General features: G+C 65.1%; 100 protein-coding genes, 3 tRNA genes and 1 pseudogene (2 of these 104 running past the window's edge). 48 read left to right on the top strand and 56 right to left on the bottom strand.

What is annotated here, in order from left to right:
* From HUK72_RS14475 to HUK72_RS14525, 11 genes are all read right to left on the bottom strand, one after another.
* Positions 1–461 carry the 5' portion of a phage tail protein gene (locus tag HUK72_RS14475; protein WP_176597347.1) on the bottom strand. It extends 55 nt beyond the left edge of the window, so only the first 461 of its 516 coding nucleotides appear in the window; the start codon lies at positions 459–461; its stop codon lies beyond the left edge, outside the window.
* Positions 461–718, bottom strand: a complete 258-nt coding sequence (locus HUK72_RS14480; protein WP_218035980.1) for a hypothetical protein — start codon at positions 716–718, stop codon at positions 461–463. Before HUK72_RS14480 ends, HUK72_RS14475 begins: the two co-directional genes overlap by 1 nt.
* Entirely contained in the window at positions 690–1,169 is a 480-nt protein-coding gene (locus tag HUK72_RS14485; protein WP_176597349.1) for a hypothetical protein, read from the bottom strand. The genes HUK72_RS14480 and HUK72_RS14485 overlap by 29 nt, the downstream gene beginning before the upstream one ends.
* A 4-nt stretch (positions 1,170–1,173) precedes the next feature.
* Entirely contained in the window at positions 1,174–1,656 is a 483-nt protein-coding gene (locus HUK72_RS14490) for an N-acetylmuramoyl-L-alanine amidase (RefSeq protein ID WP_176597350.1), read from the bottom strand.
* Positions 1,657–1,661: 5 nt separating this feature from the next.
* On the bottom strand, positions 1,662–1,994 hold the full coding sequence (locus HUK72_RS14495; protein WP_176597351.1) for a hypothetical protein: 333 nt from the start codon (positions 1,992–1,994) through the stop codon (positions 1,662–1,664).
* 3 nt (positions 1,995–1,997) lie between these two features.
* Positions 1,998–2,243 (bottom strand): tail protein X, encoded by a 246-nt coding sequence (locus HUK72_RS14500; RefSeq protein WP_176597352.1) that lies wholly within the window; start codon positions 2,241–2,243, stop codon positions 1,998–2,000.
* Positions 2,243–2,725 (bottom strand): head completion/stabilization protein, encoded by a 483-nt coding sequence (locus HUK72_RS14505; RefSeq protein WP_176597353.1) that lies wholly within the window; start codon positions 2,723–2,725, stop codon positions 2,243–2,245. Before HUK72_RS14505 ends, HUK72_RS14500 begins: the two co-directional genes overlap by 1 nt.
* Positions 2,722–3,132: a hypothetical protein gene (locus tag HUK72_RS14510; RefSeq protein ID WP_176597354.1), complete on the bottom strand. Its 411-nt coding sequence runs from the start codon at positions 3,130–3,132 to the stop codon at positions 2,722–2,724. Before HUK72_RS14510 ends, HUK72_RS14505 begins: the two co-directional genes overlap by 4 nt.
* A gap of 123 nt (positions 3,133–3,255) precedes the next feature.
* On the bottom strand, positions 3,256–4,113 hold the full coding sequence (gpM, locus tag HUK72_RS14515; protein WP_176597355.1) for a phage terminase small subunit: 858 nt from the start codon (positions 4,111–4,113) through the stop codon (positions 3,256–3,258).
* Positions 4,114–4,155: 42 nt separating this feature from the next.
* Positions 4,156–5,208: a phage major capsid protein, P2 family gene (locus tag HUK72_RS14520; RefSeq protein WP_176597356.1), complete on the bottom strand. Its 1,053-nt coding sequence runs from the start codon at positions 5,206–5,208 to the stop codon at positions 4,156–4,158.
* A gap of 54 nt (positions 5,209–5,262) precedes the next feature.
* Positions 5,263–6,105 carry a GPO family capsid scaffolding protein gene (locus tag HUK72_RS14525; RefSeq protein WP_176597357.1) on the bottom strand — a complete coding sequence of 281 codons (843 nt, stop codon included), beginning with the start codon at positions 6,103–6,105 and terminating at the stop codon, positions 5,263–5,265.
* 164 nt (positions 6,106–6,269) lie between these two features.
* Here HUK72_RS14525 and HUK72_RS14530 point away from each other — a divergent pair, with 164 nt between their 5' ends.
* Both HUK72_RS14530 and HUK72_RS14535 read left to right on the top strand, forming a co-directional pair.
* On the top strand, positions 6,270–8,138 hold the full coding sequence (locus HUK72_RS14530; protein WP_176597358.1) for a terminase large subunit domain-containing protein: 1,869 nt from the start codon (positions 6,270–6,272) through the stop codon (positions 8,136–8,138).
* Positions 8,135–9,178, top strand: a complete 1,044-nt coding sequence (locus tag HUK72_RS14535; protein WP_176597359.1) for a phage portal protein — start codon at positions 8,135–8,137, stop codon at positions 9,176–9,178. The genes HUK72_RS14530 and HUK72_RS14535 overlap by 4 nt, the downstream gene beginning before the upstream one ends.
* Positions 9,179–9,519: 341 nt before the next feature.
* On the opposite strand, the gene HUK72_RS14540 is transcribed toward HUK72_RS14535, so the two are convergent.
* From HUK72_RS14540 to araD1, 8 genes are all read right to left on the bottom strand, one after another.
* A complete protein-coding gene (locus HUK72_RS14540) occupies positions 9,520–9,906 on the bottom strand; it encodes a hypothetical protein (protein ID WP_218035981.1) in 387 nt (128 codons plus the stop codon).
* Between the two features lie 921 nt (positions 9,907–10,827).
* Complete coding sequence (locus tag HUK72_RS14545) at positions 10,828–12,846, bottom strand: discoidin domain-containing protein (RefSeq protein WP_176597361.1); 2,019 nt, start codon at positions 12,844–12,846, stop codon at positions 10,828–10,830.
* Positions 12,847–12,964: 118 nt separating this feature from the next.
* Complete coding sequence (locus HUK72_RS14550) at positions 12,965–15,802, bottom strand: TonB-dependent receptor (protein WP_176597362.1); 2,838 nt, start codon at positions 15,800–15,802, stop codon at positions 12,965–12,967.
* 244 nt (positions 15,803–16,046) lie between these two features.
* Positions 16,047–17,471: a glycoside hydrolase family 43 protein gene (locus HUK72_RS14555; protein WP_176597363.1), complete on the bottom strand. Its 1,425-nt coding sequence runs from the start codon at positions 17,469–17,471 to the stop codon at positions 16,047–16,049.
* Positions 17,472–17,569: 98 nt separating this feature from the next.
* A complete protein-coding gene (locus HUK72_RS14560; RefSeq protein WP_176597364.1) occupies positions 17,570–18,583 on the bottom strand; it encodes an arabinan endo-1,5-alpha-L-arabinosidase in 1,014 nt (337 codons plus the stop codon).
* Between the two features lie 159 nt (positions 18,584–18,742).
* Positions 18,743–20,305 (bottom strand): alpha-N-arabinofuranosidase, encoded by a 1,563-nt coding sequence (locus HUK72_RS14565; RefSeq protein ID WP_176597365.1) that lies wholly within the window; start codon positions 20,303–20,305, stop codon positions 18,743–18,745.
* 16 nt (positions 20,306–20,321) lie between these two features.
* Positions 20,322–21,248 (bottom strand): Gfo/Idh/MocA family protein, encoded by a 927-nt coding sequence (locus tag HUK72_RS14570; protein WP_176597366.1) that lies wholly within the window; start codon positions 21,246–21,248, stop codon positions 20,322–20,324.
* 4 nt (positions 21,249–21,252) lie between these two features.
* Positions 21,253–22,245: an AraD1 family protein gene (gene araD1, locus HUK72_RS14575; protein ID WP_176597367.1), complete on the bottom strand. Its 993-nt coding sequence runs from the start codon at positions 22,243–22,245 to the stop codon at positions 21,253–21,255.
* Between the two features lie 247 nt (positions 22,246–22,492).
* Here araD1 and HUK72_RS14580 point away from each other — a divergent pair, with 247 nt between their 5' ends.
* The gene (locus HUK72_RS14580) at positions 22,493–23,257 is read left to right on the top strand and encodes a FadR/GntR family transcriptional regulator (protein WP_176597368.1); all 765 of its coding nucleotides are present in this window, start codon (positions 22,493–22,495) and stop codon (positions 23,255–23,257) included.
* Positions 23,258–23,492: 235 nt separating this feature from the next.
* Here HUK72_RS14580 and HUK72_RS14585 read toward each other — a convergent pair whose 3' ends face one another.
* The gene (locus tag HUK72_RS14585) at positions 23,493–24,797 is read right to left on the bottom strand and encodes a sugar MFS transporter (RefSeq protein WP_176597369.1); all 1,305 of its coding nucleotides are present in this window, start codon (positions 24,795–24,797) and stop codon (positions 23,493–23,495) included.
* A gap of 130 nt (positions 24,798–24,927) precedes the next feature.
* On the opposite strand from HUK72_RS14585, the gene HUK72_RS14590 reads away from it, so the two are divergent.
* The 3 genes from HUK72_RS14590 (at position 24,928) to HUK72_RS14600 (ending at position 28,369) form a co-directional block, all read left to right on the top strand.
* Positions 24,928–26,070, top strand: coding sequence for an aldose epimerase family protein (locus tag HUK72_RS14590; protein ID WP_369805966.1), 1,143 nt, complete (start codon positions 24,928–24,930; stop codon positions 26,068–26,070).
* Positions 26,071–26,080: 10 nt separating this feature from the next.
* Entirely contained in the window at positions 26,081–26,938 is an 858-nt protein-coding gene (locus HUK72_RS14595) for an SMP-30/gluconolactonase/LRE family protein (RefSeq protein ID WP_176597371.1), read from the top strand.
* A 216-nt stretch (positions 26,939–27,154) separates the two neighbouring features.
* A complete protein-coding gene (locus HUK72_RS14600) occupies positions 27,155–28,369 on the top strand; it encodes an IS701 family transposase (protein ID WP_176597711.1) in 1,215 nt (404 codons plus the stop codon).
* 154 nt (positions 28,370–28,523) lie between these two features.
* Here the strand turns inward: HUK72_RS14600 and HUK72_RS14605 are convergent, their stop codons facing one another.
* The 6 genes from HUK72_RS14605 to HUK72_RS14630 form a co-directional block, all read right to left on the bottom strand.
* Complete coding sequence (locus HUK72_RS14605) at positions 28,524–29,513, bottom strand: LacI family DNA-binding transcriptional regulator (protein ID WP_176597372.1); 990 nt, start codon at positions 29,511–29,513, stop codon at positions 28,524–28,526.
* A gap of 586 nt (positions 29,514–30,099) precedes the next feature.
* Entirely contained in the window at positions 30,100–31,422 is a 1,323-nt protein-coding gene (locus HUK72_RS14610) for a sensor histidine kinase (protein WP_369805967.1), read from the bottom strand.
* 198 nt (positions 31,423–31,620) lie between these two features.
* Positions 31,621–32,319, bottom strand: coding sequence for a response regulator transcription factor (locus HUK72_RS14615; RefSeq protein ID WP_176597373.1), 699 nt, complete (start codon positions 32,317–32,319; stop codon positions 31,621–31,623).
* Positions 32,316–32,717 (bottom strand): PDZ domain-containing protein, encoded by a 402-nt coding sequence (locus tag HUK72_RS14620; protein ID WP_066554317.1) that lies wholly within the window; start codon positions 32,715–32,717, stop codon positions 32,316–32,318. Before HUK72_RS14620 ends, HUK72_RS14615 begins: the two co-directional genes overlap by 4 nt.
* A 73-nt stretch (positions 32,718–32,790) precedes the next feature.
* Positions 32,791–33,081 carry a hypothetical protein gene (locus HUK72_RS14625; protein WP_176597374.1) on the bottom strand — a complete coding sequence of 97 codons (291 nt, stop codon included), beginning with the start codon at positions 33,079–33,081 and terminating at the stop codon, positions 32,791–32,793.
* A gap of 97 nt (positions 33,082–33,178) precedes the next feature.
* Positions 33,179–36,508 (bottom strand): glycosyltransferase, encoded by a 3,330-nt coding sequence (locus tag HUK72_RS14630; RefSeq protein WP_176597375.1) that lies wholly within the window; start codon positions 36,506–36,508, stop codon positions 33,179–33,181.
* Between the two features lie 582 nt (positions 36,509–37,090).
* On the opposite strand from HUK72_RS14630, the gene HUK72_RS14635 reads away from it, so the two are divergent.
* Both HUK72_RS14635 and HUK72_RS14640 read left to right on the top strand, forming a co-directional pair.
* Positions 37,091–37,261 carry a hypothetical protein gene (locus HUK72_RS14635; protein WP_176597376.1) on the top strand — a complete coding sequence of 57 codons (171 nt, stop codon included), beginning with the start codon at positions 37,091–37,093 and terminating at the stop codon, positions 37,259–37,261.
* 103 nt (positions 37,262–37,364) lie between these two features.
* Entirely contained in the window at positions 37,365–37,958 is a 594-nt protein-coding gene (locus tag HUK72_RS14640; RefSeq protein WP_176597377.1) for a nitroreductase family protein, read from the top strand.
* 192 nt (positions 37,959–38,150) lie between these two features.
* Here the strand turns inward: HUK72_RS14640 and HUK72_RS14645 are convergent, their stop codons facing one another.
* From HUK72_RS14645 to HUK72_RS14655, 3 genes are read right to left on the bottom strand one after another with little or no spacing between them, the layout of a single operon-like run.
* Positions 38,151–38,885 (bottom strand): anti-sigma factor, encoded by a 735-nt coding sequence (locus HUK72_RS14645; RefSeq protein ID WP_176597378.1) that lies wholly within the window; start codon positions 38,883–38,885, stop codon positions 38,151–38,153.
* Positions 38,878–39,408, bottom strand: a complete 531-nt coding sequence (locus HUK72_RS14650; RefSeq protein WP_255325729.1) for a sigma-70 family RNA polymerase sigma factor — start codon at positions 39,406–39,408, stop codon at positions 38,878–38,880. Before HUK72_RS14650 ends, HUK72_RS14645 begins: the two co-directional genes overlap by 8 nt.
* Position 39,409: 1 nt before the next feature.
* Positions 39,410–40,651 (bottom strand): glycosyltransferase family 1 protein, encoded by a 1,242-nt coding sequence (locus HUK72_RS14655; protein WP_255325730.1) that lies wholly within the window; start codon positions 40,649–40,651, stop codon positions 39,410–39,412.
* Positions 40,652–40,915: 264 nt separating this feature from the next.
* Here HUK72_RS14655 and HUK72_RS14660 point away from each other — a divergent pair, with 264 nt between their 5' ends.
* From HUK72_RS14660 to HUK72_RS14680, 5 genes are all read left to right on the top strand, one after another.
* Positions 40,916–41,644 carry a virulence factor gene (locus HUK72_RS14660; RefSeq protein ID WP_255325731.1) on the top strand — a complete coding sequence of 243 codons (729 nt, stop codon included), beginning with the start codon at positions 40,916–40,918 and terminating at the stop codon, positions 41,642–41,644.
* A 43-nt stretch (positions 41,645–41,687) separates the two neighbouring features.
* The gene (locus tag HUK72_RS14665) at positions 41,688–42,119 is read left to right on the top strand and encodes a DUF2147 domain-containing protein (RefSeq protein ID WP_176597380.1); all 432 of its coding nucleotides are present in this window, start codon (positions 41,688–41,690) and stop codon (positions 42,117–42,119) included.
* On the top strand, positions 42,116–43,537 hold the full coding sequence (locus HUK72_RS14670) for a virulence factor family protein (protein ID WP_255325732.1): 1,422 nt from the start codon (positions 42,116–42,118) through the stop codon (positions 43,535–43,537). Before HUK72_RS14665 ends, HUK72_RS14670 begins: the two co-directional genes overlap by 4 nt.
* Complete coding sequence (mprF, locus tag HUK72_RS14675) at positions 43,534–46,191, top strand: bifunctional lysylphosphatidylglycerol flippase/synthetase MprF (protein WP_255325733.1); 2,658 nt, start codon at positions 43,534–43,536, stop codon at positions 46,189–46,191. The genes HUK72_RS14670 and mprF overlap by 4 nt, the downstream gene beginning before the upstream one ends.
* A 130-nt stretch (positions 46,192–46,321) precedes the next feature.
* Complete coding sequence (locus tag HUK72_RS14680; RefSeq protein WP_176597381.1) at positions 46,322–47,293, top strand: DUF2971 domain-containing protein; 972 nt, start codon at positions 46,322–46,324, stop codon at positions 47,291–47,293.
* 192 nt (positions 47,294–47,485) lie between these two features.
* On the opposite strand, the gene rpoZ is transcribed toward HUK72_RS14680, so the two are convergent.
* Positions 47,486–47,830, bottom strand: coding sequence for a DNA-directed RNA polymerase subunit omega (rpoZ, locus tag HUK72_RS14685; RefSeq protein ID WP_007688625.1), 345 nt, complete (start codon positions 47,828–47,830; stop codon positions 47,486–47,488).
* 120 nt (positions 47,831–47,950) lie between these two features.
* Between rpoZ and HUK72_RS14690 the strand changes: the two genes are divergently transcribed.
* A complete protein-coding gene (locus HUK72_RS14690; protein ID WP_176597382.1) occupies positions 47,951–49,153 on the top strand; it encodes a phosphatidylserine/phosphatidylglycerophosphate/cardiolipin synthase family protein in 1,203 nt (400 codons plus the stop codon).
* A 20-nt stretch (positions 49,154–49,173) separates the two neighbouring features.
* Here HUK72_RS14690 and HUK72_RS14695 read toward each other — a convergent pair.
* Positions 49,174–49,264, bottom strand: a tRNA-Ser gene (locus HUK72_RS14695).
* Between the two features lie 52 nt (positions 49,265–49,316).
* Between HUK72_RS14695 and HUK72_RS14700 the strand changes: the two genes are divergently transcribed.
* The 6 genes from HUK72_RS14700 (at position 49,317) to HUK72_RS14725 (ending at position 57,625) form a co-directional block, all read left to right on the top strand.
* Positions 49,317–50,243, top strand: coding sequence for a peptidylprolyl isomerase (locus HUK72_RS14700; RefSeq protein ID WP_176597383.1), 927 nt, complete (start codon positions 49,317–49,319; stop codon positions 50,241–50,243).
* Positions 50,244–50,332: 89 nt separating this feature from the next.
* Positions 50,333–51,448 (top strand): alanine dehydrogenase, encoded by a 1,116-nt coding sequence (gene ald / locus HUK72_RS14705; RefSeq protein WP_176597384.1) that lies wholly within the window; start codon positions 50,333–50,335, stop codon positions 51,446–51,448.
* Positions 51,449–51,864: 416 nt separating this feature from the next.
* The gene (locus tag HUK72_RS14710; RefSeq protein ID WP_176597385.1) at positions 51,865–52,695 is read left to right on the top strand and encodes a sulfite exporter TauE/SafE family protein; all 831 of its coding nucleotides are present in this window, start codon (positions 51,865–51,867) and stop codon (positions 52,693–52,695) included.
* A gap of 207 nt (positions 52,696–52,902) precedes the next feature.
* Positions 52,903–53,268, top strand: coding sequence for a hypothetical protein (locus tag HUK72_RS14715; RefSeq protein ID WP_176597386.1), 366 nt, complete (start codon positions 52,903–52,905; stop codon positions 53,266–53,268).
* Between the two features lie 57 nt (positions 53,269–53,325).
* On the top strand, positions 53,326–55,080 hold the full coding sequence (locus tag HUK72_RS14720; RefSeq protein WP_176597387.1) for a sulfotransferase: 1,755 nt from the start codon (positions 53,326–53,328) through the stop codon (positions 55,078–55,080).
* A gap of 130 nt (positions 55,081–55,210) precedes the next feature.
* On the top strand, positions 55,211–57,625 hold the full coding sequence (locus HUK72_RS14725; RefSeq protein ID WP_176597388.1) for a TonB-dependent receptor: 2,415 nt from the start codon (positions 55,211–55,213) through the stop codon (positions 57,623–57,625).
* Between the two features lie 111 nt (positions 57,626–57,736).
* On the opposite strand, the gene HUK72_RS14730 is transcribed toward HUK72_RS14725, so the two are convergent.
* The 6 genes from HUK72_RS14730 to ung all read right to left on the bottom strand — a co-directional run bounded on the left by HUK72_RS14730 (position 57,737) and on the right by ung (position 66,076).
* Entirely contained in the window at positions 57,737–58,627 is an 891-nt protein-coding gene (locus tag HUK72_RS14730; protein ID WP_176597389.1) for a transglutaminase family protein, read from the bottom strand.
* A complete protein-coding gene (locus HUK72_RS14735) occupies positions 58,624–61,095 on the bottom strand; it encodes a circularly permuted type 2 ATP-grasp protein (RefSeq protein WP_176597390.1) in 2,472 nt (823 codons plus the stop codon). Before HUK72_RS14735 ends, HUK72_RS14730 begins: the two co-directional genes overlap by 4 nt.
* Entirely contained in the window at positions 61,092–64,421 is a 3,330-nt protein-coding gene (locus tag HUK72_RS14740; RefSeq protein WP_176597391.1) for a DUF2126 domain-containing protein, read from the bottom strand. The genes HUK72_RS14735 and HUK72_RS14740 overlap by 4 nt, the downstream gene beginning before the upstream one ends.
* 211 nt (positions 64,422–64,632) lie before the next feature.
* Positions 64,633–65,064, bottom strand: coding sequence for a DUF488 family protein (locus HUK72_RS14745; RefSeq protein ID WP_176597392.1), 432 nt, complete (start codon positions 65,062–65,064; stop codon positions 64,633–64,635).
* Positions 65,065–65,117: 53 nt separating this feature from the next.
* A complete protein-coding gene (locus tag HUK72_RS14750; protein WP_176597393.1) occupies positions 65,118–65,381 on the bottom strand; it encodes a hypothetical protein in 264 nt (87 codons plus the stop codon).
* Complete coding sequence (gene ung / locus HUK72_RS14755; protein ID WP_176597394.1) at positions 65,378–66,076, bottom strand: uracil-DNA glycosylase; 699 nt, start codon at positions 66,074–66,076, stop codon at positions 65,378–65,380. Before ung ends, HUK72_RS14750 begins: the two co-directional genes overlap by 4 nt.
* 79 nt (positions 66,077–66,155) lie before the next feature.
* On the opposite strand from ung, the gene HUK72_RS14760 reads away from it, so the two are divergent.
* The 3 genes from HUK72_RS14760 to HUK72_RS14770 all read left to right on the top strand — a co-directional run bounded on the left by HUK72_RS14760 (position 66,156) and on the right by HUK72_RS14770 (position 68,767).
* Positions 66,156–67,127: a serine hydrolase gene (locus HUK72_RS14760; RefSeq protein WP_176597395.1), complete on the top strand. Its 972-nt coding sequence runs from the start codon at positions 66,156–66,158 to the stop codon at positions 67,125–67,127.
* Positions 67,128–67,190: 63 nt separating this feature from the next.
* A complete protein-coding gene (locus HUK72_RS14765) occupies positions 67,191–67,556 on the top strand; it encodes a DUF962 domain-containing protein (RefSeq protein WP_176597396.1) in 366 nt (121 codons plus the stop codon).
* Positions 67,557–67,711: 155 nt separating this feature from the next.
* The gene (locus HUK72_RS14770) at positions 67,712–68,767 is read left to right on the top strand and encodes a GNAT family N-acetyltransferase (RefSeq protein WP_176597397.1); all 1,056 of its coding nucleotides are present in this window, start codon (positions 67,712–67,714) and stop codon (positions 68,765–68,767) included.
* Here HUK72_RS14770 and HUK72_RS14775 read toward each other — a convergent pair.
* On the bottom strand, positions 68,745–69,605 hold the full coding sequence (locus HUK72_RS14775; RefSeq protein WP_176597398.1) for a cupin-like domain-containing protein: 861 nt from the start codon (positions 69,603–69,605) through the stop codon (positions 68,745–68,747). The two genes, HUK72_RS14770 and HUK72_RS14775, sit on opposite strands and share 23 nt — an antisense overlap.
* Positions 69,602–70,717: a GNAT family N-acetyltransferase gene (locus HUK72_RS14780; protein ID WP_176597399.1), complete on the bottom strand. Its 1,116-nt coding sequence runs from the start codon at positions 70,715–70,717 to the stop codon at positions 69,602–69,604. Before HUK72_RS14780 ends, HUK72_RS14775 begins: the two co-directional genes overlap by 4 nt.
* A 288-nt stretch (positions 70,718–71,005) precedes the next feature.
* Between HUK72_RS14780 and HUK72_RS14785 the strand changes: the two genes are divergently transcribed.
* From HUK72_RS14785 to HUK72_RS14800, 4 genes are all read left to right on the top strand, one after another.
* The gene (locus HUK72_RS14785) at positions 71,006–72,001 is read left to right on the top strand and encodes an NAD-dependent epimerase/dehydratase family protein (protein WP_176597400.1); all 996 of its coding nucleotides are present in this window, start codon (positions 71,006–71,008) and stop codon (positions 71,999–72,001) included.
* 327 nt (positions 72,002–72,328) lie between these two features.
* Positions 72,329–73,336, top strand: a complete 1,008-nt coding sequence (locus tag HUK72_RS14790) for a KpsF/GutQ family sugar-phosphate isomerase (RefSeq protein WP_176597401.1) — start codon at positions 72,329–72,331, stop codon at positions 73,334–73,336.
* 393 nt (positions 73,337–73,729) lie between these two features.
* Positions 73,730–74,539 (top strand): 3-deoxy-manno-octulosonate cytidylyltransferase, encoded by an 810-nt coding sequence (locus HUK72_RS14795; protein ID WP_176597402.1) that lies wholly within the window; start codon positions 73,730–73,732, stop codon positions 74,537–74,539.
* A gap of 3 nt (positions 74,540–74,542) precedes the next feature.
* The gene (locus tag HUK72_RS14800; RefSeq protein ID WP_176597403.1) at positions 74,543–75,130 is read left to right on the top strand and encodes a histidine phosphatase family protein; all 588 of its coding nucleotides are present in this window, start codon (positions 74,543–74,545) and stop codon (positions 75,128–75,130) included.
* Between the two features lie 224 nt (positions 75,131–75,354).
* Here HUK72_RS14800 and HUK72_RS14805 read toward each other — a convergent pair whose 3' ends face one another.
* The 3 genes from HUK72_RS14805 to HUK72_RS14815 are packed head-to-tail and all read right to left on the bottom strand — an operon-like array spanning position 75,355 to position 77,190.
* A complete protein-coding gene (locus HUK72_RS14805) occupies positions 75,355–75,918 on the bottom strand; it encodes an LptA/OstA family protein (RefSeq protein ID WP_176597404.1) in 564 nt (187 codons plus the stop codon).
* A complete protein-coding gene (locus HUK72_RS14810; RefSeq protein WP_176597405.1) occupies positions 75,918–76,565 on the bottom strand; it encodes an LPS export ABC transporter periplasmic protein LptC in 648 nt (215 codons plus the stop codon). The genes HUK72_RS14805 and HUK72_RS14810 overlap by 1 nt, the downstream gene beginning before the upstream one ends.
* A 7-nt stretch (positions 76,566–76,572) precedes the next feature.
* Positions 76,573–77,190, bottom strand: a complete 618-nt coding sequence (locus HUK72_RS14815; RefSeq protein ID WP_176597406.1) for a ribonuclease D — start codon at positions 77,188–77,190, stop codon at positions 76,573–76,575.
* Between the two features lie 245 nt (positions 77,191–77,435).
* On the opposite strand from HUK72_RS14815, the gene HUK72_RS27595 reads away from it, so the two are divergent.
* From HUK72_RS27595 to HUK72_RS14825, 3 genes and pseudogenes are all read left to right on the top strand, one after another.
* Positions 77,436–78,260, top strand: coding sequence for a cold-shock protein (locus tag HUK72_RS27595; RefSeq protein WP_176597407.1), 825 nt, complete (start codon positions 77,436–77,438; stop codon positions 78,258–78,260).
* 218 nt (positions 78,261–78,478) lie between these two features.
* Positions 78,479–78,625, top strand: a pseudogene (locus tag HUK72_RS27650) (DUF4236 domain-containing protein); the annotation flags it as partial.
* 114 nt (positions 78,626–78,739) lie between these two features.
* Positions 78,740–79,606, top strand: coding sequence for a hypothetical protein (locus HUK72_RS14825; RefSeq protein ID WP_255325735.1), 867 nt, complete (start codon positions 78,740–78,742; stop codon positions 79,604–79,606).
* 60 nt (positions 79,607–79,666) lie between these two features.
* Here HUK72_RS14825 and HUK72_RS14830 read toward each other — a convergent pair whose 3' ends face one another.
* A complete protein-coding gene (locus HUK72_RS14830) occupies positions 79,667–81,070 on the bottom strand; it encodes a short-chain fatty acyl-CoA regulator family protein (RefSeq protein ID WP_176597409.1) in 1,404 nt (467 codons plus the stop codon).
* Between the two features lie 124 nt (positions 81,071–81,194).
* Between HUK72_RS14830 and HUK72_RS14835 the strand changes: the two genes are divergently transcribed.
* On the top strand, positions 81,195–81,362 hold the full coding sequence (locus HUK72_RS14835) for a hypothetical protein (protein WP_169576117.1): 168 nt from the start codon (positions 81,195–81,197) through the stop codon (positions 81,360–81,362).
* Positions 81,363–81,422: 60 nt separating this feature from the next.
* Here HUK72_RS14835 and HUK72_RS14840 read toward each other — a convergent pair whose 3' ends face one another.
* From HUK72_RS14840 to HUK72_RS14855, 4 genes are all read right to left on the bottom strand, one after another.
* On the bottom strand, positions 81,423–82,424 hold the full coding sequence (locus tag HUK72_RS14840; protein WP_176597410.1) for an inorganic phosphate transporter: 1,002 nt from the start codon (positions 82,422–82,424) through the stop codon (positions 81,423–81,425).
* A gap of 18 nt (positions 82,425–82,442) precedes the next feature.
* Positions 82,443–83,558: a DUF47 family protein gene (locus tag HUK72_RS14845; RefSeq protein ID WP_176597411.1), complete on the bottom strand. Its 1,116-nt coding sequence runs from the start codon at positions 83,556–83,558 to the stop codon at positions 82,443–82,445.
* A gap of 105 nt (positions 83,559–83,663) precedes the next feature.
* Entirely contained in the window at positions 83,664–85,778 is a 2,115-nt protein-coding gene (locus HUK72_RS14850) for a TonB-dependent receptor domain-containing protein (RefSeq protein WP_176597412.1), read from the bottom strand.
* Between the two features lie 128 nt (positions 85,779–85,906).
* Positions 85,907–86,839 carry a LysR family transcriptional regulator gene (locus HUK72_RS14855; protein ID WP_176597413.1) on the bottom strand — a complete coding sequence of 311 codons (933 nt, stop codon included), beginning with the start codon at positions 86,837–86,839 and terminating at the stop codon, positions 85,907–85,909.
* Positions 86,840–86,948: 109 nt separating this feature from the next.
* On the opposite strand from HUK72_RS14855, the gene HUK72_RS14860 reads away from it, so the two are divergent.
* The 7 genes from HUK72_RS14860 to HUK72_RS14890 all read left to right on the top strand — a co-directional run bounded on the left by HUK72_RS14860 (position 86,949) and on the right by HUK72_RS14890 (position 92,749).
* Positions 86,949–87,022, top strand: a tRNA-Gly gene (locus tag HUK72_RS14860).
* 28 nt (positions 87,023–87,050) lie between these two features.
* Positions 87,051–87,245 carry a DUF4169 family protein gene (locus HUK72_RS14865; protein ID WP_176597414.1) on the top strand — a complete coding sequence of 65 codons (195 nt, stop codon included), beginning with the start codon at positions 87,051–87,053 and terminating at the stop codon, positions 87,243–87,245.
* Between the two features lie 255 nt (positions 87,246–87,500).
* Complete coding sequence (locus HUK72_RS14870; protein WP_176597415.1) at positions 87,501–88,352, top strand: hypothetical protein; 852 nt, start codon at positions 87,501–87,503, stop codon at positions 88,350–88,352.
* A gap of 160 nt (positions 88,353–88,512) precedes the next feature.
* Positions 88,513–89,730 (top strand): argininosuccinate synthase, encoded by a 1,218-nt coding sequence (locus HUK72_RS14875; RefSeq protein ID WP_176597416.1) that lies wholly within the window; start codon positions 88,513–88,515, stop codon positions 89,728–89,730.
* 251 nt (positions 89,731–89,981) lie between these two features.
* Positions 89,982–90,602 (top strand): EF-hand domain-containing protein, encoded by a 621-nt coding sequence (locus HUK72_RS14880; protein WP_176597417.1) that lies wholly within the window; start codon positions 89,982–89,984, stop codon positions 90,600–90,602.
* Positions 90,603–90,677: 75 nt separating this feature from the next.
* On the top strand, positions 90,678–91,397 hold the full coding sequence (locus HUK72_RS14885; RefSeq protein WP_176597418.1) for a response regulator: 720 nt from the start codon (positions 90,678–90,680) through the stop codon (positions 91,395–91,397).
* On the top strand, positions 91,394–92,749 hold the full coding sequence (locus HUK72_RS14890; protein WP_176597419.1) for an ATP-binding protein: 1,356 nt from the start codon (positions 91,394–91,396) through the stop codon (positions 92,747–92,749). The genes HUK72_RS14885 and HUK72_RS14890 overlap by 4 nt, the downstream gene beginning before the upstream one ends.
* Positions 92,750–92,813: 64 nt before the next feature.
* Here HUK72_RS14890 and HUK72_RS14895 read toward each other — a convergent pair whose 3' ends face one another.
* Positions 92,814–97,016: a translocation/assembly module TamB domain-containing protein gene (locus HUK72_RS14895; protein WP_176597420.1), complete on the bottom strand. Its 4,203-nt coding sequence runs from the start codon at positions 97,014–97,016 to the stop codon at positions 92,814–92,816.
* Positions 97,016–99,121 (bottom strand): autotransporter assembly complex family protein, encoded by a 2,106-nt coding sequence (locus HUK72_RS14900; RefSeq protein ID WP_176597421.1) that lies wholly within the window; start codon positions 99,119–99,121, stop codon positions 97,016–97,018. Before HUK72_RS14900 ends, HUK72_RS14895 begins: the two co-directional genes overlap by 1 nt.
* Before the next feature lie 198 nt (positions 99,122–99,319).
* On the opposite strand from HUK72_RS14900, the gene recJ reads away from it, so the two are divergent.
* On the top strand, positions 99,320–101,086 hold the full coding sequence (gene recJ, locus HUK72_RS14905; protein WP_176597422.1) for a single-stranded-DNA-specific exonuclease RecJ: 1,767 nt from the start codon (positions 99,320–99,322) through the stop codon (positions 101,084–101,086).
* A 120-nt stretch (positions 101,087–101,206) separates the two neighbouring features.
* Positions 101,207–101,282 (top strand) — tRNA-Glu (locus HUK72_RS14910).
* Between the two features lie 178 nt (positions 101,283–101,460).
* Here the strand turns inward: HUK72_RS14910 and HUK72_RS14915 are convergent.
* Together HUK72_RS14915 and HUK72_RS14920 are read right to left on the bottom strand one after the other, a co-directional pair.
* Positions 101,461–102,069 carry a response regulator transcription factor gene (locus tag HUK72_RS14915; RefSeq protein ID WP_255325736.1) on the bottom strand — a complete coding sequence of 203 codons (609 nt, stop codon included), beginning with the start codon at positions 102,067–102,069 and terminating at the stop codon, positions 101,461–101,463.
* A 74-nt stretch (positions 102,070–102,143) separates the two neighbouring features.
* Complete coding sequence (locus tag HUK72_RS14920) at positions 102,144–102,914, bottom strand: PilZ domain-containing protein (protein ID WP_255325737.1); 771 nt, start codon at positions 102,912–102,914, stop codon at positions 102,144–102,146.
* A 41-nt stretch (positions 102,915–102,955) separates the two neighbouring features.
* Here HUK72_RS14920 and HUK72_RS14925 point away from each other — a divergent pair, with 41 nt between their 5' ends.
* Positions 102,956–103,375, top strand: a complete 420-nt coding sequence (locus tag HUK72_RS14925; RefSeq protein WP_255325738.1) for a BLUF domain-containing protein — start codon at positions 102,956–102,958, stop codon at positions 103,373–103,375.
* Positions 103,376–103,392: 17 nt separating this feature from the next.
* Here HUK72_RS14925 and HUK72_RS14930 read toward each other — a convergent pair whose 3' ends face one another.
* Complete coding sequence (locus tag HUK72_RS14930) at positions 103,393–104,511, bottom strand: LacI family DNA-binding transcriptional regulator (protein ID WP_218035983.1); 1,119 nt, start codon at positions 104,509–104,511, stop codon at positions 103,393–103,395.
* Between the two features lie 249 nt (positions 104,512–104,760).
* On the opposite strand from HUK72_RS14930, the gene HUK72_RS14935 reads away from it, so the two are divergent.
* On the top strand, positions 104,761–105,513 hold the full coding sequence (locus HUK72_RS14935; protein ID WP_176597425.1) for a DUF72 domain-containing protein: 753 nt from the start codon (positions 104,761–104,763) through the stop codon (positions 105,511–105,513).
* A gap of 298 nt (positions 105,514–105,811) precedes the next feature.
* Here HUK72_RS14935 and HUK72_RS14940 read toward each other — a convergent pair whose 3' ends face one another.
* Entirely contained in the window at positions 105,812–105,997 is a 186-nt protein-coding gene (locus HUK72_RS14940; protein WP_176597426.1) for a PspC domain-containing protein, read from the bottom strand.
* A gap of 341 nt (positions 105,998–106,338) precedes the next feature.
* Here HUK72_RS14940 and HUK72_RS14945 point away from each other — a divergent pair, with 341 nt between their 5' ends.
* Both HUK72_RS14945 and HUK72_RS14950 read left to right on the top strand, forming a co-directional pair.
* Positions 106,339–106,725, top strand: a complete 387-nt coding sequence (locus HUK72_RS14945; RefSeq protein ID WP_176597873.1) for a gamma-glutamylcyclotransferase — start codon at positions 106,339–106,341, stop codon at positions 106,723–106,725.
* A gap of 64 nt (positions 106,726–106,789) precedes the next feature.
* Positions 106,790–107,689 carry a dienelactone hydrolase family protein gene (locus tag HUK72_RS14950; protein ID WP_176597427.1) on the top strand — a complete coding sequence of 300 codons (900 nt, stop codon included), beginning with the start codon at positions 106,790–106,792 and terminating at the stop codon, positions 107,687–107,689.
* Positions 107,690–107,833: 144 nt separating this feature from the next.
* Here the strand turns inward: HUK72_RS14950 and HUK72_RS14955 are convergent, their stop codons facing one another.
* Both HUK72_RS14955 and HUK72_RS14960 read right to left on the bottom strand, forming a co-directional pair.
* Positions 107,834–108,370 carry a peroxiredoxin gene (locus HUK72_RS14955; protein WP_369805969.1) on the bottom strand — a complete coding sequence of 179 codons (537 nt, stop codon included), beginning with the start codon at positions 108,368–108,370 and terminating at the stop codon, positions 107,834–107,836.
* 15 nt (positions 108,371–108,385) lie between these two features.
* Positions 108,386–108,775 carry a VOC family protein gene (locus HUK72_RS14960; protein WP_176597428.1) on the bottom strand — a complete coding sequence of 130 codons (390 nt, stop codon included), beginning with the start codon at positions 108,773–108,775 and terminating at the stop codon, positions 108,386–108,388.
* A 36-nt stretch (positions 108,776–108,811) separates the two neighbouring features.
* On the opposite strand from HUK72_RS14960, the gene HUK72_RS14965 reads away from it, so the two are divergent.
* The 4 genes from HUK72_RS14965 (at position 108,812) to HUK72_RS14980 (ending at position 111,984) form a co-directional block, all read left to right on the top strand.
* Entirely contained in the window at positions 108,812–109,354 is a 543-nt protein-coding gene (locus HUK72_RS14965; protein WP_176597429.1) for a hypothetical protein, read from the top strand.
* A 173-nt stretch (positions 109,355–109,527) separates the two neighbouring features.
* The gene (gene recF / locus HUK72_RS14970) at positions 109,528–110,592 is read left to right on the top strand and encodes a DNA replication/repair protein RecF (protein WP_176597430.1); all 1,065 of its coding nucleotides are present in this window, start codon (positions 109,528–109,530) and stop codon (positions 110,590–110,592) included.
* A 109-nt stretch (positions 110,593–110,701) separates the two neighbouring features.
* Complete coding sequence (locus tag HUK72_RS14975) at positions 110,702–111,232, top strand: CHAP domain-containing protein (RefSeq protein WP_176597431.1); 531 nt, start codon at positions 110,702–110,704, stop codon at positions 111,230–111,232.
* Between the two features lie 83 nt (positions 111,233–111,315).
* On the top strand, positions 111,316–111,984 hold the full coding sequence (locus HUK72_RS14980) for a CHAP domain-containing protein (RefSeq protein WP_176597432.1): 669 nt from the start codon (positions 111,316–111,318) through the stop codon (positions 111,982–111,984).
* A gap of 115 nt (positions 111,985–112,099) precedes the next feature.
* Here HUK72_RS14980 and HUK72_RS14985 read toward each other — a convergent pair whose 3' ends face one another.
* Positions 112,100–112,310: the 3' portion of a DUF3297 family protein gene (locus HUK72_RS14985; RefSeq protein ID WP_176597433.1), read on the bottom strand. It continues 65 nt past the right edge of the window; 211 of the gene's 276 nt are visible here — the last part of the coding sequence; the start codon falls outside the window, past its right edge; its stop codon occupies positions 112,100–112,102.

Below are 112,310 nucleotides of genomic sequence, written 5' to 3' on the forward strand. Positions count from 1 at the left end.
GCCAGCAGGTCAGTGCCGCCGAAGCCCTGCCAGAAAGATGATGTGACGCCGTCGAATTGATTATAGGTCGGTTCCGCCGGGTGCGTGACGTCATAGCCGCTGCCATCGGGGCGCGGGATGACCAGGACGGTTTCGGTCAGGTCGATCGACAGTTCGACGTCGGACAGATCGCCGTCGAGCAGTTCGGCTTCGAAGGAAAAGGGCTGGCTGTCGTTGCTCATGAGCAAGCTGGGCTGTTCCTTTTCGATCCAGGCCAGCACCGGGACCATCAGGCGGTCGCTGTCGCCGGCGAAATCGGTGAAGAGGGCCTTCAGCGTATAGCCATAGACGAAAGACAGCGTCGCGGACTTGCGCGTCATGATCTGGCCGCCCTCGATATAAATCTGAAGGCGGTCAGCATGGGTTGCCAATTCGGGCAGGAACGCGGTCAGCCAGCGCCGCAGGCTATCGGCCTTGCGCATCAGCCGGCATCCTCGCAGGCGCCGGCGCTATGCCAGCGCACCAGGCGCACCAGCTGGTCGCGCGTCGAGGCGAGCGCCTTCGCGATGTCGATGATGACGGCCCGGACAGCGGGCGGGATTTCGGCCTGGGCGTCCTTGGGGAAGCCCCCCGGCGCGACCGGGCAGGTCAGCAGGTCAGGCGGCGGCGTGTCCTTTACCTCGATCGCGACGACGGGCGGCGCGGGGCGGTCAACTGCCTGGTGGGCGCAGCCCTGCAACGCGATTGAGGCTATCGAACCAATCAGGCCCAACGCGATCATCCGGGGCAATCTGAGCATCGGCTTTCTCCATCTGCGCGGCGGCATCGGTGCGGCGCGCGGCTTGGTTCTGGGCAAGGGTAGTGTCGGCGGCCGATTTCGTGGCCTGGCGCTCGACGGCGCCCGCAAGGATGGCGTTGGTCGCGGCCTGCGTCTGTCGTTCGAAGGCGGCCAGGTCCGCAATGCGCTGGGCGCAGGCATCGACCTTCTTGCCGGCGCCGGTAAAGGTGGCGCCGGCGGAGAGGCAGGCCTTTTCCGCCCAGACCTGAAGCTGATCGCGATCCCTGCGCGCGGTGGCGCCCCAGGCATAGAGCGCCGCTGCCGCGCCCGCGATGGCGATCAGCAGGACGGTTTCGCGGGAGCCGGTCAGCAGCCCCCAGGCGGTTTTCAGGATCACGGTCAGCTTCGCCATGGGATCAGCCCCCGTTCAGCCAGCCCGCAACTTCGGGCTGGACATCGAAACAGGGGCATTGCTTGGTCCATTCGAACGGATCGACCCTGCCATTGCCGTTCTTGTCGGGCGAGAGGTCGCGATGGCCGAGGATGCGCGACGGCGGCACCTTATGCCGACCAGCGACATCGCGGACCAGCACGGCCAGCGCGGCTTTCTGGGCCGGGGTACGGGTGTCCAGCGGCTTGCCGGCGGCGTCGAGGCCGCCGACATAGACGATGCCGATCGAGTTGCTGTTATAGCCGGCGGCATTGGCGCCGATTTCATCTTCGCGCCGGCCCTTATGCACGGTGCCATCGGCATCGATGACATAGTGGTAGCCGCAGGGGCGCGAGGCGCCGGCGCCGAAGCCCCGCGCCTTATGGTCGCGGTCGATATCCTCAACGGTATAGGCGCGGCCCGCGCGGGTCGCGGTGCAATGGATATTGATGCGGTTGATGATGCGCATGGGTCTTAGGGCCTCTTTTTGGTGAAGCGGTCAGCCAGGTCGGCGGGGATGCGGGTGAGGGCGTCGGACGTCGCCGCGATCAGCCGGGGCGTGGCGTCGAAGGCGATCAGGGCGATGCCGAAGCCGATCGACTGCGCGATGAATTCATTCCAGCCGGTGAATTCGATGATGGCCTGGGTCGCGTAGAAGCTGACCGTCGAACCGACGATCCACTGGACGAAGCGCTGGCGCCACGACAGGCCGGGTTTCCAGACCTGGGCGACGCCCGATCCGATCAGCGAGGGCGCGAGCGAGCCGATGAAGTCGGGGGCCGATTGAAGAAGGGTGCGCAGGTCCATGGATCAGTCCCAGAGTTGAACGAGGGGCCGCACGCGGGTCGCGCTGGCTTCGGTGGTGGCGGTGGCCGGCACGATGACGACGGTGCCGAGCGGGAGGATGGTGCCGAGGTCGGCAAGGCCCGGATTGGCGTCGAGGACGCGCGTGAGTTCGTTCGGGCCAAGGCCCGCGTCGCGGAACAGCAGCTGATCCAGCTTGTCGCCCTGTCGGGCCACGAGTTTGATTGGGGATGGGCGCAGCGCGGCGGCCATCAGATCAGCCAAACGCCGGTGCGCAGATGGCCTAGCATGTCGCGGATCGCGTGGATGGCATCGCGGCGCAGTTCATCGATCGACGGGGTGAGTTCGTCGGCCTGGCTGCCGCCGGCGGACGTGGTATCGAAATCGCGGTGGCGTTCGATCAGTTCAGCCTTGGCGAACAGAGCGACCGCGCGCTGATAGCGGATCAGCTGCACGCTCTGACCGTCCAGCTGGTCCGCCGGGACGTCTGCCAGCTTCGCATAGCCGGCGGCACGACAATCCGCGGCGAATTGCCGCAGGTCGATTTCCGCCGACATGATGCCGCCCAGGATCGCGGCGCGCAGGCGGGCGGGCGTGATGCTGGTCGGAATGCGCGCGACGTCCCGCACCGACGCCGGATCGACGTCGGGGAAAAAGCCGTCATTCACGACGACCGTTTCCGGCGCCGGCGGCTGCTCGATTTCCGAGGCGAGAGGGCGCGCAACGAAACTCATGCCATCGCGTTCCGGGCAAGGATCGACGCACCGCCGACGAAGACCATGACGCCAAGGATCAGCAGGCAAAGCGCCGACGAAGCGCGCGGCACGATGCTGAAGCGATCCGACAGGCCGACACCGACCGCGAAGTAGATGAGAGCGACCGCGACCCAACAGGCGAGCGCAGCGATCAGATAGGCGAGGATGCCAGGATGCCCGAACAGCCAGACAAAGAGCAGGACCGCCAGCTTACCGAAGAAATAGGCGATCAGCGTCGTGCCGCAGCATCGCTGCACTATGGCGAGCCGGGTGCATACGGTGGAATCCCAGCCCTTGCGCATGGCAAGTGGCCATTCGGCCAGCATGCAGATGCCGCCGACGAGGATCGCGGCGATCATGAGCCAAGCCAAAAACGTATCGATCATGGGTTCTGTCCTTCGTTCCGGCCCGCCGGCATACGGGGGTGGGGATCGGGACAGAGGGCGGCCCTATGGTCCGAAAACCTCCCGCCTCGCGCGATCCGCCCCCGAGCGCCGGGGGCGAGCCTGTCAGGCGGCCTGCTGGCCGCCCTGTTCGTTGATCTGTTCGGTGATGGGCGGCAGCGCCTTCAGCAGCTTTTCCGCGCGCTTGACGCGGTCGAGGACGCCCACGCGGTTCCAGAGGCGATGGGCCTCCGTCAGCGTCGTCCGCGCAGCCAGCAGCGGCCCACGGCATTCCTTCGCGTCCATGTCCTCCGCTGCGCGCAGCTGCTCGACGCCGATGGCCTTCAGCAGCTTGGCGCGAACCTCATTGTGCATGTCGACGCCGTCGACCAGGTCCGCGACGCGGGTGAGGATGTCCGCCGGGAAGGCTTCGCCCAGCGCCTGGACAGTCTGGGCGGCGGCGGTGATTTCATCGACCACGACCGTCGCGACGTCGCGCTTGTAGCGCGCTGGCATGGCGACTTTGTGCTTCAGCAGGAACGGCACCAGGTCGAGCGCGGCGGCAAAGTCGCCGGTATCGATCAGCCAGACCATGCAGGTCGGCACGACCTCGCCAATCAGGCCGTCGCCCGCGCCGGCATCCGCCGCCAGGATGGTATCGATCCATGCCTGATATTCGGGCAGCATCCGGCGCTTGGCAGCGACCTTGGCATCGACGCCCTTGATTTCCTTCAGGTCGCGAAGGTCATGGGTCAGGCGCAGCACGATCTGGGCGGCTATACGGTCTTCGGCCGACGTCGCGGTTTCGGGGGCGGTGACGATCGCCGTCGCTGCGATCTGCTCGCGGTGGATCATGGCCGGGGTGCGGTCCACGATCAGCGGGGCGGGTTGCCCTCCCCCATCGGAGGAGACAACCGGTTTCGGGTCAACGGCGGCGGCAGCGAGGGCGGCCATGCGTTCCCGATGGGCACGTGCTGGTGTCATGATGTTGTTCCTGCTCGATGAGGGCGGGCGGGAGCCGAAGGATTAAACCTTCGGCCCAAGCTGGATGTTTTCGAGCAGGGCGGCCTTGCCATACTCTTCGACCATGAAAGCGTCGTTGATGCTTTCGAAGTTATCGATCTGATCCAGCGACGGATTGTCCTGGATGGCGCGACGGGCGGTGCCGATTTGCCAGTAGTAGGACAGGTTCTTGAAGCTGGTGATGAGGATGCTGCCCGCCGGGAAGAAGGGCACCTGGATGGTGGGCTTACCGCCCAGCTGGCGGCTCGAAAGGATCACGTCGCGAGCGACCTGTTCGGTGGCCTTGTCGCCGGCTTCCGATACGATCTTGAAATATTTTTCATGGACGAGGTCGCTGCCCACCATGACGACCAGGTCGGTCGCGGTGCGGTAGCGTTCGTGAATGAGGTTCTGGATCGCGTCGAAGACCAGCGCGTCGAGGTTGACGTAGTCCGCCGTTCCGGTTTCGGAGACGTAGATTTTCAGGGCATCCTTGGTGCCGTGCGCCATGACGCGCGCCGGCGCATAGGTGCGGATTTTGTGCAGCCAACCAAAATTGACGTCCTGCAACAGCGGGAATTCCTCACGGTCAGTTTCCACCGCCGCAGCCACGCCGTTGAAGCCGATGCACATGACGTCTTCGGCCTTCTGCGCCAGCACCGCGTCGCGGCACAGCTGCTGGAATTCCGGCTGATGCGACCAGGCATCGAGCAGTTCATAGGACCAGGCATAGTCATAGTCGGTTTTCTTGCAGAGATACTGGTCGATCTGGTCCGACCCGGTGATGTCCTGCGGGCTGCGCTTGTTGCCGGCGGCGCGATTGGTGCGGCTCGCCAGTGAGCGATTGACGCCCACGCCCACGCGGCTGCCCTGCTGGTTGACGACAGGCATGACATTGATGCGCGACATGAAGTCGCTGATTTCGCGCAGCTTGGCCTGGAGCTTCTGTTCGATCGCCGGCGCGACGTTGAATTCGGCCAACTGGCCGGGGGTCGCGGTGAGGCCGGCGGGAAGCCCGTTCAGCTTCGCCACCTGGGCGACGAAGGCATGAACGAGCAGACGGGTAGAGGTGAGCATGTCCGGTGTCTCCGATGGAGGGAGGGAGCAGAAGGGAGGGCGCGGGAGGGAGGATCAGCAGTCGGTCAGGAAGGCTGCATTGCCGCCGCCGCTGGCCGGCTGACGCGAAAAGCCCTGCTGTTCGGTATTTTCCAGCTTGGCGGTGAGTTCCGCGACGGCGGCGTTGGCAGCGTTCGCCGCGTCCAGGGCGGGCTTGACGGCGGCGGCCACCTGCTCGCCGATCGCGGCGAAGGCAGCTGTGAAATCCACAGCATTGTCGTTCGCGGGCTTGGGCTGGGGTTCTTCCTTCGGCTTTTCCGTTTCAGAGCGGCTGAACATGGTGGCGATGCTGGCGAAGCCGGCCTTGATGGCATCGGCCACGCTGCCATTGTCCGCGCCATCCGGCTCCATGACGATCGTGGTTTCGATCGAGGCGGAGAACAGATTGTCGGGATGCACCTTGCGGGCGTCGAACATCGGCTTCAGGCCGGAGAAGGATAGGGCTTCGGTGCCGAGCGACGCGGGATTGTCGGTGACGGCCAGGCCGACCAGGCCCACTTTGCCGGTGCCGGCGAAATCGGGGCTGATTTCGACCGATGTGAAGATTTTCTGGCCGGCCTTGTTGATCTTCAGCAGCTGTTCGTTCGGCTCGACCTGCGCATAGAGCGCGCGGCAGCGTACCTTCTGGCCGTCGATTTCCAGTTCGTCATGCTGGGCCTTTACCGCCGTGACGCTGCCATAGGCGTTGAAGGGCGGTTCCGGGCTGAAGCCCTTGATATGCTCGCAGTTGATGCGCGGCGTGTAGGTCGCGGCGTTGAAGGTGGCGACGATATCGTCAATCCATGCGGCCTCGATCTTGCGGCCATCGCTGGCGGTGAAGCCCTCGACGAAGACGCGGAAAAATTTGCTCTTTGCCATGGTCGGTTCCGGTTCCTTGCTTGCGTGGCGGCGCGCTGGTGCGTTTGACCGGTGCAGAAAGGGCGTTCCGAGGCCTGATCCTCAAGACTGAGCATTTGTAGAGGCCGCCTCTACAAATGGACGGGCATGATCAGTGGGTTAGCGGCGCGGCATGGTCCGCCGCGATGAGCGATCAGAAACCTTCTGGGCAATCCCCCCAGCCCGGCGCGCCGTCTGCCTTCTGGCAGTTCGATCCGCGCCGGCATGCGCGCAGCCTGTATTGGAAGGGCTGGGGCGTGACGCAGATCGCGGACGAATTCGCGCTGCACGGCATCGTCAACGACAAGGGCGGGCCGATCCCGCGCGCGACGATCGAGGCGTGGAAGCAACGCGACCGTTGGGATGATGCGCCGTCGATCCGCAAGATAGAGGACTGCCTCGAAATCCGGCTGATGACGCTGATTTCGAAGGAGAAGAAGACCCCCGGCGACTTGGTCGAAATGGACGCGCTGACCAGGCAGGTCGAAGCGCTCGCCCGCGTCCGCCGCTATGAGGCCCCCGGCGGCCATGCCGGCGATCTGAACGACAAGGTCGGCAACCGGAACGCGGGACCGCGCAAGAAGCCGAAGAAGAACCATTTCACCGCCGACCAGGCGGCCGAACTGAAGCGCATCTTCCTCGACGGCCTGTATGATTATCAGCATCGCTGGTGGCAGGCGAAGGATCAGCGCACCCGCATGATCCTGAAGTCGCGCCAGATCGGCGCGACCTATTATTTCGCGTTCGAAGCCCTGATCGATGCGATCGAGACGGGCCGGAACCAGATTTTCCTATCGGCGTCGAAGGCGCAGGCGCACCAGTTCCGGTCCTATATCGTCAGCTTCGCGAAGCTGGTCGGCGTCGCGCTGACCGGCGACCCGATGCTGATCACGTCGGACCTGCGCCCGGCGGAGGAAGCGGCGGCCGAACTGCACTTCCTGGGGACCAATTTCCGCACCGCCCAGGGCCGGCACGGCAATTTCTATTTTGACGAATTCTTCTGGGTCCATTCGTTCGAGGAATTGAACAAGGTCGCTTCGGGCATGGCGACCCATAAGAAGTGGCGGAAGACCTACTTTTCCACGCCATCGACCGTCGCGCATCCGGCCTATCCCTATTGGACCGGCGACCGTCGCAACCGGCGCCGCAAAAAGTCCGAGCAGATCAAGATTGACGTTAGCCATGCCGCGCTCGCGCTGGGCAGCGTCGGGCCGGATCGCATCTGGCGGAACATCGTCAATATCCGCGACGCGGAAACGGGCGGGTGCGACCTTTTCGATATTGAGGAGCTGGAAGACGAATATGCGCCCGACGAATTCGCCAACCTGTTCATGTGCGACTTCGTGGACGACAGCCAGTCCGCGTTCAAATTCAACGATCTGATCCGCTGCGGCTGCGATAGCCTGGTCGACTGGACCGACTTCAATCAGGAAAGCGCGCGCCCCTTCGGCAACCGGCCTGTCTGGGCCGGCTATGATCCGCAGGAGAGCGAGGACGGCGACAATGCCGCCCTGGTCATCGCAGCGCCGCCGGCGACCGAAGGCGGGTCATTCCGCATCCTTGAACGCCACCAGCTGCGCGGCCTCGATTTCGAGCAGCAGGCCGATTTCATCAAGGCGATGCTGAAGCGCTACAACTGCACCTATCTGGGCATCGACGCGCGAGGCGTGGGCGCCGGCGTCTATCAGATCATGGCGAAGCCGGACGCGCTGCCTGGTGGCGTCGTCGCCAAGATCGAATATTCGCTGGAACTGAAACAGCACATGATCATGAAGGCGCAGAATGTCGTGCGCCGTGGCCGCATCGCGTTCGATGCCGGCATGCTCGACATCGTGTCGGCCTTCGTCTCGATCAAGAAGACCCTGACGACCAGCGGGCGCAACATCACCTTCAAGGCAGGGCGCGGCGGCGATGACGGCCATGCCGATCTGGCCTGGGCGACCATGCACATCCTCATGAACGAACCGCTGGACGGCAAGGAAATGCCGACAGCCAGATTGGAGCTATTCGAATGAGCAAGCGCGCGCGCCGCATGAACCGCCGGGAAATGGCCGAGGCGTCGAAGGGCGCGATCGTCGCGACCAATGACAATAGCCCGACGATCGAGGCCTTCTCCTTTGGGGAGCCGGAGCCGGTCAACCGGGCGACCCTGCTCGATCTGCTGGAATGCTGGCACAATGGCCGCTGGTATGAGCCGCCGATTTCCATGGACGGGCTGTCGCGGACGCTGCGCGCGTCGCCGCATCACAGCAGCGCGATCATGTTGAAAAAGAACATGCTGGCGGCCAGCTTCATTCCCACGCCGTTTCTGTCGCGTCGCGATTTCCGCGCCCTGGCGCAAGACTATCTGGTTCTGGGCAACGGCTATGTGCAGGAAATCCCGAACAGGCTTGGGCGCACGATGCGCCTCGACCATTGCCTGGCGAAATATACGCGGCGCGGTGTCGAGCAAGGCCGTTTCTATTGGGTGCCGGGGCATCAGCCGGAAAGCGAGTTCGCGCCGGGGACCGTGCATCAGCTGATGGCCGAAGACGTCAACCAGGAACTCTATGGGGTGCCGGAATATGTGCCGGCCATCCAATCGGCTTTGCTGAACGAGAACGCCACCCTGTTCCGGCGTCGCTATTACGAGAACGGAAGCCACGCGGGCTATATCCTCTATCTGATGGGGCAATTTGCCGATGGCGACGTGGGCGCCATGCGCAAGGCGTTGGAGCGGTCGAAGGGACCGGGCAATTTCCGCAATCTGCTGCTGCATGCGCCCGCCGGCAAGGAAAACGGCGTCAAGCTGCTGCCGATCGCGGAGGCTGGCGCGAAGGACGAGTTTCTGGGGATCAAGAACACGACGCGCGACGACATCCTGGCGGCGCATCGGGTGCCGCCCCAGCTGCTGGGCATCGTGCCGGCGAACGCCGGCGGCTTCGGTGACGTGACGAAGGCGACCGATGCCTTCTTTGAACTGGAAATCCAGCCGTTGCAGTCGGTCTTCCTCGAATTGAACGAGATGATCGGCGTCGAGGCGGTGCGCTTCGCGGAGCGGGGCAAGGCGGCCTGACCGGCCAGCCTTTTTGCTATCCGCGAAAGCGGTTCACGGCGCGCTTCCATTCCCGTTCGTCGGGGAGAGGAAGGCAAATGCGGGGCGGCTCATCGCAGGTTCCAATCCATGACGGGCGCACCTTCCGCCCAGATCGTTGCGAACATGATCGGCAGTAGAACATTCGGCGCGCGTCGCGGAAATCGTCGGACCAGCCCTTGCGTTGGAATTTCCACCAGAGCCCGTGGCCGTCGAACAGGCCGATATTCCCGCATCGGCAAGTGACCTTCACGGTGCGATGCCATGCCGCCGCCTCGAATATGCAGGTGGCGACCTTCAGTCCGTCTTGGTAGCGGGCCACATCACCACGGCAATTCCGAAGCCAGTTCGAGCAGTTCGTCGAAATGGCGGTCATCGAAACACACGCCGCTGTCGCCCAGCGGCACGTCGTCCTCTGTCGGCTCGATCAGCCTCACGCGCGCAACGGCTTCAAGATGCGCATCATATTCATGATCGGGGATGCCGGGGCCGTCTGCGAAATCCATGAACAGGCCGCATCGACGGTTGATCATCGCGACGGCCGACGCCTGCGGCTTGATCCCTTCGGCGTCGGCAAAGGCTTCGATCGCCCCTTCGCGCCCATAGACGATAAGCGCCCGCTTCAGCTGGTCGCCGGTGATGTCCAGGGAATTGAACTGATCCAGGCAGGATTTTGCGAAAGGCAGTATCGCGGTTGCGCTCATGTCCATGTCCTCGCTTTCGAAATTGAATAGAACAAATAGAGAACATTGATCGAGTCGGTCAAACGAAAATCGGGGAGCGGCGCGGGGCGGGCGGCGCAATAATCTTGCGCGTCCTGCCAGGCAGGATCGGCTCTGCGCCAGCGCCAGCGGAGGGGAGAGGCCACGCGGGGCCGGCACGCGGCGGCCTGGACGGGGTCGAGGGGGGTGGCACCCCTGAAAACGCGCTTTTCCCCCCACCTCGCCCGCGCACTTTTCATGTCCCTTTTGATGCAGTCGGCCACTTCCCTTCCCGGCGGCCTAGATGCTGGGCGGGATTGGTGTCGAAGGGGGCGGTCGAAAGATGCGATTTGATGCAGCTGGACGACCATTTGGCGGCGGCGATGGGATCGGGAAATTTTCGCGTCCAGGGCATGCGCCACAGAGGGAGGGGGCGGGAAAGCGCAACATCCATAACCCGCGCCCATCCGTTCAAATTAAGATACTGAAATCATGTAATTTTATTGATTGCCTCTAAGGTGCAATCGGACGCCACCTTGGCGAGCGAAAAACGCAACACCCGCAGAAAACCTAGCTTTTTCAGATACTAAATGTTGCAGTTTCAAAATGTAATCTGGTTGCATAGAGGTTGCGTCAAAAGTTGCGCTAAAAATGGCGGATTTCCGTCGATGTTGCGGATGTTGCGTTTTTTCCGATACCTGCCACATAATAGGAGGAAGGGCGGGCTATATCCCTAGCCCCATGGCTCCGCCGTATCGACAGCGAAGCGATAGAAGAAAAAATCTTCTATGGTAGATCATATGGTATCAACCGACCCGAACGGCTCATGACATTCGCGAAATCAATCGCTTAGAACGAATGTGTGAAGTCCTCCCTCTCCGCCATCTAGCCCGGTCTTTCCCATCGGTCCGGCCAGCGCCGTGACTAATCCTAAAACAGCTTTAATTCGACCAGCCGGATGGCCTTGCCCCTGGGCTGGTTCATGAGCAGGCGGACCTTGCCGGTGCGGATGGCGGGCCAGCGCAGGGGCGTGACGCCATTGGCGAGCGGCGATCCCTTGGGCGTCGCGACATCCTTCCACGTCCCGTCGACCATCGCCTGCAACCGATAGCTGCGCGGGACGGCAAAGCCCTTGTCGTCCGCGTAGAAGGCCAGTTCGGCGCGGCTGAGGTCGACGGGCTTGCCGAAGTCGATCGCATACCATTGCTCAGCCGGGGAGGGCGCGGACGACCAGCCATTGGGCAGTTCGGGGAAGAACCAGAGGCGGCCGTCAATCGCGTCGTGGACATTTTCCGGGTCCGTGTTGCTGGACGCGGAGCCTTTCGGAAACTGGCCGCGGACCAGTTGGACGGCGCGGTCGATGGGGCGGGCGATAGCGGAACTGGGGGCGCGTTCGACCCGCGCCGTCAGGCGGCCCAGCGTGGCGCGGCGGGCGGCTTCCCGGCCGTCAACCTCGATCGAGAGGCCCTTGCCCCGGCCATAGCGGCTGCCGTCCGCGTCCCAGGTCACGGCGATGCGGTGGCCGTGATAGGGCACGTCCTGCACCCGGAACCAGGCCAGCGCGTGCGGATCGCCCGCGTCGGGAAGCAGCGGGTTCACTTCCAGCACATCGTCGGCGCGGGGGCGGATGCCGACCAGCCCGGTCAGGATCAGGTCGTTATAGCCCGAATGGAAATAATGGTGGCTGCGGTCGAGGCCGACGATCGGCTGGCCGGTTTCGGGGTGATAATCTTCCTCCAGGTCGAGCTTTTCACCCTGATAGTGAAGCGCCGCATATTGGCGCAGCAGGCGCATATAGTCGCTGCGGGTGACGGGGCCGGGGCTGCGATAATGGTCGAGCAGGTTCGCCAGCCCGAGCAGCACCTGCGTCGTCTGATAGGGCCAGACGGGGCCGTTCCACTGGCATTCGGGGTCTTTGCCGAGATAGCGGTACTGCCGCATATAATATTCGTAATCGGCTTCGACCGTGCGCATCCCCGCCTTGCCGGAGAGCGAGGCGGGATCGAGCAGATGGCGCCACGCCTGCGCATAGCGCGCTTCGTCGGGAACGAGGTCGAACATCCACGGCAGATAGCCGACCAGTTCGCGGTTACGGATTGGGTCCCAATAACTGACGAACGGGTTCTTTCGACTCTGGTGGCGGTCGATGAAATGGGTGAGCTTTTCGCTCCAGAGGTCGGTCAGGACGTGGCTGCGGATCGCTTCGGCATGGGCGGCGAATTGCTGCGCGATGGCCCTGTCGCCGGCCATCTCCGCCAGCCGGGCAAGCGCTCGGGCATTGGCGAACATATAGCTGTTGATCGAGGGGCGGAACGCATCGCCGCCGCGAAAGCCGTCCTTGCCGCCCGAGGCGTCGATGGAGGAGACGGTATATTCGGTGGCGTCGAGCAGCGGCTCGACGAAATAGAGGCCCTTGTCGAAGTCGAACTTGTCGTCCCACAAGCGGTAGATGTGGCGCATCACGGGCAAATGACGCAGCGCCGCTTCGCGATCGCCGTCGACCAGATAGCGGCCCCAGACGCTGTCGGCCATATAATCGGTGAAATGGCGGTCATTGCCACCGCCCGCATACATGAAGCGCAGATAGTCGTCGGCGTAGCGCCGGTCGTTCAGCCAACGCCCCTCGGCCAGATGAAAGCCGGTGGCGTCGTTCAGGCTGGCATAGGGATGCCGCTGCCAGTCGACATCGTCCAGGAATTCGGTGGTGATGTAACCCTCTTCGCCTAGGTCGCGCTGGTGGGCGCGGAAGAGGGACCAGCGATAATAATAGACCGCGTCGATCCTGGGGTCGGCGGATTCGAAGAAGGGGATGCGCCGCTCATACCAGGGCGCGTCATTGCCGAAGCGCTGGACGGCGATGCGGTGATTGTCCATCGCGGCAGGGGGCGGGGCCGCTCCGGTCGCGATCAGCGCCGCGCCTGCCAGCAGGGCCTTCACCAAAGCGCGCATCTTTCCACTCCCCTATCGTCACAAACGGAATGGCGGCCGGTCCGGGGATGGAGAGGGTCCCGGATCGGCCGCCATGGAAATGGGATGCGGTGAGGAGGCACCGCATCCCATTGGGCACTCACTTGAACGTATAGCGGACACCCAGCGCGAAGGTGCGCGCCAGCAGGGTGGTGCCGAGGTTGAACTGATCAGGACCGCCGACATCCTCGAACTTGTAATAGGTCTGCTGCTTCGACTTGGTCAGGTTCACCGCGTCGAAGGTCACGCCCAGACGGTCGTTGACGTTCCAGGTGAGCTGAAGGTCCAGGCTCTTTTCCGGGTTGCGCCACACGCCGATCGGGTTGGCGAACAGGCGGGCTTCGTTGTTCGCCAGGAATTCCTTGCGCCAGATATAGGACAGGCGCGCGCCGATCGGGCCGTTATCATAGGCGAGCGTGGCGTTGTAGCTGAGGTCCGACACGCCGAAGAAGGACGAGGTGGATTCGCCGGTGACGACGCCCGCCGAGTTGGTTTCCGGAATATTCTGCTTGGAATCCAGCACGGTGACGCTGCCCACGAAGCCCAGGCCATTGAGCGGGCCGGGCAGGTAGCTGGGGAAATAGGTCAGGCCCAGTTCCAGCCCCTTGAGCACGCCGTTCGACGCGTTGACCGGACGGGTGATGGCGAAATTCTTCGTCGCGCCGGCAACGATGCCGTTGTTCGGAATATATTCCTGAACCGTCAGCGGCACGACCAGACCCTGAATCTCGCGGCGGAAGCCGGTCAGCGTGATGGCGCTGTTGCGTTCGAAATACCATTCCAGCGCCACGTCGAAATTCTTCGAATGGGTGGGTTTGAGCGTCGCCGTGCCCGCCGTGCCGCTGCCATAGCCGACATTGGTGAGGTCGCCTGTCAGATTGTAATTGGGGTTGATGTCGCTGAAATTCGGGCGGCGCAGCGTTTCGCCATAATTGAAGCGCAGGCGCAGATTGTCGAAAATCTCATAGCGCGCGGTAAAGCTGGGCAGGAAGCGGTCCGACCCCGACGACACGCGGGTCTGTGCGCCGCCATTGTAACGGTCGAAGAAGTTATAATCGGTGTCGACCGTCACATAGCGCACGCCAGCCTGCAATTTCAGCGGACGGCCGAAGATCGACACCTCGCCATCGGCCTGCAGATACATGGCGATGGTGCTTTCATCGATATCGAACGTCTTTTGCAGCGCAAGCTGGTCGGATGTCTTCAGGCCATAGAGGCCGCGGACGGTGTCGGCATTGTCATACAGCCAATAGCCATTGGCCAGGGTCCAGCTCGACGGCACATCGGCGCGGCCCTGATAGAAGTCGGAATTGGTGAAGGCGGCGCCTTCGCCCAGCCCGGCCAGCGTGGTCCGGACCAGCGGGCCACCGGCATCCTGGGAACGCACGGCGGTCGACGCCTTGCGCTGGTCGATGCGGATGCCCGCCTTGATCTGGCGCAGAAAGCCTTCGTCCCACTTGTAATAGCCGTCGAGCGTGCCGGTGATGGCGCTGCCCTTGTCGCGATTGGCATTGTCGTAAAGCTGGGCGACGTTCCAGACGCCGGGATCGGCCAGCAGGCTGTCGTCGTCGAAATGATAGGAAGGGATGCCGCCGCCTGCGTTGAAATCGACGTCGATCGAGTTCGCGACGCGATCCGTCCGCATGGCGAGGAAGGAAGTCTTCACCTTGCTGGTCTGATAGGCGATGTCACCGATGATCTTGCCGCGATCGCCCAGATCCCATTTGCCGTTCAGCGCATAGACGAAGCTGTCGGTGCTGGTCTTGGTGAAGTCGCCGCTGTTGAAGCCGTAAACGCTGTTCGCGGTGCGCGCCTTGACGATGTTGGTGCCGTCATAGAGCGTGGGCGCCTGCGGGTTCGCCCAATAGTCGACGAAGCTGAATTGCAGGCTGTTGAATGTCTCGCCCCGGAAGCCCGCATAGAAGACCTCGGCGGTGTAAACCGAGCTGCTGTTGGGCGCCCATTGCAGCGCGACGTTGAAGGAGGGGCGCTCGCGCTTGCCGTAGAGGTCGGAGCTGAACGCGGCATCGCGCGACAGATAATAGGGCGTTTCGACGCCGTTGACGTCCATCGTGGCGCCGGCTGCCGTCGAAAGGCCGCTGTTGAGGCCGGGATCCCACGCGCCCAGCGCCGGTGCCCGCCCGAATTCGCCGGTGATCGGATCGCGGCCGACCGGGAAGATACGCTGGAAAGGCGTCAGACCCGCTCCGGCGGGCGGCGTCATCGTCGCGAACGGGACGAAGGCGCCCGCCGTCACAGTCTGGTCGCGATATTTGGTGCGGCTGTAGCTGCCGTTTACCAAAATGCCAATGTCGCCAATGCCGGTTTCCCAGCGGTCGCTGACCAGCAGCGCGACGTTCGGATTATAGCTGTCGGCCTGCTCATTGTAGATGCCGCGGGCAAGGCCGGAAATGGCGAAGCCGTTAAAGTCGAACGGACGGCGGGTTTCGACATCGACCTGCCCCGCAAGGCCGGTTTCGATCTGGTCGGCGGAGCGGGTCTTGAACACGTCGACGCGCTTGACGAGGTTGGCCGACACGTCCTGCAACTGGAAGGACTGACCGGCGGCGGTGAAGATGTTGCGGCCGTTAAGGGTGGTCAGCGCGTCGGGCAGGCCACGGATCGAGATGGCCGCCGCCTCGCCGCCGGTGCGGTTGGTGACCTGGATGCCGGTGACTCGTTGGAGCGCTTCGACCACATTATTGTCCGGCAGTTTGCCAACATCTTCCGCGACGATCGAATCGACGATCTGGGTCGATTCCTTGCGCACGTTGAGCGCGCCGACGATCGAGGCGCGGACGCCGGTGACGACGATGTCATTGGTTTCGTCCTGCTGCGGCGCGGCCTGCGGTGCGGCCTCAGGCTGGGCGTGGGCGGCGCCCGCCAGCATGAGGGCGAGCAGGGATGCAGACGTGAAAGCGGCTGGCTTCATGGCCATGGTTGATCCTCCCCTTGGAGATTTGGGTGCGTTGGGCACCGGAATTACTCAGACTAATTATTTCTCGGAGTAATAGAAGGCAAGAGGGAATCTGCGTCGCCGCCCAACAAAAATTTCCAGCTTGTGACAAATTTGCCTCGTCCCAGAAAATGCGAGTTTCCTGCGGCATCAATGGGGCAATGAAAAAGCCGCCCCCGCACTGGGAAGGTGGCTTTATCCCTTTATTTGTCGGACTTGGGTAGCGTCAGTCAGCGATCCACCGCGCCGTGGCGTCGCGGCTGGGCGCGAGCAGGATCCGATCCTTCGCCAAGGCGAGCGCCTTGCCTGTGACCGCGATCGACACGAAACGCACCGTTCCCGACCGCTCGTCGGTGAATCGGACGAACTGGCTGCGCATCGCAAAGTCGGCGCTGCGGTCGTCGCGGGCGAGGGTGACGGAGCCGTCCTTGCCCGCGACCAGATAATGGTCGGGCAGCAATATGGGGGAGAGCATCGCGCTCTGCGGCCCGGCGCGGCCTGCGGTCTGGCGGAACTGGGTGGCGGGCAGCGACGGGTTGCCCGCGATCAGGCGGGTGCCCTCATGGGCCAGCAGCGCCCTGGGATCGACGGCCGATGCGAAGCGCTCGGGCGGCGGGCCGTTGCCGACGGGCACGCCGAAATCGGGCGTGCCGTCAGCCTTGTAATAAAGGCGCTGGATGCGGGTGTGGCGGTCGGGGTTGAACAGCGGGTCGCCCTTGATCGCCTCATAATCCCGGCCGTGATAGACGAGGATGTCGCGGCCCTTTTCGTCCACGGTGAAGCTGTTGTGGCCGGGGCCATAGACGCTGGTCTCCTTGCAGGTGGTGAAGACCGGCTGCGGCGACTTCACCCAGACATTGGGGTCCATGATGTCGGCATCGTCCGGCGCGGTCAGCAGGCCCAGGCAATAGCGCGCGTCGGTGGCGCTGGCCGAATAGGTCATGAACAGGCGGCCGTTGCGGTGGAGCAGGGCGGGGGCTTCGGCCACCTTGTAGCCGCGTATTTCCCAATCGAGGGTCGGGATGGTGAGGCGGGTGGCTTTGCTTGCCAGTTTCAGCGGCGATGCCAGCGGAGCGATGTAGAGGTTGCTGTTGGTCTCGATCCCCGGCTCGCGCTGCGCCCAGGCGAAATAGCGCTTGCCGCGATGGACGAAGCTGGTGGAATCGAGGTTGAAGCTGTCCCACGGCGCCTGGAACTGGCCGAGCAGTTTCCATTGGCCGGTCATCGGATCGGGGCCGTCGCAGACCACGGCATAGGTGCGGATGCGGAACACATCCTCGCCGCCGCCGCTGGGACCGGCGGCGAAGTACATGATCCAGCGCCCGTCGATCTGGTGCAATTCGGGCGCCCAGAGGAAGCCGGACATGGGGCCGGTCTTTTCGTGGCGCCAGAGGACGCGTTCCTCCGCGGTCGACAGGCCCGCGAGCGTCTTCGAGCGGCGCAGCACCAGCCGGTCATATTCGGGGACCGAGCCGGTCATGTAGTAAAAGCCGTCCTCATGGCGGAAGACCTGCGCGTCGGCGCGCTGCTTCACCAGCGGGTTGACCGGGACCGGGGCGGGCTGCGCGGGGGCAGCGGCGCGCGCGATCATCGGCGCGGCGGAGAGGGCTGCGGCGCCTGAGAGGAATAGGCGGCGGTCAATTGGGGTCATTCAAGATGCTCCTGCGTGGGTCGCCCTTACCCTTCCCACTGCCTGCGGCAGCGGGAAGGGAGGCGCGTAGCGCCGGAAGGGTGAGGGTGAATGGTTGCTCAATATTCGGCTATCGGCCAGCCGTCCGCGCCCCAGCGGACCGGCGCGATCCGCAGGGTGGGCGCGCCGTTCGCCTGCTTGTCATAGGCGTGATAGACGACATAATCTTTCCCATCCCGGTCATGCAGCCAGCCCGCATGGCCCGGCCCGCGCCAGCGCTGCTGCTCCTGAAGGTCGGCGCGCAGGAAGATGGTGCCGCCGCCCTGCATCATCGCACTGCCGTCCTTGCCCAGATAGGGGCCGGTGATCGCCTTCGACCGGCCGATGACGGTGTAGTAAGTGCTGTTCACGCCCTTGCAGCAATAGTCATAGGACGCCATCAGCCAGTAAGTGCCGCCATGATCGACGATGAAGGGCGCCTCGACCGGAACCGGACCGCCAGCCGGGGCGGGGCGGCGGGCGATGGAGATCGGCTTTTCATCGGGCTTCAGCGGCTTTCCGGTCTTCCTGTCCAGCTCGAACAGCTTGATCCCGGTCCAGAAGCTGCCCAGCGTCAGCCAGTGGCGGCCTTCGCGGTCGATCACGAAATTGGGGTCGATGGCGTTATAATCGTCCGCCTTGGTCGACATCACCACCAGCCCCTCGTCGCGCCAGCCGTAATTCTTCGCCTTGGGATCGAGCGTCGGACTGGTCGCCAGCCCGATGGCCGAGCGGTTGGAGCCGAAGGTCGAAACCGAATAATAAAGCCGGTAGCGGCCGTCCACGAAGCTGATGTCGGGCGCCCACATGCCGTCGCTGCCGGGGATCGCCTTGCTCGCCCAGGCCGGGAGGGCGGTGAAGACGGGATCGCCCGCGGTCCAGTGGATCAGATCCTTCGACGTGCGGGTTTCGATCAGGCGCTGGCCGTGGCCGGTGCTGAAGACATGATAGCTGTCGCCTTCGCGGATGAGGACGGGGTCATGGGTCGGCGTCAGGTCGCCGGTCAGGCGGCTGTTTAGTGTCTCAGCCCCGGCGATGCTCGCGCAGGCAAGGAGGGCGAGGCTCGCCATTTTCAACATATTTGACAGCGCCATGCGGACTCTCTTCGACAGCGGTTCTGGGCGTCATGTGCTCCTGCGAAGGCAGGAGCCCAGTTCTGCCGTTTCAACTGGGTTCCTGCCTTCGCAGGAACACGGCATAGCTAAAAAGGATGGAGCGGACGGCGATTCCACCCTCCGCCCGCTCCAAGGGCTTCATTGCAGGTCGAGCACGACCACCGACTTGGGCGGCAGCGCCACCGTCAGCGTGCCGCCGCTCACCTGCGCGCCGGTGAAGGGAGCGGGTTTCACCACCTCCGGCGCGTCGAAGCTGTTGTGCGCATTGATCGCCGGAGCCGTCAGGATGCGGCCCGACACGCTCGCCGCGTTCAACCCGTCCAGCTTCACCGTGACCATGTTCGTCTGGTTCGGATCGAGGTTCGACAGCCCGACATGGACCTTGCCGTCTTTCGCCCGGACCGCCGATCCGCTGACGGCGGGCATGACGAACTTGTCCTTGTGATACCAGGGCGCATCGATGTCGATCGGCAGCACCGTGGCGTCCTGCCAGGGCTTGTACATTTCGAAGACATGATAGGTGGGGGTGAGCACCATCTTCTTGCCTTCGGCCAGGATCATCGCCTGCAACACATTCACCATCTGCGCGATGGCGGTCATGCGCACGCGGTCGGCATGTTTGGCGAAGATGTCCAGATGGATCGAGGCGATCAGCGCATCGCGCAGCGTGTTCTGCTGCCGCAGGAAGCCCGGATGCGTGCCGGGGTCCTGCGCATACCAGGCGCCCCATTCGTCGACCGCCAGGAAGATGCGCTTCTTGGGATCATATTTGTCCATGATCGCGCTGTGCTTCGTGATCAGCTCGTCCATGCGCATCGCGCCCGCCAGCGCATCGGCCCAGCCGGTCTCGTCGAAATCGACCGCAGGCGCACGCGGCGGCCAGCCGCCCGCCGGGTGGACATAATAATGCAGCGACAGGCCGTCGAGCCGGTCTGCCGCCACCCGCATCATCGTCTCGGTCCAATTATAATCGTCGACATTGGCCCCGGCCGCGACCTTCAATATCTTCGTGCCTGCGGGCGCCTTGACGAAGGTGGCGTAGCGGCGCGTCTCGTCCGCCGCGAATTCCGGCCGCATATTGCCGCCGCAGCCCCACAGTTCATTGCCCACGCCGAAATAGGGGACGGCCCAAGGCTCCTTATGCCCATTCTTGGCGCGCAGATCGGCAAGGCTGCCCGCCGGAGCGGTCATATATTCGACCCACTCGGCCATTTCCTGTGGCGTGCCGTTGCCGACATTGCCCGCAATATAGGCCTGCGCGCCGACCTGCCGCAGCAGCTCGAAAAATTCATGAGTGCCGACGCTGTTCGGCTCGGTCACGCCGCCCCAATGGGTGTTGACCTTGGTGGGGCGATCCTTCTTCGGGCCGATCCCCTCGCGCCAATGATATTCGTCGGCAAAGCAGCCGCCTGGCCAGCGGATGATCGGCACCGACAGGTTGCGCAGCGCCGCCACCACATCGTTGCGGAAGCCGTTGGTGTTGGGGATCGACCGGTCGTTGCCGACCCACAGGCCGCCATAAATGCCGTTGCCCAGATGCTCGGCAAATTGGGTGAAGATCGCCTTGTCATAGGTCGCGCCGGGCTTGTCGGCATGGATGGTCGCGCTCGTCGGCTTGCCGTCGGTCTGCGCGTGCGCGGCGGTGAGCGCGGTGGCGCAGAGCAGAAGCGCGGCAGTGGTGCGGCGCAGGGCCTTGATCATTCTTCTCTCCCTGAACTTAATCGTAAAATGCTTCGGTCGTTTTGCGCCTGCCGCGCAGGAAGGCGTCAGCGACCAGCCGCAAGGGCGCGGTGTCCACATCGCTGCGCCCGCCCCGGATCAGCGTGGCGAAGCGGCTGTAGAGGCCGGCATATTCAATATCCTCGCCATGCTCCGTGCCGCTGGGCAGGTGCAGCACGGCGCCGCCCTGGCTGAGCTTGAGCGTGCCCGCGTCCGTCTCGACGATGATGTCCCAGCTTTGCGGGCCGGTCTGGCGCCAGTCGAGGTCCATATGGATCGCCGCGCCGCCCGTGTCGCGGAAGGCGATGTCGGCGGCGATCGGCGCAGCGCGGTTCTCCGGCAGCACCAGAGTGGCGTCCTTCAGGAAGAAGGGACGCGGCAGAATATGGGTGACGATGGAGAGCGCGTTGATCCCAGGATCGAACACGCCAAGCCCGCCCGGTTCCCAGATCCACGCCTGCCCCGGATGCCAGACGCGCACATCCTCGCGCCAGACGATGGACACTTTTTCGACCCGCCGCTCGGCCAGCCAGGCGCGGGCCGGGGCGACGCCCGCCGCAAAGCGCGAGTGCCAGGCCGCGAACAGGCTGACGCCGACCTTGCCCGCCTGCGCTTCGAGCGCCGCGACTTCGGCCAAAGTGGCGCCGGGCGGCTTTTCCAGGAACAGGTGGATGCCCCGCGCCAAGGCCTGCGAGGCCAGTTCGTACCGCACCTGCGGCGGTGTGCAGAGCGCGATGGCGTCGACCGCCGGTCCCTCCGCCAGCAAGGCGTCGAGGCTGGCGAGATGCGGCACGCCCTCCAGCCCCGCATCCTGCGGGCTGACCGTCGCGGCGAGGCTGAAGGCGCTGTTGCCCCGGATCGCGGGGACATGCTGGTCCCGCGCGATCTTGCCGATGCCGACGATAGCGATGCGGATTGGGTCCATCGCCTTAGAGGACTTGGACGGTCACTTCGACCGGCGCGGCGCGCTTCAGTGGATTGCGCACCGGCAGGGTGAAGGGTGCGGCGAGGATTTCGAACACATCGCCTTCCTGGGTCTGCACGCCGTCCGTGAAAGAAAGCGTCGCGGTGCCGAAGAAATGGACATGCACGTCGCCGGGGCGGCGGAACAGATCATATTTGAAATGATGATGTTCCAGATTGCTGAGGCTGTGCGACATATTGCCCTCGCCCGAGAGGAAGGGCTTTTCCCAGATCGTCTCGCCATTGCGCAGGATGCGGCTGCTGCCCTCGATATGCTCCGGCGCGGGGCCGACCAGCAATTCCGGGCCGAGCGCCGCCTGACGCAGCTTGGAGTGGGCGAGCCAGAGATAATTGTGCCGCTCCGTCACATGGTCGCTGAACTCGTTGGCGAGCGCCAGGCCGAGGCGATAGGGCTGGCCATTGGGGCCGATGATGTAGATGCCCGCGATTTCCGGCTCCTCGCCGCCATCCTGGGCGAAGGCGGGCATGGTCAGCGGATCGGTCGGGCCGACAAGCTGCGACCCGTCGCCTTTGTAGAACCATTCGGGCTGCTGGCCGACGGCGCCGGGGACGGGCTTGCCGCCTTCCAGCCCCTCCAGGAACATGCGCATGCTGTCGGTCTTGGTCTCGGCGGCGGCGGCTTCGCGGTGCATCTTGTCGCGGCCTTCGGCGGAACCGAGATGGGTGAGGCCCGTGCCGGTCAGTTGCACATGGGCGGCGTCCGTATGGTCGATCGGCGCGAGCAGGCGGCCAGCCTCAAACTCGGCGGCGATGTCGACGGCGTCGCCCCTGGCGGTGGCGGCGACGGTCTCAGCCAGCGAAATGTCCTTGGAGATGGCGTCCAGCGCAAGGGCGCGGATGGTCTCTACCCCGATAAGGAAATGCGCCGCATCGCCCTCTGCCGCGATGACGGAGCGGGCACCGCTGTCGGCACGGTGCTGCAACAGGCGCAAAGTCATGAAAAATCTCCTCCCGCGCGCCTCTGTCGGCGCTGGCCAAATTTCATCAAATGGTTCAATTGTCAGTCATTTCGCGCGCACCAGAGTGTCGCGCAGCCTATCGTCAGCCTTATGGGTCGAAAGACGGGGCTTTATCCGTCCTGTGAATCTCCTTATTACTCCGACATATTACAGGATGCCGGGGAAGGCAATGATTGTGTTTCACCTTAGCCGATCGACTGCTAAGGAGGGAGCCGGAGGAGCATGAATGGCTGACGAAAAGCGGCTCTTGAAGGGAGCTGACGGGGGTGAAGCGGGCGCGGCCAAGGAAGCGCGGGGCCCCGGCAGGCGGCTGCATGGCGCCATTGCGCACAAGCTGGGAACGGCGATCTTGTCCGGCCAATATGCGCCGGGCGACGTGCTGTCGGGCGAAGTCGCCTTTGCCGAGGAACTGGAAGTGTCGCGCAGCGCCTATCGCGAGGCGATCCAGGTGCTGACCGCCAAGGGGCTGGTCGAAAGCCGGCCCAAGGCGGGGACGCGGGTCTTGCCGCGCAACCGCTGGAACTTGCTCGATCCCGAGGTGTTGGCCTGGGCCTTTGCCGGGGAGCCGGACGTGCAGTTTGTGCGCGATCTGTTCGAACTGCGCGCCATTGTCGAGCCGGCGGCGGCACGGCTGGCGGCGCAGCGGCGGACCAAGGACGACATCAGGCTGATGAAGGACGCGCTCGCTGCGATGCGCCGCCACACGCTGGCGACCGAGGCGGGGCGGGCGGCGGACCGCGATTTCCACAATGCGATCCTGAACGCGACGCGCAACGACGCGCTGCAGACGCTGTCGGCCAGCATCGGCGCGGCGGTCAACTGGACCACCCAGTTCAAGCAGCGGGCGCGCGCCCTGCCGCGCAACCCGATCCCGGATCATGTGCGCGTGTTCGACGCGATTGCCGCAGGCGATGCAGCGGCGGCGGCCGAGGCGATGGGCGTGCTGGTGGACCTGGCGCTGGAGGATACGGCAAGCGCGATGACGCGCTGATCCAAATTCTCCCTACGTGAAGCGTGGGGAGGGTCGAAGAGAGTCACGTGCCTCTCTTCGACGCCGCTGAAAGCGGTGGTGGAGGGGAAAACGCACAGGTCGCGCCCATTCCTCTCCACCACTCGCTTTGCGAGCGGTCCCCCTCCCCATCTCTCGATGGGGAGGATAAAAAGGGCCGAAGCGGACATCCCGCTCCGGCCTTTTCCGGTTTCGAGGTTTGCGACCCTCGGCTCCGTCACCCGATCTGCTGATCGGGCAGCGCGTGGGTCGGCTTCGATCCCCACAGCGCGTAGAACAAGATGTAAAGCTCGCACAGCGCGGTCAGCAGGAAGCTGGTCTGCAACCCGAAATGGTCCGCCAGATACCCCTGCACCACCACCAGCGCGCCGCCCGCGATCGCCATGATCAGCAGGCCCGATCCTTCCTCGGTCAGCGGCCCCAGCCCCTTGATGCCAAGGGTGAAGATGGTCGGGAACATGATCGAGTGGAACAGCCCCACCAGGATCAGCGACCACATGGCGACCGGCCCATGGGCAAAGACGGTGGTTATCATCACGACGAACGCACCGATCGAGAAAGCCGCCAGCACCTTGCCCGCGTCGAAGCGTTGCATGATCGCGCTGCCGGCAAAGCGGCCGACCATCATCCCGCCCCAGAGGAAGGTCAGGTAACGGCCCGCCTGCTCATGGGTGAGGTTGGCGATGCTGGGCTGGCTGACGAAGTTCACGAACAGATTGGCAACGCCGATTTCCGCGATCAGATAGATGAAGATGGCGGGAATGCCGAACACCAGATTGCGGTGCGACCAGAGCGAGAGATGCTTGCGCTCCTCCTTGGCGAGCCGGGAAGTCGATGCGCCCATGTCCGGCAGCGGGAAACGCGCGATCACCACGGCGAGCACGACCAGCACGACGGCCACCAACGCATAGGGCAGGACCACCGACTGGGCGTCGGCCAGGCGTTCTGCCTGGGTCAGCACGATTTCGCCCTGCGCCGTGCCGCCCTTCGACCGGCCGAGGATCAGATAGGCGCCGAACATCGGGGCCAGCATGGTGCCCGCCGAGTTCATCGCCTGCACCAGATTGAGCCGCGAGGAAGCGGTTTCGGGCTTGCCGACCACCGCGACATAGGGGTTCGCCGCGACCTGGAGCAGCGTGATGCCGCTAGCGATGACGAACAGCATGACCAAAGTCACGCCATAGGAGGGGATGGACGCGGCCAGCATCATGCCCAGCGCGCCCGCCGCCATGATCAGCAGGCCCGTCACCATCGACCTCTTGTAACCGATCCGCTCGATCAGCTTGGCCGATGGGATGGAGGCGAAGAAATAAGCGATGAACCAAACCGATTCGATCAGCGTCGTCTGGGTGTAGCTGAGTTCGAACACGCTGCGCAGATGCGGCAGCAGCGTATTGTTGATGACGGTGATGAAGCCCCACATGAAGAAGAGGCTGGCCAGCAACGTCAGCGCAGGGCCATAGCGCGTGCCGGGATTATAGGCCGCGGCGGGGGCCGCGGTAGAGGAAATGGGTCCTGCCATTCATCCTTCTCCGGAAAAGTCGAGATGAAGCGCCGCCGGAACAGGGTTGCGCCCGATTATTATGTAGGAGTATATCCCTGCCCACGGCGCGTCAATGGCGTCCGGGAGGAACTGCATGCGAAAGGCCTTTATGAACAGAACGGTTTTGGCAACGTTGTCATACGGTGCCCTCCTCCTATTGACAAGCGCTCCCGCCCATGCGGCGGAAGCCAGCCGCGCGCCCGCAGGCAAGCTGGCCGACGGCACGCAGATCGAGGCGATCACGTTGAAGAATGGACGGGGCGTGTCGGCCACCATCCTGACCTATGGCGCGACGCTGCAGAAGCTCGCCGGGCCGGACCGCGACGGAAAAGTGGCCGATGTGCTGCTCGGCTATGACGATCTGGCCGGCTATGTCGACCATCCCAATTATTTCGGTGTGACCGTGGGCCGCTACGCCAACCGCATCGCTGGCGGCAAGTTCACGCTGGACGGCAAGAGCTATCAGTTGCCGCTCAACGACAAGGTGAACACGCTGCATGGCGGCGGCAAGGGATTCGACAAGCAGGTGTGGAAGGTCGTGTCGCTGAAAAGCGGGCCGACCGCGACTTTGGTCCTGTCCCTCACCAGCCCCGACGGCGATTCGGGCTATCCGGGCCAGCTCGACGCCACGGTCACCTATACGCTGGACGAGGCGGGCAATCTGGGCATCGCCTTTGACGCGAAGACCAGCAAGCCGACCATCGTCAACATGACCAACCACGCCATTTTCAACCTGGCGGGCGAGGGATCGGCGGACGGGGCGCTGGGCCATATGCTGACGATCCCGGCCAAGGCCTTCACCCCGGTCGACGCCAATCTGATCCCGACCGGCGAACTGAAGCCGGTGGAAGGCAGCCTGTTCGATTTCCGCGCGCCGCGCCGCGTGGCGGAAGGCATTCGCGACGGCCGCGACGCGCAGATCGTCGCCGGGCGCGGCTATGACCATAATTTCGCGCTGGACAAGGGCGCGACCAAGACCCCTGGACTGGCGGCGCGGCTGGAAGATCCGGCTTCGGGCCGCGTGCTCGAAGTGCTGAGCACCGAGCCGGGCGTGCAATTCTACGCCGGCAATTTCCTCGACGGCACGCTGGTCGGCAAGCAGGGGCATCTCTACCGCATGGGTGACGGCATCGCGCTGGAGCCGCAGAAATTCCCGGACTCGCCCAACCAGCCCAACTTCCTGTCGGCGCGGGTCGAGCCCGGCAAGCCCTATCATCACCAGATGATCTATCGCCTGTCGGTCCAGCGCTAAGGGGCTGACTATGGCTGAATGGTGCAAGATCGAGCGCGAGGCGCGCGACACGCTGGGCGAAGGGACGTTGTGGTCGGCGCGGGAGAATGCGGTCTACTGGACCGACATTCTTGGCAAAGCGCTCAACCGGCTGTCGCTTGATGACGGCGCCGTTCAGCGCTGGGCCATGCCTGAACCGCTGGGCTGGGTGGTCGAGCGGGTGGGCGGCGGCTTCCTCGGCGGCTTCCAGAGCGGCTTTGCCCGGATCACGCTCGATCCGCTGGCGATCATGCCCTTGGGCGATCCGGAGCCGTATCTACCCGGCAGCCGTATGAACGACGGCAAGGCCGACGCCAGCGGCGCCATCTGGTGCGGTACCATGGACATGGCCGAGGAGCAGGATGTGGGCGCGCTCTACCGCCTCGATCCCGACGGCCGTTGGGCGGTGATGGACAGCGGCTATCGCGTGCCCAACGGCCCGGCCTTCTCGCCCTGCGGCCAATGGCTCTACCATAGCGATACGGCGCGGCGGATGATGTATCGCTTCACCCGGACGGCCGATGGCGGCCTCGCGGATCGCCAGCCCTTCATCCGCTTTACCGAGGAGGATGGCTATCCCGACGGCATGACCGTGGATGCGGAGGGGCATCTTTGGGTCGCGCATTGGGGCGGCGGCCGGGTGAGCCGCTTCACGCCGGACGGGAAGCTGGACCGGTCGATTGCGCTGCCGGCGAAACAGGTGACGAATATCTGCTTCGCCGGGGAAGCGCTGGACCGGATGTTCGTCAGTTCGGCGGCGACTGGTCTGCCCGAGAGCAAATATGACGGCGCGTTTTTCGAGGTGTTTCCTGGGGTGCGGGGTTTGCCGGCCTATCTCTATGGGGGTTAGGCGTTAGGACCGAAATTGGCCGATAGGAGACATAAGCTGCCTTTGCCACACACGTCATGCTGAACTTGTTTCAGCATCCATCGTGCCCCACAGACGGCGGAATGTGGGGAGAAATGGATGCTGAAACAAGTTCAGCATGACGGCTATGGTGAAGGCAGCTTCCCACCCTAACATTACAGTTGCATATTGATTGAAACTCTGAATCAATGGGTCTCCATGGTAAGGAGGCCGTGGATGACGGGTACATCGATTGAGACCACGCTGGAGCTATGGGCATCGTCGCTTCGCGACGTGAAGGCTCGTATGCGCGGCTTGTTCACGCAGGAACGAGTTGCAGCGTCAGCGAACCTTTTCCTGGATGGTGTGCTGGGCGACGAGCGTCGTAAGACGGGTTGGATGCGCGCTGAGGCGGCGGGTGATCCGGGCCCCTGGCGACAGCAAGCTATTTTGGGCCGGGGGCGCTGGGACGCGGACGGGCTTCGCGACATTGTGCGGGAGTATGTTGTCGAGAACCTCGCCACACAGGAGGCAGTTCTGGTCATTGATGAGACCGGATTTCTCAAGCAGGGCAAGGCGTCCTGTGGTGTTGCGCGTCAATATACCGGCTCGGCGGGCAAGATTACGAACTGCCAGATTGGTGTGTTCGCTGCCTATGTGTCGGCGCGGGGTCACGCCTTTATCGATCGGGCGCTCTATTTGCCCAAGAGTTGGACGAGCGACCCGGCAAGGCTGGCCGCCACCCACGTTCCCGAGACGGTCGCCTTCGCCACCAAGCCAGCTTTGGCTGTCGATATGATACAGCGCGCGCTGGCAGTGGATGTGCCCTTTTCATGGGTAGCTGCAGATGCGGTGTACGGCGTCGGAGACATTGAAGGCGCGCTGCGCCGAGCCTGCAAAGGCTATGTCCTCGGGGTTAAATCCGATCACCATTTCGGCTCATGGGCAGGAAAGCCCCCGGTTGCAGGCACGGCGGAAGAAATCGCGCGTGACCTTGCGCCTCATGCGTGGCAGCGCTTGTCCGCTGGCGAGGGGACCAAGGGCGCACGGCTTCATGACTGGGCTTACTGTGAACTCGCCGATCTCGAAGCCGATGAATATGATGAGACGAAATCGGGCCTTTGGACCCGCGGTCTTCTGATCCGCCGCAATATCAGCGACGGCGATCTCGCTTTCTTCACAACCTGGTGTCCCGCCGGGACAGACATCCAGGCGCTTGTGTCCGTCGAAGGCCATCGCTGGGCAATCGAAGACGGCTTCGAAACCGCCAAGAACGAACTCGGCCTTGACCACAACGAAACGCGATCATGGCATGGCTGGCACCGCCACGTCTCGCTCGTGATGCTCGCCTTCGCCATGATGGCGGTGATCCGGTATCGCGCAAACGACGCAACGCCCCCAAAAAGACTGAGGATGCCGACCATCAGGATCTGATCCGATGGTCGATCCAGGAAGTCCGACGGATCGCCAACAAGCTTGCTCAGCGCCGTATCCGGCCCGCCTACATCATCGCTTGGTCATGCTGGAGACGAGCGCATCAGGCTGCAGCACGGCGCGCTCATATCAAATCAAAAATGCAACTGTAAAGCTAAACCGACACAGGCCCCGAACTGTCGCGCTGCACCAGCCTGAAGGTGAAGTGCGGCGTATCGCCAGCCCCTCCCGCCAGCGCATCGATCACCGCGCTTCCCATCGCCTCCAGCGGTTGGCTGACGGTTGTAAGCGGCGGCCAGGCGGTAAGCCCGGCGGGCGTATCGTCGAAGCCGACCACCGACACATCCTCCGGCACGCGCAGCTTCAGCCGGTGCGCGACGGTCAGCGTGCCAAGCGCCATATCGTCATTGGCAGCAAAGATCGCCGTCGGGCGCTCGCTTTGGGCCAGCAGACGCTCGCCCGCCGCTATTCCCGATTCGAAATCGAACGCGCCTTCCACGAACAATGCCTCGTCCAGCGGCAGGTTGGCGGCGGCCATGCCGTCGCGAAAGCCCTCGACGCGCTGCATGGCGGCCTTGTGGCTGGCGGGCGGGGTGATGACGCCGATGCGGCGATGGCCCAGGCCGATCAGATGATCCGCGACCATCCGCCCCGCCGCGCGTTCGGGCGTGGGGATGTTGAAACTTTCCGCCATCACCGACCCGGCGATGCGGGCGCAGGGCAGCTTCAGTTCGGACAGGCGCTGGAGCAAGGGCGCGTCGTCCGACAGCGGCGGCACCAGGAAGACGCCGTCGGGCCGCAGCGCCGCGACCAGCCGGTCCAATATGGCGAACCGCTCCTCCCCCGCCAGCGGCATCGGCTCGACCACCAGATGATAGCCCATGTCCCGGCACCGGTTCGCCGCGCCGGACTGGATGCCGCTATTATAGGAGGGGGCCGGGTTGTTGTAGAGGAAGGCGATCATGAAGGACCGCCCGCCAGCCAGCCGCCGCGCCGACTGGTTGGGCCGGTAGCCAAGCTGGCGGATCGCCGCCGTCACCCGATCGCGCAGTTCCTCGCTGACATTGGGCGCCTTGTTGACCACGCGGGACACGGTCTTGATCGATACGCGGGCCAATGCCGCGACGTCATGGATGCTGGGCATCAGCGGCGACGGACGGAGGGAAGGACAGGCATATTCCGCTCTTGCCATGGAAGGAGGGCGGAGGAAACAACGTTTACCCGGAATATCGGCCGCTCCCAAGGCTTTGATTCATGCCGCTATCGTAAAAATGTCTGTTCCTGACCGCCTTGCCAGGATGCGAACGTGAAAAATGACCTTGATCCCATGGGGGCAAACGTCTAGAGGGATGAGACAACGTTGTCATGCTCTCCAAGCAAGGCAACGGCTGTCATCCCGGGCGGGGTCTGATGAACTGCACGCGTCAGGCCATCGTCCGGGATGCGCTTTCTTGAGTGCGCTGCGTTAAATCTGACGCAGGCTGCGCGCTCTAAGTTTCTGTTACCGCATCGTTTTAAGTAGATAACCGGCGCCCACTTTTCATAGGCTGTGTCGGCATTCAGCTACAAAATATAAGGGACGTCATGCTGAACTTGGTTCAGCATCCATTGTGCCTCTACCCCCTACGGCTCATGGGGAGAAATGGATGCTGAACCAAGTTCAGCATGACGATTTGGAATAAAGCTGGAGCTAATCGTACGGATACGAAATAGCTGAATGTCGACCCGTCCTATGGCCGCTGTAAAATCAGCATGACCTTCAGGCCAGGGCGGTTGTCCGCCAGCGTCACGGTGCCATGGTGCAGTCGCGCTACCGCCTCCACCAGCGACAGGCCCAGCCCCGATCCGGGCTTGCTGCGCGCCGGGTCCAACCGGCCGAAGCGTTTGAGCGCGGCGGCATGGCTCTCCGCCGGGATGCCGGGGCCGTTGTCGGCCACGCAGATCAGCAGATGGCCATCCTGCAACGCGGCGCTCAGCGCGATGCTGTCGCCGCCCTCCGCATAATAAAGCGCATTTTCGATGAGATTGGCGAGCGATTGGCTCACCAGTTCGCGGTGCAGCGGAAAGACCAGCGTTTCGGGCGCGGCAATCGTCAGGGCGAAGCCGCTATCCTCCACCAGCGGGCCATAGACTTCCCCCACGTCGCGCAGCAATTCCGCGACATGGGTGTCGCGCAGCAGGTCGCCGCCAAAGCCCGCCTCGGTTCGGCTGATCAGCAGTGCGGTGGTCAGCATGGACCGCAGCGTCTGCGCCTCATGATGCACCTTTTCCAGCGCGTCGAGCGCGGTGTCATCCCCCGTCTGGGCGCTGGCCTGCTCCACCACGGAGATCAGCCGCGTCACCGGCGACTTCAGGTCATGCGCCAGCCCGTCGGTCATCATGCGGAGCTGCGTCACCAGCGCGTCGATCCGCTCCAGCATGGCGTTGATCGATGCCCCAAGCCGGTCGAAGGCGTCGCCGCTGCCGTCTGTCGGCACCCGCCGGTCGAGCGCGCCCACCGCGACATCATTGGCGGTCTGCGCGATGTCGGACACTTGCCGTGCCAATATGCGGCCCAGCATGATGGCGATGCCCAGCGCCAGCACCAGGCTCATGATGAAGGCGACGCTCAGCGCCTCCTCATAGATGCGCGCCAGTTGCAGGCTGTTGGAAATGACCATGCCGGTCAGCAATTGCCCGCCGCCCTTCAGCTTCACGGGGATGACGCCGATCGGCTCCGGCTCGTCGCGGCCGATGCGGTAGAGCGATATGATCCGCCAGCGTCCGTCGGCGGACAGGCTGGCGGGCCAGGCGCCCAGATTGCCGCTGACCGGGCGCCCCGCCGCATCGGTCTGCAGCAGCACGGCGCGTTCCCCCTCCACACCGCGGAAGCGGCGCGCGATTTCGCTGCGCAGGGCCGCCGCGCCGCCGCTTCGATGGAGGGCGAGCAGGTCGTCGCGGGTATCCTCCACCGCCTGCTGGTCGGCGGCGACGACGGTGCGCTGGCTCGCCTGCTGGACGAACAGCAACACGCCGCCCGTCACCAGGAACTGGCAGAGGAAGGCCAGGCCCACGAACCGCCCGATGGTCGAGCGGGCAAAGGCGAACCAGCGGCGGTTATAGAGGGTCTTAGGGATTGCTAATGGGCCTTTTTGGGTGGAGAGCGGACATATCTAGCCGGAACATACTCCGTGCTCCTGCCTTCGCAGGAGCACGGAGCGCTTAATGGCTGGATATGACCAAAAGCTGTAATGGCCACCTCCCCACACGCCCTAATTCTCCGGCCCCAGCCGATACCCCATGCCGCGCACCGTATGCAGCAGCGGCCTGGAACCACCGGCCTCGCCGCCTTCGTCCAGCTTGCGGCGCAGGCGGCTGACATGCACGTCGATGACGTTCGTACCCGGATCGAAATGATAATCCCACACCCCTTCCAGCAGCATGGTGCGCGTCACCACCTGATCGGGATGGCGCAGGAAGAATTCCAGCAGGCGGAACTCGCGCGGTTGCAGGTCGATGGTGCGCGATCCCCGCTTCACCCGGCGGGAGAGCAGGTCCATCTCCAGATCCTCATGGCGCAAATTGGTGACGACCGCGCTGCCGCTGCCACCCCGGCGCAGCAGCAACTGCACGCGGGCCAGCAGCTCGGCAAAGGCGAAGGGTTTCACCAGATAATCGTCGGCGCCGCTGGTCAGCCCCTCCACCCGGTCCTCCGGCGTGCCGAGCGCCGACAGGATGATGACCGGGGTCTCGATCCCTGCGGCGCGCAGGGCCTTCAGCATCGCCATGCCGTCCATCGCCGGCATCATCCGGTCGAGGATGATCGCGCCATAGCTGCCGTCGCTCGCCAGGAACAGGCCATCGCGGCCATTGTCCGCCCGGTCGACGGTGAAGCCCGCCTCGCTCATGCCCTTGGCGACATAGGCGGCGGTGGCGGCGTCATCCTCCACCACCAATATCTTGTGGCTCATCGTCCCCCTTCCGGCCGGTCCAGCATCACCACGCGCATGTGATCCGCATGTTTCAGCCCCAGCGCTATCCGTGGCTGGGGATGGTGTAACAGATAGGCGCTGGCCTGATCCAGCGAACTGATCGGCGTGCCGTTCAGGCTGACCACGCCGTCCCCGACGCTGATGCCCAGCCGCGCCGCCTGGCCGTCGGTTTCCATGCTGGTGACGATGACGCCGGGATGACCGTCCGTCAGGGTCACGCCGGGGAGGGCGCGGGCCTTGGCCGCGGCCGCTTCGAAATGGCCGTCGGTGGCGCGGCGCAGGTGCAGGAAGAAGGCGCCGCTCATCAGCAGCGCGCACAGGGCAAGCCCGGCCAGCAGCAATCCGGTGGCGTTCCTGTCGATCGAGCGCTTTGCCATCCGCCTCACTCCCCCGTCTCGCAAGGGCCGGGGAAGGATGTCGGGAGTCCATCCTTCCCCGGATGTGCTGACGTCAGGACGATTTCGGCGCGGGCATGGTCTTCATTGCGTGATGGGTGGCATGGGTCATGTGATGTGGCCGGTGATGCGCTGCCATCCTGTGGTGGCGTGCCGGTCCGTGACGGGCCGGATGCATGGCGGCGTGGTGCATCTTGTCGTGCGACGAGCCCATGCATTCGTCCGTCACGCTTTTCGAGCAGGGCGGATAGGATTTGGGCGCGCTGGATGCCGGCTGCGCCATGGCGCCCGTGCCCAAGCCTACGCCCAGACCCAGGGCGACGAGAGGGAAGATCAGATATTTCATGGATCGTCTCCTTCACTTTCCGGCGGCATGACATCTGCCTTTCTGCCGCCGGATGAAGGATGATGCGCATGGGGAGCCAAGTCATGTTAAGCTTTGTTCATGCCCCGGACGGAACGGGCGCGACGGCGACCCGCCCGGTCCGCTCCAGCTTGCCCCAGCCCACGACCCAGCCGCCAATGGCTGAGGCGATGGCCCGCACCACCACCCAATACATGATCTGGCGATAGACGAAGCGCTGCGCGACCAGCAGATGCGGCGGATAGCCCACGTCGCGATTGTCGAGCGCATAGGCGACCCAGCCGCAGAGCACATCGATGCTGGTGAAGGCCAGCCAGTAAAGCCCCATGGTCCACACGTCGTTGCTGGTCTGCGCCCAGCCATGCTGATGCACCCGGACGATGGTGCCGATGATCGAGGTGACGAGCGCCAGATCGATAAGGGGGGAGATGGCGGCGAACAATATCTGGAACAGCCAGGCTTGCGGCAAACCGACCAGAGCAAGCCCCGTGGGCCGCCGATCGCGCAGGATGCGGCGATGCTTCCACAGGCATTGCAGCGTGCCGAACGCCCAGCGATAGCGTTGCTTGGCGAGCGTCCTGAAGCTTTCGGGCGCTTCGGTCCAGGCGACGGCTTCGGGATCGTAGGTGACGCGCCAGCCCGCCCGCTGGATCGCGATGGTCAGGTCCTGATCCTCCGCCAGCGTATTTTCGGGATAGCCGCCCACCGCGTCCAGCGCCGCCCTCCGCCACGCGCCGACCGCGCCCGGCACGACCGTCATGGCGTCGAACCCGGCCAGGGCGCGGCGCTCCAGATTCTGCGCGGTGATATATTCGACCGCCTGCCAGCGAGTGACGAGGTTGACGCGATTGCCCACCCGCGCATCGCCCGCCACCGCGCCGATGGCCGGATCAGCGAACCAGCGGGCGAGGCGGCGGATCGTCTGCGGCTCGAACTGGGTGTCGGCGTCCAGCGCGATGACGATCTCGCCCGCGGCCTCGCGCAAGGCCCGGTTGAGCGCCGAAGCCTTGCCACCATTTTGCAGCGTCAGCAGCGTCACGCGGGGATCGCCGGCGAAGGCTTGGGCGACGATGGCGCTGGTGTCGTCCTTTGACCCGTCATCCGCAACGATCAGTTGCAACGCGGGATAGTCGCTTGCCAGCACGCGGCGCACCGACGCCTCAATCACCCGCGCTTCATTATAGGCGGGGATGATGACCGAGACGGTCGGCTGGTGTTCCGGCGGCACGATCCGCTCACGCCGTTCCTGGAACCAGGCGAGCAGGGTCATCAGCACCGCGCGCGCCAGCCCCAGCGAGATCGCGACATAGAAGACCCAGCCAAGCAACGCGGAAAGCAGCGCCAGCGCCACGAACACGGCGACGTCGACGCGCACCGCCAGCAGGTCGCTGGCCTTCACCGGCGGCATGGCGGCCTCCTCGGGAAGCCCGGCAAGCTGCGACACCGGCACGAAGCGATAGCCCTCCGCCCTGAGCTGCGCGATGATGCGGGGCAGCGCCTCGACCGTCTGCGACCGTTCGCCGCCACCATCATGCAGCAGGATGACGTTTTCGGACCGGTCGGCGTCGGCCGCATGCACCTGGTCGATCACCTGCCGCACGATGGCGTCGGTGCCAGGTCGCTGCCAGTCATTGGGATCGACGTGCAGGCCGACCACCGTATAGCCCAGCTTCTGCGCCGCCAGCGCCGGTTCCAGTTCGTCCGCCGTGGTCGGCTCCGCATCCCCGAAATAGGGCGCGCGGAACAGCCGCATGCCGCGCCCGGTATAGGCCTGCACCAGCCGCTGCGTGGCGTTGAGCTGCAACCGGGTCGGTTCCTCCGACCAGGTGGCCAGGTTGGGATGGTCGTAGGTATGGTTGCCGATCTCATCCCCGTCCGCGACGATCCGTTGCAGCAGCCCCGGATGCTCCAGCGCATTCTCCCCGATCACGAAGAAGGTCGCGGGCGTGCGCGTGCGTTCCAGCACCTTCAATATCTTCGGCGTCCATGTCGGGTCCGGCCCGTCGTCGAAGGTCAGCGCCAGCATCTTGCGGTCCTGCCCGCCGGTGCGCTGGACCTGATAGGGCGTCGGCAGCGCGCCGTAGCTTTCATGCTCGATCGTCCCCTGCGGCCCGAAGGCGACGGCGCGATGGCCCTCCGTCGGCGTGGCGGTGATGCGCAATATCTCGCCCGATCCCTCGACATCGGTGGTGAGCGTGCTGGCCATGGTGCTCAGGTTCGGACGGCCGCCAGTGCGCCAGGCGGTCAGATCCGCCCAGATGCCGGGGTCTTCACTGCCCAGCCGCCACAAGGCGACGCTCTGGATGCCGAGGCGCTTCAGCACCAGCAGTTCGTTCCAGCTCGCGGCGGCGTCCAGCATCCAGATCTGGTGGCGCTCCCCTGCCTCGTCATAGGCGAAGCCCGCATTGCCGCTCGCTGCGTCGTAGAGCGGGCGCGCATCGCTGTCATGCGCGGCCAGCCAGGCCTCGTCCAGCGACAGAGCGTCGGCGGTGCTGCTGCCGTTCGCGCCATGCCAGTCATAGGCGTAGCTGCCGAGCGCGACGACGATATGGTCGGCGCCGATCTGCCGCAGCGCGACCTGCGCTTCGCGCGCGAACCAGTCCTGCGCGGCGATCGGGCCGGGCCGGCCGCCCTGCCAATGCTGGTCGTAATCCATCAGGATCACGCGGTCCGCCAAAGCGGCGAAGCGGGCCAGCGGCCAGCCTTCCTCGCCAGCGGGCACGGTCAGCGCGATCTTGGCGCCATGCGGCATGGTGGCGCGCAGCATATGGAGAAAGCGCAAATAGGCAGGCATGGCGCTGGCCGGCAGCGATTCGAAGTCCATGACCACGCCCGCCTCATGGCGCCTGGCGACATAGGCGCCGAGTTGCCGGGCGAGCGCTTGCGCGGCGGCGGGATCGCGCAGCAGTTGCGCCGCGCCCGCGCCGTTCCAGCCGTCCTGCCCCAGATTCTGCACCATCGGCAGCACCTTGGGCGGATGCGGCATGGCGGCGATCATCCGGTCGAACGCCGGATCGGCCGCGAGATGGAGGGGCTTGCCGGACCCCGCCACATTGACCAGCGCGGGCACCACCCAGTCGAGCTGCCCGACATGGCGGCGCAGCGACGCGATGCTGCTTTCCTCGCCCGGTACGTAGAAGCCGACGTTCAGGGGCTTGGCCTGCGCATGATGCCTGCCCCAATGCGGCAGCCATCGGGCGATGTCCCGCCGCAGGTTGGAGATGCCCGACAGGCGCGCCGCATGCGGCTGGGGAAGCGGCAGGGCGAGGTCGCCCTCAGAAGGCACGGCGACCAGCGTGGTCGCGAAGGCGATGGCGGCGAGCAGGATCAGGAGCAATCCGCCCGCGAGCAGGCGCCGCGCCCAAAGCCCCCTGCGGCCGGTGGGATCGAAGAAGATCGGTCTGCTCATGGTTCGCTGCTGCTGCCCTGTTTTCCGGGCCAGCCTTTACGCGCCGCCCCCCGCCGGGCCGATGAGCCGTTCATGAAATATTGGTCATGTAGGGCGTGGGGAACCTATCCCCTCGCCCCAACGGGGTTGGCCAGAGGCGCGTGAATCTGGCCGAGGTTGCGCAGACTTGGCAGCTTGCTGCCTAGTCGTAGCTGGGAGAGGGGGCTGATGCGATGCCCCAGTTCCGTCCCGTCCGCCTGGTCCAATTCGGAATGCCGGAAATTGGCCAGTTGCTGCCGTTAAGTTGGCCTATCCCTCATTCGTCATGCTGAACTTGTTTCAGCATCCATTTCTCCTCGCATTCTGTCGTCAGTGGGGCGCGATGGATGCTGAAACAAGTTCAGCATGACGGCTGTAGTGAGGACAGCTTCCTCCCATCGACCAGCCGAACAATCCCACGCCGCCCGGAGCGGATGCCGATCCGACTGCCTCGCTCGGGCAGCGCCAAGCTTTTCTACCCCCTTGCTCAGCAAAGCTTGAAAGACAAATCTCTACCTGCAAACTAGATAAGAAGCCACCTCGAGTCGGCAGGGGAGAGAAGAGATGGAATGGCGCTCGGCAATCGGTCGGCATTGGGGTCGCTGGAGCGACGCCATGAAGCGCGAATTGCTGCGCGAGCCGGACCGTATCCTGCTCGATCGCGGGCCTGACGCCGTCGCGCCCGCCGCTCAGGACAGGGCGGAGATATTGGAGCCCTCGCTCGACCTGCGGTGAAAATGCGCGGGCGGGCTTGTCCTTCCCCGCTCCGTTTCCAATATCGCGACCACTGTCCAGACGGCTTTCCTGCCGCTCCATCCATGGCTTTTAGGGAGATTCTATGTCAGCCACCGCCCGCGCCGTGACCCGCGCCGTCGAACCGCTTTTCCTGGACCGCTGGTCGCCGCGCGCCTTCGATTCCTCCGTCATCCCGCAGGAGGATCTGGACACGATCTTCGACGCCACCCGCTGGGCGCCCTCCGCCTTCAACTATCAGCCCTGGCGCCTGCTCTACGCCACCCGCGACAGCGCCGACTGGAGCCGTTTCCTGGGCGTGCTGCTGCCCTTCAACCAGAGCTGGGTGCAGAACGCCTCGGCGCTGGTCTACATCCTGTCCGACACGCTGATCGCCGCGCCGGGTTCGGAAGATTTCAAGGCCTCGCACAGCCACAGCTTCGACGCGGGCGCGGCCTGGGCGCTGCTGGCGCTACAGGCGACGCGGCTGGGCTATCACAGCCACGCCATGACGGGCATAGAGTTCGACAAGGCGCGGGTGGAACTGGGCGTGCCCGACCGTTTCCGCATCGAAGCCGCCGTTGCCATCGGCCGCATCGCGGACAAGTCGATCCTCCCCGAAGCGCTCCAGGCCCGCGAAGCGCCGAGCGGCCGGAAGGATATTGCGGAGTTCGTCACGGCGGGCAATTTCCCGGCGTAAAAGCAGCCTGAGTTTCAATCGTCATGCTGAACTTGTTTCAGCATCCATTTCTCCCCACGCGCCGAGGCTCTTGGGGCACGATGGATGCTGAGCCGAAGGCCAACGCCAGTTAAACAAGTTCAGCATGACGGTCCCGTATTTGGCTACTGTCACTTTTCTACCGCCGCTTTTCTGCCCCGACCCAACCCGAATTCAAGTCCGCGCCAGCGCCTCCGCCGTGGCGTCCATCGTCCCCGGTTCCTGATCGCCCGTCAGCGCGTAGGACATGTCGCCGCGCCGCCAATAGGCCACGGACTGCGCGCCCTCCCGCACCGCGTCGGGATGTTCGGGCGCGGCGGTCTTCTCATGCACGGCGAAGATCGTCATCCTGTGCCCCGTATCGGTGCGCACCGCCATCAGCAGCGCGGGGGCCTTGTCGGTCGGGAAGAGCTGGACGTCGGTCACATGCCAGTCGTCGGGCAGTTGCGGCATGGCGATGCGGGTGTTGAGCGCGACTTCCCGCGCATCGAAGCGGGGCGCCTCGATCTGCGAATTCATGTCGGCGCGCAGCATCGCGATCCGGTGCGAGGCGACCGCATAGCTGACATAGGCGGGCGGCCGCTCGAACCCCACCATCCAGACCGCCAGCGCCGCCGCCAGTCCCGATGTCGCCAGCCCCGCCGGCATCAAGCGGCGCCAGCGGCTTTTCTGCGGTTGCGCCAATCGTTCGGCCCTGTCGGCCAGCCCGGCGGGCACCGGCCGCCGGTCCTGCGTCAGCATGCGGAGCGCGCTGCGGACGCTAAGGTCGCCCATGACGCGGGCGGCCAGATCGGGCTGGCGCGAAAGGCGGGTTTCGACGACGAAACGCCGCTCCACATCGAGCTCGCCGTCAATATAGGCGTCAATCTCCAGATCGGTAATTTCCGGATCGGTCGGACGATCAGTCATCGCTTCCTCCTATCAGCCGGAGGCCCGTTGCCCCCTGCTGCCCCTGTTCCCGCTCCCTCAATGCAGCCCGTGCCCGCGCCAGCCGCGACATCACCGTCCCCACCGGCACCCCCAATGTCTCCGCCGCCTGCTGATAGCTGAGGCCCTCTATCGCCGTCAGGTGCAGCACGGCGCGATGATGCTCCGGCAAGGCCGCGAATTGCCGCGCGATCTGGACCAGCCGGGCATGTTCCTCCTGCCCCGGTTCCAGCCGGTCGACCAGCGTTTCGGCAAAGCGGCTGTTGCGCCGCGCCTCCGACGCCTCGCGCCGCTTGGCGGAGAAAAAGACATTGTGGACGATCGCCAGCAGCCAGCGGCGGCGGTCGCGGTCGGGCTGGAACGTCTCCTGCCGCTCTATGGCGCGGACGATCGCGTCCTGCACGACGTCGTCGGCGTCCTGCTCGTCGCGGGTCAGCGACCTGGCATAGCGCCCCATCGCGACCAGATCGTCCCTGATGCCGGAACCCTCGTCCATCATCGCCATGTCATGCCGCCTGCGCGGCGGGCGTGGCAAGCGGGATGTGCAGCGCCTCGGCATAGCTGCGCGCCACATCCTCCAGCACATCGTCCCAGGCGAAGCGCGCCGCCGCCTCCGCCGCCGCAGCACCCAGCGCGGCGCGGCGGGCGGGCTGGCGGATCAACCCCGCCACCGCCGCCGCATAGGCCCCGACATCCTTGGGCGGCACCAGCAGGCCGGTGCGCCCGTCAGCGATCAGGGCCGACGCGCTGGGCACATTGGCGGAGACGATGGCGAGGCCCGATGCCATCGCCTCCAGATTGACATTGCCGAACGCCTCCGTGACGGAGGGGTTGATGAGGATGTCGGCGCTGGCGACGGCGCGGCCCAGCCTCTCTCCCGACAAATGGCCCATGAAGGTGGCGTTGGGCAGCCGCTCGGCCAGCCAGTTCCGCGCCGGTCCTTCGCCCACGATCAGCGGGCGGACGGCCAGGCCCTGGGCGCGGACGGCGCCGATGGTCTCGGCAAAGACGCGCAACCCCTTTTCCAGCACCAGCCGGCCGAAGAACAGCGGCACCATATCCGCCGCATCATAGCCAAGCCCGGACCGGAAGGCCGGGTCGCGCAGCGCCGGACTGAAGCAGGCGGGATCGATGCCGCGTCCCCAAATGCCGATCCGCCCGCCACCAAGCCGCGCCGCCATATCCCGCGCTATGGGCAGGGTAGGGCAGAGGATGCGGTCGCAATCGCCATAGAAGCGGTCGAGATAGCGCTCCACCGGCCCGCGCAGGAGGGACAGGCGGTAATAGTCGAGATAGGTTTCGAAGCGGGTATGCAGGCTGGCGACCACCGGAATGCCCAGCGCCCGGGCATGGTTCTGCGCCTGCCGCCCCAGCAGGTCCGGAGCGGAGAGGTGGACGATGTCGGGCGCGAAATCCTCGAAATCCTGACGGGCGGCGTGGGTGAAGCCCAGGGCGATGCGATATTCCGGGCGGCCGGGAATGCTGATCGATCGGACGGAGCGCACCTCGCCCACCGACGCGAACGCCTTGCGCGGCGCGGTGGGCGAATAGATCCGCACCTCCGCCCGCACGCGATGCAGCAGATAGGCGACCAGCCGGTTGAGCGCCTGGTTGGCGCCGTCGCGCACGCAATCATAATTGCCGGAAAACAGCGCGACCCGCAGCGGACGGCCCAGCGCCGCCGACAGCGCAAGGCGGGATTGAGAAAGGCGCATAGGGTCGGCACGAAGGTCGGGGGCATGGTTCATGCCCGGTATACGCGGGGGGAGGGTGGTCTATTCCCTCCGTTTACAGGAAGCGGGCCGGCGCTAGATTGAAGATGTGATTCCACACCGCCACCACCACTCCCTCCCACCACTCGTCATGCTGAACTCGTTTCAGCATGCATTTCTCCCCATGAGCCGTGGTCTCCGGAGGCACGATGGATGCTGAGCCGAAGGCCAACGCCAGTTAAACAAGTTCAGCATGACAGAGGGAGGCGGGCACCGCCCCGACTTCGCGCAATTCTGACGTTGGCCTTCCTCGCGGCCCTCATCGCAGGCGCCGCCGCCTATTGCCATTATCTCGGCTATCCCAATGGGCGAGTCTTCACCCCGGTCCCCGCTGCCGCTCCCAGGGAAGACGGGACCATCGCGGTCTTCTTCTCCGGCGACATGGGGTTCAACGCGGGCATGGGCCCGGTGATCGCCCACCATATGGCGCAAGGCGGCGTCCCGGTGCTGGGCGTCAATTCGCTGGCCGCCTTCGCCCGCCGCCAATCGCCGGAGGAAAGCGGCAGACTGGTGGAGCAGGCCGCCCGCCGCGCCCTGGCTCAGCCCGGCGCGCGCAGGCTGGTGCTGGCCGGGCAATCCTTCGGCGCGAACATGCTGCTCGCCGGGCTGGAGCGCCTGTCGCCCAGCCTGCGCGCCCGCGTCGCCATGGTCGCGCTGATCGTCCCCGCCGACACCATGCTGTTCCGCGCCACGCCCGGCGGCGTGTTCGACTTCGGGGACGACGGCCCCGCCGCGCCCGCCGCCCATGCGCTCGACTGGGCGCCGGTACTATGCATCCATGGCGTCAAGGAAAGCGGCAGCCTCTGCCCCGGCTGGCGCCAGCCCAATGTCCGCGTCGTCGGCCTGCCCGGCGGCCATTTCCTGGAGGATGATTCGGAACGGGTGGCGAAGACCCTGCTGCGCGCTTTGCCGGACCCGGCCCCGAACATTGCCAAAAATTCAGACAGCGCAGAGCCTCCCGCAATCTGAACGGGCCTAGAAGCCGTGATCGTTCCGGGAAAGGATGGGTCATATGGCGATAGGGAGGCTTTGGGCGGCGCTGGCGCTTCTGGTTGCAGCCGCCCCCGTCCTCGCGGCCAAAGTGCCCATCGCGCAGCCCGAAGGGTTGTGGCTCAGCCCGCACAATAATGTCGCCGTGCGCACCGGGCCCTGCGGCGACCGGCTGTGCGGCTGGATCGTCTGGGCCGACCGGGAGGCGCAGGCCGACGCCCGCGACGGCGGCACCCCCCGGCTGGTCGGCACCGAATTGCTGGAGGATTATCGCGCCGAGGGCAAAGGGCAATGGCGCGGCACCGTCTTCGTCCCCGATCTGGGCCGCCGCTTCAGCTCGCAGATCAGCCAGCTTTCGCCGGGCCAGTTGCGGGTCAAGGGCTGCATATTGGGCGGTCTGATCTGCAAGTCGCAGCTCTGGACCCGGATCGAGCGGTTGCCGGGGCAGTCATGATCGATTTTCGCCGCGCCCGTCTCTGGTTGATACCCGGCTTGCTGGCGGGGGCGGGCTTGCTGCTGTCGACCGTCAACGTAATGAACCCGGCGCGGGCGGCGGCCGATCCTGTGCCCGGCGCGACGGGACCGATCGCGGAAAGCCGCTACAGCCTGCCGCCCATGGGGCCAATCGCGGTCTACCGGCCCGCGGGCGTGCCGAACGGAGTGGTGCTGGCGCTCTCAGACAGCAATGGCTGGGACGATGACAGCGCCGACACCGCCCGCGCTTTGGCGGCGCGGGGCGCGCTGGTCGCGGGCATCTCCACCCCCTCCTTTCTGACGGCGTTGCAGGCTTCGCACCGCTGCATCAACCCCAATTACGGCATCATCGCCCTGGCTCGCGATCTGCAACACCGGCTGGCGCTGCCCATGTACAGCAAGCCGATCCTGATCGGCCGGGGCGAAGGGGCGGCGCTGGCCTATGCGACGCTCGCCGCCGGACCCAATGGCGCGTACAAGGCGGTGTTCTCGCAGGACTTCACGCCGCTTCTGGATGGTGGCCGGTCCTGGTGCCGGTCGGGCAGCTTGAAGGTCGCCGCCATCGCCCGTCCCCATCATGGCTTCGCCTTCGCCCCCAGCCGCCGACTCCCTTCGCCCTGGATCGCGCTGGCCGAAGCCCCACGCCCCGCATTGCAGCGCTTCGTCGCCCGCACCGGCAGCGGCAGGCTGGTAACCGTCGCGAGGGGAGAGGGGGAGGTCGCGCTGCTCTCCCAGATCCGGCCTTTCCTCGCCGCGCCACCCGCCGATGCCGCGCTGCCCACGGGATTGCCGCTGAACATCGTCACCGACGCCACCGCGCCGCGCACCGACATGATGGCGGTCATCTATTCGGGCGACGGCGGCTGGGTCGGGCTGGACAAGGATGTGGCGGGGCAACTGGCCCATGCGGGCATCCCCGTCGTCGGCGTGGACAGCCTGTCCTATTTCTGGAGCCAGCGCACGCCCCACGGCGCCGCCCTCGACCTCAGCGCCATCATCCGCGGCTATTCGCGCCATTGGCGGCGGCCCCGCGTCCTGCTAGTCGGCTACAGCTTCGGCGCGGATGTGCTGCCCTATATCGTCGGCGGCCTGCCCGCGCCCCAGCGCGCGCAGGTGCAGCGCCTCTCGCTGCTGGGCCTCAGCCCCAGCGCGGATTTCCAGTTTCACATGAGTAGCTGGCTGAACATGGATTCAAACCGCCAATATCCGACCATTCCCGCCATAGCGCGGCTGCGCGGCCTGCCCATGCTCTGCGTGCGCGGAACGCTGGAGAATGACAGCGCCTGCCCCTCCATCCCCCAAGGATTGGCGCAGATGGTGGTCGTGCCCGGCGGCCATCATTTCGACCGCAACGCCCCGCTGCTGGTGACTCATATGCTCAAGGGGCTGACGATATGATCCTGGTCGAACGGATCAAGGCCTGGAAAGCGCCGCTGACGGTCGCCGTCACGCTGGTGGTGGCGGCGCTGGGGCTTGTGGCGCTGCACGGCCTGCTGGCGGAGGTGCGGCTGAAGGACATCCGCCATGCCGTGCACCTGATCGCGGGCTGGCGGCTGGCCGGGGCGCTGGCGTTGACGGCGGCGAGCTATATTGCGCTCACCTTCTACGACTATGTCGCGCTGCGGATCGTCGGGCGGCCCTTGCCGTGGCGGACGGCGGCACTCGCCTCCTTTTGCAGCTACACGCTCAGCCATAATCTGGGCCTGTCGCTGCTGACCGGCGGGTCGGCGCGCTACCGCATCTACACCGCTGCGGGCCTTGAGGGCGGCGACATTGCGCGCATCATCGCCTCGGCGGGCCTGTCCTTCTGGGGCGGGGTGTTCGTGCTGGCGGGCGCGCTGATGCTGGTCCATCCGGCCACCATCGGCATCATGGGATGGACCATCGGCATGCCGTTGCAAAGGCTGGCGGGCGGGGCGATCCTGATCATGACGATGGCGGCGCTGTTCGTCCTTGGCCCCGGCCGCGCGCCGCGCCTGTTCGGGTGGAGGCTGGCGTTGCCGACCAGGACGCAGGCGGCCGCCCAGATCGGCGTCGCCAGCATCGACCTCGCCGCCGCCAGCGCCGCGCTGTTCATCCTGGTGCCGGGCATCGCCCCGGCGCTCTATCCCACGCTGTTCCTGGCCTATGCGCTGGCGATCATCATCACTTTGGTCAGCCATGTGCCCGGCGGCCTCGGCATATTCGAGGCGGTGATCCTCGCCGCCCTGCCCGATGTGGACAGGCCAAGCCTGCTGGCGGCGCTGATCGCCTATCGCCTGATCTATTATCTGATCCCCTTGCTGCTGGGCGTCATCGCCATCGCCCTGCATGAAGGCAATAGCTGGCGCCATCCCGTCAGCCGGGTGCTGGATGGGGCACAGGCGGCGGCGTCCGGCATGGCGCCGGTCATGCTGTCGCTGCTGGTGGCAGTGGGCGGCGTGATCCTGCTGATTTCCGGCGCCTTGCCCGCGATCCAGCACCGCATGCACATCGTCACCGACTGGCTGCCGCTGACCTTCGTGGAGGCATCCCATTTCGCCGCGAGCATCATCGGCACGCTGCTGATCCTGCTGGCATCGGGCCTCTACCGCAGGCTCGACGCCGCCTTCTGGATGACCCGAGCGCTGTTGCTGGCGGGCGCGCTCTTCTCGCTGATCAAGGGGCTGGACTATGAGGAAGCGAGCGCGCTGCTCCTCATCGCCGCGCTGCTGCAATGGACGCGGGGCGCCTTCTACCGCCGCACCAGCTTCACCGCCGAAGCGCTGACCCCCGCCTGGATCGCGACGCTGGCGGTGGCGGTCGGCCTGTCGATCTGGATCGGCTTCTTCGCCTATAAGCATGTCGATTATCAGAACGACATATGGTGGCATTTCGGCCCGCACGCCAACGCCGCCCGCTTCCTGCGCGCAGGCCTCGCGAGCGCGGTGCTGGCGGTCGGCGCCGCCTTCTGGCGCATGTTCCGCCCCGCGACCGCGCCCCGGCATGTCGACCGCCCCTCCACCGCCATCAGTGCCGACGCTTTGGCGCTGGCCGAGCGGACTGACGCCTTCCTCGCGACCACCGGCGACAAGCTGTTCCTGACCTCCGACACTGGCCGGGCCTTCGTCATGTATCAGGTGCAGGGGCATAGCTGGATCGTCATGGGCGACCCCGTCGGAGACCGGGCGGAATGGCCCGATCTGCTCTGGCAATTGCGCGAGATGGCGGATGCCGAACAGGGCCGCCTGCTGCTCTATCAATTGAGCCTCGACGCCCTGCCGCTGGCGATCGACCTGGGCTTCGCCATCGTCAAATATGGCGAGGAAGCCCGCGTCGACCTGCATCATTTCACGCTGGAGGGGCCGGACGCCAAGCCGCTGCGCTATGCCGAACGCCGCGCCATGCGCGAAGGAGCCATCTTCGAGATCGTGCCCGCGCCCGCCGTCCCGCCGCTGCTGGAGGAACTGGAGGCGATTTCCGACGAATGGCTCGCGGCCAAGGGCCATGGCGAAAAGGCGTTCAGCGTCGGCCGCTTCGACCCGGCCTATATCGCGGCCTGCGACTGCGCCCTCGTCCGGCAGGAGGGGCGCATCGTCGCCTTCGCCAATATCTGGGCGACCGCCAATCGCCGCGAATTGTCGGTCGACCTGATGCGCCATGCGTCGCAAATGCCCTATGGCGCGATGGACTTCCTGTTCATCCGCCTGATGCAATGGGGGCGCGAACAGGGTTATGACTGGTTCACCCTGGGCCTTGCCCCGCTTTCGGGCATAGAGGCGCGGCGTCTGTCGCCCTTCTGGGCCAAGGCGGGCGCCTTCTTCTTCCGCCATGGCGAGAGCTTCTACGGTTTCGAGGGGCTGCGCGCCTATAAGGACAAATATGCCCCCCGCTGGGAGCCGCGCTTCATCGCCGGGCCGCGCGGCATCTCCCTGTCCCGCGGGATGATCGACCTGCAAAAGCTGGTCGGCGGCGGACCAGGAAGCGCGGCGACACGGACAAGGCGGCGCAGGCCGGTTGCGTCGCCTGCGGTGGGATTGAACGATGGGGAAGTCGCGTTATCGGAGCCTCTGGCGTCGATGAGCGTAGGTTGAGATTTTCGGTGGAGCGAGCCGGAAGTGAGCGACGTCAAAAGGTGGTTTTCAGAATGTCAGCTTTCAGACGCGAGGCGTTGTCACACGGCCTACACTTGGCGTAGTTGGTGACGGGCGCACAGGGGGATTGATGGCGAACGAACCAGAAATCGACTATAATCGCATAAACGAAGTTTTGATGCCTTTCGCCACAGAGGCACATACGCGCGCGGAAAACGGCATGCGCTTCGTTCACTACACCAGTGCCCAATCGGCTTTCGACATACTCAAGTCGCAGTGCATATGGATGCGCAATGCTACCTGTATGAACGACTATAACGAGATGCGGCATGGATTGCACTGCTTAGTCGAGGCTTTCGGGACGGAAGCTGGGCAGGCATTTAATGCTGCGCTTGACCGCTGCTATCCTGACTTGGCCAAAGAACTCGATGCGAAGTTTACGGCAGTTGCCCCTAGTTTGCTTGAGCATACCTACATTGCATGCGTATCAGAGCATTCCGATGATGAAGAACTTTATGGGCGACTCTCAATGTGGCGCGCCTACGGGAGCAACACGGGTGTCGGGCTGGTATTCAACAACGGTCCATTCCTCCGTCCAAGCAATGCGCACCTCGTATGGACCACACCCGTTGCTTATATTGATGCGCAGGGAGTTCGGGGACAGATTCAACAGATTGCCGAACAGATGGATTCCGAGCGCGCCCTGCTAACGCGACTGTCGCGCGAGAATCTACTCAACGCTGTCTTGCGGACGCTGATCTTCGCTGTGGTCAGTAGTAAGCATGAAGGGTTTAGGGAGGAACGCGAATGGCGCGTTGTTCATTTGCCTACGATATGGGCGAGTAACTCTGATCGGTTGCCATTGGACCAAGTCTCGCTGGGCGGCGTGCCACAGCCAATCTTCAAAATTCCGTTTATCGATTACCCCGATGAAGGCTTCTATGGTGCGACGATCCCTGACTTGATCAACCACATTATCGTGGGGCCAACCCAATATCCCGTCGCGACCCGCACTGCCCTGGCGCAAATGTTAGGAAAGGCAGGCGTTGAGAACCCCCTTGACCGCGTTCGCTGTTCAGATGTGACCCTTCGGGTCCTGTGATGCCATTCATGTAATGCTTGCTCGGACCCGTCGAGGCCGCAGCAATGGCAGGTCGGAGGCAATCCGAACTGCGGTTGGGCGACAGGTATTGGTCGCTTGCAGCCAAGCCCAAAACCCCACCCCAAAAACGGTGAGGCCCGGTCCTGCTAGCGCAGGCCGAGCCTCATTCCCTCTCCAAACTGGTGAACGGGATCAGCCGTCGTAATCGCCGCCGATATTCTGGTTGCGCGGCGGCGCGGCGGCGGTCAGGCGCAGGGCCTCCGCCGACTGGGCGATCGAACCGATTTCGTCCGGCGTATCGTCGTCATCGATCTGCACCTTCTGCAGCGAAGCGACGAGCGAATCATGCAGATCGACCGGCAGGACGGTTTCCTCCGCGATCTCGCGCAGGGCGACGACGGGGTTTTTGTCGCGGTCGCGGTCCAGAGTCAGCTCTGCACCGCCTGAAATCTCGCGGGCGCGCTGCGCGGCAAGCAGGACGAGGTCAAAACGGTTGGTAACCTTGTCGACGCAATCTTCGACGGTAACGCGGGCCAAACGGGCGCTCCTGAACCAAGAGAAATCGTGAAAGGCGCGCCTAACAGCGCCCGCATCAAGAGTCAATGAAAAGCCCATAAAGTCGTGGCCAGCCGCCCCAAATGCGGGCATGAACGGAGCATGGCAAGCATCGGGCAGGCAGAGCCGCGGCGTGGCGAGGAGCAGATCGGCCTGTCGTTGCACGCCAACCGCCTGCGCGTGATCGAGGCGGGACCGGCGCTGCGGCAGGCGCTGGTCGACCTGATCGACGGCGCGCATGAGAGCCTCAAGCTCTATTATTATATCTTCGCCGCGGACGGCAGCGGGCAGTTGATCCTCGACCGGCTGGTCGCGGCGCGGGCGCGGGGAGTGGCGGTCACGCTGATGGTCGACGCCTTCGGATCGGGGGCCACGCCGCTCGCCTTTTTCGATCCGCTGGTGGCGGCGGGCGGGCATTTCGGCCGCTTCGGCGCGCGCCGCTCGATGCGTTATCTGATCCGCAACCATCAGAAACTGGCGATTGCGGACGACCGGCGGCTGCTGATGGGCGGCTTCAATGTCGAGGATGGCTATTTCGGGATTCCGGCGGAGGATTGCTGGCACGACATCGGGCTGCTGTTGGAAGGGCCGCAGGTGCAGGCGATGGCGAGCTGGTATGGCCAGCTCTGGCGCTGGGTTTCGACGCGCAAGCAGCGTTTCCGCACGCTGCGCCGCATGGTGCGCAACTGGCACAGCCCCCTCCACAGCGTTGCGGGCGAGCCGATGCGCTGGGTGATCGGCGGCCCGACCCGGCGGCTCAGCCCCTGGGCGCAACTGGTGAAGCATGATCTGGAGCGGGCGCGGCGGCTCGACATGGTGGCGGCCTATTTCTCGCCGGGCCGGGGGATGCTGAAACGTCTCGCTTATGCGGCGCGGTGGAAGGGATCGCGCCTGGTCCTGCCCTCCCGGTCTGATAATGGCGCGACCGTCGCGGCGGCGCGGCTGCTCTATGGCCCCCTGCTCAAGCGCGGGGTGGAGATATGGGAATATCAGCCCTGCAAGCTGCATATGAAGCTGATCGTGGTGGACGACGCGGTCTACATCGGCTCGGCCAATTTCGACATGCGCAGCCTGTTCCTCAATCTTGAGATCATGTTGCGGGTGGAGGATGCGGGCTTTGCGCGGCAAATGCGCGCCTTCATCGACCGGCATGTGGCGGAAAGCCGGCAGGTCACGCTGGCAACGCACCGCGCCCAGCGCAGTCTGCCGACCCTGATCAAGCAGTGGATCAGCTATTTCCTGGTCGGCGTGCTGGACTATACCGTGACCCGCCGCCTGAATTTCCGGGATCCGGACGCCGATTAATGAGGGAGAAAGGAGGCTGGTGGCGGAGCGGGAGGGATTCGAACCCTCGATACGCTTTTGACGTATACTCACTTTCCAGGCGAGCGCCTTCGACCACTCGGCCACCGCTCCGCATTGCACTGGAGGCGGCTCCCTATCGTGCGTCGGCGCGCTAGGCAAGGGGATGCTTTACTTTCCTTTCTCTCCCATGCTTGATTGCGCCATGTCGATCCGTTTCCTCGCTTTCCTGATCGCGCTTTTCCTGCCTGTTCCGGCCCTTGCCGCTCATCCGGCGACCCCCTCCGCCATCGTCGCGCAGGCGCCTGCCACCGCATGGCGGACCATCGCGCCCGACACGCTGCTGATCATGACGCTGGAAGGGGGCAGGCGCGTGGTGATTCAACTCGCCCCGGATTTCGCGCCCGCCCATGCCGCCAATATCCGCGCGCTCGCCCGCGCCGGCTGGTGGGACGGCGAAAGCGTCTACCGGGTGCAGGACAATTATGTCGCCCAATGGGGCGATGTGACCGAGAAGAAAGCCCTTCCCGCCGGCATCGCCACGGACATCAAGCCGGATTATGTCCGCCCGATCGCCGCACTCAAAACCGCCCCGGTGCCTTTGCCCTATCCCGACGCCTATGCTCCGCGCACGGGCTTTATCGACGGCTGGCCGGTGGCGATGGACGAGGCGTCGGCCTGGCTGCCCCATTGCTACGGCATGGTGGGCGTGGCGCGGAACCTGTCGCCCGATGCGGGGACGGGGGCTGAACTCTATGCCGTGATCGGCCAAGCCCCGCGCCAGCTCGACCGCAATATCGCCGTCGTCGGCCGGGTGATCCAGGGGATGAGCCTGCTCGCCAGCCTGCCGCGCGGATCGGGCGATCTGGGCTTCTACGCCGCAGGGGAAAGGCGCCTTCCCATCGTCTCCGTCCGTCTTGCCAGCGATCTGCCAGCCGCGCAGCAGCCGCATTATCAGGTCATGGACGTGACGTCGCAGAGCTTTGCCGACTACATCCGGCTGCGGGCGAACCGGAAGGATGATTTCTACGATCGTCCGGCGGGCGGGGTCGATCTCTGCAACGCGCCGGTGCCGGTACGGCAGGCGCCCTGAGGCTTCGGCCGGTCAAAACGGGTAAAATGCCGGAACGATGATTATCTAAAGATTATTACAGCCCCGCCGCCAAAATGGAGAGGATGGTCATGATCGTAGGCACCGTCAGAGAGATCAAGAATCACGAATATCGTGTCGGCCTGACGCCGGAGAGCGTGCATGAACTGACCGCCCACGGCCATCGCGTGCTGGTGGAAAGCGGCGCGGGGGAGGGGATCGGCGCGCATGACCGCCTCTATGCCCGCGCCGGGGCGGAGATTGTGGACGATCCGGTCAGCATCTTCGCGGCGGCCGAGATGATCGTGAAGGTCAAGGAACCCCAGTCGGAGGAGCGCGCCCTGCTGCGCCCCGGCCAGATCCTCTACACCTATCTGCATCTGGCGCCCGATCCGGATCAGACGCGGGAGCTGATGGCGTCGGGCGCGATCGGCATCGCCTATGAAACGGTGACGGACGCCCATGGCGGCCTGCCGCTGCTCAAGCCCATGAGCCAGGTCGCCGGACGCATGGCGATCCAGGCCGGGGCGACCGCGCTGGAAAAGGCGCATGGCGGGCGGGGCGTGCTGCTGGGCGGGGTGCCGGGCGTCCTTCCGGCGAAGGTCGCGGTGATCGGCGGCGGCGTGGTCGGCTTCAACGCGGCGCAGATGGCGGCGGGTCTGGGCGCGGATGTCACCATCCTTGACCGCAGCCCGGAAGTGCTGGAGCGGCTGGGCATCCATTTCGAGGCGCGGGCGAAGACGCGCTTTTCCAACCGGGCCAATCTGGCGGAATGCGTCGAGGAGGCTGATCTGGTGATCGGCGCGGTGCTGATCCCCGGCGCCGCCGCGCCCAAGCTGGTGTCGGCGGATATGCTCAAGACCATGAAAAAGGGCGCTGTTCTGGTCGACGTCGCGATCGACCAGGGCGGCTGTTTCGAAACCAGCCACCCCACCACCCATGACGACCCCACCTATATCGTCGATGGCATCGTCCATTATTGCGTCGCCAACATGCCGGGCGCGGTGGCGCGGACCAGCACCTATGCGCTCAACAATGTGACCTTGCCCCACGCGTTGAAGATCGCGGACCTGGGGTGGAAGGAAGCGCTGCGGGCGGACCGGCATCTGCTGGACGGGCTGAATGTGTGGAACGGCCAGATCACCTACCAGGCCGTGGCGCAGGAGCTGGATCTGCCCTACACGCCGGCGGAAGAGGCTATTGGATAGCGGGCTGTGGCGGCAGGTTTGGTCAGTTCCAGCCATTGAGAGGCACGTGTTCCTGCGAAGGCAGGAACCCAGTTCCTACGGTGCGACGATCCACGAACGGCGGGACTGGGCTCCTGCCTTCGCAGGAGCACGGTGCACTTCAAGGAAAGCGACGCAAAAGCGGACCTTCCGCTTCCCACCCATTTCCGTTTCCCTTCCCCCACTCTCCACAATATTGCTCCCCCCTTTGCGGGTTCCCCGGCTTCGTTCGTTTTGCGTGGATGTGGGGGCTGTTGATCGTCCCTGCCACGCACGTTCCGCCGAAGAGAGGCATGGGTTTCCAACATGGTCGATTGCACAGCTTCCGCCGCCTTGATCCATAGAGGCATCTTCCCCAACAGTGCCGCCTGCGCCATAGCGTCGGGGGAGCAGCGCTGATGCAGGGTGACATGATGACCTGGCTCGTACCCCTGGTCGCGATGCTGGGCGCGGGCCTGTTCGCCGGTTTCGCGGCAGGGATTTTCGGGATTGGCGGCGGCTTCGTGGTGGTGCCGGCGCTGTTCGTGGTGCTGCCGCTGCTGGGCGGCACGCATGATGCCATCGCCCATGTCGCCATCGGCACATCGGCGGCGACGATCATCGTGACGTCGATCCGCTCGCTGCTCGCCCATGCCAAGCGCGGCGCGGTGGAGTTCGAAGTGCTCAAGACATGGGCGCCGTGGATCATCCTGGGCGACGGCGCCGGCGTGCTGCTGGCCGGTCATGTGGACGGGCGCATCCTGACCATGATCTTCGCGGTCGGCGTGTTCCTGATGTCGCTCAACTTCCTGCTGCCCAAGGTCGGCGGCAAGGTGATCAGCGACACCATGCCCTCGGGCATCGCCCGCGTCGGCATAGCCGGGGGGCTGGGCACCTTTTCCGCGCTGCTGGGCATTGGCGGCGGCACCATCGCCATCATGGTGATGACGCTGTGCGGCCGCTCGATCCACCGCGCCATCGCCACCGCTTCGGGCATCGGCACGCTGATCGCCATTCCCAGCGCCATCGGCTTCGCGCTGATCGGCCTCAAGGAAAGCGGCTTGCCCTGGGGATCGCTGGGCTATGTCAACATTCCCGCGACGCTGGCCATCGCCTCCATGTCGATCCTCACCGCGCCGCTGGGCGTGGCGGCGGCGCACAGCCTGCCCGCCGCACCGCTCAAGAAATTCTTCGGCGTCTATCTGGTCGTCATCGCCTTCGTCATGTTCCGCAACGCCATCAAGATGTGACTTCCTCCGACCGCCCGTGGCCCCTGCACAGGCCACGGGCGGATTTTATGATAACATACTGAAATTACTGAATTTAATAAAAATTCACCGCCTCCTCCGGTCGATGGAGAGGCGCGTTTCATCCATTCTGCACATCCGTTCATGCACAAAATCCCCCTTTCCGGACGTTGAACCAGCAGAGTTCGCATCAGGAAGAGGAGAAGAGACATGAACCGCTCGATCGTCATCAGCGCCCTTGCCATCCTTGCCATGACGCCGGTTTCCGCCATGGCGGCGCCCTATGGCGCGATGAGCTATGAAGAGAGGCTCGCCGCCGCCGAGGACGACATGACCCTGCCCGCGCCGATTGCGGGCGTGCAGAATAAATATTGGTTCAACTATCGCACCGACCTGGCCGAAGCCCGCAAGGAGCTGGCCCACGACCTGCGCCACGCCACCGATGCGGAGGATGAGCGGGACGCCTGGGACGAATATCGCATCGAACTGGCCGATGCGCGCCATGATTATGTGAAGGAAATGCGCGAGAAGGGCTATCGCCCCGGCCAGGTGCGGGTCTACGGCTCCGGGCGCTAGCCGGGGTCCGCCACGTCCCGCTTGCTAAGCCGCGTGCGGCTTGACATTTAGGGGTGGATGCGGGGCGAAAGCTATTCTTCCATCCGGCAAGCGCTTGCGCAGAACCCTGCGCAGGCGCTTGCGCTGTGTCTCGACCGGCTTGGGCAGGTCGCCGGGGATGCCGAGGCGCATCGCCTCGCCGCCCGCGCCCTGCGCGCCCTGAAGCGGGATGGGGAGGCGGAGCGGCATGAATCCGCCGCGATCGACGCCGCCGCCACCGACCCGGCGCTCCAGCAGGCCGCCGTCGCCCTGCTCGACAACCGCCTGCATCTGGCCGAACCGATCCTGCGCGGGCGGCTCAAGGACAATCCCTTCGATGTCGCGGCGATCCGCATGCTGGCCGAACTGGCGGGCCGGATCGGGCGCAATGCCGATGCGGAAAAGCTGCTGCGCCGGGCGCTGGAACTGGCGCCCGGCTTCACCGCTGCCCGCGCCAATCTGGCGACCGCGCTGCACCGTCAGAACAAGACCGCGCAGGCGCTGGAGGAACTGGACCGGTTGCAGGACCAGTCCAACCCCGCCCACGCCAATCTGCGCGCCGCGGTACTGGGCCGGCTGGGCGATTTCGACGAAGCCATCGCGCTCTACGAGCAGATATTGGCTCAGGCGGCGGGCCAGCCGAAAATCTGGATGAGCTACGGCCATGCGCTCAAGACGGTGGGCCGCACGGCGGACAGCATCGCCGCCTACCGCCGCGCCACCGCGCTGCGCCCGGCCTTTGGCGAAGCGTGGTGGAGCATCGCCAATCTGAAGACGGCGGCCTTCGACGCCACCGACATCGCCGCCATGTCCAACGCGCTCAACGACCCGCATGCCAGCGCGGAGGACCGCTTCCACCTGCATTTCGCGCTGGGCAAGGCGTTGAGCGACCAGGGCGAGGCCGCCGCCTTCACCCATTATGCCGAAGCGAACCGCCTGCGCCGCATCGCCCAACCCTATGAGGCGGCGCGCACCACCCGCGCAGTCGATGCGGCGACCGGCCTGTTCACCCCGGATTTCTTCGCCACGCGGCAGGGCAGGGGCTGCGCCGCGCCCGACCCGATCTTCATCGTCGGCCTGCCCCGCGCCGGCTCCACGCTGATCGAGCAAATCCTCTCCAGCCACAGCCAGGTCGAAGGGACGATGGAACTGCCTGATCTGCCCGCGCTGGTCGCGGAACTGCGGCAGGAGGGCGAATGGCCGACCTTGCTGCGCGACCTCGACCCCGCCCGCCTGCGCGCCTTGGGGGATGCCTATATCGAGCGCACTCGCATCCAGCGGCGCGAAGGGCGGCCCTATTTCATCGACAAGCTGCCCAATAACTGGCTGCATGTCGGCCTTATCCACCTGATCCTGCCCCATGCGCGGATCATCGATGCGCGCCGCCACCCGCTCGACTGCGGCTATTCCAATTTCCGCCAGCATTTCGCGCGGGGGCAGGCGTTCAGCTACGACCTTGGCGACATCGGCCATTATTATGCCGACTATGTCCGGCTGATGGCGCATGTCGACGCCGTGCTGCCGGGGCGCATCCACCGTGTCGTCCACGAACGCCTGCTGGACGATCCGGAAGGGGAAGTCCGCCTCCTGCTCGATGCGCTCGACCTGCCCTTCGAGGAGGCTTGCCTGCACTTCCATCAGAACCGGCGTGCCGTCCGCACGGCCAGCAGCGAACAGGTTCGCCGCCCGATCAACCGCGATGGAGAGGGTCAATGGCGCGCCGTCGAGGCACAGCTCCAGCCCCTGATCGCTGCCCTCGGCCCTGTGCTGGACAGCTATCCCGACGCGCCCTGACCGTGGCTTTCGGGTAACAATCACCTGAAAAAGCGCATGATTGTCGGGACGCAACGATTTTCCATTGCGCGCTTCCGGCAGTTGATGACAATTTCCCGCAGAAACTCGTGCACCTGAGGGGAGGTAGCCGATGTCAGGTCGCTTACGCTTGATGGAGTTTTCGTCCGCATTGCTGGTGACCAGCGCGCTGGTCTTTCCGGCTCTCGCGCAGGAACCGGCGCAGCAGGCCGCGCCGCCCGCATATAGCGACGTGATCGTCGTCACCGCCCAGCGCCGCGAGGAACGGTTGCAGGACGTGCCGATCAGCATCAACGCGCTCGGTCAGGCCAAGCTGGAACAGGCCAATGCCAAGGCGCTGGACGATTATGCCAAGCTGCTGCCCAGCGTCTCCATCCAGTCCTTCGGCCCCAGCCAGGCGCAGGTCTTCTTCCGCGGCGTAGCGACCGGTTCCGGCGGCCCGCCGCTGCATATCGGCCCGCTGCCGACCAGCAGCACCTATGTCGACGAAATCCCGGTCACGACGATCGGCGGCATGGTCGACGTCCATCTTTACGACGTGGCGCGGATCGAGGCGCTGGCCGGGCCGCAGGGCACGCTGTTCGGCGCCAGTTCGCTGTCGGGCACGCTGCGCATCATCACCAACCGTCCGGAACTGGGCAAGACGACCGGCAGCATCGACCTGCAAGTCAACAAGTTCAGCAAGGGCGACTTCGGCGGATCGGTGGAAGGCTATATCAACCTCCCGATCAGCGACAATGCCGCGCTGCGCGTCGTCGGCTTCTACGACCGGGCCGGTGGCTATATCGACAATATCCCCGGCACGCGCACCTTCACGCTGGACGATAACGACCCCAGCACCAACCTCACCGTCAACAACCATGCGCTGGTCGAAAACGACTATAATGATGTCGAAACCTGGGGCGGTCGCGCCGCGCTGCGCGTCGACCTGGACGACAATTGGACGGTCACGCCGCAATTTCTCTACCAGAGCCAGATCGCCCATGGCGGCTTCTTCTACGATCCGACCAAGGGCTATCTGAACGTCACCGACTATCTGCCCAGCCGCAACAAGGACCGCTGGTGGCAGGCGGCGCTGACCATTCAGGGCAAGCTCAGCGATTGGGATATCACCTATTCGGGCGGCTATTTCGAGCGCAAGGTCGATAATATTGCTGATTATTCCTATTATTCGGTCGCTTACGACAGCTACACCTATGTCGATGACAATGGCGTGACGCAGCCGGGCTTCACCACCTTTTTCCCGGACGCCAACGGCAATCCTATCGACCCGACGCAAACAGCGCACCAGTTCGACAAATATACCAAGCACACGCAGGAATTGCGCGTGAACTCGCCCACCGACAAGCCGTTCCGGCTGGCGGCGGGCATGTTCCTTCAGGTCCAGACCGACAAGATCGGGGCCGACTATCAGACGGTCGGCATCGGTTCGATCCCGACGCCGATCTGGCTCACCCCTTTCGGCACCAGCGACACGGTGTTCCTGACCCGCGTCAAGCGCAAGGACCGCGACTATGCGATGTTCACGCAGGGCGAATATGACATTGTGCCCAATGTCACGCTGATCGCGGGCATTCGCGGCTATGTGGCCCACAACACCATCTATGGCTTTTCCGGCACCAACAGCGCCAGCAATCTTGATCCGGCCAATTGTTTCCCCACCAGCCTACCCGATGTGCCCTGCGCCAATGTGCACAAGAAGCAGGTGGAATCGGGCGTCATCTGGCGCGGCGGCATCAAATGGCAGGTATCGAGCGACATCATGCTCTACGGCACCGTTTCACGCGGCTACCGGCCGGGCGGCAACAACCGGCGGCCGGGCGTCAATCCGTTCAAATCGGACAAGCTCGACAATTTCGAACTGGGCTGGAAAAGCCGTTTCGGGCGGTTCACCTTCAACGGCGCCGCCTTCTACCAGAAATGGCGCGACCTCCAGTTCGGGCTGGTGCCGGTCGGCCAGAACGGCGTCACCAACACCTATAATGCGGGCAACGCCCGCATCTACGGCGTGGAGGGCGACCTGTCGGCGCGCTTCGGCGGCCTTTCGCTCTCGGCCAGCGCCACCTATGTCGACGCGCAGCTCACCAGCGATTTCTGCGAAGTCGATCCGGTGACGAAGAATATCGTCTGCAACCCCGGCGTCCCGCCCGCCGCGGCCAAGGGCACGCGCTTGCCGATCATGCCGCGCTTCAAGGGTTCGGCCACGGCGCGCTATGAATGGCCGCTCGGCGCGATGACGGCCTTCGTGCAGGGATCGGTGTCGCATCAGGGCGGCACGCGCACCTTCCTGACCGACGCGGATTATGCGGCGGTCGGGCCGACCAGACCCTTCACCACCGCCGATTTCTCGATCGGCACCCATTGGGATAGCTGGCGGATCGAGGCCTTCATCCAGAACGCCTTCAACAGCCATGGCGCGCTCGGCAAGAACACCATCTGCGCCACGGAAATCTGCGGCGCCTATGCCCGGACCTACCCGACCAAGCCGCAATTTTTCGGGCTGAAACTGGGCTATGATTTTGAGTAGCGCCTGACTCATATGTGACACCCGTTCGTTTCGAGCGAAGTCGAGAAACACTGGCACTGCACCTCCCGTTTCTCGACTTCGCTCGAAACGAACGGGTGTATGTGCGTATTCCTAAACCCCTTCCTCCTCCGGCATGACGTCCACCATCACCTGCACATTCTGCCCGGAGCCACCCACGAACAGCCCATCCATCGGCGCGACGTCCGCATAATCCCGCCCCATGGCGACGAACAAATGCCCGTCCCCGGTAATCACCCCATTGGTCGGATCGAAGCCGATCCACCCCCGCGTCGGCCCGCACCACAGCATCACCCAGGCGTGCATCGCGTCCGCACCGACCAGCCGCGCCATGCCCGGCGGCGGATCGGTGCGCAAATAACCGCTCACATAGGCGGCAGGCAGCCCGAACCAGCGCAGCGCCGCCACCATCACATGGGCAAAGTCCTGACACACCCCATGGCGCGCTGCAAAGGCCTCCGCCACTGGCGTCGCCGCATCGGTTGCCCCGCTCACATAGGCGAATTCGCTCTTGATCCGCTGCGCCAGCGCCAGCGCCGCCCCGACAATCGGCCGCTCAGCAACAAGTAAATCCGCCGCCCAGGCCCCGATCTCCGCCGCCAACGGCACACGCGGCGAGGCGTAAAGATAATGCGCCGATCCCGCCGGTCCCATATCCCGCGCCGCCAAAGCCGCCTCCGCCACTGCGCCGACGGCCGGATCGTCCTCCTGCGGCTCGATGGGCGGCCCGACCTGCACCCCGGCGCGAAAGCTGCTGTCGATGCTGATCCGGTGCAGCGGACTGTCGATCTCCAGCCGGGCGACATTGACCGGCCACGCCCCCGGCCGCGATTCGATGGAGGCAGGCGCGGGATCGACCGCCAGATGATAGTCCGACGTCCACTGTCCCGGCCATGGCGCGGGCCGCAGCCGCAGGTTGAAGCGCGCCAGTTGCACCGGCGCATCATAATGCACGATGGTCTGATGCCGGATGCGGTAGATCATGACAGCAGGCTGACGCCCTCGCTCTTTTCCTTGCGCCGCTGCAGGAAATAGCGCTGCCCGATGGCGTCGGACAACTCCAGCAACCGGCTCTCCGCCTCCGCCAGATCGGCCATGCCGAGCACATCCCCGGTCAGCGGCGCCAGCCGCGCCGCCAGCATTGCCGCCAGCCTTTGCGGCTCCTCCGGAATGCCGTCGCCATGCAGCGTCGGCAGCGCCGTGACATGCTCCGCCAGCCTCTGCGCCTGATAGACTATGGAACGCGGATTATGCGGCTCCAGCGCCACCAGATCGCGCACCGGCGCTAGAGCAGGCCCGGTCAGATAGCGGTTGCGATAGCTGATCTGGCTGTCGTTGAGGTCCAGCAGCACGGTCAGATCGTCCGCCGACGCCCCATCGCCCCCGAACAACATCGCCAGACGGCAGCCATTGATCGCCCGCTCCATCCGCCGCCCCATATCATGGAAGCGCCACCCCTCGGTCCGCCCCATATTCTCCGCCGCCAGCCCGGACAGCGCCGAAATCCGCTCGATCATGCGCGAAGAGGCTTCCAGCAAAGTCTCCGTCACCCCGCCGTCGAAATCGGGCAGGGGCAGCCGCACCAGCCGCCAATAATCCACCGCCAGCCGGTCGCGCAGCCCTTCCCCGATGCCCGCCACCGCCGCCAGCAAGGCCCGCACGCTGCCCGGCTGCGCGCCATCGCCCAACGCCTGCGCGCACAACCGCCCCACGGCCCCGGCAGTGCCCGGAATCGCGCTCCACAATGCAAGCTGTCCCATCAGCCGCCCCATGGTGGGCGATCCGACCGCCGGCCCCAGATCGGCCTCGATCGACCCGCCGACGATCGCCCGGATCACCCGCGCCGTCATCTCCATGCGCTCGATATAGCGCCCCAGCCAATAGAGATTGTCCGCCGCCTTGGCGGGCAGCATGCCGCCCACCCGCCGGATCGCCGGAGCCGCCGCCGACAACCCGTCCCGCGGCACCGGCTTGGCGTCCAGCACGCACATGTCCGCCGACAGATCGCCTTCGCCCATCAGCGCGGCGCGAATATCGCCATGCGCCGCCAGCCGCGTGAAGGCGCCCGGCATGATCCGCCATTGCCCCAGCTCGTCCCGCGCCACGAACACGCGCAGGGTGAAGGGCAGGGGGGTCAGCTTTCCGTCCACGATCGCAGGCGTGGTCGACAGCCGCACCACCTCCTGCCCGACATAGTCCATCGGCCGCCGCGCCATGGCGTCCAGCAAGGCCGCCCGTTGCGCCGCATCCATGGCCGATCCGGGCAGGAAGCGCGTGCCCGTCAGCCCCGCCACATCGCGGTCGAAGGCCGATCCCACCACCAGCTCGTCCATCGCGTCCGCGACATGCGCCCGCTCCGCGCTCTGCCCGCACCACCAGGTCGCGATATTGGGCAGGATGAGGTCCGCCCCCAGCACCTCCCGCGCCAGCCCCGGCAGAAAGGCCGCCATGGCCCGCGATTCGATCACGCCGACGCCCGGCCAGTTGGCCAGCATCAGCCCGCCCTTCACACAGGCGTCGAACAGGTCCGGCACGCCGATGCGCGATTCCGCATCGAACGCCAGCGGATCGATGAAGCGGCTGTCCATCCAGCGCCACAGCCCATCGACCCGCTTCAATCCCTGGATCGTGCGCACGAACAATTGCCCGTCCGACACGATCAGGTCTTCGCCCTCGACCAGCAACAGGCCCAGATAGCGCGCCAGATGCGCCTGCTCGGCATAGCTCTGGTTGAAGCGGCCCGGCGACAGCAGGCCGATGCGCGGATCGCTCCGCTCGCAATCCGCCGCCAGCCCGCGCCGCAAATCGCTCAGAAAAGGCGCCAGCCGCCGCACATTGAGCGCGCCCAGCAAATCCCCGGTCGCCCGCGACAAAGCCAGCCGGTTCTCCAGCGCATAGCCGACGCCCACAGGCGTCCGCACCCGGTCCGCCAGCACCCGCCATTCGCCATCCGGCCCCCGCGCCAGATCGGCGGCGTAGAAATGGATGAAATGCCCATGGGGCGGCGGCGCGCCGGTCATCACCCGCCAATGATGCGGGCTGCCGGTGATGACGCTGGCGGGCAGCTTGCCCTCGCGCACCAGCGATTGCGTACTGTAGATGTCGCTGATCACCCGCTCCAGCAACTGCGCCCGCTGGACCAGGCCTTGCTCGATATGCGTCCATTCCTGCGCGCCGATCAGCAGCGGAACCGGACTCAATGGCCAGGGCCGTTCCTGCTGATCCCCGGTCAGGCGGAAGGCAAGCCCCAGATCGACCGCCTGCCGCTCGACATTGCCCGCCAGCACCGCCGGATCGCCCTGCGCCTGGAGGCTTAGCCGCTCCAGCATGGCCCGCCAATGGCCCGCCATCTCCTTGCTGGCCCCGGCGAACAGGTCGCCCTTGGGCGCACGCGTCAGATAGGTCTCGGCCCAGCCCGCCGCATCTACAGGAAGGGCGCCAGCCATGCTCATGGATGCCGGAAACGCAGGTCCAGCGTCATCGGAAACTCGCTCGGAGCCTCGGCGGGCGGCATGTCGACCGGGCCGGGCGTATGGCCATGATCCTGAAACCGCGCCTTGCGCCGCGCTTCCGCCTCATAGGCGTTGATCGGCAGCGTGTCGTAATGGCGCCCGCCCGGATGCGCGACATGATAGACGCAGCCGCCCAGCGACCGCCCGCTCCAGCTATCCAGCACGTCGAAGGTCAGCGGCGCATTGACCGGCAGCGCCGGATGCAGGCAGGCGGCGGGCGCCCAGGCCTTGTACCGCACGCCGCCCACCGCCTCGCCCGGCACGGATGTCGGCGTCATCGGCACGCGCCGCCCATTACAGGCGACGACATGCCGCCCGGCGATCAGCCCGGTCGCCCGCACCTGCAAACGCTCGGTCGAACTGTCGACATAGCGCACGGTCCCGCCGATCGCGCCGGTCTCGCCCAGCACGTTCCACGGCTCCAGCGCGTGGGAAATCTCCAGCCCCACGCCGCCCGCATCGACCGCGCCATGGATCGGGAAGCGGAACTGCTTCTGCGCCTCGAACCAGTTGGCATCGAAATCGTAGCCCGCGCCGCGCAGGTCGCCCAGCACCTCCAGAAAATCCGCCCAGACGAAATGCGGCAGCATGAAGCGGTCGTGCAGCGCCGTCCCCCAGCGCACCAGATTGCCCTGCTGCGGCTGGCGCCAGAACCACGCCGTCAGCGCCCGCAACAGCAATTGCTGCGCCAGACTCATCTTCGGCTCCGGCGGCATTTCAAAGCCGCGGAATTCCAGCAACCCCAATCGCCCGGTCGGCCCATCGGGCGAGAACATCTTGTCGATGCAGATTTCGGTGCGGTGCGTGTTGCCCGTCACATCGACCAGCAGATTGCGGAACAGCCGGTCGACCAGCCAGGGCGGCGGCGCATCACCCTCGCCCGGCGGCGGCACCTGCGCCAGCGCGATCTCCAGCTCATACAGCCCATCATGCCGCGCCTCATCGATGCGCGGCGCCTGACTGGTCGGCCCGATGCAGAGGCCCGAAAACAGATAGGAGAGGGAAGGATGCCGCTGCCAATAGAGCACAAAGCTTTTCAGCAGATCGGGCCGCCGGATGAAGGGCGAATCGATGAGGCTCGGCCCGCCCAGCACGATATGATTGCCGCCCCCGGTGCCCACGGATCGCCCGTCGACCATGAACTTGTCGGCGGTGAGGTCGCAGGTCCGCGCCAGCGCATAAAGCCGCTCGGTGATCTCCACCGTCTCTTCCCAACTCGCGGCGGGCTGCACATTCACCTCGATCACGCCGGGATCGGGCGTGGCCTTGAGCACCTGCAATCGCGGATCGGGCGGCGGCGCATAGCCCTCGATCCGCACGGGAATCCGCATCGCTTCCGCCGCGCCTTCGATTTCCGCCACCAGTTCCAGATAATCCTCCAGCGCCTCCACCGGCGGCAGGAAGATCGACAGGAAATGCCCGCGCGGCTCCACCGTCACGGCGGTGCGCACCGCCCCTTCGATATGGAACTGCTCGACCCGCTCCTGCGCGACAGTCCCGCCCGGCGCATCCGGCACCCGCTGCACCGGCTGGGCATGAACCTCATCCAGCGTGGCGCGGAAATCCGGCAAAGGCCCACGCGGCTCGCTCGGATCGCGCGGATGGATATAGGGAAAGGCCGCCTCCGGCACATGTGGCAGCGACCCCAAGGGCAAGCGATAGCCCAAGGCCGAATCCCCCGGCACCGCGAACAGCCGCCCGCGCCGGAGTTGCCAGATCTCGCTTTGCCAGCGCGGCGTCACCGCCTGCGTCTGCCAGCGCTGCACCGGCAGCACATAGCCGACCGGCTGGTCCAGCCCCCGCTCGAACGCCCGCACCATTCTTGCGCGGGCTTCGGGATCGGAAATCTTGGGATCATCGGGCGATGTGTTGACCGGCAGGTCCGCTTCCTTGACCGCCCACACTGCCGGGTCTTCATAGACCGGCTGGATATGCTCGGACGTAAAGCCCATCGCGCCCGCCATATGCGCGAGAAAGGCCTCGGCGTCCTCCGCCGTCACCGCCCGCGCATCGTCAGCCGCCACCTCATCCGCGATCAGCCCGGCATCCCGCCAGATCGGCACCCCGTCCTGCCGCCAATAGACCGCATAGGCCCAGCGCGGCAGGCTCTCGCCCGGATACCATTTGCCCTGCCCATGATGCAGCAGTCCGCCCGGCGCGAACGTCTCACGCAGCCCCCGGATCAGCCGGTCGGCATAGCTCGCCTTGGTCGGCCCGACCGCATCGCCATTCCACTCGCCCGCATCGCCGCCATTCTCGGCCACGAAAGTCGGCTCGCCCCCGGTCGTCAACCGCACGTCCTGAGCTTGCAAATCGGCATCGACCTGCGCGCCCAGAGCCATCACCGCGTTCCAGCGCGCATCGGTGAAGGGCTTGGTGATCCGCACCGCTTCGGCAATGCGGCTGACGCCCATGGAAAAGTGAAAGTCGACCTCCGCCGGTTCCGCCATCCCACTGATCGGCGCGGCGGATCGATAATGCGGCGTCGCGCAAAGCGGGATATGCCCTTCGCCCGCGAACATCCCCGAAGTCGCATCGAGCGCCACCCAGCCTGCGCCCGGCACATAGGCCTCCGCCCAGGCATGCAGGTCGACCACGTCCTGCGAAACCCCCTTCGGCCCCTCCAAAGGCTCGACATCGGCCACCAACTGGATCGAATAGCCCGACACGAAACGTGCCGCAAAGCCCAGCCGCCGCAGCAATTGCACCAGCAGCCAGGCCGAATCCCGGCACGACCCGGTGCCGATCTCCAGCGTCTCCTCCGGCCCCTGCACGCCGGTCTCCATGCGGATCACATAGCCGACCTGGCTCTGGAGCCGCCGGTTCACCTCGACCAGAAAGTCGATCGTCCGCCCCTCGAAACCCTGATGGCTCTCGACCAAAGCCTCGAACAGCGGCCCCTGATCCTCCAGCTCGAAATAGGCGGCAAGGTCGGTCTTGAGCTGCTCGTCATAGGCGAAGGGATACTCCTCCGCATAAGGCTCGACGAAGAAATCGAACGGATTGATGATGTCGAGATCGGCCAGCAAATCCACTTCGACGGAAAAGCGGTCGACGGGCTCTGGAAAGACGATCCGCGCCAGCCAATTGCCATGCGGGTCCTGCTGCCAGTTCAGGAAATGCCCCGGCGGCTCGATCTTCAACGCATAATTGGGGATTTTCGTCCGGCTGTGCGGCGCGGGCCGCAATCGGATCACCTGCGGCCCAAGCCTGATCGGGCGGCTGTAGCGATAGGACGTCAGATGGTGGAGCGCGGCCTTCAGCATGACAGCGATGAAACGCTACCCCCTGCTGCAATGCAATATGGAATCGTTTCGGCGGTAAAGAAACTGGCGTTTCCCACCTTCGTCACCCCCGGCTTGACCCGGGGTCCCGCTGCCTTGGACTAGGCGCAGACGAGAGAAGAAAGCGGGACCCCGGGTCAAGCCCGGGGTGACGATGAGGCATGTCTTTGGCCACACCAATCATCCCCAAACCTCAAGGCACCAAATCCACCCGCTCCGCATCCGGCATGACCGCATCGATCAGCAACGACCGGTGACAAGCCGTCGCATCCCGCTCGAAGCACAAAACCGCCACTGCCTGCTCCTCCGCCATCTCCAGCAGTTGCGCCGCCTGCACCATCGCCTCGGGCAGCTCCAACTGCCCCGCATAGATTTCCGCCAGCCGCTGATGCTGCCCCTTGCGCGCAGCCTCCCGCCCGGCGGCGGGCGTGCCCAGCGCCTTCAACCCGACATAGTCGATCCCCGCCTTCCGCAGCCCGGCGGCAAGGATATTCTTGGAAAAGCCCGGCCGCCGCGACAAGGGCACCGCGCGCACATCGGTCAACATCGTCACGCCCGCCGCCCGCAAGGCCGCGATCACCTCGTCCTGCGTGGCGCCCTCATAGCCGATGGTAAAGATTCGCATGCCCGACAGACTATCGTGTTCCTGCCTGCGCAGGAATACGCGGCGGCAAAACGCTACTCGTCCCCCTCGGCCCGCTCCATCATCTCCATGAAATCCCGCGCCGCATCCCGGTCCGCCGGATCATCGAACGCCTCGTCCAGATCGGGCGCCGCACCCAGCAGGAACATCAGCGACCACAGCGCAAAGCGCCGCCGCCCGTCCGTCTCCAGCCCGAAATCCACCCGCATGCGCTCGATCCCGGCATCCAAGGCATCGGGCGTCAGCGCTTCCAATTCCCGAACCCCGAAATAGCGGTGCAACTGATCGTCGAAATTCATGCCGCCGCCACCGTCTCCGGCAATCCCCAATCGATCGCCCCGCGCCCTTTCTCCTCCAGAAAGGCGTTGGCCTGCGAAAAATGCCTGCACCCCAGAAACCCGTTATGAGCCGAAAGAGGGGAGGGGTGCGCCGCCTTCAGCACCAGATGCCGCGTCCGGTCGACAAACTCCGCCTTGCGCTGCGCATAGGCGCCCCACAGCAGGAACACCACCGGCTCGCTCTGCTGGTTGACCAGCCGGATGATCGCGTCGGTGAATTGCTCCCAGCCCCTTTTCTGATGCGAAGCCGCCTTGCCCATCTCCACCGTCAGCACGCTGTTCAGCAGCAGCACGCCCTGCCGCGCCCAATGCTCCAGGAAACCGTGGCGGCGTGGCGTCAGCCCCAGGTCGCTCTGCAATTCCTTGTAGATATTGACCAGCGACGGCGGCGTCCGCACCCCCGGCTTCACCGAAAAGCACAGCCCATGCGCCTGCCCCTCGCCATGATAGGGGTCTTGCCCCAGCACCACCACCTTCACCTTGTCCAGCGGCGTCAGGTCCAGCGCTCGGAAATATTCGCTGCCCTTGGGGAAGATGCGTTTGCCCTGCGCCTTCTCCTCCTGCAGAAAGCGTTTCAGCCCCTGCATATAGGCGCTTTCAAATTCCCCGAGCAGCGGCGCGCGCCAGCTCTCGTCCAGCTTGATCGTATCGCTCATGGCCCGGCGTGATGAACCGCCGGGCGAGCCGCTGTCAACAAGGCTTGCCTGACGCGCGCGAATCGGGAAAAGGAAAGGGATGCCGCGCCTTCGTACCAAGCTGATCGCCTTCATGGGTCTGTTCCTGGCCCCGTTGCCCACCGCCGACGCCTTCGGGCCAACGCCGAACCCGGTCCAACACAGCGCCGAATCCCGCCTGATGGCCGAATTCGCTCGCTTTGCCACCCTGACCGACGGCACGGTCGGCATCGCCGTCCGCGACCTCGGCACCGGGGAGACGCTGGCTTATAATGGCGACACGCTGTTCCCGATGGCTAGCACCTACAAGGTGGCGGTCGCGGCCAAGATCCTCTCGCTGCTCGACGCGGGCAGCCTCAGCCTCGACGAACCGCTCCTCCGCCTCGGCCGCCCGCTGCCGGTGCGCACCCTGCTGGAGATGAGCCTGACGCTCAGCGACAATGAGGCGACCGACGCGCTGGTCGCCCGCGCCGGCGGCCCGCTCGCGGTCAACGACTGGCTCCATGCCGCCGGGATCAGGAATCTGCGCGTCGACAGCAACACCCGCGACCTGCTGGCCCGCGCCAAGGTGACCGGCGCTGGCTTCGGGGATGAAGCGGCGATGGAATCGGGCCTCTCCGCCAGCCAGCGCGACGCCCGCGACATGCCCAATATCGGTTTCGCCGCCGATCCCCGCGACACCGCCACGCCGCGCGCGATGGACGACCTGCTCGCCGCGATTCGCCTGGGCAAGCTGCTGAAGCCCCAGACGACCGCGCTGATGCTGTCGATCATGGAACGGTGCAAGACCGGCAAGGCCCGGCTGCGCGCCATGCTGCCCCCCGGCACCCGCATCGCGCACAAGACCGGGACGCTGAACGGCCTGGGCAATGACGCGGGTATCGTCACTTTGCCCGATGGCCGCATGTTCGTCATTTCGGTTTTCGTGATGAAGGATTATAAGGGCCATGAGATGCGCGACCGCATCATGGCCGAAGCGGCGCGGGCCGCTTATGATTATTTCCTGTTCGCCCCCGATCGGCACACGGCCTGACGCATCCACCTTAACTTCGATCACCTTTCCCGTTAGCCTGCAAAGGCAAGAAGGAGGGGGGCTATGGACGGCAAGGCGGCATTCCAGGACTTCTGGCCCTATTATCTTCAGGAACATGCCCATGCGGGCACGCGGGCGATGCACTATGCGGGCACCAGCCTGGTCGTGCTGCTGCTCGCCGCGCTGCCGGTGGCGGGAAGCTGGTGGATGGTCCCCGCGCTGCCGCTGGCGGGCTATGGCTTCGCCTGGGTCGGCCACAGCCTGATCGAACATAACCGCCCCGCGACCTTCCGCTACCCGCTCTGGTCGCTGCGCGCCGACTTCGTTATGTGGTTCCGCTTTCTGACAGGAAAAATGGGCCGCGACCTCAAACGCGCCGGCGTCCGCCCCGACGGCACCATCGACCCGAACCTCCGCCGCGAACTCTAAAATCCCCCCATCGCAGATGGGGAAGGGGACCGCCGCCAAAGGCGGTGGTGGAGGGGAAATGCGCAACTTTCACCCAATATCCCTACGCTTCGCGCAGGGAGGATTAAGCAGCTCCGCTTGACCCCCACCGCCGCTCTGCCAAAAGGGGGGCCGCAATGGCCCTCACCGCGCAATTCACCCGCCTGCCCGACCTCGCGAGCCTGGCCCCCCGCTGGCAGGCGCTGGAGTCCCGCGCCGCCGCCAGCTTCTTCCTCGGCTGGACCTGGACCGGCGCCTGGCTGGAAAGCTATGCCGTCCACCCCGAACTGCTCGCCGTCACCGACCCCCAAGGTCAGGACGTCGCGCTCGCCCTGTTCGGCCACGCCATGCAGCCCCGCCTGCTGGGCCGCAGCGCCACGCTATCGCTCAACCAGTCCGGCGACCCCAGCGCCGACCGCCCCTTCATCGAATATAACGGCCTGCTGGTCGCAAAGGGCGGGGAAGGGGAGGCGACCCAGGCCGTCCTCAAGGCCCTGCAAAGCCGCAACGACTGGCGCACCCTGCGCCTCGGCGGCATCGCCCCCAACTCGCCGCTCCTGACAATCCCCGCCCGCCGCAAGACCCGCCTCGACCGCTCCCCGGTCTATCAGGTCGATCTCGAAGCCGTCCGCTCCGCCGACTATCTGTCGCTGCTCAGTGCCAACAGCCGCAGCCAGATCCGCCGTGCCCTGAAAGACCATGACGGCACGCTCCCGGCCATCGCCAAAGCCACCCCAGCCGACATAGAATCCTGGCTCACCGAAATGCAGGCCCTCAACACCGGCCGCCATGCCGACAACGCCTGGGACGACACCGCCTTCCGCCGCTTCGCCGCCACCCTCGCAACCCGAAGCGAAAAGGTCGAACTCCTCCGCTTCACCGACGGCGGCGGCACAGTCGGCCTGCTCCTCAACTTCCTCCACGACGGCATAGCGATGAACTACCAGTCCGCCTTCGCCGCCCCCCGCACGACGAAGGACAAGCCCGGCCTGCTCTGCCACGCCGCCGCCGTCGACCACTACGCCGCCCGCGGCCTCACGCTCTACTCTCTGCTAGCCGGCAAGGACCGCTACAAGCAAAGCCTCGCCACCCGCGAGGAAGCTCTGGAATGGTGGCAGATCGACCGCTTCAGCCCCCGCCTCGAAGCCGAAGCCGCCTTGCGCAAAATCCTCAGACGCCCAGCTTCCGCATGATCCGATAGGCGATCCGCCGCGCGCCCTGAGCCTCCGGCCGCGTGCCGATCCGTCCGACCGGCAGCCCGCGCCGCCGCAGCAACGCGTTCAGACTGTGCAACTCGCCCTCCGCCACGCTCCGCTCCGACCGCCAGGTCACGGACAGGCTCACCGAAACGACAGGGCCATTCTCCACGAAATGCGGCGCCTTCACCGGCACATGGATCGCATCCCCCGGCAACAGCGTCACCGCCATGCCCCGCTCGCGAAACCCGTCCCGCCAGTCCAGATTGCGATGCCCGCCCGCATGAAAAGCCTCGCTCTGCACCGCCGGCACCAGTTCCTCGTCCCCCGCCGGAAAGACCGTCATGACCTTCTCCCCCCGGATCTGGAGCAGGATATTATGCTCCGGGTCCATGTGGAACGGCGTCACGCTGCCGGGCGAGGACAGGAAGATGAACGCCTCCCGATGCAGCATCGGCCCGGTCTCCCGCTCCACCAGCGGCGCCAGCTCCGCCAGCGCCCGGTCGAGCAACGCGCCATAATCGGCATCCCGCTCGACATTCTTGAGCACCGCCCAACTGCCGTTGGTCTCTATGGTCCGGATCGTCTCGCCCAGCGTCAGCCCATTTGAAGGCGTATCCTCCGCCCGCACCCCCAAAGGCAGCTTCCCCAGATTATACTCGACCGAAGCAGCAGGCATCCGCTCCGCCAACCCGGCCAAGGCCTCCAGCGTCAGCAGTTCATGCCCCGCCAGCCCATGCCGCAATGGCGCCGCCCTATCCGGATAAGCCGCCGCAAAAGCCGCCCGCGCCTCTTCCGGAAACACCGCCGCCTCAATAGCGCTCACCGCGTTCATATCTGCCCCTTCAACCTCTGCCCCAGCGCCTCCACGCCATTGGCCAGCGCAAAGGCCACGCTCCGCCCCGCACCCCTTAGCGCGATGCGATATTGGGTGATCGTCCGCCGCTCGCCCCACAGGCTGTCGATCATCGGATGATCCGCCGCCGCGCAGCTATCCATCCAGCCAATGGCGGGATCGCCCAGCACCGCCTGCAAATTGGCGATCTCGATCAGCACCCCCGGCGAAAAGCGCCCCAGCGCCTCGTCAAAGGCGATCTTGAAGGAAAAGGCCCCCTCGCCATGCCGGAAATTGACCAGCATCGCGATCGCCCGCCCATCCAGGTCCATGCGCAGGAAATGCAGCCGCTTATTCTCGAAAGCCGCCGCACAGGCCGCCCGAAAAAAAGCCGCATCGTCCACCTTGCAGGCCAAGGCCGACCCTTCGGCCCCCTTCCAGCCCGAAGCCTCCAGCGCCAGAAATTCCCCGCACCACGCGGCCAGCTCCGCCCCGTCGGCCAGCAACCGGCTCTCCACCGTGCCGAGATCGGCCAGCCGCTTCTGCAAGCGCCGCAATTCCTTGCGCTTCTTGGCCCGCACATTGGCTTCCCAATAGGCGTCCGCATCCAGTTCCGACCGTAGCATTGCCCGGTCGTACCGATGCACTTCCCGCCGCCCGCGCCGCTGCTCGACGCACAGCGCCTCCAGCGCCGCCGCATTCGCCCCCGCCGCATCCAGCCCGCGCAGATGCAGGAAGCCCGGCGCCCAGTCCGCCTCGTCCAACTGCCCCAGCAGTCCCCGCCACGCCGCCACTTCCTCGCCCCGCCGAATCAGCGGCGCGCCGAAGAAGCAATGATCATGCATCCAGTTGGTGACGCACCGCACCGGCAATCGCCCATGCCGCGCCGAAACCACCACTGGCATCAGCCCGATCAGCTCGCCGCCCCGCTGCGCCTCCAGCACGCGCACCGCCGTGCCGCCCGCCAGATGATCCAGCGCCGCGCAGAGCATTTCGGGCATGTAGAAGGCGTTGGCCTCCGCCGCCTCGTCCGCCAGCGCGGCCCAGCGCGCCCGCTGCACCGGCGCATAGGCGCGCGCATTCGCCATTGCGGGATGGGAAGCCATGTCCATGCCCCCGGCCATATCCGCCAATGATTAGGGAAAGGCTAACCCGTGAAGGATCATCAGCCATGCCCCGGGCTTGACCCGGGGTCCCGCTTTTCTTTGGATGCAGTGCCCAACCTCAGACAGCGGGACCCCGGGTCAAGCCCGGGGTGACGAGCGTGGAGAAGCTCTGTTCCCACCCCCAACCCAGCAATTTTTAGGCACTAACACGCACCTTATGGGGAAAGCCCTTTACATCGCTCCCCGGATTGTCTGTGAAAGACTCCAGCGCCAGGCAAAGACAGGAACTCGCCCATGACAATCCTCGTGACCGGCGCCGCCGGCTTCATCGGCATGGCCGTCGCGGACCGTCTTCTGTCCGAAGGCCGGGCCGTCTTCGGCATCGACAATATGAACGACTATTACCCCGTCTCGCTGAAGCGCGACCGGATCGCCGCCCTGCATGATCGCCATGGCGGCCTGTTCACCTTCGCGGAGCTGGACTTTGCCGACATGGACGCACTCCAGGCGGCGCTGCACGACCATCCCATCGACGCGATCATCCATCTCGGCGCGCAGGCGGGCGTGCGCTATTCGCTGATCAACCCGCACGCCTATGTCCGCTCCAACCTGGCCGGCCATGTCAACATGCTGGAAGTGGCGCGGGAACGGCGGGTGCGGCACCTGGTCTACGCCTCCTCCTCGTCGGTCTATGGCGGCAACGACACGCTGCCCTTCCGCGTCGAGGACCGCGCTGACCATCCCGTCTCGCTCTACGCCGCGACCAAGCGCGCCGACGAGCTGATGAGCGAGACCTACGCCCATCTCTTCCGCATTCCGATGACCGGCCTGCGCTTCTTCACCGTCTACGGCCCCTGGGGCCGCCCCGACATGGCGATGTGGATTTTCACCTCGAAGATTCTGGCGGGCCAGCCGATCCCGGTGTTCAACCATGGCCGGATGCAGCGTGACTTCACCTATATCGACGATATCGTCAGCGGCGTGATCGGCTGCCTCGACCATGCGCCGGAGGATGATGGCGCGCCCAAGGCGGGGGGCAGCCGCTCGCCCCACCGGCTCTACAATATCGGCAACAACCGCCCCGAAGAATTGATGCACCTCATCGCCGTTCTGGAGGAAGCCTGCGGCCGCAAGGCGGAGATCGACTTCCAGCCGATGCAGCCGGGCGATGTGCCCGCAACCTTCGCGGACATCAGCGCTATCGCCCAGGACATCGGCTTCGCGCCGACTACCGGGATCGAGGTGGGCGTGCCGCGCTTCGTCGACTGGTACCGCGCTTATCATGGATAAAGATGGCGCGCCGCGCATTTTGGGACGGGGCAGGGTGGCCAGAACCGTCGCCGCCGCAAAAGGTTCCGCGCCCCGGCGACAATGATGATCGGCTGATCGCTTTTTGATCCATTGTGGCGTTAATGGCGCGTAAATCTTCATTCGCACTTGCGAAATAGATTGCCATTTCTAAGGGAAGACGCCTATCCACATCAACCGGGTACCGGTTGGCTCCAACCGGTCGGGTCGCGGAACGAGGTAAGGGCGGACCACCGTGGGGCGGTGATCCGTCGCCACTGCCGGAAGCTGGATCGAACCGGCAACGGCGGTGGAAAAAAGGGCTTACGCGTGTCGACAGTAACGAAGATCGTGCCATTCGGCTCAGGCGGGCGCATTGCGGAAACCGCGCGTCGTACCTTGTCCATCGCGGCCGAAGGGCTGAGCGCCCTCGAAAACCAGTTTAACGACCGGGAATTTTCCGCCAATTTCCTGCGGCTGGTCGGCGTCATCATGAGCGTGCGCGGCCGCCTGATCGTCACCGGCATGGGCAAGAGCGGCATCGTCGCGCGCAAGATGACGGCGACGCTCACTTCCACCGGCACGCCCGCCATCTTCCTGCATCCCGCCGACGCCGGTCATGGCGACCTGGGCATGGTGACGCCGGACGATGTCGTGCTGATGCTGTCCCATTCGGGCGAGTCCAACGAACTTGGCCCGATCATCCAATATTGCAAGCGCTTCGCCATCCCCCTGCTGGCCATGACGGCGCGCCCGCACAGCACGGTCGCGGCGGCGTCGGACATCTGCATCCTGATGCCGAACGTGAAGGAAGCCTGCCCCAATTCGCTGGCGCCGACGACCTCCACCACGATCCAGATGGCCTTTGGCGACGCGCTGGCCATTTCGCTGATGGAGATGCGCGGCTTTTCGGCGGACGATTTCCACAAATTCCACCCCAATGGCCGGCTGGGCGCGCAACTCGTCAAGGTGCGCGAACTCATGGCCTCGGGCGGCGACGTGCCTCGCGTGGAGGAGGACGCGTCGCTGCTGGACGCCACCATCGAAATGACCCGCGCCCGCCTGGGCGGCACGGCGGTCGTCACCGGCGCCGGGGCGTTGATCGGCGCCTTCACCGACGGCGACCTGCGCCGCACCGTCACCGGCACCCGGCACATGAACGAGCCGGTCGGCCGCTACATGACGGCGGAACCGCTGTCGGTCGGCCCGGAGGAACTGGCCTCCGAAGCGCTGCGGTTGATGCACGACCATAATATCACGCTCCTCTTCGTCTGCGAAAAGGACCGGCTGATCGGCGCGCTCCACATGCACGACCTGCTCCACGCGGGCGTCGCCTGAGCGGCACTCGCCCTAAGAACGACCGTGCTCCTGCGAAGGCAGGAGCCTGGGCGGGGCGAGCAAATTCGGGGTTCGTCGGACTGATCGATTTGAGTGGTAAGCGGACGTTTCTAATCCTCCCCATCGAGAGATGGGGAGGTGGCAGCACGAAGTGCTGACGGAGGGGAAAATACGCAGGTCGCGCCAATTCCCCTCCACCACCGCCTCCGGCGGCGTCGAAGAGAGTCACGTGCCTCTCTTCGACCCTCTCTACGCGGAGCGTGGGGAGGATTTAACGGCTACAATTAGCCATTTCCCGACCTTCCCAATTCGTCCACCCAATCCAATCTCGCCCCCTGACTGCTTTGCCGCACATGCCCCTTCACGCAGCCCCTCAACGGCATTCATTCTGAAATGACCCCACCCGCCCTCATCGTCATCCCCGCCCGCGCAGCTTCCTCCCGCCTCCCGCGCAAGCCGCTGCGCGTCATCGCGGGCCGCACCTTGCTGCACCGGACCATCGCCATGGCCCGCGCCGCCACGACCGGCCTCCCGCACACCCAACTGCTGGTCGCCACCGACGACGAGGAAATCGCCGCCCACGCCCGCGCCGCGGGCTGCGACGCCGCCATGACCGACAGCGCGATAGCCACCGGTTCCGGCCGCGCCCTCGCCGCCGCCCGGCGATGCGAGAACCGACCCCGCTTCATCGTCAACCTTCAGGGCGACAGCCCCTTCCAGCCCCAGGACGCCCTGCGCGCCGTCATCGCCACGCTGGAGGCGGGCGCGCAGGTCGCCACCCCCGTCATCGCCCTGGACTGGCCCGCGCTCGACGCCCTGCGCGACCACAAGACGCGCTCGCCCTTCAGCGGCACTACCTGCGCCCGCGCGCCCGACGGCCGCGCCCTCTGGTTCTCGAAAACCATCATCCCCGCCATCCGCAACGAGGACGCCCTGCGCCAAAGCCAGCCGCTCTCCCCGGTCTGGCGCCATGTCGGTCTCTACGGCTACACGTTCGAAGCGCTGACCCGCTTCGAAGCCACGCCCCCCACGGCGCTGGAAAATCTCGAAGGCCTCGAACAGCTCCGTCTGCTCGAACTCGGCATCCCGGTTGCGACCGTCCCGGTCTCCCCGCCGATCTTCGACAGCTCCGGCATTGACACCGAAGCCGACATCGCTCGCGTCGAAGCCCTGATCGCCACCCATGGCGACCCCACGCCCTGATCCATGCGCCGCATCTTCATCATCCGCCACGGCAACACCTTCGAAAGCGGCGCGCAGGCCCGCCGCATCGGCGCGGGCACCGACATCCCGCTGGTGGAAAGCGGCCAAGCCCAGGCCGACCGCCTCGGCGCCTGGTTCGCCGCGCAGAACTTGTCCATCCGCCGCCTCCACAGCAGCCCGCTCCTTCGCGCCCGGCAAACCGCCGCCCGCATCGCCGCCGCCACCGGCCACCCCATTGACGGCCCGCTCCCCTGGCTCAACGAGATCGACCACGGCCCCGACGAAGGCCAGCCCGAAGCGCAAGTCCTCGCCCGCCTTGGCGCCGAAGCCCTCGCCGCCTGGGATGAACGGGGCATCCCGCCCCAGGACTGGAAAGTCGACGCCGAACCGCGCATCGCCGCCTGGAAAGACTGGTTCGCGCAAGGAGGGGAGGGCGCCGACCTCCTCGTCACCAGCAACGGCGCCGCCCGCTTCGCCCTGCTGGCGCTAGGCCTGCCGCTCGCTAACCTCAAACTCCGCACCGGCGCCTTCGGTGAACTGACGGTGGAGGAAGGGGGCGTCCAGCTCATCCGCTGGGACGTACGGCCGTAACCGCGCCGCCGAACGCTCCGAAGCGGCAGCTAGGGTGAGAAGCGGATGTTGATGTTCGCCTTGGGCAAAACGTGCTCCTGCGCAGGCAGGAGCCCAGTCCCGCCCTTCGTGCATCATGGCACCACCCGAACTGGGCTCCTGCCTGCGCAGGAGCACGACGCGCTTAATGGCAATTATTGGCCAAAACCCGCTTCCTCGCGATCAGCGGAACCCTGAACCCAGGCTCAATCCTTCCGCTGCGGCACCGTAAAAGTCCCCGACACGCGCCCGCCCGACCCACCGGAAACGCCCGACGAACCGCCCCCGGCCGCAGCCCGCCCATCCACGGTAGACCGCCCACTGGTCAGATCGATCACCAGCCGCCCCCCGGTCAGCCGGTTCGTCCCCTGCGTCAGCGACACATTGCCCAACATGGTGATCAGCTTGCTGTTCAAGTCATAGATGGCGACATTGCCCTTCGCCGTCTGGTCCGCCTTGGTCACGACCACATTGCCGGAGGCGTCGATCCGGTCGATCTCCACCCCATTGGTTCCCGTCCCGCCGCCCGGCTGGTTCCGATAGGCGACCGTCATCCGCGCCGCATTCAGCGTCATGCCCGCCTGCGTCACCTCGACATGGCCGGACACGATCACGCGATCCGCGCGGTCCTGCACCTCGATCCGGTCGGCGGTGAAGTTCACCGGCGCATTGCTGTCATGATTCTTCAGCACCTGCGCGTCCGCCCCCGCATAGACGAGACCAGCCGCACCCAGCGCACCCAACGACACCAAAAATAGGGTCTTTTTCATCACTTCCGCCCTTTGAGGCCATTTTGTTCGATACGCAAGCTCGCACGCCCGTTCAGCGTCACCGTCCGCGCGCCCAGGTCCGCCTCCAGATGGTCGCCGCTGAACGTCCCGATCGGTATCCGCCCATCCACGCGCCCCGCGCTCTGCATCCGCCGCGACTTGAGGTCCACGCCCACATCCCGAGTCGTCAGCCGATACCCGCCCTCCGACTGGAATTGCACCGGCCCGTCGATCGCGACCCGCTCCGTATCCATGTCGTACCGCCCCTTCTGCGCCCGCAGCAAAGCCTGCCCGTCCGACAGCAAAATCCGCGCCGACATGTCATTGAGGTCGACGATCGGCTCCCGCGAACTCTTCTGCACGGCAGAACCCGCCCGCAGGGAGAAGGGCTGCCCCTTGCTATCCTCCCCGCGATAGAGCGCCTCGGTCACGCGCATCCGCTCCTTCGCCACCTCGACCTTGTTCTTGTCGAGCACGAAGCTCACCTTGTCCCCCCCGGTAAAGGGCGCCGTCGCCAGCAACGCCGCCAGCACGCCGACCGCCGCCGGCAGCCAGTTCTTGAGCAGCCCGACCAGCCGGTCATGGCTCCCCCCCGGCCGCGCCCAGTGACGGCGCATATTGCGTTGCTGATCGGCCTGAATCGACATCAAACCCTCACATATGCGCGAAAATATCGATCTCCGGCCATCCCGCCAGGTCCAGCTCCGCCCGGTGCGGCAGGAAATCGAAACAGGCCTGCGCCAGTTCCATCCGCCCTTCGCGGATCAGCCTTTTATCCAGCTCCGCCTTCAGCGCATGCAGGTAACGCACGTCCGACGCCGCATATTCCTTCTGCGCGTCGGACAGCACGGGGCCGCCCCAGTCGCTCGACTGCTGCACCTTGGACAATTCCTGCCCCAGCAGCTCGCGCACCAGCTCCTTCAGCCCATGCCGGTCGGTATAGGTCCGCACCAGCCGCGACGCGATCTTGGTGCAATAGACCGGCGCCGCCACCACGCCCAGATAATGTTTCAGCGCCGCGATGTCGAAGCGCCCGAAATGATAGAGCTTCAGCCGCTCCGGATCGGCCAGCACCGCGCGCAGATGGGGCGCGGCATAATCGCTCCCCGGATTGAAGCGCACCAGATGCTCGTCGCCCTTCCCGTCGCTGATCTGCACCACGCACAGGCGGTCGCGGGGCGTGATCAGCCCCATGGTTTCGGTGTCGACGGCGATCGGGCCGGGGGCAAGGACGCCCTCGGGCAGATCCTCTTCATGGAAATGGACGGTCATGATTCCCCTCTATGGCGAAAGCGGCCAGTTCGCAATCGCCCCTTGGCGATGGGAACGAAAGGCGTCCATTCCGTCCCAAAGTCGCCATTTTAACGCCCTTTACCCGCCTCAAAAATCATTCGCGCTGCCCTGAAAAGCTGATATAGTGATTCCCAAACCGCGACTTGGCGGTGGATTCTGCATGTCATTCGCCCGACATGCTTGTCTGGTTTAGTCTGGGGCGAAGCGAAAGTGACCAACAGGGCATGAGTTTTGATAGAGGTCGCCGCGGCGGGCGCGGCAAGGATAAGCGCGACGGTTTCGGCGACGAGGGTTTCTATGAAGGCGGCCGCGGCGGCTTCGGTGGCGACCGCGGTGGCTTCAGCGGTGGCGGTTTCGGCGGTGATCGTTTCGGCGGCGGTGGCGGCTTCGGCGGTGACCGCGGCGGCTTCGGCGGCGGCGGTGGTGGCCGCGGCGGCTTTGGCGGCGGCGGTGGTGGCGGCTTTGGCGGCGGCGGCGGTGGTTTCGGCGGCGGTGGCCGCGGCATGCCCGCCCAGGTCGTTGGTGAAGGCACCGGCGTGGTCAAGTTCTTCAACGGCCAGAAGGGTTTCGGCTTCATCGTCCGTGACGATGGCGCGGAAGACGTATTCGTCCACATTAGCGCTGTTGAGCAGGCGGGCCTGACCGGCCTGGCCGAAGGTCAGCAGCTTGGCTTCACGCTGGTCGATCGCGGCGGCAAGGTGTCGGCCACCGATCTCAAGATTGAGGGTGAACCGCTCCCCGTCACCGATCGCGCGCCTCGCGAACCCCGCGCTGGCGGCTTTGGTGATCGTCCGGGCGGCGGCGATCGCGGCCCGCAGCGCCAACTCACGGGTGAGCGCGCCAGCGGCACGGTTAAGTTCTTCAACGCCATGAAGGGCTTCGGCTTCATCCAGCGCGACGACGGCCAGCCCGACGCATTCGTGCACATCAGCGCCGTAGAACGCGCCGGCATGAGCGCTCTGAATGAAGGTGATCGCCTCGACTTCGAACTCGAAGTCGACCGTCGCGGCAAGTACGCGGCTGTGAACCTTCAAACGAAGGCCGACTGATAAACACCTGACCGCTTTCGCGGAGAGGATAGAAGGGGTCGCCTGCCCGGCGGCCCCTTTTTCGTCTTAAACTTAGTTTCAGGAGTTAGCTTCGCACCATAGTCGGTCATTCACGTCGAGCTATGTCAATCCCAAAAGGCTGACGTCTCCACATCAGAATATCTTCCACTTGATTTTGCTCTGTCGGTGAGAGACCAAAGTAGGGATTGGGGGGAAACATGCCGTTCTACTTTCGCAAATCTATAAAGGCAGGTCCGTTTCGGTTCAATTTCTCGTCGGGAGGTGTGGGCGCTTCTGTCGGCGTGAAAGGGCTACGGGTGGGCTCTGGCCCACGCGGTCACTATGTCCATGCCGGAAGGGGAGGCTTCTACTATCGGGCCACGATTGGCTCACCGGGAGCGCGGCGCCGTAATGCGCAATCCCTCCCGACCACCGCAAAACCACAGGTGCCTGCCGGCAGTTTTGAAGGCGGTGTGCATATGGTCGAGGTAGAGTCAGGCGATGTCTTCGCAATGCGCGACAGCGCTTATTCCGAGATTCTGAACGAGATAAATGAGAAGCGGGAAAAGCCCAGCGCGGCTCTGCTCTTTGGACTTGGCTTCGGGCTGCTTGGTCTCTTGGCCGTCGCGGTTGCTGGACCGATTGGCATAATCATCTGGTTGCTCGGTTTAGGGGCATGGGCTTTCGGCGCGTGGTTGGATTCCTATCAACGGACCGTCGTGCTGTTTTACGATCTCGAGGGGGATACCCAGGCGGCTTATGAGCAGGTGATCCAAAGCTTCGATAGGATGGCCGCAAGCCATGGAAAGTGGCATATTGAGGCAGGCGGTAGTGTGCAGGATCTTACAACCTGGAAGCGCAACGCCGGGGCCTCCCATATCGTCAAACGTAGTCCCACAACGCTGACTTATGCGCTTCCCAAAGCTGTCACCTGCAATGTGACGCCGCCCTCCATCCACGTCGGCAAGCAGGTGATTTATTTCTTGCCGGATGTTGCCTTTATCGACGATGGCCGGAAGGTTGGTGCGGTAAGCTATGCCGACCTCACGGTTCAGTGGCAGCCATCAAATTTCATCGAAGAGGGAACGGTGCCGCGGGATTGCGAGATTATCTATCGAACTTGGAAGCACCCGAACAAGAACGGCGGGCCGGATCGTCGTTTCCGCGACAACCGTCAGCTTCCCGTCTGTCGATACGAGGCGATGCATATGCGCAGCGCGAATGGGGTCAATGAGCTTGTCGAGTTTTCCAAGGCTGGTGTTGTTGCACCGTTTGTCCAGGCTTTGAAGGCTATGCCCAAGCGTGCGAAACAGCATTCTTCCCTGCAGATCAATGCATCCGGCTAACGTTAGCTATCCGACCTTGCTCGTCCATAAGCTGACTTTTCGAAATCGTCCAAAACCACTCTAAACCCGCCGAAACGGAAACGGCGCCACCGTCCGCTCATAGCCATGCAAATCCAGCGCCCGCGTCACCGGCGGCAGGGCGCGGTCGGGGCAGTTGCGCCGCTCGCACAGATGGCAGGTCGGCCCCACCTCGGTCACCCCGCCCTTTTCCATGTCGATCCCGTCGGCGTGCACGATCCTTGGCCCATGCTTCGCCTCGCAGCCGAGCGCGATCACCGACCGCCCCCGCGCGCCGCCCTCCATTGGCAGGCCAATGGTCAGGCTGACGAAGCGCCGCCCGTCCATCGTCTCGATCATCTGCGGGCGCACCGCGTCCGGCTCCTGGCTCTCATGCGCGTCCCAGCGCGGGCAGGTGCCGCCCAATCGCGCAAAGGGCCAGGCCTCGCCATCGAAGCGCTTGGAGACTTGTCCCCCACGGTCCACCTTCGCCATGAAGAAGGGCACGCCCCGCGCCCCCGTCCGACCCAGGCTGGTCAGGCGATGCGCCAGTTGCTCCATCGACACGCCAAAGCGCGCCCGCAGCAGCGGCAGGTCGTGCCGGCTCTGCTCGGCCGCCTTGGCGAAGCGGTCATAGGGCATGATCAGCGCCGCCGCGGCATAGTTGGTCAGCGCGATCCCGGCGAGGCGGCGGCTATCCTCGTCCGGCGGTCCCGCCCGCGTCACCTGGCTGCCGATCGCGTCCGCCAGCTCCTGCACGCAAAGCTGATAGGCGACCGCGAACAGCCGCCCCGAAGAGGCCAGCCGCTCGCTCAGCAACAGCCGCCGCCGGTGCATGTCATAATGGCGCAGCGTCCCGGCAAGCACATCCTCCCGCACGATCTGCACCGCCATGCCATGGCGTTCCTTCAGCCGCGCCCGGATGCCCGCCTGCATGGCCGAGGGATCGTCCCCCAACTCCTCCGCCAGCGATTCCGCCGCGGCGTCCAGTTCGGCAAAATGATTGCCCGCCCGCGATATCGTCTCGCGCAGCCAGTCCAGCGGCGCATGCAGCGGCGCCACGCTCCCCGGACCCGCCGCGACCTGCTCGGGCAGGCGGCGCAAGTCGCTCAAGGCGCGGTAGAACCGCCCGATCGCCTCGCTGACCCCCGGATAATTTTCCGCGACCTCCAACACCTCGTCGCGGGCGATCCCGATGTCGCGCACCAGCGCATCGGACAGGATTTCCCCTAGCGCGCTGGCTGCGCCTTCCTGCGTGCTGGCGACGAAATCGCGGATATCGATGTCATAGACATTGGCCAGCCGCAGCAGCATCTGTGCCGTCAGCGGCCGCTGGTTGCGCTCCAGATGGTTCAGGTAACTGGGCGAAACCCCCAATTCCTCCGCCATCCGCGTCTGGTTCAGCCCCAGCTCCCGCCGCAAGACCCGCAGCTTCGGCCCCAGATAGAGTTTCCTGTCATCCGCCATACTGTCACTATGTCAAAAAATGACAATATGAACAAGTCACCCCATGACACGGCCCCACTAATCGCCCTTACCTTGCGGGGTCATTCATGGTTTCTGATGTCATCCCAACGGAAAGGAACACCAGATGGAAACGACTGAAACACGCGAGCCCACCCGTTCCCGCGCAGTTTTCTCGCAGGAGGATTTTGGCCTGATCCGCACCGCCATCGCCCATTATCTGCGCGAGGTTCAGGACAAGCCCGAATCCGTCAAATACGCTAATCTCTATCACCGCCTCGGCCGGGTGAGCTGATCGGCCACCAGTTCGAAAGGGAAAGGGGCGCGGCGAACAACCGACCGTGCCCTTTTTGCATCAGAACAGCCTGGTCAGCCCATAGAAAGCCGCGCCAATGATGGCGGCGGCAGGCAGGGTGACGACCCAGGCGACGATAATGCTCGACGCCACATTCCATCGCACCGCCGACAGCCGCCGCGACGCGCCCACGCCGACGATGGCGCCGGTGATCGTATGGGTGGTCGACACCGGCACGCCCAGATGCGTCGCCAGGAACAGCGTCATCGCCCCGCCGGTCTCCGCGCAGAAACCCTGCGCCGGGGTCAGCCGCGTGATCTTCGACCCCATGGTATGGACGATCTTCCACCCGCCCAACAGCGTGCCCATGCCCATCGCCGCCTGACAGCTCAGCACCACCCAGAAGGGCACGTGGAAATCGCCGGTCAGCATGCCCTGCGAATAGAGCAGCACGGCGATGATCCCCATAGTCTTCTGCGCGTCATTGCCGCCATGGCCGAGCGAATAGAGCGAAGCCGACACGAGCTGCAACTTGCGGAACACCCGGTCCGCGCCCTGCGGCGTGAAGCGGCGGAAGATCCAACTGATGATCAGCACCAGCAGCAACGCCAGCACCAGCCCGATGGCGGGCGACAGCACGATGGCCGCGCTGGTCTTGAACACCCCGCTCCACACCACGGCGGACAGCCCCGCCTTGGCCGTCCCCGCGCCCAACAACCCGCCGATCAGCGCATGACTGCTGGAGGAGGGTATGCCCAGCCCCCAGGTGATCAGATTCCACGCGATGGCCCCCATCAGCGCGCCGAAGATCACCTGCGGATCGATGATGCTGGCGTCGACAATGCCTTTGCCCACCGTCTCCGCCACATGCAGGCCGAAGAACAGGAAGGCGATGAAGTTGAAGAACGCCGCCCAGGCGACCGCATATTGCGGCTTCAACACCCGCGTCGACACGATGGTCGCGATCGAATTGGCCGCGTCGTGCAGCCCGTTCAAAAAGTCGAACAGCAGCGCGACGCCGATCAGCGCGACCAGCAGCGGAAAGGCGATATGGGCTTCCATGATTTTGCTCTGACCGGGTCAGGCGTGGTCGATGACCAGGCCGGAAATCTCATTGGCGACGTCCTCGAACCGGTCGGTCACCTTTTCCAGATGGCTGTAAATCTCATTGCCGACGACGAAGTCCATCGGATTGCCCTGCCGAGCCTGGGCATAGAGCGCCTTGAGGCCCGTTTCATGCAATATGTCGGCGTGACCCTCCAGCTTCACCAGCCGCTCGGTCAGGTCATGCAGCCGCGCCGAATTGAGGTTCAGCGACCGCAGCAGCGGCATCGCCTCCGCCGTGATCCGCGCGCATTCGACGATCAGCGCGCTCATATCCTGCATCTGGGCGGGAAATTCCTTCACCTCGAACAGGGAGATCGCCTTGGCGGTCTTGTTCATCTGGTCGATGGCGTCATCCATCACCCCGATCAGGCCCGTGATGGCGCTGCGGTCGAACGGCGTCACGAAGATGCGGCGGACGTCCTGCAGCACTTCGCGGATGATGTCGTCCGCTTCATGCTCGCGGTCCGAAATCTCCTTGATATGGGCATCGATGTCCGGCCCGCCCTTGAGCAGCCTGGCGAGCGCATCGGCGCCGGCGACCAAGGTCACGGCATGATCCTCAAACTGCTCGAAAAAGCGCCCTTGCTTGGGCATCAGCGCGTGAAACCAGCGCAGCATTCCAGTCCTTTCGGTTTGCCATTCCCTGATCCGCAACAACGTCCGCACGAACAGGCCCGGGTCTTTCGGGGGTTCGCGAAAGGCTGCGATAATAGATTGCAGATCGGGTTCGTCGACGGCCTTTGCAGCTTCGGCCACGGGGAACCAACGCAGTTCCCGCTGCCCTTGTTCGGGCCATTGCGGCAACTGGCCGGTCACTGCAAGCGGGAAAACCTCGACCGTCGCCTCTTTGGTGTCGCCCCGCCGCCGCTTCTTGTCATAGCGATAGCGGCCGATCGGCGCGGGGCAGGCGATGCCGTGAATGCCCGCTTCTTCAAAGGCTTCCAGTTCGGCGGCGCGATGGCCGGCCATGCCCTTGATGCGATTGCCCTTGGGAATCACCCAGCGCCGCGTTTCGCGCGAGGTGATCAGAAGAATGCGCATCGACCCATCGGGATCGGTCGCATAGGGAAGGGCGGCGATCTGACGCATCAGCCGCCTTTATACGCCGCGAGGCGTGCATGACTTATGAATGGCCACCCCTGAATCACCGGCGCCTTGTAACAAAATCGTCACATTGCGCAATCGATCCGCTTGTCAGATCGACAGGCGGGCCGTCACCCGGATGTCGCGTCCCGCCAAGGGCGCGTAATCCTTGAGGAAACTGGCGGCTCGCCGCGCCTCGACATCGAAGATGTTGTTGGCGGACAGGGTGATGGTCGTCCGGTCATTGCCCTTGATGGGCTTGAAGGAAAGCGACGCATTGACCAGCGTGAAGCCGTCAGTCGGCGTCTCGGTGTCGGCAATGCGATCCTGCGCGAAACTATGTTCGACCTCGCCGCGCAGGTTCAGCCGATCGCCCTGCAATTCAACGCCCCCCAACAGGCGGAGCGGCGGAATCCGCGGAGCCGGGCCAGATCCCTTGATGGTGGCGCGGACATAGTCGGCCACCCCATCGAGATTGATGGCATAGCCGCCGATCTGCCCGACTTTCAGCGTGCCTTCCGCCTCGAAGCCGAGATAGCGGGCATTGGCCTGGAGGTTCTGATAGCAGGGGAAGTCGAGCGGTTCGCCGCCATTGACCGCCATGCAGACGCTGTCATCGGCCAGGGAATCATAGATATAGCCGTCGAACCAGTTGTGATAGGCGGACAGCGAGATTGTATAGCCCTTGCCCTGGCCGCGTAGCGTGCCTTCAATGCCCCAGCTTTTTTCCGGCCCGAAATTGGGATTGCCCAGTTCAAAGGCCTGTGTCCCGGCATGGTTGCCGCGCGCGAACAATTCCTCCGCCGATGGCGCGCGTTCGGTGCGGGACAGGTTCAGCCCGGCGCGCCAGCCAGGGATGATTTCCTGACTGATCCCCAGCGAACCGGACAGCGCGTCGAAGCTGCGATGATAGGCCGGGTTGAGCAGCGTCTCGTCCGCGTCGGCGCTGACCCGCGTATGTTCGTAACGCCCGCCCAGTTCGACCCGCGTCGTGCCCAGGTCGAAGGACTGCAAGGTAAAGAAGCCCAATTGTTCGGTTTCGTTGCGCGGCAGGAATTTCTCTTCCCCCACGACATGGAAATTGCGGGCGAAGAACTGCGCGCCGATCGCGCCGTCCCAGCCGCCGCGCTTGGCCTGCACCAGTTCCAGCCGCGATTCGATCGACTGGTTGTAGAAGGTTGTGCCGACCGCGCCGGATTGCTCGATCTCCTGATGCTGGTAATCGGCAAAGCCCGCACGCAGGCGGATGGATTCCAGAAAGCCGCCATTGACCGGCAGTTCCGCCCGCAGGTCGGCGCGGTCCTGCTTCATATGCAGCCGCACCTGTTCCGCCTCGCTGCCCGGATCGAGCGAATAGCGGACCGGCACGCCATAGAAATTGTCGGTATGCGCGACCGAGAAGCCCAGATTGCCGCCGTCGGTGATCAGCGCCGCGCCGCCCGCCACTTCCCAAGTGCGCGCCGCGCTGTTGGGCAGCTTGCCGCGTAGATCGGCCAGCTCCCGTATCGCCGGATCGCCGCTGGCGGCGGCCTGTGCGCGCAGGGCGGGGGTCAGGATATAATTGCCGGTGTCGAGATCGCCGCTCTTCGAATAGCTGCCGTCGAAATGGACCACGATCTTGTCACCGATCGGCGCCTCGATCTCGCCCGATCCGGTGCGCTCATCGGCGGCGCTGCCATAGGTGGCGATGCCGTCGATATGGACCGGCTCATCGGGTACGCGGCGCGGGATGCGGCTGTCGATCACATTGACCACGCCCCCGATGGCCGAAGAACCATAGAGCAGCGCCGCTGGTCCGCGCAGCACCTCGATCCGGTCGGCGGTCAGCGGGTTGATCGCCACGGCATGGTCGACCGAGGTGTTGGACACGTCGAAACTGCCGATGCCGTCGGTCAGGATGCGGACGCGCTCGCCCTGGAAGCCGCGAAGGACGGGGCGGGAGGCGTTGGGGCCGAAGGAGGTCGCTGAAACGCCCGGCTGGTGGGCCAGCGTGTCGCCAATGGTGGGGCGCAGCGCGCGCGTCAGCGCTTCGCCCGAAACCACAGAGGTGCCCGACAATATGTCGCCCTGCCGCCGCGGGATGATGGCGGTAACGACGATGTCCGCTCGTTGATCATGATAGGCCTGCGGCGCGGCGTCGCTGGCGGCGTCTTGGGCAAAGGCAGGAAAGGCGGCAGAAAGTGCGGATAGGGCGCAACCGGCACGCAACAGCGCGGAACGATACATTCGGTTCGTCATCCTTGAATCGGGAAGAGATGGGCTCTCCTATCTGAAATGATATAGCATATCAACACTGGTTCGACATATGGACGAGCGCTGGCCGCGAAATCGCCTCATCCAGCCGCAAATGCGCGTTAAAGAAAGAGAAATTCCGCCAACGCCGCAGCGGCGGCGGGGCTTTGCGGACGCACGGCCTGCCGCACTTCGATGGCGGGCAGGGGGCGTTCGAGCGCGATCCGCCTGATCCCCGTCATCCGCCCCAGATCGCGCGCCAGCGGACCGAAGGCGGCAAAGCAGCCTGCCCCTTCGCGCAATATAGTCATGATGTCGAAAAGATTGTCGGTTTCCAGCACCGGATCGCCCAGCCGCACCCCACCGCGCAGCAGCGCTTCGTCAATAATCTGTCGCAGCCCGTTGCGCGGCTCCATCGCCAGCGTTGGCATGACGGCCAGCTCTTCCGTCGCCACGCTGTCCCGCCGGGCGAGCGGATGATCGGCCCCGGCATAGAGGTTGATCTGCTCCGACCAGCCATAGCGAGAAGGCAGGTCGTCCGTCTCGCCCAGGGCATAGAAATAGGCGATGTCGGCCTTGCCCCGATGCAGCGCCCAGGCCGCTTCCTCGGCCAGATGGATCGTCAGGTCGAGCGTGATGGCGACATCGTCGTTCGCGGCTTCGAAGGCCGCCAGAGCCTCCTGAAAATGGCCGAAGACCGGCGCGGGCGCGGCCAGGACGATGGTTTCCCGCGCAGGCGAGGGCGCGGTGGATGGCAAAGCGCCGGGCGAGGCAGGGGGAGGCGCAATGTCGTCCGCTTGATCGACCTGCCAGTTGTCCGGCTGATCCTGCGACAAGAGCGTCATGGCCTGCGCCGTTTTCCGGCCTGCGGCGGTGAGGCGGGCGTCCCCGGCCAGATCGTCGAACAGGCGGTAGCCCAGCCGCAGTTCCAGCGACGCCAGATCCCGCGCTACATCGTCGGCGGTGATGCCCAGATCGCGGGCGCAACGCAAGAGGCTGCCCGATGCCACCATCTGCGCGAATATATCCAACTGGCGCAGGGAAGGCGTGGCCATGGCCCCTGATAGTGCAAATATCGCGCGGGGTTAAGGCGGATATTGGCCTTTATTGCTTTGCCATATTGACGAACCCCGCCCGATGATGGCAGGGCGCTCAACCTGACGGGCGGGTATAGCTCAATGGTAGAGCACTAGCCTTCCAAGCTTGTGATGCGGGTTCGATCCCCGCTACCCGCTCCATCCCCTCACTAGAGGCCCGTCCCTGCTTATGGGCGACATCATCAATCTTCGGCAGGCCCGCAAGGCCAAGGCGCGAGCGGAAAAGGACCGTCTGGCGCAGAGCAATCGCGCCAAATTCGGCCGCACCAAGGCCGAGCGCCAGGCACAGTCCCTGGAAGAAGAACGGAAGAACCGTCAGATTGAGGGAGCGGTTCGCGACAATAAGGACGCAGAGCCCAAGTAACGGTTCATGATTTGCCATGGCAACAGGCGATATGTGTAACGCCGCATGCGAATGACTGGGATGAATGGCTGTTAATATTGTAGCTGTTGGGATCAATTCGTCGGCGGTTTTGCCCGATTGGTCCGGAATGTCGACGGGGCCTTGCGCTGAATCGTGAAGCTTGCGGGTTCAACCTGCGCTATGACTGGAAACATTCGCTCAGTTCGCCCAGCCAGGGCCGCGATTGCCGCTGTTCTGGCTCTCAGTTCCCCCGCGTTGTTCGCGCAGACCATCGTTCCGCCCACGGAACCCGCTGTCGCGGCGCCCCCGACGGAGCCCGCCCCGCAGACCGCAGCGCCTGCTCCGGTTTTCGCGCCGACGCAACCGGTGGTCCAACCGACGACCTCGGTCGAGCAGCGTCTGGATGCCGCCATCGCCGCTTCCCAAGCCGCGGATGAGACCGCGCCGCCTGTCGCCGCAAAGCGCGTCGCGCCCAAATCCGCGACAAGGGCGGTGAAGCGGGCGGCGGAGCCCGCTGCGCCAGCGCCTCGCGCCGATCCGCCGGTGCAGCGCACCGCACCCGTTCCAACTCCGCCTGCGCCCGTTGAAACCGTCGCGCCGGTTGAACCGGTGGCGCCGGCGACCCAGGCGCCTGTTCCTCCCGCCAAGGCCGGGATCGATCCGGCGCTGCTATGGGCCTTGGGCGGCGCTTCTCTGCTGCTCCTTGGGCTGGCGGGCGCCGCCTTGCTGCGCCGGCGCAAGGGGCCGGAGGAGGCATGGGTGGAAGAGGTGAGGGAGGCGGCCCCTGTCGAACCGGCCCCAGCACCCATGGCCCCCATGCCGCTGATGACGCCGCCCCCTGCGAGCCCCACCGCGCGGAGCGATGAGAATCGCAGCCTTGAGGCGATGGTGGCGGCGCCGCCCAGCCCGGAAAATCCGTTCCGCACACATGCGAAGCGGATGACCCGCGCAAAATTTCTGCTCGCCCAGCAGCAGAAGCGGGCGGAAATCCCCTCCGCGCCGGTCATGGCTCCGGCCGACTCGCCCCGGCCGCAACCCATGCAGACGGTCTATCGCTTCGGTTCTGATCGGCGGCGCGAAGGGGTCTTCAAGCCCCGGACAAGCTGAGTTCGATTGGATTTGCGGGAAAAAGGGGGTGCCGCTTCCCACCGGCACCCCCTTTGCCGTGGATAAGTTCGGTCGATTCGGTTGCACTGACGCGCCTTGCCTGATACCGGCCCGCCGGTAATTTCATGGCCCTTCAGCCTCAAGGAAAGTCGCCCGAACCATGTCCGACAAGATCAACCGCATCGTTCTTGCCTTCTCGGGAGGGCTGGATACCAGCGTGATCCTGAAATGGCTGCAGCAGACCTATCAGTGTGAGGTGGTGACCTTCACCGCCGATCTGGGTCAGGGCGAGGAACTGGAGCCGGCCCGCGCCAAGGCGCAGCTCATGGGCGTCAAGGAAGAGCATATCTTCATCGACGACCTGCGCGAAGAGTTTGTGAAGGACTATGTCTTCCCGATGATGCGCTCTAACGCGCTGTACGAGGGCCTTTACCTGCTCGGCACCTCGATCGCCCGTCCGCTCATCGCCAAGCGTCAGATCGAGATCGCGAAGATGGTCGGCGCGGACGCCGTGTCGCATGGCGCGACCGGCAAGGGCAATGACCAGGTCCGCTTCGAGTTGGGCTATTACGGCCTCGCCCCGGACATCAAGGTGATCGCGCCGTGGCGCGAATGGGATTTGACCAGCCGCACCAAGCTGATCGAATTCGCGGAGAAGCACCAGATTCCGATCCCCCGCGACAAGCGTGGCGAAAGCCCCTTTTCGACCGATGCGAACATGCTGCACACCAGCTCCGAGGGTAAGGTGCTGGAAGATCCGTGGGAGGAAACCCCGGACTATGTCTATTCGCGCACGGTGAACCCCGAGGACGCGCCCGACGCGCCCGAATATATCACCGTCGATTTCGAGCGCGGCGACGGCGTGGCGATCAACGGCGTCGGCATGTCGCCCGCGACCCTGCTGGAGACGCTCAACGAATATGGTCGCAAGCATGGCATCGGCCGCCTCGATCTGGTCGAGAACCGCTTCGTCGGTATGAAATCGCGCGGCATGTACGAAACGCCGGGCGGCACCATCTATCACCTTGCCCATCGCGGCATCGAGCAACTGACGCTCGACCGGGGCGCCGCGCATCTGAAGGACGAGCTGGCGCCGCGTTATGCCGAGCTGATCTACAACGGCTTCTGGTTCTCGCCGGAGCGCGAGATGCTCCAGGCCGCGATCGACCATAGCCAGGAAAAGGTGACGGGCACCGTCCGCCTGAAGCTCTACAAGGGCGGCGTCTATGTCGTCGGCCGCAAGTCGCCCAACTCGCTCTACAGCGAGAAGGTCGTGACCTTCGAGGATGATGCGGGCGCCTATGACCAGCGCGACGCGGCGGGCTTCATCAAGCTCAACGCGCTTCGCTTGCGTCTGCTGGGCCGCCGCGACCGTTGAATTTGATTGTCGTTCCCGCGAAGGCGGGAACCCATCTCCCGGCGTCGCCGCTATCGTCACGCTGGGGAGATGGATCCCCGCCTGTGCGGGGATGACGAAGGAAGTTTGGAACCGAAGCCAAGCCTCCGCCCGATACAAATTGCGACATTTTATCGGGTGACGTGACAAATTTGCGGGACAAAACTCCCCGATAAGCGTCTTCAAGGACGGCAGGGCGCCGTTCGTGACAGACGCTTTGAAGGAAGATTTCCATGATCCGCAAATTCATGACCACGGTGGCGCTGGGCTCGCTGTTCGTCGGCGGGCTCGCTGCCTCGCACCTTGCTTTCGCTCAGGACGACAGCGCCGGACCGCGTGGCGGCGGCATGCTGATGATGGCCGACGCCAACAAGGACGGCGCCGTCACCAAGGCGGAACTGACCGCCGCCCTCGAAGCCCGCTTCGCCAGGCTGGACGCCAACAAGGATGGCAAGCTCGACCAGGCGGATCGCGACATCCTCCGTCAGCAGCGGCTCGATGAACGCTTCGCCGCGCTGGATACCGACAAGAATGGCCAGATCAGCAAGGCGGAATTTGCCGCCGGGCATCGGGGCCGGGACGGCATGCACGATCGCATGGGCAAGCCCGGGGGGCCGGAGGGTCGGGGCTGGGGCCATCGCGGATGGGGTCATGGCATGCGTGGCGGTACGGGCGATGAGATGAAGAAGGACGGGACTATCACCAAGGCCGAGTTCATGGCCCGCCCGCTCACCATGTTCGACAAGGTTGACGCCAATCATGACGGCAAGGTGACCGCCGACGAGATGAAGGCGGCGCGGCAGGCCTTCCGTGATGGCTGGCGCGACCGCAAGGCGTCAACACCCGCCAACTGAGGGTAAAGGGCGAAGGCGCCGATTGGCGGGCCTTCGCCCTTCCAACCCGCATCCAGCCATGACAAGAACCGGACCATGAGCGAACGACCCCATCTGCTGCTTGTCGACGACGAGCGCTCGATCCGCGAACCGCTGGCGCAATATCTGTCGCGCAACGGTTTCCGCGTGACCGCCGTCGAAAATGCGGCGGAAGCGCGGATGCGCCTCAACGCCAACGCCATCGATCTGGTGATCCTGGACATCATGATGCCGGGCGAGGACGGGCTGTCGCTCTGCCGCCATATCCGCGAAACCAGCGAGATTCCGGTGATCCTGCTCACCGCGAAATCGGAGGAGACCGACCGCATCGTCGGGCTGGAGATGGGCGCGGACGATTATGTGCTGAAGCCCTTTTCCCCGCGCGAGCTGGTCGCGCGCATCAAGGTGATCTTCCGCCGCGTCGCGACCGGCGGCCAGCGCGTCACCGCGCCGGACGGCGCCACCTATGCCTTCGCCAATTGGCTGCTCAAGACGCAGGAACGCACGCTGGTCGACAGCGAGGGGGTGGCGCTGCCGCTCTCCACGGCGGAATATAATCTGATGCTGGCCTTCGCGACGCGGCCCAATCAGGTGCTGAGCCGCGACCAGTTGCTGGACATCACCCAGGGGCGGGAGGCCAATGCCTTCGACCGGGCGATCGACAATCAGATCAGCCGCCTGCGCAAGAAGATAGAGCCCGACCCCAAAAACCCGACCTTGATCAAGACCGTCTGGGGCGGCGGCTACACCCTGTCCGCGGATGTGCGAAAGCTGTGAGGCGGCTGCGTCCTTGGCCGCAAAGCGTCGTCGGCCAGATCATCATCCTCGTCGCGCTGGCGCTGTTCGTGGCGCAGGCGATCAATTTCGCCCTGTTGCTGCGGGAGCGCCAGCGGATCGAGCTGACGGCCCAGACCGCGCCCGGCGTCTACCGGATGGTCGACGCGCTCGACAACCGGCCGGATCGGCGCGGGGGCGACGATGCCGACCGGCGAAGCCGCGTGCGCTTCCTGGACGCCGTTCCATCCTTGCAGGGCCAATCCCGGCCGGATATCGAACGCCGCGCCAAGGCGATGTTCGACGATGTCGGCCTGTCGGTCCGCGCCATTCATGCGGTGGAACAGAGCCAGGCGCTGCCCTTGCGGCGCTGGGACAGTTTCCGCCTGCGGGCGAGCGGGGACCGGCACGGTCCTTTTCGCATGACGCGCCTGGCGATGGCGGTCGAATATCAACCCGGCAAATGGGCGCTGACGCAGACGCGCATCGGAGACCGGCAGCCGCGCTTCGGCGGATGGCTGGTGGGGCAGACGTTGATCCTCTACGTGATCGTGCTGCTGCCGCTGCTGTGGGTGGGACGCAGACTAGCGCGGCCGTTGAAGCAGTTGACCCGGTCGGCGGAGCAATTCGCCCGCACCGGATCGGCGGACCCGGTTGAGGAACGCGGCCCCGGCGACGTGCGGCAGCTCACCATGGCCTTCAACGCGATGCGCAGCCGCATCTTCGCCATGCTGAACGAGAAGGACCGGATGCTGGGCGCGATCGGTCATGATCTGCGCACGCCGCTGGCCTCGCTGCGGGTACGCGCCGAATCGGTGGAGGATGAGGGCGAACGCGCCCGCATGTCCGAAACGATCGATGAGATGAACCGCATGCTGGAGGACATATTGTCGCTGGCCCGTGCCGGACGCGGCAGCGAAACGCCGCAGAAGGTCGACCTGTCGGCGCTGGCCGATGCAGTGGTCGAGGATTTTCTGGAACTGGGTTCCCCGGTCGATCTGGCCGACAGCGAACGGGCGGTGGCCAATGTCCGGCCGCAGCAGATTCGCCGGGCGCTGCGCAACCTCATCGAGAACGCCATCGTCTATGGCGAGCGAGCGCATGTGTCGGTGGAACGGGGCGAGGGGACGATCCGGCTGATCGTCGCGGATGACGGCCCCGGCATATCCGAAGACCGGATGGAGGAGATGATGGAGCCGTTCACCCGGCTGGAAGGCTCTCGCAACCGGGAGACGGGCGGCGCTGGTCTTGGGCTGGCGCTGGTGCGGGCGATCATGGCCGAGCATGGCGGCGCGTTGAAGCTCGCCAACCGGCCACAGGGCGGACTGGAAGCGAGCCTGGTCTTGCCGGCCTGACGCGGGCGAGGGCCGATTGAGCGCAGGCAGACGGCCCGCTTCCCTCCCCCAAACCCGTCGAGCGTCAATAATCCTTCGAATAGCGCAGATTGGCGGAGGATCCCGCATTGGTGCCCGTCTTCGACAACAGGCTCAGCGTCTTGGACAGGGAGATTTCGAGCTGGGTCGCGGTAAAGCCCTTGGGGTCGGTGATCACCTCCACATAGATATTGTTGGAGATATGCTGCCCGACCGCCAGCGACGTGCCGCGCCCGGTCGCCTCGTCGCCGCCGACGATGCCGATGCGGTCGACGCCCGACGCATTTTGCAGCTTGCCCATCGGATTGAGCCCGCCCCCGCCCCCGCGCAGGCCGTTGAGCGCCGCCGCCAACTGGATCGCCTGGGTGGCGGAAAGGTTCGCCACATTGTCCCCGAACAGGATGCGCGCCAATATCTCGTCCTGCGGCAGCGTCGGGGTGGATACGAAGGCGATGTCCGGCCGCTGCGCCATGCCGCCGACCGCGATCCCCGCCGTCACATCGTCGATCCGGGTTTCGGCGCGGATCGCCAGCGTGGGGTTCATCATCGGGCCGTTGAAGCTGATGACGCCCTGTTCCAGATCGAATTGATGGCCGGAGAAGCTGTAGCGGCCGCGGATCACCTCTATCTTGCCGACGACGCGCGGGTCATTGGCGGTGCCGGTGACGCGCATGTTCGTCTTCCATTCGGAATCGAGCCCCATGCCGGTCACGTAGATTTCATTGTCGGCGCGAATGCGGACGTCCAGCTTCCAGGGCGTCGGCTTGGCGGCCGCCTGCCGGGCGGCCAGCCGCTGGTCGAGCAGGTCGGTGCCCTCGCCCTTGCGCCGCACGCCGGTGAGCTGCCTGATGTCGGTGCCGCCCTGCCACGCGACGCGGTAGCGGGTTTCGGGAAGCGACAGATCGCCCCTGATCAGCCCGCCATTGGCTGGGCTGTTGGTGATGGCGAGCGTACCGCTGACCACGCTGGTGATCGCCTCGCTGCGGGCGAGGCGGGCGCGGTCCAGCTTCACGGCGATGTCCATGGGATAGCCGCGTTCCGCCGCCAGGCCGACAGTGCCGCTCGCCTGCACCGTGCCGTCGCCCGCGCGCCCGGAAAAGTCGCGCAGGTCGAGCCGGTCGTTGGTGAAGCGCCCGTCGAGCCGCATCTGCGTGACGCGGGTGCCGAACGTCTCATTCTCATAGGTCAGGGCATTGGCGCGGACCAGGCCATTGAGGCGCGGCGCGGCCAGCCGTCCGCCGAAATCCGCCGCGACCGCGATCGGCCCGGTCAATTGCTGGTCCGCCAGCCCGGCGAAGGAGAAGAGCACATCGGCCGGCCCGGCATAGCGGATGCCGCCGCCCAGGGGCGCGGATTGCAGCCGCTCGCTCCAGCTACTGCCCGGTCCCGGCGGCGCCAGCGTCGCGACGAAGCGGCCCAGCGTCGCATTGCCGCGCCGGATGAGGCCGCGCATGTCGCCGCCCGCGCTGGACAGCTTGCCTTCGATCGCCATCGATACCGGGTCGGACACGGCGGTCAGGCTGGAACGGCGGAAGTCGCTGATCGCAAGGCGCGTGGTTGCCGTGGGGAAGGCGCTGCCGTTCTGCGCATAGTCCAGCGTGCCGGTGGCCTTGCCGCTGATGCCCAGGCCGGGCGTCGCCATATTGGCGACGGCCAGGTCGAAATCCTTGAAGCGCGCCTGCATCGCTGTCTGCTGGCCGAAGCGCCCCGCTAGGTCGACGCGGCCCTGTGGCAGTACCAACGTCGCGGGTTCGAGGCGATAGCCCGCTTTCTCGATGCGGATGATGGCGGGCTGGGCGAAGCGGAAGGGGATGTTGCTTGCCCGGCCTTCCAGCGCCACGGCATAGAGGGTCGGGCGCAGCGCGGCGTTCATGGCGATGGAGAAGGGCACGCCGGTCGATCCGTCCGCGACCAGTTGCGCCCGGCCGCGCCCGCCCCGATAATCGATCCGTCCCCGCGCCTTGCGGACGATATAATCGCCATAGGCGGCGTTCGCCATTTGCAGGTCGGCGGCGATCTGCGGCTGGTCGGTCAGCAGCAGGTTCGCCGTGAGCAGCGCCCGGCCGATCACCACATCGGCCTCGCCGGGCAGCCTGGCATTGCTGGCGGCGGCGTCCAGTTGCGCGCCCTGCGTCTTGCCCACCGCCGTCAGCCGGGCGGTGCCGGTGATGCCGGAACCGTTCATCGCCAATTGCCCGGTGAAGGGACCGGCGGCGCTCTGCTGCACCCGGCCGTGCATGTCGACCCCGGCAAAGCGCGCCTTGCTGATGTCGATGGTCAGCGGGCCTTTCGCGGTGCGGATCAGCAGATTGGCGAAGAAGGGGCCATAGGGCGAGCCGCCCGTGGTTTCGAGCCGATAGCCCGCCGCCTCGCCATGCAGCTTCGCGACGACGTCATGCAGTTGCACGCCGACATGGGGCCGGGCGGCGCGCAGCACGGCCTGCGGGCGTTCCATCGTGCCGCGCACGGCGAGGGAAAGCGGGCCATATTGGCGGGACGATGCCTTGGCGTCGAAGCGGATCGCGCCGTCCGTATCATAGCTGCCCGATCCCGAATGGACCTGGAAATTGGGCGCCGCGCCCCTGAGACCTGCGAGGGTGAACTTGCCCTCCGGCGTCATGCCGATGCGCCCAGACATGACCGCATTGCCGCCCAGGAAATCGCGCACCGAGCCATTGTCCCACCGCGCCGTGCGCACGCCGAACTTGCCGTCCAGGCCGAAGCCGCCCCTTGGCCCCGGCACCAGATGGACATCGGTGCTGAGATTGACGATGCCGACGCCGTCGATCCTATAGTCGTTGACCCGCCCCTTCAGCGCGCCGCGGTAAACGGCGTTGTCGAGATCGGCCAGCACGATGGCGGTGGCGTCCACCCGGTCGCTGTCGATCTTCAGATTGTCGCTGATCAGCTTGCCCGCCGCATAGGCGAAGTCGCCCTTCACGCGGAGATTGTGGAGCAGGCCGCCCGCCGCCGCATTCAGGCCGGTGACGCGGCTGGCGGTGGCGCTGACCGGAATGCGGATGCGGTCGGCGTCGATCACCGCGCGGCCGCTGGCCTTCAGATTCTCGATCCCAGTAGCATCGAAGGCGAGTTGCTTCGCTATGATGTCATAGTCGAGGAACGGCGTCGCCATCGGCCCATCGAGGATCACCGAAGCGCGCACATCCCGGCCCTTCACCTTCTCCATGATCGCGCCGGGGGTGAGCAGGGCGGCATCGATCCTGAGCGCGCTGAACTGGCTCTTGCCCAGGTCGATCAGGCCGTTCGCCGTGGCGGAGAGGGCAGGGGATTTCAGCGACCCTTTGAGGTTCACCCGCCGTTCGTTCAGTCCCGCGAACAGATCGACATCAAGCGCGGGGGCCGTCAGCCGGTCGACCGTCCCGGCAAAGACCAGCCCCGGCCTTACCGGGCCCTTGGCGATGAAATTGCCGTCGCGGGCGGCGAGCATGATGTTCGCCAGCTCACCCTTGCCTGACGTGGCAACCAGCCGTCCGTTCCACGCCTGCCACGTCCCCCTGCCGTCCAGCGTCGCGGTGAAGCCGTCGGTCAGGCCGCTCATCGCCGCGATCACGCCGCCCTTGGGCGCGGTCAGCGTGCCCTTCATGGACAGGCGGTTCTGCGCGGGCACGGCGTCCAGTTGCGCGGCCAGACGGTCGCCGCTGTCCACCACCGCATTGGCCGACAATATGGCGCGGCCATCGGCAATGTGGGTCACGCCGTCGATGGCGATTTCGCGCTTCTGGCCGACCACGGGCTTGGCGACGAGGAAGCGGGCGATCTTCAGCCGGTCGACGTCGATGTCGAGGTCCGGCAGGATCGGCGCGTTGGGGTCCGTCTTGGTGATGTTGAACTGCGGGCTGCGGGCAAGGACGACCAATGGGCTTTCCAGCAGCCGCACCGAAATATGGTTGTTGATGTAGCGGAAGGGGTTCCACACCACATGCACTTCCGGGCTGACCGCGAAGATGCCCTTGGGATCGCGCAGCACCAGATTGCGGATCGTCATATCGTCATAGATGGACCCGTCGATCCGGCCGACCTCGATCGCCATGCCGGACTCCAGCTTGAGCGCGGCGATCTGACGGATCAGGAATTTTTTACCGGGCTGGGTGTTGAGGAACAGCAGCAGCCCGGCGGCCAGCACCAGCAGCGCGACGGCAAGACCGGCCGCGCCCAGCGCGATCTTCTGCCAGAGCGGCCGCGCCTCGCGGACAATGACGGTTTTGGTGGGGGTGATCTCCTCCGCCATCAGAATGCCTGCCCGATGCCGATATAGAGCGCGAATTTGGACTCGCCTGGCTGCCGGTTGATCGGCATGGCGATGTCGGCGCGGAAGGGACCGAAATTGGTGTAGAAGCGCCCGCCGACGCCCATGCCATAGCGGATGTCGGAAAATTGCGGCATGGAGCTTTCATAGACCTGACCTGCATCGACGAAGGCGACCACGCCATAATCCCCGAAGCGGTAGCGGCCCTCGACCGCGAATTCGTTGAGGGAGCGGCCGCCGATCGGATCGTTGTTCGCGTCCTTCGGCCCCAATTCCTGATAGCCGTAGCCGCGCACCGATCCGCCGCCGCCGGCATAGATGCGCCGCGACGGCGCCACATCGTCGCGCTTGGCCCCGCTGATCGTGCCGACCCGCGCCCGCCCCGCGATCACCAGCGTGTCGGAGACCGGATAATAGCCGGTAAGGTCGAAGGTCGCCCGCAAATAGGGGGAGAAGCTGCCTTGGAGCGACCCTTCCGGCTCCGCCCGCAAATTGGCGCGGAAGCCCTTGGTGGGGTTCAGCAGATCGTTGGACCGGTCATAGCCGATCTGCACCGGCAGGCCGCCGATGAAATAGGTCCGCCTTGTCTTGTCCGCCGTCGCCGGATCGACCACGACCTGCTCGTTGGTCAGCAGCATCTCCGCGCCATAGCTATAGGTCCAGCGCTTCTGGAAGATCGGCGTCGACTGGCGCGACCAGCCCATATTCAGCCCGGCGGTATAGGCTTCATAGGCGTCGTAATTCTGGTGGTTGAGCGTGATGCCGGTCTGGAACGTCTTGTCGCGCTTGCCTGCATTGGACCGGCGGAAGGTGCCCGACGCGCCCTGTTCCTGCGTCCCGGCGATGACGCTGGCGATCAGCGCGCCTTCGGGCGGGAAGAGGTTGCGGTGCGTCCATGTCCCCTCGGCGCGGAAGCCCTGGCCCGTGCCATAGCCCAGCTCGCCCGCCAGCGTCCGGGGCTTGCCCGCCTCCTGCGCGACGTTCAGGTCGACATATTCGGTGCCGTCCGGTCCCGGCGCGTTGGTGCGTACCGGATCGACCGAAATACTCGAAAACAGCCCCGTCGCCACCAGCGCCCGGCGCAGATCGTCGACCTTCCGGCTGTCATACAGCTCGCCCGGCTTGAAGCGGCTGATGACCTTCATATGGTCGGCGCCGAAGGCCTGCTTCTCGCCCGTGGTGGTGATTCCCCGGAACGATCCGCGCGGCCCCGTTTCGACCGGCAGCGTATAGTCGCCGGTCGTGGTCGCGGGATCGAGCAATATGTCGCGCTGCCCCACCTTGGCGAAGGCATAGCCATTTTCCGGCAGCCTGACGCCGACATTCGCCTCCGCCCCCTCGACCGCCGCCGCGACGATATAGTCGCCGGTCTTGATCGGCAGGCTGTCGCGGATCAGGTTCGGCGGCACGGTCAGCCCGGCATGGATGACGATGTCCCCGATTTTGTAGCGCTTGCCCGGCGTGACCGAGACGACCGCCTTTAGCGCGAACGTTTGCCCGTCTCCCGCCTGATCCAGCGAAGCGAGCGCGGTCGCGTCATAATAGCCCTCCGAATGGAGCAGCCGCACGGCCAGCGCCTCATCCTCATGGGCGCGGGCCTGCACCATGGCCGCCGTGTCCGCCTTTCCCTTGCCGTCGATCAGCGAGGAGGAATCGCGGAATGCATCCTCCAATCCCGTCTTGCCGAAGCCTTCGATCGCCACCGAATAGCGCACCGCTTCGGTCTTCTCGTTCGGGTTGCTGTCGGTCGCGACCTGCACCGGCACTTGCACGCTGTCGAGCGGCGGCAGCGGCTGCGCCAATTCACGCTCCTCCTGGGGCTCCACCGCTGGGGGCAGTTCCCGGCTGGTGCTGGCTTCCGGCATCTGCTGGTCGATCCATTGGTCGATCGACGGCAGCGGCGCGCTGCCGTTCGCGGGACTTTCGCCCGCCTTGGGCAAGCGCGCCTCGAACTCGCTGTCGGGCAGGATCGGTTCTTCCTGCTGCTGCTGGGGATGTGGCGGCGTCTGCGCCATCAGGGGGAGGGGGGAGGCCGCCATCATCATCAGACCCAAGGCTCGCCGGACCCGCTTCTGCCTTGAACCCATGGAAACCGCTTTGCCCCTTTTTGTCCGGCGCCCATTCCGGGCGGGAACAGCCAATACGCGCAACCGGTTGCCTAAGTTCCGCCCGCGTCACGACGGCGGGCGCTCGGTTCCACGTTGAATCCGTGTCCCTGCGCCTGGCGCCTCCGCCCAAGGCACGTCCTGCTTCCATCTCATCGGCGGAGACTCTAAAGCCTGTCCATGACCATTGCGCTCAACATCACCCGTTCGATCCTCGGCCAGCCCTGGCGGTGGCGCGGGGGCAATGGCGACGGGCGCGATCCGGGCTATCGCCCCGACGATCTGGTGACGCAGTTGCTGCTGGCGCGGGGCTGTCCGCGCGACGCGGTGGAGGCGCATCGCAACCCCACCATCCGCCATTTCATGCCCGACCCCAGCCTGTTCCGCGACATGGACGCCGCCGCCGAACGGCTGGCCGACGCGGTGGTGCGCGGGGAGGATGTGCGTATCTTCGGTGATTATGACGTGGACGGCGCGACCAGCGCGGCGCTGCTGATCCGGTTGCTGCGCGATCTGGGGCTGGCGGCGCGGCCCTATATTCCCGACCGGCTGATGGAGGGCTATGGCCCCTCGGGCGAGGCGCTGGTCCGGCTGGCGGGTGAGGGTGCGACATTGATCGTCACCGTCGATTGCGGGGCGCAGGCTTTCGAAGCGCTCTCCATGGCGAAGGCGGTGGGCGTCGACGTGGTGGTGGTCGACCATCATAAATGCGCCGCCGCCTTGCCCGAAGCACTGGCGTTGGTGAATCCCAACCGGCTGGACGAAGACCCTGAAGCGGCGCTGCATGGCCATCTCGCGGCCGTTGGGGTGGCCTTCCTGCTCAGCGCGGCGCTGATCCGGGTGCTGCGCAAGCGCAACTGGTTTGCGCAGCGCTCCGAGCCGCCGCTGATGGAACTGCTCGACATCGTGGCGCTGGGCACGGTGGCGGACGTGGCGCAGCTTAAAGGGCTCAACCGTGCCTTCGTCGCGCAGGGGCTCAAGATCATGGCGAAGCGCCGCAACATCGGCCTTTCCGCGCTGATCGACGCCAGCCGCCTGACGCGGGCGCCGCTTTGCCATGACCTGGGCTTCGCGCTCGGTCCGCGCATCAATGCGGGCGGGCGCGTGGGCAAGGCGGACCTCGGCGTGCGGCTGCTCACCACCGAAGACCCGGCGGAGGCGGCGAAGATCGCGCAGGAGCTGGACCAGCTCAATGAAGAACGCCGCGCCATTGAGGCCACGGTGCAGGCGGAGGCGGAGGAACTGCTCGCCGCGCAGGGCAATCGCGCCGTGGCCCTGGTGTCGGGCGCGGGCTGGCATCCCGGCGTGATCGGCATCGTCGCCGGGCGGATCAAGGAAAAAGCGGGCCGTCCCGCCATTGTCGTCGCCATCGATGAAGACGGCACCGGCAAGGGATCGGGCCGTTCCATTTCCGGCGTCGATCTGGGCGCGGCGGTGCTGGCGGCGAAGGATAGCGGCCTGTTGGTCGCGGGCGGCGGCCATGCCATGGCGGCGGGCCTGACCGTCGCGGCGGATAAGGTGGACGCGCTGGCGGACTTTCTGGACGATCGGCTGTCCGGCGCCGTGGCGAAGGCGCGGGACGACCGGGCGCTGCTGATCGACGCGGTGCTGGCGCCGGCGGGGGTTAATCCGGATTTTGTCGCCGCCATCGACGCCGGCGGCCCCTATGGCGCGGGCTGGCCGGCGCCGCTCATTGCCTCCGGCCCGATGCGCGTCGTCAAGGCGGACATCGTCGGCAACGGCCATTTGCGCGCCATCATGGCGGGCGACGACGGCCGATCGCTCAAGACGATCGCTTTCCGCCAGGCCGAATCCGACCTTGGCCAAGCCATATTGGGGGCGTCCCGCGACCGGCGGCTATGGATCGCAGGCCGGGCGAAGATCGACGATTGGGGGCCGCGCCCCGCTGCCGAACTGCATCTGGAGGATGCCGCCTGGGCCGATTGAGGCGAGGATCGGCAATTTTATGTCCCGCGTCATTTTCATGACGAAAAGGGGGTTGACCGCTCCGAAGCCACCGCCTAATGCCCGCCTCGCTTCGCAGCGACGCCCAAGCGGAACTGCAGTGGCCCCTTCGTCTAGCGGTCTAGGACGCGGCCCTTTCACGGCTGAAACACGGGTTCGATTCCCGTAGGGGTCACCAATATATTCAAGGGATTGCTTCCCCTTGGATGGAAGCTTTTCAACACTATCCCTGCATTTTCGTGGCTGTCGCAAAGGCTGATGGGCCCGGCTTCGGCATGCTCTTGGGATGTGGCTTGCTGCGGATGTGGGATCAAATGTCCGTCGCTCGGAATATTCCGAACGCGTCCTGAAGATCATCAGGACATGGCTTCTCGGCACATGGCAACGGCATCGGAAAATCGGGATGTACCGCATTTGCGCATGATGCGTGAACGATATGTCTCCACTGATCTGACCGTCAATTTCAGTCTCTGCGCCACGATATGATTATCGTCGAATTTCTCCAATTCCCTCAGAACGTCCAACTCACGCTTGCTCAGCTTCATCATGCAGAGCTTGGAATATGTTTTGTTTTGCTGACGTTCGACCCTCTCTTCCAAAAGCGAAGCGGTGCTTTCGATCGTTTCCAGCAGCATCCGCTCATCGAAAGGCTGCTCCAAAAAGTCGTCCGCCCCTCTTTTGATCATTTGCACGGCGGCGCGGATGTCGGCCCCTTGGGAGGTCATGATGACGGGGATGTCCTGCCGCTCCATCAGCAAATCCTGGAGAACGAGCATGCCCGGCATGTCGGGCAGATGCGTATCCAGCACCGCAATGCCCGAACCCAGGAAATGCGCGGCGTCGAGAAAATCCGATCCGTTTGAAAAAGGCGTCGGCGCATAGTGATGCGCACGCAAAAACGCCACCAGATGGCGGCGAAGGAGCGCGTCCCCAATTACGACGTAGATGGGACTTTTCGTCCTCATTGCGACCTACATATGGTTGCCCATGCCCGTAACGCCGTTGAGGAGATTGCGTTCCAAACAGGGTTAATTTTTTCTTAAACGCCTCGCTCGAAAAAAACACCCATCATTTCGCTGCTTGACCATTGCACCCGACCCATGCGGGCGCATTTGCCGCGGCATTTGACCAGCAATCTGGTTCCTTCCCTGATGCTGCGCGCTTCGATCATCATGCCCTCTTCCGACATGTTCCTGATCGTGCCGATCATGACGGGCGCCGATGTGGTGAGCGTTGCGGCGATATTGACCGGAATGCGGCTTTCGCGCGGCTGATGGCTATCGCTCAGGCGTCCCATCAAGGCGTCGTTTCCCGCGGTCCAGAACAGGGGATCTTCCGCCAGCAAGCCCACCTGCGTCCCATTGGTCCAACGGACTTCGGCCGTGATGAAATCCTGTTCGTCAAAGCTGACATGCACCTGCTCGCGCAAGCTGAGCGTAAGCGCCGTCCGACCGCTGACGCCATGCGCCGAGACGTTGGTGATGGCCAGCTTCGCTTGATTGAGTACCGGATAGAGCAACGCGGACTTAAATACCGCCTTCCGGAGAGATCGACGTTGATCGTCGATCGAATTGCCGGACTGGAGCGCAGAATTGTTTGGTGAAAACATGGCTTTACTCCGCGAGTGCGGAGGGTTGCTATAATAGCGGGTAACTAACGATCTCCCGGAAAGGGCTGCTGTATTTTTACGACAGGGCCGCAGATCGACCCTTAACGGCGTTTTGGCAGAAAACCATTCTTCGATCGGCCGCGCTTCTCCCCAGGGCGCGGTCAAGGGGAAGGCGAGGCGCACAAAAATGGCCCCCACCATGCGCCTCGCCTTTACTCCTGTTGTACGATCGTCATAATAGAATGATGCTCGACAAATGGTTTTATATTAGCACAAGTCGTTTGGGCACTGCCGGGGGTCAGGATGATGTTCGAGCGATTGTGGAAAATTCCATACCCCGCAACCGATCGCTTGGCGTAACCGGCGCGTTGCTTTTCACCGGGCAGAAATTCACCCAATATCTTGAAGGTTCGCCGGCAGCGATCGCAGAACTGAAGCAGAGCATCTGCCGCGATCCACGGCATGACGACATCCATACCATTGCGTCCGGGCCGTTCGACCACCGTCGGTTCTTGGGTTGGTCCTTGGCCTATGCCGGACCATCGCGTTTCGTGGCCGCCAAGGTTGAAGATGCGCTCCATGGAGCGCTCAACGAAGGTGAGGAAGCGATCGAAGCCCTGGCCGAACTATTGGCGGAATTTGTGGTCGACGGGCATTCCTGAGGCGGAGCACCCCGCGCCTATCCCGCCACGCCCGCTTTGGCCGGGGTCTTTGCGGCACGCGGTCGCCGCGCCCGGCCTTGAGGCGGCGGAGCGGTCGATTCCCTGACCACCAGCGAAGGCGCCAGGACGATGTTGCGGATCTCCGGATCGTCGCCGCGAATCCGTTGCAGCAGCAAATCCGCCGCCTCGCGCCCCAGCGCATTATGGCTGATCCGGATCGTCGTCAGCGGCGGCGTCACCAGATCCATCATCGGCATGTCGTTATGCCCGATGATCGATATGTCCTGCGGGCATCGAAGGCCCCGTTCCTTAAGCGCGTCATAGGCGCCGAGCGCCAGCAGGTCGTTTGCGGCGACGATCGCCGTGATGCCGGGCGCGCGATCCAGCAGGCGGCGGGTCGCCGCTGCGCCTTCTTCGCGTGAATAGCCTTCGGCGGCTTCATGCAGCGTGTCGACCGAGCGAAGGCCATGCTGCTCCATTGCGCCGTAAAAGGCGCGCCGCCGCAAATGGCCGGTCGAAACGCTGTCCGGCCCGGCAAGATGCGCGATCTTCCGGTGTCCCAGCTCCACGACATGATCCACCGCCAACTGCATCCCGAGCGCGTCGTCGGACACCACGGCCGACAATCGGCGCTTCTCCTCCGCCCGGTTGACGAGGACGGCGGGAATGCCTTGCTCAAGGCAGAAATCGACCACCGGATCGTCGCGCTGGACGGTCGCCAGGATCAGGCCCTCGATCTGCCTGGTCGCCAGTTCGCGCGCGATTTCGAGTTGGCGGCCGGGTTCGCGGCCGACATCCGCCACCACGGTCGAGAAGCCTTCCGCCGCCAGCCGCTCCGCCGCGCCGCTGAGGATCGGGGAGAAGACGGTGTTCGCAATGTCGGGCACCAGCATCCCGACCAGATGCGAGCGGCCCGTGCGCAGGCCCGCGGCAAGCAGGTTGCGCCGGTAGCCCAGGCGCTGCGCGACCGCGAGCACGCGTTCCGCCACCTCCTGCGCGACGAGATAGCGGGTCTCGGGGTTGAGCGCGCGCGAGACGGTGGACGGGTGAACCGCCGCGGCCTCCGCCACTTGTTTGATCGTGACGGTCTTCGATCTTGTGCTGCTGCTGGGCGGCAAGGCCTTCTCCTTTGACAAGCCTTTCTCTTCCCGGCGGCAAATCTTGGCAACCTGATTTCGCGGCTCGATGAGGGGCCGAGTGCAATATGATCGACGGCAGGGACTGAAAGCGTCCGCTCCGGGCCCCCTCGGCCTTCGTTCGACCTCCGCATGGCTGACGGTCAAGGGCGTCTGGCGGAAAGCCATGCCGGCTTGCCGCCAAGCGCTTTTCCCTCTGGCTCTGTTCGTGTTTGCCGATCAGGATGCCCGGCAAAAGGAGAGCGCAGCATGAGTGGAAAGATCAGGGTCGGCATCGGCGGTTGGGTCTTCGAACCATGGCGGGGCACCTTCTATCCCGAGGGGCTGCGGCAGAAGGACGAGCTGGCCTATGTGGGCGAACATCTGACCGCGACGGAGATCAACGCCACTTATTACAGCACGCAAAAGCCCGCGACCTTCGCCGGCTGGGCCAGAACGGTGCCCGACGGGTTCCAGTTCGCGGTCAAGGCGTCGCGTTTCTGCACCAATCGCCGGGTGCTGGCGGAATCAGGCGATTCGATCGCCAAATTCGTCCATCAGGGGCTGGTCGAGCTGGGCGACCGGCTAGGACCGGTTCTTTGGCAATTCATGCCGACCAAGAAATTCGATGCGGAGGATTTCGGGGCTTTCCTCAAGCTGCTGCCCGCCGGCGTCGATGGCGTGCCGTTGCGTCATGCGCTGGAGGTGCGGCATGAAAGCTTCGACGATCCCGCCTTTTTCGACCTGGCCCATGCGGCGGGGGCGGCGGTCGTCTATGCCGATCATCCCGAATATCCGGCGCTGCGCGGCCGGGACGTCGGCTTTTCCTACGCCCGGCTGATGCGCACGCGGGAGGAGGAGCCGACCGGCTATTCGCCCCAGGAAATCGACGGTTGGGCGGCGCAGGCGCAGGCGCGGGAGCAGGCGGCGAAAGGCGACGTCTATGCCTTCTTCATCAGCGGGGCGAAGGTCCGGGCGCCCGCGGCGGCGCAAGCGATGATTGTGGCTTTGGAGCAACGCTGACTGTTGCATTTGCTGCAACTGCGAAATCGTCCTTTGCGATTGTTACACTATCATGGCGGGCGCATAGGCCCGGACGCCGACAAGGCGAAGATAGAAAACAACTTGCAGGACGAACGATATGCGACACACGGTTCAGGGCGTTGCCCTCATGGTTGCGGTTGGCGCACAGATGCTGACCTTCTATTCGGTGCTGTTTGCCTGAGCGCGACATGACCCGACCCCTACCGTCCCTTTTGGACATCAGAAGAGCCGCCCCGAACATCGTCAAGGGCGGCTCTTTCATTATGGCTGTTCTTGATCAACCCTCCGCCAGCCATCCCGCCAGCAGATAGGCGGCGACGCCGACCGGGCCCAAAGCGCACAGCGTCAGCAGCACCACGGCGATGCGGATCAATGTGACATCCATGCCGGTGCGGTTGGAAAGTCCGGCGCATACGCCCATGATCTTTCCGTTGCGGCGGTCGAGGGTGAAGCTGTTGTTCATGGATCTGGCCTTCTTGACTCTCTGTTATGGGATCGGGCTGTTATGGGATCAGGCGATCGGCGTGACCGGGACGGCGGCGCTGATGAAGAGACCGGCGACGAGCAGCGCGCCGGTAAGCGCGAAAGCGGCGTTCTGAAGCTTGGCGAACATGATATACTCCCTGGACCATGTGGGGCCGGACCATCCGGCCGTGATGCCGGGAAGACTGCAGGAGCCGTGCCAATTTCCATTCCACCCGCAAATTCGAGGGTTTTCGCGAGCCCTGAATCCATTCGGTCTGGAAAAATTTACGTAAATTGGGCAAATTTCCTGCAAATAGGGAATATTTCCAGGGGGAATTTCTGAGCGAGCCGCTGCTCTTCGTCTATGGCACGTTGCGCCACGGCCTTGACGATCCGATGGCGGACTGGTTGCGCAATGCCGCGCGCCATGTCGGCCCGGCTGTGGCGCAAGGCAGGCTCTATCGCGTCGGCAGCTACCCCGCCTTTGTGCCGGGCGGATCGGATGCGGTGTCGGGCGACCTGTTCGCGCTTGCCGATCCGGCGGCGGTCTTCGCCATGCTCGACGATTATGAGGAATGCGCCGCCCCTTTTCCCGAGCCGCATGAATATCGCCGGGAACGGCTGATCGTCCGGGGCGAACATGGCCCGGTGGAGGCATGGACCTATATCTACAATCGGGATGTCGGCGCGCTGGATCGGATCGAGAGCGGCGATTTCCTTGCCTGAGAAGGACTTGCGCTGGTCGCGGACGCGATTAGGCTCGCGCGCCATGGCTTGAGGAGAGACGCGCATGACCGGCAACCAGGATCAGCCCGACCGTTTACCGGAAGACCGCAACTGGATCGGCTCGACTGGCCTCGACCGGCGCAAATTGCTGGCGGGCGGGGCCTTCGCCGCCGGTTTCGCCGCCGCCTGCCGTCCCGTTTCCAGCAGCGCCGTCCAGACCTCCGGCGAAGGGCTGAAGGAGGAGACGGTGTCGGTCAAGGCGAGCGACGGCTTCGCCATGCCGGCCTTCGTCGCCCGGCCCGCTAACGCCAAGGCCGCACCGATCATCGTCGTCGTGCATGAGATTTTCGGGGTGCATGAATGGATTCGCGACATTTGCCGCCGCTTCGCCCAGGCGGGCTATTATGCCATCGCGCCCGACCTGTTCGCCCGCCATGGCGACGCGACCAAGGTGGCGAACTTCAAGCAACTGATCGCCACCATCGTGTCCAAGGCGTCCGACGGGCAGGTGCTGAAGGACATCGACGCGACCTATGGCTGGGCGGGCGGCCATGGCGGCGATGGCCGGCGGCGCGGAATCACCGGTTTCTGCTGGGGCGGGCGGGCCGTCTGGCTCTATGCCGCCCATAGCAGGGAACTGGATGCGGGCGTCGCCTTCTACGGCCGCCTGATCAGCGAGAAGACGCCGTTGCAGCCCCTGAACGTGATCGAGCAGGTGAGCGCGCTCAAGGCCCCTGTGCTTGGCCAATATGGCGCGCTGGACAAGGGCATTCCGGTCGCGGATGTCGAGAAGATGCAGGCCGCGCTGAAGATCGCGGGCAAGGCGCCGCCCGACGCGATCACCGTCTATCCCGGCGCCGACCATGGCTTCATGGCCGACTATCGCCCCAGCTATAACGAAGCCGCCGCCAAGGCCGCTTGGGAGGCGACGCTCGGCTGGTTCGGCAAATATGTGAAGAAATAAGGGGCGTTGAGCTTGGACTGAAGCGAAGCCGGCACGCTTGCCGTGAATCCACACACGCCGTCATGCTGAAACAGTTTCAGCATGACGGGATTACATGGCGGCGACTGTCCATATGCCTGCCTTTCAACCCAACCTCAACCGAACCTATTTCTGCTTCATCGCCTCGACGGCGGCCAGCGTGCTCTTCACATGGCCGGCATAATTCATCTCGCTATGGACGAAGGCGATGCGGCCGCTGGGCGCGATGACATAGGAAGTGCGGTCGGTCATGCCCGGCCGCATCTTCAGCGCCACGTCATAGCCCGACACGATGTTCGGCCCGGCCGAGGCCACGGCGAACTTGCCCGCGCATTCCTTGGTGGAGAAGGCGACCAGATCGTCCACCGGATCGGCCGACATGCCGATCACCGTGGCGCCCGCCTTCTTGAAATCCTCGATATGCTCCGCGAACTCCCGCGCTTCGGCGGAGCAGCCCGGCGTGAACGCCTTGGGGAAGAAATAGAGCACCACCGGCCCGCGCTTCAACTGGTGCGATAGCGTCAGGGTAAAGGTCTTGCCCGCCAGCGCGCCGCGCGTGGTGAAGTCGGGCGCCTTCGCCCCCACGGCCAGCGCCGCCATGGCATTGTGCGAACCCAGCGCCATCGTGGCCAGAGCAAGGGCGATCTTCAGGCTTCTCATCATCGGCTTCCTTTTCATTCAGGCGGTTGGGGCGGACGGCTCCCAAAGTTCGATGGCATTGCCTTCGGGATCGTGGATGCGGGCGAAGCGGCCCACCTCCGGATGATCCCATTCGGCCTTGGTGATGACTGCAACGTTCGCGGCGCGCAAGTCCGCCAGCAGTCCGTCGAGATCGGACACGCGGAAATTGATCATGAACGCCTTATCGGCGGCGAAATAGTCGCTGTCGGCGGGGAAGGGGGCGAAGACCATCGGCCCGCCCCGCGCCGTCCATGTGTGGATGTTGGGCGCGACCTCAGGATCGGCGGAACGGCCCGCGCCGACACCCAGATGGGTGCGATACCAGGCGGAAAGCGCCTCCGGATCGCGGGCGCGAAAGAAAAATCCCCCCATTCCCAGCACCGGCATGGCATATCTCCCTTGTCGAGAAGGAGTATAGCAGGAATGACCCAGCAATCCGCGATGGCCGGAACCCCTTGGCGAAAGGCCGGTTTTCTTCCCATGCGCGCCATGATCCTCCTGCCGTTGCTCGTCCTTGCAGCCTGTGGCGACCAGAAAAGCGACCAGCCCGGCATGGCCACCAATATCGTCGACGAGGCGACGTCGGACGTCCGCGAAGTGCCGCAGGGGCAGAACGGAATCCAGACGGCCGAACCCGCGCCGGACATTTTGTCCCCATCGGCGCCGGTCGGCGTTACCATCCCCGCCAGCATACAGGGCCGCTGGGCGGGGCTGGATGAAAGCTGCGCCGACCGCGCGACCGAGCTGGAACTGACCATCACGCCCACCAGCCTGGTTTTCCTGGAAAGCGAGGGCAAGGCGACCGGCGTGTCCCACGGTCCGGATGGCCGCATCCGCATCGACGCGGCCTTCACCGGGGAGGGGCAGAGCTGGAACAGGAAGCTGGAACTGCGCCCGTCGGCGGGTGGTCGGGAGTTGACGGTGATCGATGACGGAAGGGCTGTGACTCGGAAACGGTGTAGTTAGTAAGCCCGAGCCTCCACGCACATTGTGCTCCTGCGGAGGCAGGAGCCCAGTCCCGCCGTCCGAACTGGGTTCCTGCGTTGGCTTACGCCGCCCTTCGGGTCGCAGGAACACGTCCATTGCTCGGAAATCGCGAAACGCTTCCCCAAAGGCCCCGCACTGGCTAGAGCCACCTCATGATCGGCCGTCTTACCTTGAGCGATTTCCGCAACCATGCGGATGCGCTGATCGTGCCCGATCACAGCTTCGTCGTGCTGACCGGCGACAATGGCGCGGGCAAGACCAATATATTGGAAGCCGTGTCGATGCTGGCCCCCGGCCGGGGCCTGCGCGGCGCGGCCCTGCGCGACATGGTGCGGCAGGACGGCGCGGGCGGCTTCGGCATAGCGGCGGAAGTGGACGGCGTGATGCTGGGGACCGGCGTGCTCGCCTCCGCCCCGGACCGGCGGCAGGTGCGGATCGGCGGCGTCTCCTCCTCCGCCAATGCGCTGGCGGATCATCTGTCCATCGTCTGGCTCACGCCTGCCATGGACCGGCTGTTCATGGACAGCCCCGGCGGACGGCGGCGCTTTCTCGATCGACTGACCTTGGCCCTTCATCCCGGCCATGCCGTGCACAGCGCTCGTTATGAAGCCGCGATGCGCGCCCGCAACCGGCTGCTGGGCGATCTGCACAGTGCCGATCCAAGCTGGTTGAGCGCGCTCGAAGCGCAAATGGACGAGCATGGCGTGGCCCTTGCCGCCGCCCGCGCCGATCTGGTCGCACGCCTGAGCGCTGCGCTGGAGGATCAGCCCGACCAACCCTTCGCCCGCCCGCTGCTGGCGATCGAGGGGGAGAGCGATGAACCGCTCGCCCCCCGCCTAGCCCGCGAACGCCGTCGCGATGCCGCCGCCGGGCGCACCTTGTCCGGTCCGCATCGGCAGGATCTGGCCGTCACCCATGCCGCCAAGGCCCAGGCCGCTGCGCTCTGCTCGACCGGGGAGCAGAAGGCGTTGCTGCTCTCGATCCTGCTGGCCCATGCGGCGCTGGTCACGGTTCATCGCGGCCAGCCGCCGGTGCTGCTGCTCGACGAAGTGGCGGCGCATCTCGACCCGTCGCGACGGGCTGCGCTGTTCGACCGCCTGCGCGAAACCGGCGGTCAGGTCTGGATGACGGGGACGGAAGACAGTCTTTTCAATGAATTGCCGGTCGCGAGCCGGTTTGGCGTAACGGCGGGCCACGTCTTTCGTTCCGCAGATTGACGCGCCGCAACAACGACTCGTCGCTGGCGGCTTTTCAACGCGTCCGGCGTCTGCCCTAAGAAGCCTCACGGGGTTAAGTCGTTCAAAAGAAGTCGGGGGTCGCATTTCCATGATCGTTGGTTTTCGCGCTTTTGTCGCAGCGGTAACGCTCGCACTTGGCGCCCTGATCACGACCCCGGCCGCTGCGGGCACGCTCCAGTGCGCGCCCTTCGCTCGCCAGGTTTCCGGTATCGAGCTGTACGGCAACGCCAACACCTGGTGGGGCCAGGCCGAGGGCCGCTATGATCGTGGCCATGAGCCGCGCGTCGGCGCCGTCCTTGCCTTCGCCGCCAGCCGCTCCATGCCGGTCGGTCATGTCGCCATGGTCAGCAAGGTGATCAGCGATCGCGAAGTGCTGCTGACCCACGCCAACTGGTCCTATCGCGGCGGGATCGAGCGCAATGTCCGCGCCGTCGACGTGTCGCCCAATAATGACTGGACCGACGTGCGGGTGTGGTACGGCCCGACCGGGGGTCTGGGCCTGCGTCCCAATCCCGCCAAGGGCTTTATTTATGCTGGCAAGGCGAGCGAAGCTCCCGTGCAGATCGCCATGGCCGACCGCGCAACCACCGGCAGCGACTCTGCCCGTGGTGCTTTCTGACATTTTAACCAGTTCCTAAGGGCTGCCGCCTAGTCTGATCGGCGGTGGGGCGATTCTGGGACTGGGGTCGCATGAAATTGGGAATGATGCGCTGGGCGGCCTTGCTGCTGGCCAGTCTGACGACGACGCCTGTGCTGGGCGCGACGGTGCTGCAATGCGTGCCCTATGCGCGCATCGTGTCCGGCGTGCAGATTTATGGCGACGCGTTGACCTGGTGGGACCAGGCGGAAAATCACTATAAGCGCGGCCATATGCCCCGCAAGGGCGCGGTGCTGGCCTTTCGTCCCATGGGGCCGATGGTATTGGGCCATGTCGCCGTGGTCAGCAAGGTGCTGGACGACCGGCGCGTGCTGATCCGGCATGCCAACTGGTCGGTGCCTGGCGCGATCGAGGAAGATGTGTTGGCGATCGACGTATCGGAGGAAGGCGACTGGAGCGAGGTGCGCGTTTGGCACAGCCCGACCAACCAGATGGGTGCGCGCAGCAATCCGACCTTTGGTTTCATCTATCCCGACAAGCCGCAATTGCGCGAATTCCGGCCCGACCCGGCGTTGGGCGACAGCATGCGTTTCGCGAGCCTGACGATCGCGAAGGACGATCCGGAGGAAGAAACCGCTCCGCCGCGTAGGGTTTCCAGCCGGCCGCGCCTGGTCTTGGACATGCGGGCCATTCGTTATGCCGATGCGACGCCTTCGGCCCGTTCGCTGCGCGACATCATCGCGGACGTGAAGCGCGACGCGGCGTTGCGTTAAAGCACCCTCTCCACACGTCATGCTGAACTTGTTTCAGCATCCATCACGCCCCACGCGCCTTCGCTTTTGGGGAGAAATGGATGCTGAAACAAGTTCAGCATGACGGTGTGAAAACCTATTCCGTCTTGTCCGCCGCTTCTTCAGCGCCTTCAGCCGGATTCTCGAACCAGGCTTCGACTGGCCCCGACAGCTTGATCGTCAGCGGCTGGCCATGCCGGTCGCGGGTCTTGCCCGCCGCGACGCGAATCCAGCCTTCGGAGATGCTATATTCCTCGACATCATTGCGGACACGGTCCTTGAACTTGATGCCGATGCCGCGCTGAAGC

The organism is Sphingobium sp. 15-1, assembly GCF_013375535.1.
Classification (GTDB): domain Bacteria; phylum Pseudomonadota; class Alphaproteobacteria; order Sphingomonadales; family Sphingomonadaceae; genus Sphingobium; species Sphingobium aromaticivastans.

What these genes read in the sequence shown, in the direction of transcription:
- HUK72_RS14485 (WP_176597349.1), bottom strand. Translation starts at nt 1,169, where the DNA reads ATGGCGAAGCTGACCGTGATCCTGAAAACCGCCTGGGGGCTGCTGACC.
- HUK72_RS14490 (WP_176597350.1), bottom strand. Translation starts at nt 1,656, where the DNA reads ATGCGCATCATCAACCGCATCAATATCCATTGCACCGCGACCCGCGCG.
- HUK72_RS14495 (WP_176597351.1), bottom strand. Translation starts at nt 1,994, where the DNA reads ATGGACCTGCGCACCCTTCTTCAATCGGCCCCCGACTTCATCGGCTCG.
- HUK72_RS14500 (WP_176597352.1), bottom strand. Translation starts at nt 2,243, where the DNA reads ATGGCCGCCGCGCTGCGCCCATCCCCAATCAAACTCGTGGCCCGACAG.
- HUK72_RS14505 (WP_176597353.1), bottom strand. Translation starts at nt 2,725, where the DNA reads ATGAGTTTCGTTGCGCGCCCTCTCGCCTCGGAAATCGAGCAGCCGCCG.
- HUK72_RS14510 (WP_176597354.1), bottom strand. Translation starts at nt 3,132, where the DNA reads ATGATCGATACGTTTTTGGCTTGGCTCATGATCGCCGCGATCCTCGTC.
- gpM (WP_176597355.1), bottom strand. Translation starts at nt 4,113, where the DNA reads ATGACACCAGCACGTGCCCATCGGGAACGCATGGCCGCCCTCGCTGCC.
- HUK72_RS14520 (WP_176597356.1), bottom strand. Translation starts at nt 5,208, where the DNA reads ATGCTCACCTCTACCCGTCTGCTCGTTCATGCCTTCGTCGCCCAGGTG.
- HUK72_RS14525 (WP_176597357.1), bottom strand. Translation starts at nt 6,105, where the DNA reads ATGGCAAAGAGCAAATTTTTCCGCGTCTTCGTCGAGGGCTTCACCGCC.
- HUK72_RS14530 (WP_176597358.1), top strand. Translation starts at nt 6,270, where the DNA reads ATGAGCGATCAGAAACCTTCTGGGCAATCCCCCCAGCCCGGCGCGCCG.
- HUK72_RS14535 (WP_176597359.1), top strand. Translation starts at nt 8,135, where the DNA reads ATGAGCAAGCGCGCGCGCCGCATGAACCGCCGGGAAATGGCCGAGGCG.
- HUK72_RS14540 (WP_218035981.1), bottom strand. Translation starts at nt 9,906, where the DNA reads ATGGACATGAGCGCAACCGCGATACTGCCTTTCGCAAAATCCTGCCTG.
- HUK72_RS14545 (WP_176597361.1), bottom strand. Translation starts at nt 12,846, where the DNA reads ATGCGCGCTTTGGTGAAGGCCCTGCTGGCAGGCGCGGCGCTGATCGCG.
- HUK72_RS14550 (WP_176597362.1), bottom strand. Translation starts at nt 15,802, where the DNA reads ATGGCCATGAAGCCAGCCGCTTTCACGTCTGCATCCCTGCTCGCCCTC.
- HUK72_RS14555 (WP_176597363.1), bottom strand. Translation starts at nt 17,471, where the DNA reads ATGACCCCAATTGACCGCCGCCTATTCCTCTCAGGCGCCGCAGCCCTC.
- HUK72_RS14560 (WP_176597364.1), bottom strand. Translation starts at nt 18,583, where the DNA reads ATGGCGCTGTCAAATATGTTGAAAATGGCGAGCCTCGCCCTCCTTGCC.
- HUK72_RS14565 (WP_176597365.1), bottom strand. Translation starts at nt 20,305, where the DNA reads ATGATCAAGGCCCTGCGCCGCACCACTGCCGCGCTTCTGCTCTGCGCC.
- HUK72_RS14570 (WP_176597366.1), bottom strand. Translation starts at nt 21,248, where the DNA reads ATGGACCCAATCCGCATCGCTATCGTCGGCATCGGCAAGATCGCGCGG.
- araD1 (WP_176597367.1), bottom strand. Translation starts at nt 22,245, where the DNA reads ATGACTTTGCGCCTGTTGCAGCACCGTGCCGACAGCGGTGCCCGCTCC.
- HUK72_RS14580 (WP_176597368.1), top strand. Translation starts at nt 22,493, where the DNA reads ATGGCTGACGAAAAGCGGCTCTTGAAGGGAGCTGACGGGGGTGAAGCG.
- HUK72_RS14585 (WP_176597369.1), bottom strand. Translation starts at nt 24,797, where the DNA reads ATGGCAGGACCCATTTCCTCTACCGCGGCCCCCGCCGCGGCCTATAAT.
- HUK72_RS14590 (WP_369805966.1), top strand. Translation starts at nt 24,928, where the DNA reads ATGAACAGAACGGTTTTGGCAACGTTGTCATACGGTGCCCTCCTCCTA.
- HUK72_RS14595 (WP_176597371.1), top strand. Translation starts at nt 26,081, where the DNA reads ATGGCTGAATGGTGCAAGATCGAGCGCGAGGCGCGCGACACGCTGGGC.
- HUK72_RS14600 (WP_176597711.1), top strand. Translation starts at nt 27,155, where the DNA reads ATGGTAAGGAGGCCGTGGATGACGGGTACATCGATTGAGACCACGCTG.
- HUK72_RS14605 (WP_176597372.1), bottom strand. Translation starts at nt 29,513, where the DNA reads ATGCCCAGCATCCATGACGTCGCGGCATTGGCCCGCGTATCGATCAAG.
- HUK72_RS14615 (WP_176597373.1), bottom strand. Translation starts at nt 32,319, where the DNA reads ATGAGCCACAAGATATTGGTGGTGGAGGATGACGCCGCCACCGCCGCC.
- HUK72_RS14620 (WP_066554317.1), bottom strand. Translation starts at nt 32,717, where the DNA reads ATGGCAAAGCGCTCGATCGACAGGAACGCCACCGGATTGCTGCTGGCC.
- HUK72_RS14625 (WP_176597374.1), bottom strand. Translation starts at nt 33,081, where the DNA reads ATGAAATATCTGATCTTCCCTCTCGTCGCCCTGGGTCTGGGCGTAGGC.
- HUK72_RS14630 (WP_176597375.1), bottom strand. Translation starts at nt 36,508, where the DNA reads ATGAGCAGACCGATCTTCTTCGATCCCACCGGCCGCAGGGGGCTTTGG.
- HUK72_RS14635 (WP_176597376.1), top strand. Translation starts at nt 37,091, where the DNA reads ATGGAATGGCGCTCGGCAATCGGTCGGCATTGGGGTCGCTGGAGCGAC.
- HUK72_RS14640 (WP_176597377.1), top strand. Translation starts at nt 37,365, where the DNA reads ATGTCAGCCACCGCCCGCGCCGTGACCCGCGCCGTCGAACCGCTTTTC.
- HUK72_RS14645 (WP_176597378.1), bottom strand. Translation starts at nt 38,885, where the DNA reads ATGACTGATCGTCCGACCGATCCGGAAATTACCGATCTGGAGATTGAC.
- HUK72_RS14650 (WP_255325729.1), bottom strand. Translation starts at nt 39,408, where the DNA reads ATGGCGATGATGGACGAGGGTTCCGGCATCAGGGACGATCTGGTCGCG.
- HUK72_RS14655 (WP_255325730.1), bottom strand. Translation starts at nt 40,651, where the DNA reads ATGAACCATGCCCCCGACCTTCGTGCCGACCCTATGCGCCTTTCTCAA.
- HUK72_RS14665 (WP_176597380.1), top strand. Translation starts at nt 41,688, where the DNA reads ATGGCGATAGGGAGGCTTTGGGCGGCGCTGGCGCTTCTGGTTGCAGCC.
- HUK72_RS14670 (WP_255325732.1), top strand. Translation starts at nt 42,116, where the DNA reads ATGATCGATTTTCGCCGCGCCCGTCTCTGGTTGATACCCGGCTTGCTG.
- mprF (WP_255325733.1), top strand. Translation starts at nt 43,534, where the DNA reads ATGATCCTGGTCGAACGGATCAAGGCCTGGAAAGCGCCGCTGACGGTC.
- HUK72_RS14680 (WP_176597381.1), top strand. Translation starts at nt 46,322, where the DNA reads ATGGCGAACGAACCAGAAATCGACTATAATCGCATAAACGAAGTTTTG.
- HUK72_RS14690 (WP_176597382.1), top strand. Translation starts at nt 47,951, where the DNA reads ATGGCAAGCATCGGGCAGGCAGAGCCGCGGCGTGGCGAGGAGCAGATC.
- HUK72_RS14700 (WP_176597383.1), top strand. Translation starts at nt 49,317, where the DNA reads ATGCTTTACTTTCCTTTCTCTCCCATGCTTGATTGCGCCATGTCGATC.
- ald (WP_176597384.1), top strand. Translation starts at nt 50,333, where the DNA reads ATGATCGTAGGCACCGTCAGAGAGATCAAGAATCACGAATATCGTGTC.
- HUK72_RS14710 (WP_176597385.1), top strand. Translation starts at nt 51,865, where the DNA reads ATGCAGGGTGACATGATGACCTGGCTCGTACCCCTGGTCGCGATGCTG.
- HUK72_RS14715 (WP_176597386.1), top strand. Translation starts at nt 52,903, where the DNA reads ATGAACCGCTCGATCGTCATCAGCGCCCTTGCCATCCTTGCCATGACG.
- HUK72_RS14720 (WP_176597387.1), top strand. Translation starts at nt 53,326, where the DNA reads ATGCGGGGCGAAAGCTATTCTTCCATCCGGCAAGCGCTTGCGCAGAAC.
- HUK72_RS14725 (WP_176597388.1), top strand. Translation starts at nt 55,211, where the DNA reads ATGTCAGGTCGCTTACGCTTGATGGAGTTTTCGTCCGCATTGCTGGTG.
- HUK72_RS14730 (WP_176597389.1), bottom strand. Translation starts at nt 58,627, where the DNA reads ATGATCTACCGCATCCGGCATCAGACCATCGTGCATTATGATGCGCCG.
- HUK72_RS14735 (WP_176597390.1), bottom strand. Translation starts at nt 61,095, where the DNA reads ATGAGCATGGCTGGCGCCCTTCCTGTAGATGCGGCGGGCTGGGCCGAG.
- HUK72_RS14740 (WP_176597391.1), bottom strand. Translation starts at nt 64,421, where the DNA reads ATGCTGAAGGCCGCGCTCCACCATCTGACGTCCTATCGCTACAGCCGC.
- HUK72_RS14745 (WP_176597392.1), bottom strand. Translation starts at nt 65,064, where the DNA reads ATGCGAATCTTTACCATCGGCTATGAGGGCGCCACGCAGGACGAGGTG.
- HUK72_RS14750 (WP_176597393.1), bottom strand. Translation starts at nt 65,381, where the DNA reads ATGAATTTCGACGATCAGTTGCACCGCTATTTCGGGGTTCGGGAATTG.
- ung (WP_176597394.1), bottom strand. Translation starts at nt 66,076, where the DNA reads ATGAGCGATACGATCAAGCTGGACGAGAGCTGGCGCGCGCCGCTGCTC.
- HUK72_RS14760 (WP_176597395.1), top strand. Translation starts at nt 66,156, where the DNA reads ATGCCGCGCCTTCGTACCAAGCTGATCGCCTTCATGGGTCTGTTCCTG.
- HUK72_RS14765 (WP_176597396.1), top strand. Translation starts at nt 67,191, where the DNA reads ATGGACGGCAAGGCGGCATTCCAGGACTTCTGGCCCTATTATCTTCAG.
- HUK72_RS14770 (WP_176597397.1), top strand. Translation starts at nt 67,712, where the DNA reads ATGGCCCTCACCGCGCAATTCACCCGCCTGCCCGACCTCGCGAGCCTG.
- HUK72_RS14775 (WP_176597398.1), bottom strand. Translation starts at nt 69,605, where the DNA reads ATGAACGCGGTGAGCGCTATTGAGGCGGCGGTGTTTCCGGAAGAGGCG.
- HUK72_RS14780 (WP_176597399.1), bottom strand. Translation starts at nt 70,717, where the DNA reads ATGGACATGGCTTCCCATCCCGCAATGGCGAATGCGCGCGCCTATGCG.
- HUK72_RS14785 (WP_176597400.1), top strand. Translation starts at nt 71,006, where the DNA reads ATGACAATCCTCGTGACCGGCGCCGCCGGCTTCATCGGCATGGCCGTC.
- HUK72_RS14795 (WP_176597402.1), top strand. Translation starts at nt 73,730, where the DNA reads ATGACCCCACCCGCCCTCATCGTCATCCCCGCCCGCGCAGCTTCCTCC.
- HUK72_RS14800 (WP_176597403.1), top strand. Translation starts at nt 74,543, where the DNA reads ATGCGCCGCATCTTCATCATCCGCCACGGCAACACCTTCGAAAGCGGC.
- HUK72_RS14805 (WP_176597404.1), bottom strand. Translation starts at nt 75,918, where the DNA reads ATGAAAAAGACCCTATTTTTGGTGTCGTTGGGTGCGCTGGGTGCGGCT.
- HUK72_RS14810 (WP_176597405.1), bottom strand. Translation starts at nt 76,565, where the DNA reads ATGTCGATTCAGGCCGATCAGCAACGCAATATGCGCCGTCACTGGGCG.
- HUK72_RS14815 (WP_176597406.1), bottom strand. Translation starts at nt 77,190, where the DNA reads ATGACCGTCCATTTCCATGAAGAGGATCTGCCCGAGGGCGTCCTTGCC.
- HUK72_RS27595 (WP_176597407.1), top strand. Translation starts at nt 77,436, where the DNA reads ATGAGTTTTGATAGAGGTCGCCGCGGCGGGCGCGGCAAGGATAAGCGC.
- HUK72_RS14825 (WP_255325735.1), top strand. Translation starts at nt 78,740, where the DNA reads ATGGTCGAGGTAGAGTCAGGCGATGTCTTCGCAATGCGCGACAGCGCT.
- HUK72_RS14830 (WP_176597409.1), bottom strand. Translation starts at nt 81,070, where the DNA reads ATGGCGGATGACAGGAAACTCTATCTGGGGCCGAAGCTGCGGGTCTTG.
- HUK72_RS14835 (WP_169576117.1), top strand. Translation starts at nt 81,195, where the DNA reads ATGGAAACGACTGAAACACGCGAGCCCACCCGTTCCCGCGCAGTTTTC.
- HUK72_RS14840 (WP_176597410.1), bottom strand. Translation starts at nt 82,424, where the DNA reads ATGGAAGCCCATATCGCCTTTCCGCTGCTGGTCGCGCTGATCGGCGTC.
- HUK72_RS14845 (WP_176597411.1), bottom strand. Translation starts at nt 83,558, where the DNA reads ATGCGTCAGATCGCCGCCCTTCCCTATGCGACCGATCCCGATGGGTCG.
- HUK72_RS14850 (WP_176597412.1), bottom strand. Translation starts at nt 85,778, where the DNA reads ATGTATCGTTCCGCGCTGTTGCGTGCCGGTTGCGCCCTATCCGCACTT.
- HUK72_RS14855 (WP_176597413.1), bottom strand. Translation starts at nt 86,839, where the DNA reads ATGGCCACGCCTTCCCTGCGCCAGTTGGATATATTCGCGCAGATGGTG.
- HUK72_RS14865 (WP_176597414.1), top strand. Translation starts at nt 87,051, where the DNA reads ATGGGCGACATCATCAATCTTCGGCAGGCCCGCAAGGCCAAGGCGCGA.
- HUK72_RS14875 (WP_176597416.1), top strand. Translation starts at nt 88,513, where the DNA reads ATGTCCGACAAGATCAACCGCATCGTTCTTGCCTTCTCGGGAGGGCTG.
- HUK72_RS14880 (WP_176597417.1), top strand. Translation starts at nt 89,982, where the DNA reads ATGATCCGCAAATTCATGACCACGGTGGCGCTGGGCTCGCTGTTCGTC.
- HUK72_RS14885 (WP_176597418.1), top strand. Translation starts at nt 90,678, where the DNA reads ATGAGCGAACGACCCCATCTGCTGCTTGTCGACGACGAGCGCTCGATC.
- HUK72_RS14895 (WP_176597420.1), bottom strand. Translation starts at nt 97,016, where the DNA reads ATGGCGGAGGAGATCACCCCCACCAAAACCGTCATTGTCCGCGAGGCG.
- HUK72_RS14900 (WP_176597421.1), bottom strand. Translation starts at nt 99,121, where the DNA reads ATGGGTTCAAGGCAGAAGCGGGTCCGGCGAGCCTTGGGTCTGATGATG.
- recJ (WP_176597422.1), top strand. Translation starts at nt 99,320, where the DNA reads ATGACCATTGCGCTCAACATCACCCGTTCGATCCTCGGCCAGCCCTGG.
- HUK72_RS14915 (WP_255325736.1), bottom strand. Translation starts at nt 102,069, where the DNA reads ATGAGGACGAAAAGTCCCATCTACGTCGTAATTGGGGACGCGCTCCTT.
- HUK72_RS14920 (WP_255325737.1), bottom strand. Translation starts at nt 102,914, where the DNA reads ATGGTGGGGGCCATTTTTGTGCGCCTCGCCTTCCCCTTGACCGCGCCC.
- HUK72_RS14925 (WP_255325738.1), top strand. Translation starts at nt 102,956, where the DNA reads ATGATGCTCGACAAATGGTTTTATATTAGCACAAGTCGTTTGGGCACT.
- HUK72_RS14935 (WP_176597425.1), top strand. Translation starts at nt 104,761, where the DNA reads ATGAGTGGAAAGATCAGGGTCGGCATCGGCGGTTGGGTCTTCGAACCA.
- HUK72_RS14940 (WP_176597426.1), bottom strand. Translation starts at nt 105,997, where the DNA reads ATGAACAACAGCTTCACCCTCGACCGCCGCAACGGAAAGATCATGGGC.
- HUK72_RS14950 (WP_176597427.1), top strand. Translation starts at nt 106,790, where the DNA reads ATGACCGGCAACCAGGATCAGCCCGACCGTTTACCGGAAGACCGCAAC.
- HUK72_RS14955 (WP_369805969.1), bottom strand. Translation starts at nt 108,370, where the DNA reads ATGATGAGAAGCCTGAAGATCGCCCTTGCTCTGGCCACGATGGCGCTG.
- HUK72_RS14960 (WP_176597428.1), bottom strand. Translation starts at nt 108,775, where the DNA reads ATGCCGGTGCTGGGAATGGGGGGATTTTTCTTTCGCGCCCGCGATCCG.
- HUK72_RS14965 (WP_176597429.1), top strand. Translation starts at nt 108,812, where the DNA reads ATGACCCAGCAATCCGCGATGGCCGGAACCCCTTGGCGAAAGGCCGGT.
- recF (WP_176597430.1), top strand. Translation starts at nt 109,528, where the DNA reads ATGATCGGCCGTCTTACCTTGAGCGATTTCCGCAACCATGCGGATGCG.
- HUK72_RS14975 (WP_176597431.1), top strand. Translation starts at nt 110,702, where the DNA reads ATGATCGTTGGTTTTCGCGCTTTTGTCGCAGCGGTAACGCTCGCACTT.
- HUK72_RS14980 (WP_176597432.1), top strand. Translation starts at nt 111,316, where the DNA reads ATGATGCGCTGGGCGGCCTTGCTGCTGGCCAGTCTGACGACGACGCCT.